Origin of the sequence: Salinicola corii (assembly GCF_008298015.1) — a bacterium.
Classification (GTDB): domain Bacteria; phylum Pseudomonadota; class Gammaproteobacteria; order Pseudomonadales; family Halomonadaceae; genus Salinicola; species Salinicola corii.
Map to the genome: position 1 here is coordinate 115343 of NZ_VTPX01000006.1, position 115343 is coordinate 230685.

General features: G+C 61.3%; 100 protein-coding genes and 4 tRNA genes (2 of these 104 running past the window's edge). 68 read left to right on the plus strand and 36 right to left on the minus strand.

Translation table 11 applies throughout. The annotated features are described in order from the left end of the window. Positions 1-687 carry the 3' portion of an HDOD domain-containing protein gene (locus F0A16_RS12120; RefSeq protein ID WP_149435663.1) on the plus strand. 147 nt of this gene lie to the left of the window's left edge, so only the last 687 of its 834 coding nucleotides appear in the window; its start codon lies off the left edge, out of view; its stop codon occupies positions 685-687. Positions 688-731: 44 nt separating this feature from the next. On the opposite strand, the gene F0A16_RS12125 is transcribed toward F0A16_RS12120, so the two are convergent. The 5 genes from F0A16_RS12125 to rutR form a co-directional block, all read right to left on the minus strand. Then, positions 732-1205: a GAF domain-containing protein gene (locus tag F0A16_RS12125; protein WP_149435664.1), complete on the minus strand. Its 474-nt coding sequence runs from the start codon at positions 1203-1205 to the stop codon at positions 732-734. A gap of 117 nt (positions 1206-1322) precedes the next feature. Then, the gene (locus F0A16_RS12130; protein ID WP_149435665.1) at positions 1323-2120 is read right to left on the minus strand and encodes a MetQ/NlpA family ABC transporter substrate-binding protein; all 798 of its coding nucleotides are present in this window, start codon (positions 2118-2120) and stop codon (positions 1323-1325) included. Between the two features lie 128 nt (positions 2121-2248). Beyond that, positions 2249-2902 (minus strand): methionine ABC transporter permease, encoded by a 654-nt coding sequence (locus tag F0A16_RS12135; protein WP_149435666.1) that lies wholly within the window; start codon positions 2900-2902, stop codon positions 2249-2251. Further along, the gene (locus tag F0A16_RS12140; protein WP_149435667.1) at positions 2883-3926 is read right to left on the minus strand and encodes a methionine ABC transporter ATP-binding protein; all 1044 of its coding nucleotides are present in this window, start codon (positions 3924-3926) and stop codon (positions 2883-2885) included. Before F0A16_RS12140 ends, F0A16_RS12135 begins: the two co-directional genes overlap by 20 nt. Before the next feature lie 166 nt (positions 3927-4092). Further along, the gene (rutR, locus tag F0A16_RS12145; RefSeq protein WP_149435668.1) at positions 4093-4752 is read right to left on the minus strand and encodes an HTH-type transcriptional regulator RutR; all 660 of its coding nucleotides are present in this window, start codon (positions 4750-4752) and stop codon (positions 4093-4095) included. A gap of 328 nt (positions 4753-5080) precedes the next feature. Between rutR and F0A16_RS12150 the strand changes: the two genes are divergently transcribed. The 11 genes from F0A16_RS12150 to F0A16_RS12200 all read left to right on the plus strand — a co-directional run bounded on the left by F0A16_RS12150 (position 5081) and on the right by F0A16_RS12200 (position 12383). Beyond that, the gene (locus F0A16_RS12150; protein WP_149435669.1) at positions 5081-5689 is read left to right on the plus strand and encodes a riboflavin synthase subunit alpha; all 609 of its coding nucleotides are present in this window, start codon (positions 5081-5083) and stop codon (positions 5687-5689) included. Between the two features lie 169 nt (positions 5690-5858). Then, positions 5859-6410 (plus strand): adenine phosphoribosyltransferase, encoded by a 552-nt coding sequence (locus F0A16_RS12155; protein WP_149435670.1) that lies wholly within the window; start codon positions 5859-5861, stop codon positions 6408-6410. Between the two features lie 74 nt (positions 6411-6484). Then, entirely contained in the window at positions 6485-6973 is a 489-nt protein-coding gene (gene gpt, locus F0A16_RS12160; RefSeq protein WP_149435671.1) for a xanthine phosphoribosyltransferase, read from the plus strand. 18 nt (positions 6974-6991) lie between these two features. Beyond that, positions 6992-7681: a uracil-DNA glycosylase gene (gene ung, locus F0A16_RS12165; RefSeq protein ID WP_149435672.1), complete on the plus strand. Its 690-nt coding sequence runs from the start codon at positions 6992-6994 to the stop codon at positions 7679-7681. 56 nt (positions 7682-7737) lie between these two features. Then, the gene (gene upp / locus F0A16_RS12170; RefSeq protein ID WP_149435673.1) at positions 7738-8367 is read left to right on the plus strand and encodes a uracil phosphoribosyltransferase; all 630 of its coding nucleotides are present in this window, start codon (positions 7738-7740) and stop codon (positions 8365-8367) included. After that, a complete protein-coding gene (gene mobA / locus F0A16_RS12175) occupies positions 8364-8984 on the plus strand; it encodes a molybdenum cofactor guanylyltransferase MobA (protein ID WP_239023808.1) in 621 nt (206 codons plus the stop codon). The genes upp and mobA overlap by 4 nt, the downstream gene beginning before the upstream one ends. Further along, the gene (gene mobB, locus F0A16_RS12180; protein ID WP_149435674.1) at positions 8977-9555 is read left to right on the plus strand and encodes a molybdopterin-guanine dinucleotide biosynthesis protein B; all 579 of its coding nucleotides are present in this window, start codon (positions 8977-8979) and stop codon (positions 9553-9555) included. The genes mobA and mobB overlap by 8 nt, the downstream gene beginning before the upstream one ends. Before the next feature lie 131 nt (positions 9556-9686). Next, positions 9687-10469: a cyclic pyranopterin monophosphate synthase MoaC gene (gene moaC, locus F0A16_RS12185; RefSeq protein ID WP_149435675.1), complete on the plus strand. Its 783-nt coding sequence runs from the start codon at positions 9687-9689 to the stop codon at positions 10467-10469. A 16-nt stretch (positions 10470-10485) separates the two neighbouring features. Further along, positions 10486-10947, plus strand: a complete 462-nt coding sequence (moaE, locus tag F0A16_RS12190; protein WP_149435676.1) for a molybdopterin synthase catalytic subunit MoaE — start codon at positions 10486-10488, stop codon at positions 10945-10947. Then, positions 10944-11933 (plus strand): GTP 3',8-cyclase MoaA, encoded by a 990-nt coding sequence (moaA, locus tag F0A16_RS12195; protein WP_149435677.1) that lies wholly within the window; start codon positions 10944-10946, stop codon positions 11931-11933. The genes moaE and moaA overlap by 4 nt, the downstream gene beginning before the upstream one ends. A gap of 159 nt (positions 11934-12092) precedes the next feature. Next, a complete protein-coding gene (locus tag F0A16_RS12200; protein WP_110599309.1) occupies positions 12093-12383 on the plus strand; it encodes an H-NS family histone-like protein in 291 nt (96 codons plus the stop codon). Positions 12384-12587: 204 nt separating this feature from the next. Here F0A16_RS12200 and F0A16_RS12205 read toward each other — a convergent pair whose 3' ends face one another. Next, positions 12588-14270 carry a ribonuclease J gene (locus tag F0A16_RS12205; RefSeq protein WP_239023809.1) on the minus strand — a complete coding sequence of 561 codons (1683 nt, stop codon included), beginning with the start codon at positions 14268-14270 and terminating at the stop codon, positions 12588-12590. 343 nt (positions 14271-14613) lie between these two features. On the opposite strand from F0A16_RS12205, the gene purU reads away from it, so the two are divergent. Next, positions 14614-15462, plus strand: a complete 849-nt coding sequence (gene purU, locus F0A16_RS12210; RefSeq protein ID WP_149435678.1) for a formyltetrahydrofolate deformylase — start codon at positions 14614-14616, stop codon at positions 15460-15462. 17 nt (positions 15463-15479) lie between these two features. Here purU and dinB read toward each other — a convergent pair whose 3' ends face one another. Together dinB and lexA are read right to left on the minus strand one after the other, a co-directional pair. Beyond that, positions 15480-16547 carry a DNA polymerase IV gene (dinB, locus tag F0A16_RS12215; RefSeq protein WP_149435679.1) on the minus strand — a complete coding sequence of 356 codons (1068 nt, stop codon included), beginning with the start codon at positions 16545-16547 and terminating at the stop codon, positions 15480-15482. 17 nt (positions 16548-16564) lie between these two features. Then, positions 16565-17212 carry a transcriptional repressor LexA gene (gene lexA, locus F0A16_RS12220; protein ID WP_149435680.1) on the minus strand — a complete coding sequence of 216 codons (648 nt, stop codon included), beginning with the start codon at positions 17210-17212 and terminating at the stop codon, positions 16565-16567. A 291-nt stretch (positions 17213-17503) separates the two neighbouring features. Here lexA and F0A16_RS12225 point away from each other — a divergent pair, with 291 nt between their 5' ends. From F0A16_RS12225 to F0A16_RS12235, 3 genes are all read left to right on the plus strand, one after another. Continuing rightward, positions 17504-18172 carry a TetR/AcrR family transcriptional regulator gene (locus F0A16_RS12225; RefSeq protein WP_149435681.1) on the plus strand — a complete coding sequence of 223 codons (669 nt, stop codon included), beginning with the start codon at positions 17504-17506 and terminating at the stop codon, positions 18170-18172. Positions 18173-18259: 87 nt separating this feature from the next. Next, entirely contained in the window at positions 18260-19276 is a 1017-nt protein-coding gene (gene nagZ / locus F0A16_RS12230; protein ID WP_149435682.1) for a beta-N-acetylhexosaminidase, read from the plus strand. Positions 19277-19354: 78 nt separating this feature from the next. After that, positions 19355-19927 carry a hypoxanthine-guanine phosphoribosyltransferase gene (locus F0A16_RS12235; protein ID WP_149435683.1) on the plus strand — a complete coding sequence of 191 codons (573 nt, stop codon included), beginning with the start codon at positions 19355-19357 and terminating at the stop codon, positions 19925-19927. 60 nt (positions 19928-19987) lie between these two features. On the opposite strand, the gene ppsR is transcribed toward F0A16_RS12235, so the two are convergent. Continuing rightward, on the minus strand, positions 19988-20821 hold the full coding sequence (ppsR, locus tag F0A16_RS12240; RefSeq protein ID WP_149435684.1) for a posphoenolpyruvate synthetase regulatory kinase/phosphorylase PpsR: 834 nt from the start codon (positions 20819-20821) through the stop codon (positions 19988-19990). A 226-nt stretch (positions 20822-21047) separates the two neighbouring features. Here ppsR and ppsA point away from each other — a divergent pair, with 226 nt between their 5' ends. Continuing rightward, positions 21048-23489: a phosphoenolpyruvate synthase gene (ppsA, locus tag F0A16_RS12245; protein ID WP_420853079.1), complete on the plus strand. Its 2442-nt coding sequence runs from the start codon at positions 21048-21050 to the stop codon at positions 23487-23489. Positions 23490-23595: 106 nt separating this feature from the next. On the opposite strand, the gene F0A16_RS12250 is transcribed toward ppsA, so the two are convergent. The 3 genes from F0A16_RS12250 to acnB all read right to left on the minus strand — a co-directional run bounded on the left by F0A16_RS12250 (position 23596) and on the right by acnB (position 29006). Further along, complete coding sequence (locus F0A16_RS12250; RefSeq protein WP_149435685.1) at positions 23596-25410, minus strand: glycerophosphodiester phosphodiesterase; 1815 nt, start codon at positions 25408-25410, stop codon at positions 23596-23598. 171 nt (positions 25411-25581) lie between these two features. Further along, a complete protein-coding gene (locus tag F0A16_RS12255; RefSeq protein WP_149435686.1) occupies positions 25582-26178 on the minus strand; it encodes an outer membrane beta-barrel protein in 597 nt (198 codons plus the stop codon). A 224-nt stretch (positions 26179-26402) separates the two neighbouring features. Further along, positions 26403-29006, minus strand: a complete 2604-nt coding sequence (gene acnB, locus F0A16_RS12260) for a bifunctional aconitate hydratase 2/2-methylisocitrate dehydratase (RefSeq protein WP_149435687.1) — start codon at positions 29004-29006, stop codon at positions 26403-26405. Positions 29007-29486: 480 nt separating this feature from the next. Between acnB and F0A16_RS12265 the strand changes: the two genes are divergently transcribed. Beyond that, a complete protein-coding gene (locus F0A16_RS12265; RefSeq protein WP_239023810.1) occupies positions 29487-30149 on the plus strand; it encodes a MiaE family protein in 663 nt (220 codons plus the stop codon). Positions 30150-30258: 109 nt separating this feature from the next. Further along, on the plus strand, positions 30259-34161 hold the full coding sequence (locus F0A16_RS12270) for an ATP-binding protein (protein WP_149435688.1): 3903 nt from the start codon (positions 30259-30261) through the stop codon (positions 34159-34161). A gap of 84 nt (positions 34162-34245) precedes the next feature. On the opposite strand, the gene F0A16_RS12275 is transcribed toward F0A16_RS12270, so the two are convergent. After that, positions 34246-34968 carry a UDP-2,3-diacylglucosamine diphosphatase gene (locus F0A16_RS12275; RefSeq protein ID WP_149435689.1) on the minus strand — a complete coding sequence of 241 codons (723 nt, stop codon included), beginning with the start codon at positions 34966-34968 and terminating at the stop codon, positions 34246-34248. 45 nt (positions 34969-35013) lie between these two features. Further along, positions 35014-35508: a peptidylprolyl isomerase gene (locus F0A16_RS12280; RefSeq protein ID WP_149435690.1), complete on the minus strand. Its 495-nt coding sequence runs from the start codon at positions 35506-35508 to the stop codon at positions 35014-35016. Positions 35509-35691: 183 nt separating this feature from the next. Between F0A16_RS12280 and F0A16_RS12285 the strand changes: the two genes are divergently transcribed. Both F0A16_RS12285 and cysS read left to right on the plus strand, forming a co-directional pair. Continuing rightward, a complete protein-coding gene (locus F0A16_RS12285; RefSeq protein WP_149435691.1) occupies positions 35692-37431 on the plus strand; it encodes a glutamine--tRNA ligase/YqeY domain fusion protein in 1740 nt (579 codons plus the stop codon). A 21-nt stretch (positions 37432-37452) separates the two neighbouring features. Continuing rightward, positions 37453-38844 (plus strand): cysteine--tRNA ligase, encoded by a 1392-nt coding sequence (cysS, locus tag F0A16_RS12290; RefSeq protein ID WP_187776002.1) that lies wholly within the window; start codon positions 37453-37455, stop codon positions 38842-38844. 70 nt (positions 38845-38914) lie between these two features. On the opposite strand, the gene mtnN is transcribed toward cysS, so the two are convergent. Both mtnN and folD read right to left on the minus strand, forming a co-directional pair. Beyond that, positions 38915-39619, minus strand: a complete 705-nt coding sequence (gene mtnN / locus F0A16_RS12295) for a 5'-methylthioadenosine/S-adenosylhomocysteine nucleosidase (RefSeq protein ID WP_149435693.1) — start codon at positions 39617-39619, stop codon at positions 38915-38917. A 37-nt stretch (positions 39620-39656) separates the two neighbouring features. Continuing rightward, the gene (gene folD, locus F0A16_RS12300; RefSeq protein WP_149435694.1) at positions 39657-40514 is read right to left on the minus strand and encodes a bifunctional methylenetetrahydrofolate dehydrogenase/methenyltetrahydrofolate cyclohydrolase FolD; all 858 of its coding nucleotides are present in this window, start codon (positions 40512-40514) and stop codon (positions 39657-39659) included. 244 nt (positions 40515-40758) lie between these two features. Between folD and F0A16_RS12305 the strand changes: the two genes are divergently transcribed. From F0A16_RS12305 to F0A16_RS12355, 11 genes are all read left to right on the plus strand, one after another. Further along, positions 40759-40835 (plus strand) — tRNA-Pro (locus tag F0A16_RS12305). A 47-nt stretch (positions 40836-40882) separates the two neighbouring features. Next, positions 40883-40959: transfer RNA gene (locus F0A16_RS12310), tRNA-Arg, on the plus strand. A 45-nt stretch (positions 40960-41004) separates the two neighbouring features. Further along, positions 41005-41079 (plus strand) — tRNA-His (locus F0A16_RS12315). 24 nt (positions 41080-41103) lie between these two features. After that, positions 41104-41178: transfer RNA gene (locus tag F0A16_RS12320), tRNA-His, on the plus strand. Positions 41179-41478: 300 nt separating this feature from the next. Beyond that, the gene (gene tig / locus F0A16_RS12325) at positions 41479-42834 is read left to right on the plus strand and encodes a trigger factor (protein WP_149435695.1); all 1356 of its coding nucleotides are present in this window, start codon (positions 41479-41481) and stop codon (positions 42832-42834) included. A gap of 85 nt (positions 42835-42919) precedes the next feature. Continuing rightward, entirely contained in the window at positions 42920-43540 is a 621-nt protein-coding gene (clpP, locus tag F0A16_RS12330; RefSeq protein ID WP_149435696.1) for an ATP-dependent Clp endopeptidase proteolytic subunit ClpP, read from the plus strand. Positions 43541-43603: 63 nt separating this feature from the next. Beyond that, positions 43604-44881 (plus strand): ATP-dependent Clp protease ATP-binding subunit ClpX, encoded by a 1278-nt coding sequence (gene clpX, locus F0A16_RS12335; protein ID WP_149435697.1) that lies wholly within the window; start codon positions 43604-43606, stop codon positions 44879-44881. 173 nt (positions 44882-45054) lie between these two features. Then, positions 45055-47457 (plus strand): endopeptidase La, encoded by a 2403-nt coding sequence (gene lon, locus F0A16_RS12340; RefSeq protein WP_149435698.1) that lies wholly within the window; start codon positions 45055-45057, stop codon positions 47455-47457. A gap of 176 nt (positions 47458-47633) precedes the next feature. Then, positions 47634-47906 (plus strand): nucleoid-associated protein HU-beta, encoded by a 273-nt coding sequence (hupB, locus tag F0A16_RS12345; protein ID WP_110599351.1) that lies wholly within the window; start codon positions 47634-47636, stop codon positions 47904-47906. Positions 47907-48144: 238 nt separating this feature from the next. Next, complete coding sequence (locus F0A16_RS12350; RefSeq protein WP_149435699.1) at positions 48145-49968, plus strand: SurA N-terminal domain-containing protein; 1824 nt, start codon at positions 48145-48147, stop codon at positions 49966-49968. A 96-nt stretch (positions 49969-50064) separates the two neighbouring features. Further along, positions 50065-51069: an NADP-dependent oxidoreductase gene (locus tag F0A16_RS12355; protein ID WP_149435700.1), complete on the plus strand. Its 1005-nt coding sequence runs from the start codon at positions 50065-50067 to the stop codon at positions 51067-51069. A 23-nt stretch (positions 51070-51092) separates the two neighbouring features. Here F0A16_RS12355 and F0A16_RS12360 read toward each other — a convergent pair whose 3' ends face one another. From F0A16_RS12360 to F0A16_RS12390, 7 genes are all read right to left on the minus strand, one after another. Then, a complete protein-coding gene (locus F0A16_RS12360; protein WP_149435701.1) occupies positions 51093-51344 on the minus strand; it encodes a YkgJ family cysteine cluster protein in 252 nt (83 codons plus the stop codon). Beyond that, complete coding sequence (locus F0A16_RS12365) at positions 51341-52195, minus strand: 6-carboxytetrahydropterin synthase (protein WP_149435702.1); 855 nt, start codon at positions 52193-52195, stop codon at positions 51341-51343. Before F0A16_RS12365 ends, F0A16_RS12360 begins: the two co-directional genes overlap by 4 nt. After that, positions 52195-52848 (minus strand): 7-carboxy-7-deazaguanine synthase, encoded by a 654-nt coding sequence (gene queE, locus F0A16_RS12370; RefSeq protein WP_149435703.1) that lies wholly within the window; start codon positions 52846-52848, stop codon positions 52195-52197. The genes F0A16_RS12365 and queE overlap by 1 nt, the downstream gene beginning before the upstream one ends. Before the next feature lie 143 nt (positions 52849-52991). After that, entirely contained in the window at positions 52992-53690 is a 699-nt protein-coding gene (gene queC, locus F0A16_RS12375) for a 7-cyano-7-deazaguanine synthase QueC (protein WP_149435704.1), read from the minus strand. A gap of 55 nt (positions 53691-53745) precedes the next feature. Beyond that, positions 53746-54801, minus strand: a complete 1056-nt coding sequence (locus F0A16_RS12380) for an asparaginase (RefSeq protein ID WP_149435705.1) — start codon at positions 54799-54801, stop codon at positions 53746-53748. A 6-nt stretch (positions 54802-54807) separates the two neighbouring features. Next, positions 54808-55431 (minus strand): CBS domain-containing protein, encoded by a 624-nt coding sequence (locus F0A16_RS12385; RefSeq protein ID WP_149435706.1) that lies wholly within the window; start codon positions 55429-55431, stop codon positions 54808-54810. Between the two features lie 77 nt (positions 55432-55508). Then, complete coding sequence (locus tag F0A16_RS12390; protein ID WP_149435707.1) at positions 55509-56009, minus strand: hypothetical protein; 501 nt, start codon at positions 56007-56009, stop codon at positions 55509-55511. Positions 56010-56238: 229 nt separating this feature from the next. Between F0A16_RS12390 and fliD the strand changes: the two genes are divergently transcribed. The 21 genes from fliD (at position 56239) to F0A16_RS12495 (ending at position 77694) form a co-directional block, all read left to right on the plus strand. After that, positions 56239-57573, plus strand: a complete 1335-nt coding sequence (fliD, locus tag F0A16_RS12395) for a flagellar filament capping protein FliD (RefSeq protein WP_149435708.1) — start codon at positions 56239-56241, stop codon at positions 57571-57573. Between the two features lie 15 nt (positions 57574-57588). Further along, the gene (gene fliS / locus F0A16_RS12400) at positions 57589-58002 is read left to right on the plus strand and encodes a flagellar export chaperone FliS (RefSeq protein ID WP_149435792.1); all 414 of its coding nucleotides are present in this window, start codon (positions 57589-57591) and stop codon (positions 58000-58002) included. 4 nt (positions 58003-58006) lie between these two features. Beyond that, positions 58007-58387 (plus strand): flagellar protein FliT, encoded by a 381-nt coding sequence (fliT, locus tag F0A16_RS12405; RefSeq protein WP_187775992.1) that lies wholly within the window; start codon positions 58007-58009, stop codon positions 58385-58387. A gap of 872 nt (positions 58388-59259) precedes the next feature. Further along, a complete protein-coding gene (locus tag F0A16_RS21740; RefSeq protein ID WP_187775993.1) occupies positions 59260-59574 on the plus strand; it encodes a flagellar hook-length control protein FliK in 315 nt (104 codons plus the stop codon). After that, positions 59571-59867, plus strand: a complete 297-nt coding sequence (locus F0A16_RS12415; RefSeq protein WP_149435711.1) for an EscU/YscU/HrcU family type III secretion system export apparatus switch protein — start codon at positions 59571-59573, stop codon at positions 59865-59867. The genes F0A16_RS21740 and F0A16_RS12415 overlap by 4 nt, the downstream gene beginning before the upstream one ends. Positions 59868-60187: 320 nt before the next feature. Continuing rightward, positions 60188-60520, plus strand: coding sequence for a flagellar transcriptional regulator FlhD (gene flhD, locus F0A16_RS12420; RefSeq protein ID WP_149435712.1), 333 nt, complete (start codon positions 60188-60190; stop codon positions 60518-60520). 3 nt (positions 60521-60523) lie between these two features. Beyond that, positions 60524-61114 carry a flagellar transcriptional regulator FlhC gene (gene flhC / locus F0A16_RS12425; RefSeq protein ID WP_149435713.1) on the plus strand — a complete coding sequence of 197 codons (591 nt, stop codon included), beginning with the start codon at positions 60524-60526 and terminating at the stop codon, positions 61112-61114. A 186-nt stretch (positions 61115-61300) separates the two neighbouring features. Continuing rightward, positions 61301-62188 carry a flagellar motor stator protein MotA gene (motA, locus tag F0A16_RS12430; RefSeq protein ID WP_149435714.1) on the plus strand — a complete coding sequence of 296 codons (888 nt, stop codon included), beginning with the start codon at positions 61301-61303 and terminating at the stop codon, positions 62186-62188. Continuing rightward, positions 62185-63108, plus strand: a complete 924-nt coding sequence (motB, locus tag F0A16_RS12435; protein ID WP_149435715.1) for a flagellar motor protein MotB — start codon at positions 62185-62187, stop codon at positions 63106-63108. The genes motA and motB overlap by 4 nt, the downstream gene beginning before the upstream one ends. A gap of 48 nt (positions 63109-63156) precedes the next feature. Further along, positions 63157-65250, plus strand: coding sequence for a chemotaxis protein CheA (gene cheA / locus F0A16_RS12440; protein WP_149435716.1), 2094 nt, complete (start codon positions 63157-63159; stop codon positions 65248-65250). After that, positions 65247-65747, plus strand: coding sequence for a chemotaxis protein CheW (locus F0A16_RS12445; RefSeq protein ID WP_149435717.1), 501 nt, complete (start codon positions 65247-65249; stop codon positions 65745-65747). Before cheA ends, F0A16_RS12445 begins: the two co-directional genes overlap by 4 nt. Before the next feature lie 241 nt (positions 65748-65988). After that, positions 65989-67599: a methyl-accepting chemotaxis protein gene (locus F0A16_RS12450; protein ID WP_187775994.1), complete on the plus strand. Its 1611-nt coding sequence runs from the start codon at positions 65989-65991 to the stop codon at positions 67597-67599. Positions 67600-67728: 129 nt separating this feature from the next. Then, complete coding sequence (locus F0A16_RS22125) at positions 67729-69900, plus strand: methyl-accepting chemotaxis protein (RefSeq protein ID WP_149435719.1); 2172 nt, start codon at positions 67729-67731, stop codon at positions 69898-69900. Between the two features lie 14 nt (positions 69901-69914). Continuing rightward, on the plus strand, positions 69915-70820 hold the full coding sequence (locus tag F0A16_RS12460) for a CheR family methyltransferase (RefSeq protein WP_149435720.1): 906 nt from the start codon (positions 69915-69917) through the stop codon (positions 70818-70820). A 2-nt stretch (positions 70821-70822) separates the two neighbouring features. After that, positions 70823-71887 (plus strand): protein-glutamate methylesterase/protein-glutamine glutaminase, encoded by a 1065-nt coding sequence (locus tag F0A16_RS12465; protein ID WP_149435721.1) that lies wholly within the window; start codon positions 70823-70825, stop codon positions 71885-71887. Positions 71888-71964: 77 nt separating this feature from the next. Then, positions 71965-72354, plus strand: coding sequence for a chemotaxis response regulator CheY (cheY, locus tag F0A16_RS12470; protein ID WP_110599394.1), 390 nt, complete (start codon positions 71965-71967; stop codon positions 72352-72354). Between the two features lie 19 nt (positions 72355-72373). Next, the gene (cheZ, locus tag F0A16_RS12475) at positions 72374-73042 is read left to right on the plus strand and encodes a protein phosphatase CheZ (RefSeq protein ID WP_149435722.1); all 669 of its coding nucleotides are present in this window, start codon (positions 72374-72376) and stop codon (positions 73040-73042) included. A 156-nt stretch (positions 73043-73198) separates the two neighbouring features. Then, positions 73199-74362: a flagellar biosynthesis protein FlhB gene (gene flhB / locus F0A16_RS12480; protein ID WP_149435723.1), complete on the plus strand. Its 1164-nt coding sequence runs from the start codon at positions 73199-73201 to the stop codon at positions 74360-74362. Continuing rightward, the gene (gene flhA / locus F0A16_RS12485) at positions 74359-76443 is read left to right on the plus strand and encodes a flagellar biosynthesis protein FlhA (RefSeq protein WP_149435724.1); all 2085 of its coding nucleotides are present in this window, start codon (positions 74359-74361) and stop codon (positions 76441-76443) included. The genes flhB and flhA overlap by 4 nt, the downstream gene beginning before the upstream one ends. A gap of 32 nt (positions 76444-76475) precedes the next feature. Further along, positions 76476-76865, plus strand: a complete 390-nt coding sequence (locus F0A16_RS12490) for a flagellar protein FlhE (RefSeq protein ID WP_187775995.1) — start codon at positions 76476-76478, stop codon at positions 76863-76865. 130 nt (positions 76866-76995) lie between these two features. Next, entirely contained in the window at positions 76996-77694 is a 699-nt protein-coding gene (locus tag F0A16_RS12495) for an RNA polymerase sigma factor FliA (protein WP_149435726.1), read from the plus strand. 122 nt (positions 77695-77816) lie between these two features. Here F0A16_RS12495 and F0A16_RS12500 read toward each other — a convergent pair whose 3' ends face one another. Genes F0A16_RS12500 through F0A16_RS12510 form a run of 3 tightly spaced genes read right to left on the minus strand, consistent with a single transcriptional unit; the run spans position 77817 to position 81452 of the window. Beyond that, a complete protein-coding gene (locus F0A16_RS12500) occupies positions 77817-78443 on the minus strand; it encodes a PqiC family protein (RefSeq protein ID WP_239023812.1) in 627 nt (208 codons plus the stop codon). Further along, entirely contained in the window at positions 78440-80092 is a 1653-nt protein-coding gene (gene pqiB, locus F0A16_RS12505; protein ID WP_149435728.1) for an intermembrane transport protein PqiB, read from the minus strand. Before pqiB ends, F0A16_RS12500 begins: the two co-directional genes overlap by 4 nt. Then, a complete protein-coding gene (locus tag F0A16_RS12510; RefSeq protein ID WP_149435729.1) occupies positions 80085-81452 on the minus strand; it encodes a paraquat-inducible protein A in 1368 nt (455 codons plus the stop codon). The genes pqiB and F0A16_RS12510 overlap by 8 nt, the downstream gene beginning before the upstream one ends. Positions 81453-81775: 323 nt before the next feature. Between F0A16_RS12510 and F0A16_RS12515 the strand changes: the two genes are divergently transcribed. Then, positions 81776-82744: a calcium/sodium antiporter gene (locus F0A16_RS12515; protein ID WP_223119787.1), complete on the plus strand. Its 969-nt coding sequence runs from the start codon at positions 81776-81778 to the stop codon at positions 82742-82744. Here the strand turns inward: F0A16_RS12515 and F0A16_RS12520 are convergent. From F0A16_RS12520 to F0A16_RS12535, 4 genes are all read right to left on the minus strand, one after another. Next, positions 82741-83682, minus strand: coding sequence for an ArsA family ATPase (locus F0A16_RS12520; RefSeq protein ID WP_187775996.1), 942 nt, complete (start codon positions 83680-83682; stop codon positions 82741-82743). The two genes, F0A16_RS12515 and F0A16_RS12520, sit on opposite strands and share 4 nt — an antisense overlap. 29 nt (positions 83683-83711) lie before the next feature. After that, positions 83712-84008, minus strand: a complete 297-nt coding sequence (locus F0A16_RS12525) for a cory-CC-star protein (protein WP_149435732.1) — start codon at positions 84006-84008, stop codon at positions 83712-83714. After that, positions 83995-85752: a carbon starvation CstA family protein gene (locus F0A16_RS12530; protein WP_149435733.1), complete on the minus strand. Its 1758-nt coding sequence runs from the start codon at positions 85750-85752 to the stop codon at positions 83995-83997. Before F0A16_RS12530 ends, F0A16_RS12525 begins: the two co-directional genes overlap by 14 nt. Positions 85753-85920: 168 nt before the next feature. Beyond that, positions 85921-87075, minus strand: a complete 1155-nt coding sequence (locus F0A16_RS12535; RefSeq protein ID WP_149435734.1) for a multidrug effflux MFS transporter — start codon at positions 87073-87075, stop codon at positions 85921-85923. Between the two features lie 574 nt (positions 87076-87649). Between F0A16_RS12535 and F0A16_RS12540 the strand changes: the two genes are divergently transcribed. The 6 genes from F0A16_RS12540 (at position 87650) to F0A16_RS12565 (ending at position 96099) form a co-directional block, all read left to right on the plus strand. After that, positions 87650-89062 carry a cytochrome ubiquinol oxidase subunit I gene (locus F0A16_RS12540; RefSeq protein ID WP_149435735.1) on the plus strand — a complete coding sequence of 471 codons (1413 nt, stop codon included), beginning with the start codon at positions 87650-87652 and terminating at the stop codon, positions 89060-89062. Positions 89063-89065: 3 nt separating this feature from the next. Then, on the plus strand, positions 89066-90067 hold the full coding sequence (cydB, locus tag F0A16_RS12545; RefSeq protein ID WP_149435736.1) for a cytochrome d ubiquinol oxidase subunit II: 1002 nt from the start codon (positions 89066-89068) through the stop codon (positions 90065-90067). 41 nt (positions 90068-90108) lie between these two features. Then, the gene (gene cydD / locus F0A16_RS12550; RefSeq protein WP_149435737.1) at positions 90109-91791 is read left to right on the plus strand and encodes a thiol reductant ABC exporter subunit CydD; all 1683 of its coding nucleotides are present in this window, start codon (positions 90109-90111) and stop codon (positions 91789-91791) included. After that, on the plus strand, positions 91788-93479 hold the full coding sequence (gene cydC, locus F0A16_RS12555; protein WP_149435738.1) for a thiol reductant ABC exporter subunit CydC: 1692 nt from the start codon (positions 91788-91790) through the stop codon (positions 93477-93479). Before cydD ends, cydC begins: the two co-directional genes overlap by 4 nt. A 104-nt stretch (positions 93480-93583) precedes the next feature. Continuing rightward, entirely contained in the window at positions 93584-94762 is a 1179-nt protein-coding gene (locus F0A16_RS12560) for an acyl-CoA dehydrogenase (protein ID WP_149435739.1), read from the plus strand. A gap of 5 nt (positions 94763-94767) precedes the next feature. Next, positions 94768-96099, plus strand: a complete 1332-nt coding sequence (locus tag F0A16_RS12565; RefSeq protein ID WP_149435740.1) for a CaiB/BaiF CoA transferase family protein — start codon at positions 94768-94770, stop codon at positions 96097-96099. A 22-nt stretch (positions 96100-96121) separates the two neighbouring features. Here the strand turns inward: F0A16_RS12565 and csiR are convergent, their stop codons facing one another. Next, on the minus strand, positions 96122-96844 hold the full coding sequence (gene csiR / locus F0A16_RS12570) for a DNA-binding transcriptional regulator CsiR (RefSeq protein WP_420853080.1): 723 nt from the start codon (positions 96842-96844) through the stop codon (positions 96122-96124). Positions 96845-97048: 204 nt separating this feature from the next. Here csiR and F0A16_RS12575 point away from each other — a divergent pair, with 204 nt between their 5' ends. Continuing rightward, a complete protein-coding gene (locus F0A16_RS12575; RefSeq protein ID WP_149435741.1) occupies positions 97049-98257 on the plus strand; it encodes an AGE family epimerase/isomerase in 1209 nt (402 codons plus the stop codon). Here the strand turns inward: F0A16_RS12575 and F0A16_RS12580 are convergent. From F0A16_RS12580 to F0A16_RS12590, 3 genes are all read right to left on the minus strand, one after another. After that, positions 98252-100117, minus strand: coding sequence for a SulP family inorganic anion transporter (locus F0A16_RS12580; protein WP_149435742.1), 1866 nt, complete (start codon positions 100115-100117; stop codon positions 98252-98254). The genes F0A16_RS12575 and F0A16_RS12580 overlap by 6 nt on opposite strands. A gap of 98 nt (positions 100118-100215) precedes the next feature. Next, the gene (locus tag F0A16_RS12585; protein ID WP_187775997.1) at positions 100216-100587 is read right to left on the minus strand and encodes a flagellar protein FlaG; all 372 of its coding nucleotides are present in this window, start codon (positions 100585-100587) and stop codon (positions 100216-100218) included. Between the two features lie 55 nt (positions 100588-100642). Continuing rightward, a complete protein-coding gene (locus F0A16_RS12590) occupies positions 100643-101236 on the minus strand; it encodes a bactofilin family protein (RefSeq protein ID WP_187775998.1) in 594 nt (197 codons plus the stop codon). Positions 101237-101470: 234 nt separating this feature from the next. Between F0A16_RS12590 and F0A16_RS12595 the strand changes: the two genes are divergently transcribed. After that, a complete protein-coding gene (locus F0A16_RS12595; RefSeq protein WP_187775999.1) occupies positions 101471-102037 on the plus strand; it encodes a bactofilin family protein in 567 nt (188 codons plus the stop codon). Positions 102038-102263: 226 nt separating this feature from the next. On the opposite strand, the gene F0A16_RS12600 is transcribed toward F0A16_RS12595, so the two are convergent. Next, a complete protein-coding gene (locus F0A16_RS12600) occupies positions 102264-106769 on the minus strand; it encodes an O-linked N-acetylglucosamine transferase family protein (protein ID WP_149435746.1) in 4506 nt (1501 codons plus the stop codon). A gap of 163 nt (positions 106770-106932) precedes the next feature. Next, positions 106933-107829 carry a flagellin N-terminal helical domain-containing protein gene (locus F0A16_RS12605; RefSeq protein ID WP_149435747.1) on the minus strand — a complete coding sequence of 299 codons (897 nt, stop codon included), beginning with the start codon at positions 107827-107829 and terminating at the stop codon, positions 106933-106935. Positions 107830-108570: 741 nt separating this feature from the next. Between F0A16_RS12605 and F0A16_RS12610 the strand changes: the two genes are divergently transcribed. The 6 genes from F0A16_RS12610 to F0A16_RS12635 all read left to right on the plus strand — a co-directional run. Next, positions 108571-108810 carry a hypothetical protein gene (locus F0A16_RS12610; protein WP_149435748.1) on the plus strand — a complete coding sequence of 80 codons (240 nt, stop codon included), beginning with the start codon at positions 108571-108573 and terminating at the stop codon, positions 108808-108810. Between the two features lie 148 nt (positions 108811-108958). After that, complete coding sequence (locus F0A16_RS12615; RefSeq protein WP_187776000.1) at positions 108959-110338, plus strand: O-antigen ligase family protein; 1380 nt, start codon at positions 108959-108961, stop codon at positions 110336-110338. 25 nt (positions 110339-110363) lie between these two features. Beyond that, positions 110364-111476 carry a glycosyltransferase gene (locus F0A16_RS12620; RefSeq protein ID WP_187776001.1) on the plus strand — a complete coding sequence of 371 codons (1113 nt, stop codon included), beginning with the start codon at positions 110364-110366 and terminating at the stop codon, positions 111474-111476. Positions 111477-111537: 61 nt separating this feature from the next. Further along, positions 111538-112704: a glycosyltransferase family 4 protein gene (locus F0A16_RS12625; protein WP_149435751.1), complete on the plus strand. Its 1167-nt coding sequence runs from the start codon at positions 111538-111540 to the stop codon at positions 112702-112704. 60 nt (positions 112705-112764) lie between these two features. After that, positions 112765-114249, plus strand: a complete 1485-nt coding sequence (murJ, locus tag F0A16_RS12630; protein WP_149435752.1) for a murein biosynthesis integral membrane protein MurJ — start codon at positions 112765-112767, stop codon at positions 114247-114249. Between the two features lie 6 nt (positions 114250-114255). Beyond that, positions 114256-115343, plus strand: partial view of a glycosyltransferase gene (locus tag F0A16_RS12635; protein WP_149435753.1) — the 5' portion only. Its footprint extends 103 nt past the window's final position; 1088 of the gene's 1191 nt are visible here — the first part of the coding sequence; the start codon lies at positions 114256-114258; its stop codon lies off the right edge, out of view.

Genomic DNA, 115343 nt, shown 5'->3' on the forward strand with positions numbered 1-115343 from the left:
AAGCTGCTTCGTTCGGCCAATTCCGTGCGATATGGCGTAGGGCGCAACGTGGCGACGATCGACGACGCCTTACTGCTGCTGGGATTCGATCGCGTACGCACGCTCGTCATCGCCTCGGGCATGGTCGGTATGCTCAAGGAGGTCCCAGGACTCGATCGCAAGGCGTTCTGGCGTGAGTCGTTCATGGTCGCCAATATCAGCCGCACGATAGTCCGTCACAGTCAGTTGGGCGATCTGGCACCGGAGACCGCGTTTACCTGCGGCATCCTGCATCACGTGGGGTCGGCGTTGATGCACATCGCCGATCCGGAAACCATGCGACGAATCGATGCGCTGGTGGCCCAAGGTGCCCCTCGCGCCGAGCTGGAAGCCAACCAGTTCGGCTATACGTTCAGCGAGGTGGGCGCGGAGCTGTGTCGGCGCTGGCGCTTCCCGGAGACCATCTGCAACGCGCTCACCTATCAGGACAAGCCGCTGGATGCCGTGCCGTTCTCGCCCTATGCCGCTGCCGTGCACCTGGCGATCGAGCTCTATCACAATATCGCCAGCGGGCGCCGGGAGGAGCACGCCCTGGGGGAGATGCCGCGGGAGGTTCGTCGGCCGCTGGCGCTGGATCTGCTGGCGCTCTACGAAGATATCCTGCAACTGGTGCGCTCGGACGACGAACTGGGTGTCTTTCTGGATTGAGACCGGGCTTCCGTGCCTCAATCGCGGGTATGGAGCGGCCGTCTTCAGGCGGGTGGCGTGCTCGCAATCAGGTCGCTGGCGTCGCTGAACACGCGACACAGGTGTTCGACACCGGCCTGGTCCGCGTGGCTGAAGCGTGCAGGCACCGGGCTGTCGATATCCAGCACCCCCCAGACCTCTTCACCCAGGAGAATCGGTACCACCAGTTCGGAGCGGGAGGCGGCATCGCAGGCGATATGGTCCGGAACGGCGTGGACATCGTCGACTCGCTGGGTCTGGCGCGAGCGTGCCGCGGCACCGCAGACGCCTTTCGAGAACGGGATCGGGTTGCAGGCGGGCAGGCCCTGGAAGGGGCCGAGAATCAGCGTCTCGGGCTGACGCTGGAGGTAGAAGCCGACCCAGTTCAGGTCGTCGAGGGCCTGCATCAGGAAGGCGCTGGTCTGGGCGGCGTTGGTCAGCCAGTCACGCGTGTCCAGCAGCGCTGTCAGTTGACGCTCGAGGAGATCGTAATCGGTCATCGTGGATGTCCTTCGTGGGGGAACGGTCAGGGGCGGCGCGGAAACGAAAACCAGCGCCGAGGCGCTGGCTTTCGTGCAGATGACTCGCGTCTCGTCATGTTCGTGACGATGGCGTGATCATTTCCAGCCGGGAACGGCGCCCCCCTGGAACAGCTCCTGGGCCTTGTCCGCGACCGCATCGGACTGGTAGGCCTTGACCAGTTCCTGAATCTCCTTGCGGTCCTGGTCGCCGCCCCGCACGACGATCAGATTGACGTAGGGGGAGTCCGGCCCTTCCTTGATCAGCGCGTCGTCCAGGGTCAAGCCGGCGGGCTGGGTGAAGGTGCTGTTGATGAAGGCCATGTCGACGTCCTGCAGCACGCGCGGCATCTGGGCGGCCTCGATCTCCTTGAACGAGTAGTCGTGCGGGTTCTCGGTGATGTCGATCGGTGTCGCTTCCAGATTCCCGGCATCGTCGAGCGTGATCAGCCCGTGCTTGTCGAGCAGAATCAGCGACCGCCCTTCGTTGGTCGGATCGTTGGGTACGGCGATCGTCGCGCCGTCCGGCAGCTCGTCGATGCTGTCGTACTTGGCGGAGTAGGCGCCGATCGGATAGACGAACGTCTTGCCGGCGATGGCGAAGTCATAGGCGCGGTCGTTGACCATGGACTGCATGTAGGGTTCGTGCTGATAGGCGTTGGCGTCCAGGCTGCCATCGGCGAGCGCGGCATTGGGCGTCACGTAGTCGGTGAACTCGACGATCTCGACATCGAGGTCGTACTTCTCCTTGGCGACCTGCTTGGCCACCTGCATCACATCGGTCTCGGGGCCGGCCATGGTACCGACCTTGATGGTGTCGGCGGCTTGCGCGGCGCTGGCGACCAGCCCAAGGCTTAGTGCGGCGGCGCTCAGCGTGCGTGTGAGTGAAATCGGCATTTGGCGACATTCTCCCTGATGATGAGACGTTCGGGCATGGATTCGATGCCCGGTGACCGCTGAAATATAACGGAATAACGGCGATCACGGTAATTCATTCTGGTTATGAGTCTAGTGAGGCTCGACGATCACTTGTGATCGCTTTTGCGCACCAGATAGTCCCCCAGACTCTGAAACAGCTGCACCATGACCACCAGCACCACCACGGTGATCAGCATCACGGTGGGGTTGAAGCGGTTGTAGCCGTAGCGGATGCCCAGGTCACCGAGCCCGCCGCCGCCCACGGCGCCGGCCATGGCGGAATAGCTGACCAGGGCGACGATGGTGATCGTCAGGCCGTTGATGATGCCGCCACGCGCCTCCGGCAGCAGCACCTTCATGATGATCTGCATCGGCGTCGCGCCCATCGATTGGGCGGCTTCGACCAGGCCGGGCGAGACCTCGTTGAGCGCGCCCTCGACCAGCCGGGCGACGAACGGGATGGCGGCGATGGTCAGCGGCACGGCGGCGGCGTTGGTACCGATGGAACTGCCGACGATCATGCGGGTGAAGGGAATGATCGCCACCAGCAGGATGATGAACGGTACCGAGCGGCCGACGTTGGTGACGACACCGAGCACTGTATTGACCACCGGCTGCGCCAGGATCTGGCGCGGCCGCGTCACGTAGAGCAGCACCCCGAGCGGGACGCCGGCCAGCGCCGACAGAATGCCGGCGACGGCAACCATGTAAAGTGTCTCCAGCGTGGACTGCCAGACGAGATCAATCAGTGCGCTGGACATGGCCCAGTACCTCCACATGCAGATCAAAGGATTCGAGTGTCGTCAGGGCTTCGCGGGTCTGCATGTCGCTGCCCATCAGCTCGGCGATCATCAGGCCCAGCGTACGCCCCTGAATGGATTCGACCTTGGCCTGCAGAATGCTGACGTCGATGCCGTGTTCCCGCGCCAGGCGCGAGATCAGCGGCGTGGCGACGCTGTCGCCCGAGAACGTCAGCCTCACCACCGGGTGGGTATCCGGTCCGGCTTCCGGCTCGAGACGCTCGATCAGGGCCTGAGGCGCCTCCAGCTTGAGGAAGTCGTTCAGGAACTCCCGTCCCAGTTGCGTGCCGGGCGCGGTGAAGAAGTCGCCCACGTCCGCGTCCTCGACCAGACGTCCATCGGAGATCAGCCCCACGCGATGGCAGATGGTCTTCACCACCTCCATCTCGTGGGTGATCAACAGGATGGTCAACCCCAACTGCCGGTTGATCTCCTGCAGCAGCGATAGGATCGATGCCGTCGTCTGCGGATCGAGCGCCGAGGTCGCTTCGTCGCACAGCAGCACCTTGGGCCGGCTGGCCAGGGCGCGGGCGATGGCCACGCGCTGTTTCTGGCCGCCCGAGAGTTGTGCCGGATACTGCTTCGTCTTGTCCGCCAGCCCCGTCATCTCCAGCAGCGGCAGCACGCGCTCGCGGATGGTCTGGCGCGACTGGCCCATCAGCTCCAGCGGCAGTGCCACATTGTCGTAGACGGTGCGGTTGGTGAGCAGATTGAAGTGTTGAAAAATCATGCCGCACTGATGCCGTGCCTGACGCAGGGCGGCGGCGTCCATGGCGGTGAGTTCCTGCCCGTCGATGACGACGCGGCCGGCGGTCGGCCGCTCGAGCAGGTTGACGCAGCGGATCAGCGTCGACTTGCCGGCGCCCGAGAGGCCGATGACGCCGTGAATCGTGCCCTTGGGTACCTGCAGGTCGATCTCTTTCAGCGCCTGCACGGCCCCGGGCCCGCTGCCGTAGGTTTTGGAAACGTTGTCCAGTGTGATCATTGGGCGTGTCGAAAGCGTCTGTCTGGGTGTCGGGAGGGAGCGGGGCGGTGTGGCGTGAAGTCAGCGCATCATCGGCGACGGCCCCGCGTCGATGAGCGCGATAGTATACGGATCTCGCGGAGTCCGGGCGACCGCTGCGGTGCGTTTGCGCCGGCCACGCCGCGAGTCAGGCGTCGCGGTTCGTCCGCGGTAGCAAACCGCCCAGCACGATGCGTTGAATATTGTCGACCGTGGCTTCGAAGAAATCGGGGTCGGCTAGCGTCCTGCCGGAAATCGCCTCGATCTGGACGGCGAAGTCGGCGTAGTGCTGGGTGGTTCCCCACAGCAGGTATATCAGGTGATGCGGATCGACCGGCAGCAGACTGCCGCTAGCGATCCAGCCCTCGATGACCTTCGATTTCTCCTCGACCAGCGCGCGCAAGTGGTTTCGCAGTTCTTCCTTCAGCAGTGGTGCACCCTGAATCATCTCCAGGCAGAAGAGGCGCGACGCCTGCACGTGATCCCTCGACAGCTCGACCTTGAAACGAATGTAGTGACCGATCGCGGCTTCCGGGGGCTGATCGGCGTCGATGGCGCGCATCGGCTCCAGCCAGGTCTCCAGGATCTGCTGAAGGACCGAAACGTAGAGCTTCTCCTTGGAGGGAAAGTAGTAGAGCAGGTTGGTCTTGGAGACCCCGGCCTGGTCGGCGATGGCGTCCAGGCTGGCGCCGCGCAGGCCGAACCGGGAAAACAGCGTCAGCGCGGCATCGCGAATACGTTGCTTGCGGGCTTCGCTGGCAGCGGCGCGGCCAGGGGAGGCGGCGGTGGCTGGCGTGATTGACGTCATGAGCCTCCTGGCTGGCGGGTATCTGAATGGCTTGACGGTTCTCCACCCCTGGCGTCGAACCACGGCCATGACAGGTCGATAACATTTGCTGGCACTTTACCACGTCGATTCCGGCCTGGCGCTATCGACCCCGACCGGCGGCCGGACAATCGTCGCCGCCGGAAGAAGACTGTCGCCGCCGGTCGAAGACGTGGGGACGAGATCCGGCAGGCGCGTTCCGCTGCGGCCGATTCATGCCCGGTGGGGCCGGCATGCTAGAATTCCCGATCTCTGCCGCCGAGGGCGTCTGCCTTCGTTGGCTCGTCATTCGTTCAGGCCAGGAGGGGGCATGTTTACCGGGATCGTGCAGGATGTGGGGACCGTGGTGGCCATCGAGGCGCGTGAGCAGTTGCACACGCATGTGGTATCGATGTCACCGGCGATGCGCGAGGGTCTGACGCTGGGCGCGTCGGTGTCACACAACGGTTGCTGTCTGACGGTGACGGCGATCGAGGGCGAGAACGTCAGTTTCGACCTGATGCGCGAGACGCTGCGCTTGACCAACCTGGGTGACCTCGTCGCCGGAGATCGGGTCAACCTCGAGCGCGCGGCGCGCTTCGGCGACGAGATCGGCGGCCATTCCATGTCCGGCCACGTTATGGCGATGGCCAGACTGGTGGAGATCGACGAGGCGCCGAACAATCGCCGACTGTGGTTCGAATTGTCGCCGGACCTGGCGCGATTCGTGTTCGACAAGGGGTACATCGGGATCGATGGCATCAGCCTGACCGTGGGCGCAGTAGAGCTGGAGCGCTTCTGCGTCAACTTGATCCCGGAGACGCTGGCGAGGACCACGATCGGAGAGCGCTCGCTGGGGGATCGGGTCAATGTCGAGATCGACCCCCAGACCCAGGCGATCGTCGAGACCGTGGAGCGGGTACTGGCCGGCCGCGCCTGAGCGGCCGGTTCAGCGCTGGCGGCACGCTCGAGCACCGACGACGCAGCTGTTCCCGAGCAGGTCGCACCGTGGCGCCGGCTTGGGTAACATGGACGCCTTTGCGCCAGGATTTATCGTTCCGCGATGGTCATCCCCGGGCGCGCCGTGTTCGGTCAATGGAGTTTCTTCGATGAGCAGCAGCATCTACGGCGACTATATCAAGTCGGTCATTCGCACCGTGCCCGACTGGCCCCAGCCCGGCGTCAATTTTCGCGACATCACGCCACTGCTCCAGAACAGCGCCGCCTTCCGCAAGCTGATCGACAGTTTCGTGCACCGCTACCAGGAGCTCGAGGTCGATGCCATCGCGGCGATCGATGCACGAGGATTCATTGTCGGCGCGCCGCTAGCCTATGAACTGGGCTGCAGCTTCGTGCCGGTGCGCAAGAAGGGCAAGCTGCCATTCCGCACCATCAGCGAAACCTACACCCTCGAGTACGGCGAATCGACGGTGGAGCTGCATGCCGATGCCTTTCGCGAGCAGGACCGGATCGTGCTGATCGACGACATCATCGCCACCGGCGGTACCATGCTGGCGGCCGCATCGCTGATTCAGCGCAGCGGCGGGCATGTCGTCGAGACCGCGACCATCCTCGACCTGCCGGAGCTGGGTGGCTCGACCAAGATTCGCGAAGCGGGCTACAGCGTCTTCGCAGTCTGCAGCTTCACCGAGGACGAATAGGCCTCTCGTCATCCAATGCGAGCCACGATGCCGTCATCCCTCGGTGGCGGCCCTACCCATTGCCTGGACCCGCCATGACCGCCAATCGCTACCAGCATCATTTCACCGTTTCCTGGGACCAGATCCATCGCGACGTCAGGGCGCTCTGCCATCGACTCGTCGAGCGCGATTTCGTGGGGATCGTCGCGATCACGCGCGGCGGTTTGATCCCGGCGGCGTTGATCGCCCGCGAACTCAACATCCGCCTGATCGATACCGTCTGCATCAAGAGCTACGACGAGCAGTCGCAGGGGAAGCTGGACGTGATGAAGGGCGTCGACCACGATGGCGACGGTTGGCTGCTGGTCGATGACCTGGTCGATACCGGCAAGACAGCCCGTGCCGTGCGCGACATGCTGCCTAAGTCCCATTTCGTCACTGTCTACGCCAAACCCGAAGGACGACCGCTGGTCGATCAGTATCTGACCGAGGTGGCACAGGATTGCTGGATCCAGTTCCCGTGGGACCTGGGGCATGCCTACGTCGAGCCGCTGGTCGATCAGGTTCGTCCACCCAAATCCTGACCGCTGCGGAGCGAATCCATGGCCCAGTCGCCCTTACCCGACAGCTGGAACGCCTATCTCGGCGATGAATTTCGTGCCCCCTACATGCAGGCGCTGCGTCAATTTCTCGCCCAGGAAAAGGCGGCCCACAAGGTCATCTATCCCCATTCGTCCCACTGGTTTCGCGCCTTCGAACTGACGCCGCTGGAGCGGGTCAAGGTGGTGATCCTGGGACAGGACCCCTACCACGGGCCCCACCAGGCTCATGGACTCTGTTTCTCGGTACGCCCCGGGGTGCCGACACCGCCATCGCTGCAGAACATCTACAAGGAGCTGGCCAGCGACGTCGGTACCGCTCCGGTCAATCACGGTTTTCTCGAAAGCTGGGCCCGGCAGGGTGTGATGCTGCTGAACAGCGTGTTGACCGTGGAGCAGGGCAATGCCGGTTCCCATCGCAATCGCGGCTGGGAGACTTTCACCGATCGCGCCATCCAGGTGATCAACGAGCATTGTGACGGTGTCGTCTTTCTGCTGTGGGGCAGTTACGCCCAGAAGAAGGCGAGTTTCGTCGATCGCGGCAAGCACCTGGTGCTGCACGCGCCGCACCCGTCGCCGCTGTCGGCGCATCGCGGCTTCTTCGGCACTCGCCACTTTTCCCAGGCCAACGGTTTTCTTCAGTCGCGGGGCCTGGAGCCGATCGACTGGCAATTGCCTGCCAGCGTCGCCTGACCCCTGGCAGGTCGCGTACAATATCGGTGTTTCCCATTTTGACGAAGGCGTCGATCATGAGTGTGCACCCCATCTCCCATCCCCTGGTCAAACACAAGCTAGGACTGATGCGTGCAGCGGACATCAGTACCAAGAGCTTTCGTGAACTGGCCTGCGAGGTGGCCAAGCTGCTGACCTACGAGGCGACAAAGAACCTGGAGATGGAGCCGGCGACGATCGAGGGCTGGAACGGCTCCCCGATCGAGGTCGAACAGATCAAGGGCAAGAAGGTCACCATCGTGCCGATTCTGCGCGCCGGCCTGGGGATGCTGGACGGTGTCACCGATCTGATCCCCAGCGCACGGATCAGTGTCGTGGGTCTCTACCGGAACGAGGAGACGCTGGAGCCGGTGCCCTATTTCGAGAAGTTCGTCAGTGCCCTGGACGAGCGCCTGGCGATCGTGATCGATCCCATGCTGGCCACGGGCGGATCGATGTTGGCGACGCTGGACATGCTCAGGGAGCGGGGCTGCCAGCAGATCAAGGTCATCGTGCTGGTGGCGGCGCCGGAGGGCATCGAGCGGGTCCAGAAGGCGTATCCTGATATCGAGATATACACCGCGTCTGTCGACCAACGGCTCGACGAGAATGGCTATATCGTGCCGGGGCTGGGCGACGCCGGCGACAAGATCTTCGGTACCCGGTGATCGAGCGAGCCGACGTCACGGGGGTGCTGCTGGCCGGTGGTCGAGGCCAGCGCATGGGCGGTGTCGACAAGGGATGGGTAGAGCTCGATGGCCTGCCGCTGGTCACACAGGTGCTGCAGCGTCTGTCACCGCAGGTCGATCGCGTCGTCATCAGCGCCAATCGTCATCTCGATCGCTATCGTCGGCTGGGTCACGCCGTCGTCACGGATTCGCTGCCCGACTATCCGGGGCCGCTGGCCGGTGCACTGGGCGCCCTGCAGGAAGTTTCCACGCCGTGGATACTGCTGACGCCGGTGGACATGCCCTGGCTCCCTGTCGATACCTTGAGCCGACTCTCGGGCGCGATCGGCGAGGCGGATATTGCGGTCGCCCACGATGGCAGGCGACTGCAGCCTCTGGTAGCGTTGATACGCAGCTCCCTGAGCGGGGATCTGGCGCAATGGCTGGCGGCGGGCGGCGGTCGGGTCGTCACTTGGTACGGTCGGCACCGCTGGATTCAGGTCGATTTCTCCGCCCAGGAGGTGCAGTTCGCCAACCTCAACACGCCACGCGAGGTCGAGCTGGCTGAACGCGTCGAGGCGGACTACGTCAGGTCGCCAGGAAGCCGCCATGAATGAAGCCGCCGACACGCTCGCCTGCGATGTTCCTCTGTTGGGAATTGCCGCCTGGAGCGGAACTGGAAAAACGACGCTGCTGGAGACCTTGTTGCCCCTGCTCCGAGCGCGGGGTTGGCCGACAGCCGTGATCAAGCACGCGCATCACGACTTCGATATCGATAAACCCGGCAAGGACAGTCATCGCCTGCGCGAGGCGGGAGCGACACCCATGGTGGTGGCCTCCGGCCGGCGTTTCGCGCTCATGATGGAAACGCCCGGGCAGCAGGAGCCGGACTTGCCTATGCTGGTGGCGCAGGTCGTTGGTTTGAAGCCGGCGTTGATCCTGGTCGAGGGATTCAAGACCTGGCCGATTCCGAAGCTGGAACTTTATCGCAGCGATTCCGACCAAGCATGGGCGGCTGAACAGGATCCCTGGGTGCAGGCCGTGGCCTACAAGCCAGTCGAGGTGCCCCCCGGAACGCTCGCCCGCCTGCCGGCGGGGCTCCCCCGTCTGAACCTGGACGATCCGGGGGAAATCCTGACCTGGGTTGTCGACTGGGCCGCTGCCTGGCAGCCCAGTCCGCAACGCTGAACGACCGGCGTCGTCATCGCCGGGATCGTTGCATCGCCGGTATCCGGTGGCGGATGCGCGGCGGGCACCGGCGCGACGATCAAGCTACACTTGATGTTTGATCCAATGATGGAAAACGAGGCGAGTTCAGCATGACTCTCACGCATCTCAATGCGCGTGGCGAAGCCCACATGGTCGATGTCGCCGACAAGCAGGAGACGCGGCGTGAAGCCCGGGCCCGTGGCTCGGTTCACATGCAGGCTTCGACGCTGGCGCTGCTGGCCGATGGCGATCTGCCCAAGGGCGACGTACTGGCCACGGCCAGGATCGCCGGCATTCAGGCGGCGAAGCGGACCCACGAATTGATTCCGCTTTGCCACGCATTGGCCCTGTCCAAAGTCAGCCTCGAGTTCACCCTGGACACTGCGGAAAACTGCGTTCACGTCGAGGCGTTCTGCCGTCTCAATGGTCGTACCGGGGTTGAGATGGAGGCATTGACGGCGGTTTCCGTGGCCTGCCTGACGCTCTACGACATGTGCAAGGCGGTCGACAGGGCCATGATCATCGACGGGGTTCGCCTCGAGCAGAAGAGCGGCGGCCGCTCGGGAGACTGGTCGCGGCAGGCCGCACTCGAGTCCCCGCCGGTATCTTACGGGGAGGATGGGGCAGCGTCGCCGACCAAGACGTTGAGAGTGCAGTTTCTGGCGGAGCTCAGAGAACGTTTCGAGACCGGAGAATACCATCTGGAGTGGGAGCGGCTCCCTTCGCCCGATATCGCAGGCGTCAAGTTGGCGCTGATCGAGCGGGACCCCAAGTTCAAGGCGCTCCTGAGCCAGCGCGTTCTTTGCGCTTGCAACGAAGCCATGAGCCAGGACGGAACCGCTATTTCTCCGGGAGACGAGATCGCTTTCTTCCCGCCGGTCACCGGGGGCTGAGCGCAGAGAGTCCGCCATGAAAATTGCGATTAGCGTACAGAAGGCGACCTTCGACACGGAAGCGGAGCAGCGTCGTTTGACTGCGGGGCGTCTCGATGTTGGCGCCGTCGTCAGTTTCACGGGCCGGGTAAGAGACGCCAACGAGAGACCCGGTGTCACGGCTCTGACACTGGAACACTTTCCCGGTATGACGGAAAAGTTGCTCCATGAAATCGCGCTGGAAGCTGGTGAACGTTGGACGCTGCAGGCTGTCACCATCATTCATCGCGTTGGACGTCTCGATCCCGGGGATGCCATCGTGCTGGTCATGACGGCTAGCGCGCATCGCCATGCCGCATTCGAAGCGTGTGATTTCATCATGGATTATCTGAAAACGCGGGCTCCTTTCTGGAAAAAAGAGCATACCGATAACGGCTCTTACTGGGTGTCCGAGCGGCGAAGCGATCTCGAGGCCGCGAATCGCTGGGAGCTTTCATGACCGATTTGATCGACAAGTTTTCACGTCACGTCCGTTATGTACGAATCTCGGTAACGGATCGGTGCGATTTTCGTTGTGTCTACTGCATGAGCGAAGAGATGACGTTCTTGCCACGAGACCAGGTCCTGTCGCTGGAGGAGCTCTATCAGGTAGCGCGCGCCTTTACCGAGCTCGGAGTGGAGAAGATCCGCTTGACGGGTGGCGAGCCGCTGGTGCGAAAAGGCATCGGCGACCTGGTAACCAATATCGGCAGCTTGCCGGGACTGAAGGACTTCGCCATGACGACCAATGGCGCCGGATTGCGTCGTCATGCCCAGGCCCTGTATGGCGGGGGGATGACTCGTCTCAATGTCAGTCTGGATTCCCTCGATACCGATCGGTTCAGGCGGTTGACGCGAACCGGGGATCTGGCACGGGTCATCGACGGGATTCACGCGGCCCAGGACGTTGGCTTCGAAAGAATCAAGCTCAATGCGGTCATACTTCGTGGCCGCAACGACGACGAAGTGCTCGATCTGGTGGAGTTCGCCCGCGATGAGAAGCTGGATATCAGCTTTATCGAGGAGATGCCGCTGGGCGACGTGTCTGATCACTCGCGGGGAGAAACCTTTTATTCGAGCGATGAGGTCCAGACACGAATCGAGTCTCGTTACCCCCTCATGCCGTCACCCGAGACGACCTTGGGTCCCTCGCGGTATTTCCGCATGCCCGATAGTGATTGTCGAGTCGGCTTCATCTCGCCCCATAGTCATAACTTCTGTAGTACCTGCAACCGGGTTCGTGTCACGGTCGAAGGCCGGCTGCTATTGTGTCTGGGAAACGAACATTCCGTGGACCTGCGCGAAACCCTGCGGCGCTATCCAGGTCAACTGCAGCCGCTCAAGGAGCAGATTATAGCGGCCATGGATTTGAAGCCGGAACGTCATCACTTTTCGACGGATGGCGATGTACAAGTCGTTCGCTTCATGAATATGACGGGCGGTTAAAACGCATTCTTGTCAAACCTCGAACCACTTGTGGGAGTAAAGGTACGCGAATTAAGCGTGCCTTTTTGATTTAATTTCTTGCCAAGAAGGGTGGTAAGAATATACTTTTATCAAAACAACCGGTGTAATGCCGTATTGGAATCCAGCAAGGAGAGGACGATGTCCACCGAGTCATTGGAACGCATCGCTCGCAATAAGAATGTGGCTCGCGCCGCCGCCCGCCAGTTGAGCATGGAACAACTGCACAAACTGTCGGAAGTCATTGGGGAAGTGATCGAGCAAAAGCAGCAGGAAGATCATGAGCGTCAGAAAGAGGAAGCCGACAAGCAGAAGAAGTTGGCCGAGATTCGAGAGGCGATGAACAACGCTGGATTGTCTATGGATGATTTGGTCGGCGAGCAGCCGCGCAAGCGTCGCGGCCGTCCGCCCAAGAATGCCAGCAAGAACTGAGGATATGCCACTGGCCCGGGGTGGCTTGATATAGATACATCCCCGAGCAGGTAATTCCCAGAAAAGCGCGTCTGCCGAGTGGCCGGATGCGCTTTTCTGGTTTCTGTCTCTGGCGACTGATGCTCATCGAAGAGAGTCGTGGTTCGGGGAGAACCCATCATGCCTGGTGTGGAGATGACGCTCTCCTCCCCGATGTCTTTTGCACTAGGGTGCCGTGCGTACTTCATATTCCGGCTGCGGATCGGCGGGCATCAGTTGCAGATGAATCTCCAGCGCTGTAGGCAGATGCTCGTGAAGCCACTCGCGTAGCGGGGCGAAGAGTTGCTGGCGGAGCTGGAGTAGCGTCTCCGCCGTAATGGCGTCTATCCGCTCGTCCAGCCAGTCGGCCAGTGCGTCTTCATCCAGTGGAAGTGATATCTCGCTGTCCCACAGCATCTGTCCGATGCGGGTCCACCCGGTCTCGGTTGGCAAGACATTCAACGTGATCGACAGCGACTTGTCGTGTCGGCGGGCCGACACTGGCTGTGAACGCTCTCCGGGTCGCATTCTGGAGGCGATGAACTGAGGTCTGAGATGGTGCGTGCTGCTGGGCGCCAGGGCCTCTGCATCCAGAGACAGCACGACGCCATTCTTGACCAGTTGGGGAACATGAATGCCCATGGTCGAGGCCAAGTCACGGTGCGCTTGCTGATGGGAAGCCTCTCCATGGACCGGTAACAGCATCTTCGGTCGTAACCAACGGTAGAGCTGGCGCAGCTCTTCGCGAGCCGGGTGCCCCGAAGCGTGAAGAGCGGGGTCGGTATGCTCGTCGTGTACATTGACACCAAGACGCTTGAAGCCAGCCTTGAGACGCGCGATGGGACGTTCGTTACCGGGGATGGCGCGAGCCGAGAAGATGACATCGTCGTCAGCCAGCAGGTCGAGAGCTGGGTGTCGTCCCTGAGACATGCGGGACAGTGCCGAGCGGGGTTCCCCTTGGCTTCCGGTAGCGATGATGAGGACCTCTTCGGCATAGAGATATCCCAGATCATGCGTCGGGACCCGCGGCGGAAAATCGTCGAGATAGCCCAGGTGGGTGGCGATCGACACCATGCGTTCCATCGAGCGCCCCAGCAGGGCCACGCGACGGTTGGTGCGTTCGGCGATCGCGCCCAGCGCCTTGATGCGAGCGATATTGCTGGCGAAACAACTGACGATGACGCGTCCCCGGCACCTACGAATGACCGACTCCAGGGCCTCGGCGGCTTCCGTCTCGCTTCGGGAATGTCCTTCCACGTCGGCATTGGTCGAGTCGGCCACGACGAGGTCCACCGGCGCCAGCGCCTGGAATTGGGCGGCAGAGAATGGCGCGCCGATGAGAGGGTGCTCATCCAGTTTCCAGTCGCCGGTATGCAGCACCTTGTAGCGCGGCGTGATGATGGAGAGGGCGCAACTTTCCGGTATCGAGTGAGTCACCGGCAGGAATGTCACCTCGAAAGGACCGGTGGTCACTCGGTTGCCGGGCTGAATGGTCTGCAGGGCGTCGACTCTCAGGCCCTGTTCGGCGAATTTGGCCCGCAACATCTCGATAGCCAGGGGCGTGGCGTAGACCGGGCAGTTCCAGCGAGGCCATATCCAGGCCAGGGCGCCGAGATGGTCCTCGTGGCCATGGGTGATGAAGACCGCGGAGGGGACCATTGCGTTTGCCGCCAAATGGTCGACATCGGGAATCTGGAGGGGCTGATCCGGCAGGTCCTGGCGAATCGTCATGCCGCAATCCACGGCGATCCAGTGGCCGTCATGGCCGTAGAGCGACAGATTCATGCCGATTTCACCGCATCCTCCCAATGGATGGAACAGCAGCGGGGGATAAGTACGAGGGCGGATCTGTGCGCGCGGACGGAACATCGGCATCCTTGTAGGAGGAAATCTCGTTCCACTATAAGTCATGCGTCTCGGCGCGCTCAAACGGGCTGCGACGCTGGCCGACGCTCGTGAGTGGGGTACAATGCGCCATCCATCGAGGCGCAGCGTCACTCGGCAGCCGGGTCTGGAGCTGTCGCCGACGAGCCCTTTCTTCCGGTCGCGGGGGCGCCATGACCGCAGGTCATCGATGTTCCGCTTTCGATGGCACGACGCCGAAGCGTCGGAGTTCGGTTCGGCAGCCGTGCCCAATGATCAGTTCGAGCGCTTTTTACATCCAGAGTTCTTTCATAAAGCGCTCCCGCGTTAACAGAGTGTCCTCATAGTTATGTCGCACAACTATCGTCTCATCGTTTCCTGCCCCGACCGCGTCGGTATCGTCTCGCGAGTGTCGAGCTTCATCGCCTCCCAGGAAGGTTCGATCATCGAGGCCAACCAGCATTCCGACCTGGCTACCGGGCGCTTTTTCATGCGCTACGACATTCGCGCCAATGCGTTGAGCGCCCACGACTTTCGCATCGCCTTCGCGCCCATCGCCGAGGAGTTCGAGATGAACTGGCGGCTCAGCGACTCCGACCGGCGCCAGCGGGTCGTGGTCATGGTCTCCAAGGAGTCGCACTGTCTGGTCGACCTGCTCTATCGCTGGTCGGCCGGGGAACTCGATTGCGACATTCCGTGCGTTATCTCCAACCATGACGACCTGCGTGCCATGGTGGCCTGGTACGGCATTCCGTTCCATCACGTTGCCGTGGAGCCCGACGACAAGGCGTCGGCCTTTGCCGAGGTCGAGCGTCTGATAACGGCGGCCGAAGCCGACAGCGTGGTATTGGCACGGTACATGCAGATTCTGCCGCCCGATCTCTGCCAGCGGTACGCAGGGCGGGTTATCAATATCCACCACAGCTTCCTGCCGTCGTTTGCCGGGGCCAAGCCTTACCACCAGGCGTTCGAGCGTGGCGTCAAGCTGATCGGCGCCACCTGCCACTACGTCACCGAAGAGCTCGACGCAGGGCCGATCATCGAGCAGGACATCCAGCGGGTCTCCCATTGTCATACGCCGCAGGATCTGGTGCGCCTGGGGCGCGACGTGGAAAAGGCCGTGCTCGCCCGCGGGTTGCGATGGCACCTGCAGGATCGTGTGCTCATTCACGGTAACAAGACCGTGGTGTTCTCGTGACTCTCGTCACTTGATGTTCAGGGCGACGCCGGTTCGCCATCGTCGAACAGGCCCAACTGGCGCTGCGCCTGTTCCGGCACCAGCCGTACGCCGACACCCAGGAGCCTGACGGGGCGTTCGCCTCGTCGCCATGCACTCTCCAGCAGCTCATGGAAGCGCACGTCGACGATGCCGCGGGCTCCCGTTTCCTGGGTCGTGCTGGAAAAGTCGTCGAAGCGGACCTTGACGAACTGCTTGGCGATGGCAGGATCGCCATGGCGGGCCATGCGCTCGTGCAGCTTCTCGATCAAAGGCTTCAATGCCGCGTGGCAATCACTCCGGTGGGGTAGGTCCCGGTCATAGGTTGTCTCGACGCTGACGGATTTGCGTTCACGCGAGACATTGACCGGACGTTCGTCGATGCCGTGAGCCAACTCGTGAAGACGGCGCCCGAACTTGCCGAAGTGATCCAGCAGCTTGTCCATCGGCTGGGCCCTTAGATCGGCGCAACTGGCGATTCCGAGCGTGTCGAGTTTGGTGGCGGTCGCCGGGCCGACGCCGTGTAGTTTCCTGACCGGCAGGTCGGTAATGAACGATTCCATCTCTGTCGGCGGGATCACGAACAGGCCGTCGGGCTTGTCCCAGTCGCTGGCGATCTTGGCGAGAAATTTGTTGGGTGCGACGCCGACCGAGATGACGATGCCCGTTCTCGCGAGGGCCTCCTCCTTGAGCCAGCGGGCCATCCAGGTGGCACTGCCCTGAAAGCGGGTGACTTCGGTCACGTCCAGGTAGGCTTCATCCAGTGAAAGCGGCTCGACCAGCGGCGTCAGTTCGTGAAAGATGGCCTGGATCTGCTGAGAGACGTCCCGGTATTTGTTGAAGTCGGGCGGTAGCAGCTTCAACTCGGGGCAGAGGCGCAGCGCGCGAGCCGTTGGCATGGCGGAATGGATGCCGAACTTCCGCGCCGGATAGTTACAGGTGGCGATGACCCCCCGTCGCTCGGCACTCCCGCCGATCGCCAGGGGCGTATGGGTCAACGAAGGGTCATCGCGCATCTCCACGGCGGCATAGAAGCAGTCGCAGTCGGCGTGCAGAATCTTGCGCATGGTGCCGGGGGAAAGCCTCAGTGGAGACCGGAGCCGTTGCCGCCACGAATGACGCCCACGCCGAGCCCCTCGATCTCCAGATGCTGATGCTTCAGATCGAGCACGATCGGCTCGAAATCCGCGTTTTCGGCGATCAGCGTGACGCGGCTGCCCTGGCGCTGGAAGCGCTTGACGGTGACATCGTCCTCCAGCCTCGCCACGACGATCTGACCGTTGCGTATCTCCTGGGTGCGATGAACGGCAAGCAGATCGCCGTCGAAGATCCCGGCGTCCTTCATCGACAACCCCCGCACGCGCAGCAGATAGTCGGCGCTGGGCGTGAAGTAATCGGCCGGCAGGGGGCAGTAACGGTCGATATGCTCGGTGGCCAGAATCGGGCTGCCCGCGGCGACGCTGCCGATGACTGGCAAGCCCTCGACATTGGCTTCACCGGATTCCGGTTCCTGGACGCCGGCTGGCAGACGAATACCGCGGGAGGTGCCGGGTATCATGCGGATGACGCCTTTCCGGTCCAGCGCGCGCAGGTGTTCTTCTGCGGCATTGGGGGAGCGGAATCCCAGTGCGCGGGCGATCTCGGCTCGTGTCGGCGGGTAGCCGAATTCACCCATCGTCTTGACGATGAAATCATAGACGTTCTGCTGTCGTGCGGTGAGCGGTCGCGCCATCGTTCTCTCCCGGGCCTTGAAGGTCATCAGGCGTTTGGGGCCTGCTTGGATAGTCAGGCGTTTATCCAGCTGATCATGGGTCGGATATCGTGGAGCCTGACCCGCAGCTAGGCGTGTTCATGCATACAGGCTGGAATTGTATCCAGTCGTTCGCGATGAGGGAAGTCTTTCGGGCCGTGAGTTGGCAACCCTGTGCTCCGGGTCCGACGAAATGCTCGATTGTGCGGCTCGTCCAGGAATGATTAGAATCATAATCGTTCTAAGTCGTTGTTCTCTGGCGCGAGGTATGACATGGCCCGACCTGACACCGTTACTCGTATTCTCGATACGGCGGAGGTCCTTTTTGCCGAAAAGGGGTTCGCTGAAACCTCGCTGCGCAATATCACGACTCGCGCCAAGGTCAATCTGGCGGCGGTGAATTATCATTTCGGCTCCAAGAAGGCCTTGATTCAGGCAGTATTCGCCCGCTATCTCGATCCGTTCGCGGAGCGGTTGAACCTGGCGCTCGATGGGCTGGAGGCACGCTATCGGGAAACGAGAGTACCGCTCGAGGTGCTGCTGGAGCAGCTTGCCACCAGCGTTCTGGAGGTACCTGCCGAGCGCAACAGCCTCAAGGTCTTCATGAAGCTACTGGGATTGGCCTACACGCAGGCCCAGGGGCATTTGCGGCGCTACATCCAGGAGCACTACGGAGACACGTTTCACCGCTTCGTCGTCTGCCTGCGTCTGGCGACGCCGGATCTGCCGGACGCCGAGCGATTCTGGCGACTGCATTTCATGCTGGGGACCGTGGTCTTCACCTTGTCCGGGCTGGATGCGCTGAGAGACATCGCCGACAGCGAGTACCAGGAACACATGTCGGTCAGAGAGTTGATCCGTCACCTCCGTCCGGTCGTGGTCGCAGGCATGCAGGCACCATTACCCGAGTCTCTGGAGAAGGTTGGCTCGGCTGTGGAGTGAGTCGATGACGCCTGGCATCGGTTAACCTCTGTCATGGCAACCCGCTGTCGTCTAGAATCGGGCGCTCAATGGTCTCAGGTGTTAGCTATGACTCAACCTCTCGGCCCGGTCATGCTGGATGTCGAAGGCACCCGGTTACGTGACGAGGAGCGCCAACTGATTTCGCGTGCGGAGGTCGGTGGCGTCCTGCTGTTTGCCAGGAACACGCCGGATGTCGCCACGACCCAGGCGTTGATCGGTCAGATTCGCGAGTGTCGCCCCGATATTCTGGTCGCGATCGACCAGGAAGGCGGTCGGGTGCAGCGATTGAAAGAGGGGGTGACGCCAATTCCCCCCATGGCGGTATTGGGGCGCCATTTCGCGGAGTCTCCCGAGGCGGCCTTGACGTTGACTCAGGATGCGGGCTGGCTGTTGGGCATGGAGATGGCGGCTTGTGGGTTCGATCTGAGCTTCGCGCCCGTGCTGGATCTTGACGACAGCCGGTCGCCCGCCATCGGTTCGCGAAGTTTCTCGCCGGATCCGGAGGTGACCACCGCGCTGGCCGGGGCGTTCATCGACGGGCTTCACGACGCGGGCATGGTGGCGGTCGGCAAGCACTTCCCCGGCCACGGCGGGGCACGGCAAGACTCCCATTTCGGAATTGCCGAGGATACACGCTCCTTGGCGGAGTTGCGCGAACACGACCTGGTGCCTTTCGCCAGGTTGGCCAGCAAGCTGGACGGCGTCATGCCGGCTCACGTCATCTATTCCGCGTTCGACGACCGACCTGCCGGTTTCTCTCCCAGCTGGCTCGGTATGCTGCGCGAAGAACTCGGCTTCAAAGGGGCCATCTTCTCGGATGATCTGACCATGGCGGCGGCGCATGCGGTCGGATCTCCCTGCGAGCGGGCCGAAGCCGCCTGGGGCGCTGGTTGCGATATGGCCGTCGTCTGCAATGCGCCCGAGGCGGCGCGCGAGATCGTCGCGGCCTGTGAAGGCCGCCAGGCCCCGCGCATCGCCAAGCTTCGTTATGCGCGCGCCCGTCCCACTCTGGCGTCACTCACCGCAATCTCCCGTTGGCGGCGCACGCACGTACGTCTCGAAGCGCTCAACGAGTCCGAATGACGGGCCGAGACGTGCTGTTTTCCTGCGGCGGCTTGTGGTGACCCAGGTCGTCGCTCTTTTCATGGTGAACCGTAAACGATGAATCAAACCCCTCCGATCGATGCCCTGAGCTCGATGCAGGAAGTGATGGACAATGCCGACTGCCTGATCGATCAGGCGCAGGTGGAGCAGGCTCTGGACCGCATGGCGGCCGATATCACGCGCGAGCTGGGCGATAAGCTGCCGGTCTTCTATTGCGTCATGAACGGCGGACTGATCACCACCGGGCATCTGCTGACACGGCTCGGCTTTCCTCTGGAAGTCGATTACTTGCACGCCACGCGCTATCGCGGTGGTATTCGCGGCGGTGAACTGTTCTGGCGGGTGTCGCCGGAAATTCCGATGGCCGGCCGCCATGTCGTGATCGTCGATGACATTCTCGACGAGGGCGCCACGCTGGCAGCCATTCTCGATTACTGTCGCCAGGCCGGGGCGGCAAGCATCTCGACGGCGGTACTGGTCGACAAGCGCCACGATCGCAAGTCCTCGCCTGGTCTCAAGGCCGACTACTGTGGCCTGGAGGTCGTCGATCGCTATGTATTCGGCTTCGGCATGGATTACAAGGGCTACTGGCGTAACGCACCAGGCATCTTCGCCCCGAAAGGGCTTTGACGCGAGGCTCGCGCCAGGCAGGCCGCCCCCGGTTGGCAGTGATAGTTTTCTTCGGCCCGCTCAACGCGGGCTGAATCGCCTCTGGAGTCCCGTCTCGTTCATCATGCGTGTCGATATCTCCTCGATCGAGAAGCGGGTGGTATCGATGTAGGGAATGTTGTGGCGCCGGTAGAGCGCCTCCGCCTGGCCGATCTCCTGCATGCACTGGTCCATCGAGCAGTAGCGACTGTCCGGCCGGCGCTCGGTGCGGATGGCCGACAGCCGGCGGGCATCGATGGTCAGGCCGAACAGCTTGTGCCGATGTTTGGCCAGCGATGGCGGCAGGTTGAGAATGCCGTTCTCGTCCAGGTCGTCCTCGGTCAGCGGGTAGTTGGCGGCACGGATGCCGAACTGCAGCGCGAGATACAGCGAGGTGGGCGTCTTGCCGCAGCGCGACACCCCGATCAGGATCACGTCCGCCTCCTGATACTGATGCGTTCGTGCGCCGTCGTCGTTGTCCAGGGCGAAATTGACCGCCTCGATACGGTGCATGTACACGTCGTCGCGGCCGATCGCATGGGTACGCCCGACGGTGTAGGTCGAGTGGGTCTCCAGCTCCTCTTCCAGCGGGGCGAGGAAGGTAGAGAAGATATCGACCTTGAAGGCCGATGCCTCGGCCACGATGCTCCGGATCGCCTGATCGACGATGGTGTCGATGACGATGGGGCGGATGCCGTCGCGCTCGGCGGTGGCCTCGATGATGCCCACCAGCGAACGGGCCTTGTCGAGCGTATCGATGTAAGGCTTGGTGACCTGGATGAAATCCGTATTCTCGAACTGTGAAAGCAGGCTGCGACCGAGGGTCTCCGCAGTGATGCCGGTGCCGTCGGAGATGAAGAAGGCGGTGCGGGGCATGGCGTTCATCCGTGGGTGTCGATCGTCCATTGTCAGCCGAAATCCGCGACCGGGGCAACTCGTCCCCGGTGGCGGCGCCGCACCGACTCGCGTGACTACAGGAATGCGCGAAAAGCGTGGATTCCTGTAGAAATACTCCAAACTCTACGCCCTTAAACTTCTGGCTAAGCCCAAAGTCGCCTGTTAGCTTCTGGCTCCATCGAGGCGCAGCGGAGCGCGCCGTTTCATGCGCCACGTTTCATCGGCAGTGGCCGGCCAGGACGATCAGGAGACGACTTTGGAACCCTTCATCATCACTTTCGAGCAACTGGGAATGTCCGACGTCGAGCGCGTCGGTGGCAAGAACGCCTCGCTGGGGGAGATGATCTCCAACCTGGCGGACGCCGGGGTCACCGTGCCGGGCGGTTTCGCCACCACGTCCCACGCCTATCGTGAGTTCCTGGCCCATGACGGCTTGAACGACCGCATCAACGCCGAACTCTCCAAACTGGACGTCGACGATACCGAGATGCTCGCCAAGGTGGGCGAGAGGATTCGCCAGTGGGTGATCGATACGCCCTTGCCCCCCGCATTCGAGGATGCGCTGGGTGACGCCTACGAGACGTTGCAGGCCCGCCATCCCAACCTCAAGGTGGCCGTGCGTTCATCGGCCACCGCCGAGGATCTGCCGGACGCCTCCTTCGCCGGCCAGCAGGAAACCTTTCTCAATATCGATGGTTTCGACAACGTCAAGCGTGCCGTCCATGAGGTTTTTGCGTCGCTGTTCAACGATCGCGCCATCTCCTATCGCGTTCATCGCGGTTACCCGCACGAGAACGTCGCGCTCTCCGCCGGCGTCCAGAAGATGGTGCGCTCCGAGACGGCGGCAGCCGGCGTGATGTTCACGCTGGACACCGAGTCCGGCTATCGCGATGCGGTGTTCGTCACCGGCGCCTGGGGCCTGGGCGAGACGGTGGTGCAGGGCGCGGTCAATCCCGACGAGTTCTATGTTCACAAGCCGACGCTGGCTGCCGGCAGACCGGCCGTGTTGCGACGCACGCTGGGCTCCAAGCGGATCAAGATGGTCTACACCGACGACGCGGCCGCCGGCCGCTCGGTCAAGACGGTCGATGTCGGCCATGCCGATCGCCAGCGCTTCTGTCTGAGCGACGACGATGTCATGGAGCTGGCACGCCAGGCGGTGACCATCGAGAAGCACTACGGCCGCCCGATGGACATCGAGTGGGCCCGCGACGGCGACGACGGCAAGCTCTATATCGTCCAGGCCCGGCCGGAGACGGTGGTGTCGAACCAGGAGGGCGGCACCCTGGAGCGGTTCACGCTCAAGAGCAAGAGCCGCGTGCTGGTCGACGGTCGTGCCATCGGCCAGCGGATCGGCCAGGGCAAGGTCAAGCTGGTGGCATCGCCGGAAGAGATGCACAAGGTACAGTCCGGCGACGTGCTGGTGACCGACATGACCGACCCCGACTGGGAGCCGATCATGAAGCGCGCGTCCGCCATCGTCACCAATCGCGGCGGACGTACCTGCCACGCGGCGATCATCGCCCGTGAACTGGGGATTCCCGCCGTGGTCGGCTGTGGCGATGCCACCGAGCTGCTCCAGGACGACGTCGAGGTGACGGTCTCCTGCGCCGAGGGCGACACCGGTCACGTCTATCAGGGCAAGCTGGAGTTCGATTGCCAGACCACCAGCGTCGACGCCATGCCGGAGATTCCGTTCAAGATCATGATGAACGTGGGCAATCCGGATCGCGCCTTCGCGTTTGCGGGGCTGCCCAACGACGGCATCGGGCTGGCGCGCCTGGAGTTCATCATCAACCGCATGATCGGGGTGCATCCGCGGGCGCTGATGGATTACGACAAGCTCTCCAGCGACCTGCAGCAGACCATCGATCTGCGCACCGCCGGCTATGACGATCCGGTCAGCTTCTACGTCGATCGCCTCGTCGAGGGCATCTCCACGCTGGCGGCGGCGTTCTATCCCAAACGGGTGATCGTGCGGCTGTCGGACTTCAAGTCCAACGAATACGAGAACCTGATCGGCGGCAAGCTCTACGAGCCGGGCGAAGAGAATCCGATGCTCGGCTTCCGCGGCGCCTCGCGCTACATCTCCGACGACTTCCGGGCCTGCTTCGAGCTGGAGTGCCGGGCGCTGAAGCGCGTCCGCGACGAGATGGGGCTGAACAACGTCGAGATCATGGTGCCGTTCGTGCGCACGCCCGCCGAGGGCAAGGCGGTGGTCGACCTGCTCGAGGCCAATGGACTCAAACGCGGCGCCTCTTCATCTTCCGAAGACCAGGGCCTCAAGGTGATCATGATGTGCGAGCTCCCCTCCAATGCGCTGCTGGCCGACGAGTTCCTGGAGTATTTCGATGGATTCTCCATCGGTTCCAACGACCTGACCCAGTTGACGCTGGGGCTGGATCGCGATTCCGCGATCATCGCGCATCTGTTCGACGAGCGGGACCCGGCGGTCAAGAAGCTGCTGTCGATGGCGATCCAGGCCTGCAAGGCTCAGGGCAAGTACGTGGGCATCTGCGGCCAGGGACCTTCCGACCATCCGGAACTGGCCAAGTGGCTGATGGAGCAGGGGATCGATTCGGTGTCGTTGAACCCGGACGCCGTGCTCGAGACCTGGTTCATGCTGGCGGGCGAAACGCTGGGCTGATCGTTGCGAGGCAGCCCTGGGGGCCGGCGCGATGTCATCGCGCCGGCCTTTTTGGTTTCGAGGTGGTGGCGAGACGTCGACAACCGCGCCTCCACCGCCGGGGCGGTCACGACCGCAGCCAGTTGCGCAGCTTCACCAGCAGCAGCTCGCCGTCGGACATTGCCCGTCGTTCCTGCAGGATCTCGGCGAGAGCATCGGGCCGATCGGTGATGATGTTGTCGACCCCCATGTCGAGATAACGCGACATGTCGCCGACCCCGTTGACGGTCCACACCGCCACCCCCCGGCCGGTATCGTGAATGGTCCTCAGCAGGCTCGGCGTAGCTTGGGTGTGGCGCAACCCAATGATGTCGGCGTCGGTGGTATTCAGCGCACCGGGCAGGACGAACTGCAGAAACAGGGTCGTCCGCAGGTCTTCGTCCAGTCTCTTGACCACCTCGATGACATCGGGTGACAGCGAGGCAATCACGGCGTGGTCCGTCATCTGGCTGGCTTTCAACTGGGCAATGACCTTTTGGGCCAGTTCCTCGGCGGTTCCCGGTGCCGGTTTGAGCTCGACGTAGAGCCCGATGCGATCTCGCGCGTTGTCCAGGATCTGCTGGAAGGTGGGAATGCGCTCGCCAACGAAGGCGTCGCCGAAGTAGGAGCCCACATCGACCTGCTCGATCTCGTTGAGCGTCATGTCGCTGATGTTACGGTCGACCCCGGTCAGTCGACTCAGATTGTTGTCGTGGGAGACGACGACCTGACCGTCGCCACTCAGCCGGACGTCCAGTTCCAGGTAGTCGGCGCCATCGGCGATGGCCTGGTTCATCGAGGCCATGGTGTTCTCGGGCGCCACCAGCGAGCTCCCGCGATGTGCGGTGATCGCGACGTGGTCGTTGATCTCGAACCCATGCAGTATCCAGCCCGCCTGGCCGAGCGCGAAGACCAGCAGCAGGATCTCCGCCCCCCAGGCAATGATGCCGGAGCGCTGCGGTGTCGCGGAGGGGCGAAACACCGGCGCCCGCCCGATGGCGCGGTGGTACAGCGTGATCACCAGCAGGCTGTTGGCGGCGATACCCAGGAAAGTGAGCGCGATCGTGGTGACGATATAGAGTGCCAGGTAGGCAAGCATCGCCGGGATCAGGACGCTGTTGCGCTCCGGCAGGTACCCGAGCAGCGTCCCGCCCAGCGTGTTGAAGGTCAGCGTGAAGACGACCGGGATGGCCGCCACCAGCAGCGCCATGCCGACGACGGCAAGGGCCATCCGCAGGCGGCGTCCCTGTGTCAGTTCGCGGCTGCGTCGCAATGCGGCAACCGGCTCGAGGCCGTCGAGCATCATCGCCGGCAGCGCCAGGAACCAGCGAAAGTAGAGTGCGGCGCTGAGCAGTACCAGAACCAGGGCGATCGGCGTGGCCACGGCGAGAAACTCCCATAGCGGGGGAGGCTTCAGGTGGATCAGGATGTAGGGCTCGATATCGCCGAGCATGGCGTCGTAGAGGTGGGCGAGACCGATGGCGAACGGGGCGGCCAGGAGAAGGTGGCTGCCGACCTGGAGCAGGGTGAGTGTCATCAAGGCCGGTAAACGGCGCAGCACGTGCCATAGCGACCCCATGGCCACCCGGTATCGGTTCCCGGCCTGGCTCGAGACGACGAGCATCATTCCCGCCTGTTGAAGGAAGATCACCAGGAAGCTGAGCCCGATCGCTACCAGCAGCCAGAGCAGCCCCCACAGCGAGAAGGCGACGTCCAGAATCTGTCCGTTGCTGAGTACGGGGCGTCCGATGCGGTGCAGCAGGCCGGCCAGCGTGTTGGCCGACAGTGGCACCCAGACGGCCGAGGCGAGCAATGTGAAGAACAGGTGGAAGGCGATCAGCGAGCGCAGGTGGGCGCGGATCTGCCGGGCGATGTCTTGAATCAATGAGCTGGGTGCTAGCATGGATTGGTCGGCGGTGTCCCTTCCCGGGCCAAGTGTGATCGGTGGCGAATGGGCGCGACAAGGCGCGCCATTCAGTGTTGTCGTCAAACGGTCATCTTTGCAAGTTCGTCTGATCCGGAACGGAAAAGGCCGCTCGAAGGCGGCCTGGACGCGGCATCGTCAAGCGCTGGTCTAGAACTGCCAGCCCACGGAGGCGGTGTAGGTGTCGACCTGAAAGTCGCTGTCGAAATCATAGCGTTCGTATTCGGTGCGCAGCAGCAGGTGCTGGTAGCGGAACTGGACGCCAGCGCCGTAGACCGGGTCGATCCCGTCGTTGTCGTCGAGGTCGTTGGACGCCGCGCCCAGGTTGCCCCTGGCATCCGTTTCCCAGCGCGCCATTCCCGCCTTGGCGAACAGCTCGAAACCGGCGCCGACCGGCAGTTTGCCGACCAGGCTCAAGCCGTAGGCCTTGCTCTTGAGGTCGACCACGTTGCCGCCGCGGATCAGGTTGGGCTTGCCCAGATCGGCGTAGAAGGCCTCGGTAGCGAAGTAGGGGTTGTATTCGTAGCCGACGAACGCCTTGTAGACACTGTCGTCGTCGTCGACGCGATAGTTGCTGCCATCGGCGCCGGCGAACTTGCCGATGTCGCTGTCGCTGCTCGCCACCTCGCCGTAGCCGCCGCCGATCCCGAGATAGAGCCCGTCGGCATTGGCGGCCTGGGCCGTCGGCGTCATCAACAGAAGCGGGGAAAGCGCCATCGGAATGGCGAACCAGGTAGTCTTCTTCATCGTGAATCTCCCTTGAATGAGTGCGGACAGGCGTCGTGTCCTTGGGTCCGTGCAGTATCGATTGAGCGTGGTTACGCTGATCCTGGACGCTGGCGAACAGCGTTTGATGAGTCGCCCAGACTTTATGATTAGCCCCTAATGAAGGCAAGACATAAAAAAACGCCCTGCGTTCGCAGGGCGTTTCGGTGACCTCTTCATGAAGCGCGAGCATCGGAAGAGACTTGTCAGGCTTCCTGGGCGACCGGGATGACCGTAGCGGCCGCCTTCTGGAAATCCTCTATCTCATGGAAGTTCATGTAGCGGTAGATCTCACCCGCCATGGCATTGAACTCACCCATGGTAGCCTTGTACTCCTCGACCGTTGGCAGGCGGCCCTCGACGGCCGCAATGGCCGCGAGCTCTGCCGATGCCAGGTAGACGTCGGCGCCGTCGCCCAGACGGTTGGGGAAGTTGCGTGTGGAGGTGGAAACCACGGTCGATTTCGGCGCCACACGTGCCTGGTTGCCCATGCACAGTGAACAGCCGGGCATCTCCATGCGAGCGCCAGCCTTGCCGTAAATGCCGTAATAGCCCTCCTCGGTCAGCTGATGTTGGTCCATCTTGGTCGGCGGTGCAAGCCACAGGCGCGTTTTCAGGCTTCCCGCCGGCTGTTTCTCGAGCAACTTGCCGGCGGCGCGGAAGTGGCCGATGTTGGTCATGCAGGAGCCGATGAAGACTTCATCGATCTTCTGGCCGGCGACGTCGGAGAGCAGGCGGGCATCGTCCGGGTCGTTGGGTGCGCAGAGCACTGGCTGGTCGATCTCGGCCAGGTCGATTTCGATTACCGCCGCATAGTCGGCGTCGGCGTCGGCGCGCATCAGGCTCGGGTCGTCCAGCCAGGCCTGCATGGCATCGATGCGTCGTTCCAGCGTGCGACGATCGCCATAGCCATTGCTGATCATCCACTTCAGCAGTGTCACGTTGGAGTTGAGGTACTCGCTGACGCGCTCTTCGCCCAGCGTGATGGTGCAGCCGGCTGCGCTACGCTCGGCGGAGGCGTCGGAGAGTTCGAACGCCTGCTCGGCGGTGAGATCCTCGAGGCCTTCGATCTCCAGGATGCGGCCGGAGAAGATGTTCTTCTTGCCGGACTTGGCGACCGTCAGGTGGCCCTGCTGAATCGCGTAGTAGGGGATCGCGTGGACCAGGTCGCGCAGGGTGATGCCGGGCTGGCGCTCGCCCTTGAAGCGCACCAGGACCGATTCCGGCATATCCAGCGGCATCACGCCGGTGGCGGCGGCGAAGGCGACCAGTCCGGAGCCCGCCGGGAACGAGATGCCCATCGGGAAGCGGGTGTGCGAGTCACCGCCGGTGCCGACGGTATCCGGCAGCAGCATGCGGTTGAGCCAGGAGTGGATGATGCCGTCGCCCGGACGCAGCGACACGCCGCCACGGTTCATGATGAAGTCGGGCAGGGTGTGATGGGTTTCGACATCGACCGGCTTGGGGTAGGCGGCGGTGTGGCAGAACGACTGCATCACCAGGTCGGCCTGGAAGCCGAGACACGCCAGGTCCTTGAGCTCGTCGCGAGTCATCGGGCCGGTGGTGTCCTGGGAGCCGACGGTGGTCATCTTCGGCTCGCAGTACATGCCCGGGCGAACGCCGTCCATGCCGCAGGCCTTGCCGACCATCTTCTGGGCCAGGGTGAAGCCGCGGCCGGTATCGACCGGCTGCTCCGGCCTGCGGAAGATATCCGAACCCGGCAGACCAAGCTCGTTGCGCGCCTTCTCGGTCAGACCGCGGCCGATGATCAGCGGGATACGGCCGCCGGCGCGGACTTCGTCGAGGATGACCTGGGTCTTGAGCGCGAAGGTGGAGACGACTTCATCGCTGTCGTGGCGGGTCACCTTGCCTTCGTACGGGTAGACATCGATGACGTCGCCCATCTCGAGCTTGTCGACATCCATCTCGATCGGCAGGGCGCCGGCGTCTTCCATGGTGTTGAAGAAGATGGGGGCGATCTTGCCGCCGAAACAGAAACCGCCGGCGCGCTTGTTGGGTACGTACGGAATGTCGTCGCCAAAGAACCACAGTACCGAGTTGGTCGCCGACTTGCGCGAGGAGCCGGTGCCCACCACGTCGCCGACGTAGGCGACCGGGAAGCCCTTGGCCTTGACCGCGTCGATCTGCGCCAGCGGGCCCTTGCTGCCCGGCACTTCCGGCTCGATGCCGTCGCGCGGGTTCTTGAGCATGGCGTTGGCGTGGAGCGGAATGTCGGGGCGCGACCAGGCGTCCGGCGCCGGCGACAGGTCATCGGTGTTGGTTTCGCCCGGCACCTTGAATACGGCGATGCTGATCTTCTCGGGCAGGGCCGGCTTGGCCAGGAACCATTCGGCACCGGCCCAGGATTCGAGCACGCTCTGGGCGGTGGCGTTGCCATTTTTCGCGCGTTGGGCCACGTCGTGAAAGGCATCGAACATCAGCAGGGTGTGCTTGAGCTGTTCGCCGGCCTCCTGGGCCAGCTCGGGGTCATCGAGCAGCTCGACCAGCGTGGCGATGTTGTAACCGCCCTGCATGGTGCCCAGCAGCTTCACCGCATGAATCTTGTCGATCAACGGCGAGCTGGCCTCGCCCTTGACCAGGGCGGTCAGGAAACCGGCCTTGACGTAGGCGGCCTCGTCGACGCCCGGGGGCACGCGGTCGGTGATCAGTTCGAGGAGAAACGCCTCTTCACCGGCCGGGGGCTGCTTCAGCAGCTCGACCAGTTGCGCGGCCATCTCGGCGTTCAACGGCTTCGGTGGCACGCCTTCCTGGGCGCGCTCCTCGACATGTTGGCGGTAAGCTTCAAGCACGGTGGAGACCCTCATCTAGAGTTGGAGCCCGCATGAGCGAGACGGACATAGGTGCCATGACGCGGCAGGCACGGAACCGCTCGTCGTTCGGCGACCCAGGATCGTCTGGCAGCCATTGGAATGGCTGGCACGAAATCGGCTGCGATGGGCGCTGCGAAGTCTACGTGAAACTGTCGACAATGTTAAGGAGCCCTCGATTCCGCGCCCTGGCGGCTCCGATCGGCTGTCAATGTCACCATGGTCATGGAGATGGCTATCGAAGTCTCGTCGGCCAGGCGCTACCATGAGTCCACGCGACGCCGAATCCACTCTGATTCAACGTACCAAGCGATGGAGACCGTTGAGTGGCTTGGGTCTGGCCTTGATGGCCGTGTCGACTGTCTCAGGGACGATCTTCACGGGATACGACACGCCCGGCTCTCATTCGGCGTCTTTCACCACCAACGTATTCGGCCATTGCCGAGCGCCCGAAGAACGTCAATGACTACTGAACGAATGACCGACGACATCGATGTCGACGCCGACCGCCTGCTGCCGGCCGAACTGCTCGAGTTTCTCCCCTGTGCCACGCCCCAGCGTTGGATCGAGGCCGCGCTGGAGAATCCGGCGCTATTGTTGATCGATCACGCGCAATGTGAAAAGAAGGCCGCTTCGACGGCGATGAGCCTGATGTTCCGCTATGTCGATCGCCCCGAGCTACTGACCAAGATGTCTCAGTTGGCTCGCGAGGAGCTGCTGCATTTCGAGCAGGTGGTGGGCTTGATGCAGGAGCGGGGCGTCGACTACTCCCACATCCAGGCGTCACGCTATGCGGAAGGGCTGCGGGAACACGTGGCGCGGGAAGAGCCGGATCGGTTGATCGATATTCTGATCGTGGGCGCGTTCATCGAGGCACGCTCCTGCGAGCGTTTCGCCCGGCTCATTCCTCATCTCGACGAGTCGCTTGCCAAGTTCTATCGCTCCCTCGTGCGTTCCGAAGGACGCCACTTCGAGGATTATCTCGGGCTCGCCGAACGCTATGGGGGCGAGGCCGCGGTGGTCGAACGCGTGGCGCGCTTTGCCACTCACGAGAGAGCCTTGATCGAAGGTGAAGACGCCATGTTCCGCTTTCACAGCGGCGTGCCGACAGCGATCTCGCCATGAATCGTCGCCGCCTCGCCGATCGTACCGGTCCAAGCCAGCCGGAAGGGCGTGGCAACGGGCTGCCGATGATCTCCGCGCGGCTGCCTCCTCTATCGGATAACGGAAAACGATGAATTCAGGTCGAGCTACAACAACAATCGCGCTCTTCGGACATTTCGGGTATCAGCAAGGCGACGACTCCCTGACGCACTTCAGCTACGACAAGGTGAAGGCGCTGCTGGTCTATCTCCTGATGCAGGATGCGCCGGCCAGTCGTGCCGCGCTGGCCGAGATGCTGTGGCCGGACCAGGGCGTCAAGTCGGGGCGCACGAACCTTCGCCACGCCCTTCACTGTCTCCGTCATAGCCTCGGCGATCTTGCCGAGGCGTCGTTGACCGTCACCCGTCAGACCATCTCCTTCGATTTGCCGCCCAATGTTCACTGGGATCTCCGCGAGGTGGATGGCTTGCTGCGCGAGCCTCCCTCCATCGATGTGCTCGACCGGCTGCTCGACTACTATCGCGGCGACCTGCTGGCCGAACTGCATCTTGGCCAGTGCGTCGCTTTCCAGCAGTGGCTGGTGCGCACCCGAGGCGAGTGGCGGCAGCGTTTGACCGAGTATGCGGAGCGGGTTCTGGAGGCGTCTTCGGCGCTGCCCGAGGCGCTGCTGCGAACCCTGATTCACCGCATCCCGGATTTTGGTCCTTTTCACGAGCGTCTGGTAAGGCAGCTCGCCGAGCACGGGCAATTCGCTGCCGCCCGGGAGCAGTTCAACGCCTTCCTACAGCATCTCGCGCTCTCCGGTCAGCAGCCGGAGCCGGGCTTTCTGCAATTGGCGAGATTCTGGTCGGAGGTACCGGAGCAGGGGCGTCCCCGGATCGATTGGTCCAACCCCGCCGGCGCCGACCCTTCCCCGGGACCGCAGGAGGCGCCGGGGTACTCGGCGGAGGACATCGACTACCGCCAGGTCACGGTCATGGCGATCGCGCTCCGACCGGCGGACGCCGGTAACGATCTCGGCCGGGCACTGGCTTGCCTAAAGGCTCAGGATCAACTGTTTCGATGGCTGGAGACCCAATGTCGTCATCTTGGCGGTTTCTGGCAGGCAGCAGTGGGAAGCGGCGTAGGGCTCGCCTGTTTCGGCACTCATGGTCCGACCCATCAACTGGCCGAATTGGTGGCGCTGTTCGAGCATTGTCGACAAGGACTGGCCCATGAGCTCGATAGCCTATGGCAGGGTGAAGAGGCGCCGCCGCGGTTCACGCTGACGGCCGGCCTGGATAGCGGCCGCGTGATCTGGCTTCCCGAGCGGCACTCGATCGATCCGTTCGGCGACGTGACTCAGGTGGCGCTGGCCATGATGGTGGCGGCCAAGAGCAGCGAGTTGGTCATCTCGCTCAACGCCAGTCAGCATCTGCCGCCGGCTTTCGATCTGCAATCTCGTCTGACACCGCGCCTGATCAGCAGCGATGGTCGCGTTCAGCGACGAGGCCTGGTGCTTGGCGTGGAGTCTTCCGGTCGAGAGACGCTGCTGCCCAGCCTGACCGGACGTGAGGCGGAACTGCGCCAGTTGCGCGATGCGCTGGCCCGGGTTTCCCTGGGGCTGCGGCAAAGTCTGTTGGTGTTGGGCGACACGGGGATTGGGAAGTCCGCCCTGATGATTCATTTTAGGGAGTATCTGCAGCACGAAGAGGCCGCGGTTTTCTGGCGTCCCACGACTCGGTTGTCGAGTCAGGCATCTTACGGTCTGATCCAGGCGCTGCTGGGGTGGTATCTGGAGGCGGAACCGAATGATGATGCGATCAGAGGGGTGATCGACCGAATCCCTGCATTGGAACGAGTCGGCATCGAGCGACGTCAGTTGTTGATCGATGTGCTCGGGCGGGCACCGCTGGCGAGGGAGGATGCCGACGAGGCGGTGGAGTTGGTCACTCAGCTTACCCAGGCGTTGATTCTCGAGACGACCCGTTCTCGCCGTCCACTGGTGATCATCGTCGATGATCTCCAGTGGATGGACGAACCTTCACTCAAAGTGCTCCAGAACCTGCAGGCCCGGCTGCCGATTCATACTGCCTTGTTACTGGTCGCCTCGCATCAGAACCGGGAGGTTCCCTCGGTCAGGTTGAACTGGGATCAGCAGGTGGTGCTAGGGCGCCTCGACGTGGAGCGGTCCGCGGACATGCTGGATTACCTGGCCCGCCGACATCGCCTCAAGCTGAACCCGCGGTTACGCGAACAATTGATCGAACGTTGCGAGGGAGTCCCGCTCTACCTGCAGGAGATCTGCCGCCGACTCGAGATCGACCGTCGCGAGGGCCGGCGTCTGGACGCCGACAGTCTGCCGAGCGGGTTGCTGGGATTGCTGGCCAGTCGCATCGACCAGTTGCAGGGGTATCGCCAGGTCGCGCACATGGCGGCCACGCTGGGGCGCCAGTTCGAGGCAGGCATGCTGCGAGCCGGTCTGGCGATCAGCGACGATGTCTTCAAGGTGGCGCTGGAGCAGATGCGACGGCTGGAGATCATCGAACCCTGCGACATGCCGCCCTATGACTTCCAGTTCAGCCATCCGTTGCTGCAGGAGGCGGCCTACCTTTCGTGCCCACAGGATGTTCGGATCTTGTTGCATCAGCAAGTCGTGGAACTGATCGAATCCAGCTATCCCGCCTGGATCAGCCGACATCCGGGAGATTTCGCCGAGCATCTGCGCCGAAGTGGCGATCCGGCTCGGGCCGCACGTTATTTCGAAATGGCGGCGAGGAGTGGCCTGAAGGTCAGCGCTAACCGTACGGCGTTGAAAATGGCGGAGTCCGGTCTCGCCTGCCTGAAGATGATATCCGGGGGTGGTGCCGAGCGTGAAATCAGTCTGCTGACGGTAAAGGGGCAAGCTTGCTACGCGCTGGAAGGGCATGGCTCACCCGCGGCGCAGGAGAGTTTTCTCCAGGCCCAGAGCCTGTGGCAGGGCTCGGTTCTGGACGACGATGAAGCTGACGATCAGGCATTTTTGGTGACGTGGGGGCTATGGGTCGGCGCAAGCCAGCGCCACGCCAATCGCGAGGCGGAGTCGTTGGCCCAGCAGCTGCGTGAACTGGCGCAGCGCATTGATGATCCGCGCTACCAACGCCTGGCACTCTACGCCCGCGCCCATGGAGAATATTGGAGTGGTCGAATCTCGCTTGCCTTTGAGCACCTCGACCAGATCGATCCATTGAGTTGGCCGATGGTTCTGGAGTGGTTGCCATACTCCGATCATCCGCAGGTGGCGGCGGCCTGCTATCAGAGTTGGACGCTTTGCCTGAGGGGCGACTATCGCCGCGCAGAGCAGCAAATGGAAGCGGCTATCCGGTTGGCGGAATCCGTTCGTCACCCGGGCTCTCTGGCCATGGCTCTGATATTCGCCGCTTCCCTCTACCGGCAGTTGGGACATATCCATCTGGCGACGGAGCGTGGCCGTCGCGCGCACGAGATGACGCGTACCGCGGATCTCCAGCGTTGGCACTGGGAGGCGGAGTGCGTGCTCGGCTGGAGTCAGTCGCTGGCAGGGGAGTCGCAGGGCCTACAGAGAATCGAGTCCAGCGTCGCCCGATTGAGCGAGTTGACGGGCAGAGAGCCTTGGCAGCGGCCTTTTCTGTGGTACGGCGATGCCTGTCTGGCGCTCAACGAGGTGGCGCGCGCCGTGGCCTATCTCGAGCCCTGTCTCGAGCATGCACGTACACGACGCTCCTTGATGATGCCGCAAATCGCGTTGCAGATGGCTCGAGCCAAGCATCGCATGGGTGACGACATGGAGAGCGTGGCGGCTCTTATCGAGGAGTCGAGAAGCTGGGCCATCGAATCCGGCAGCCCCCATATGGAATTGAAGAGTCTCGAGATGTGGCTCTCCCTGGTCGATGCCGGCGACCGGGACAAGCAGCGCGCACTGCGTTATCGGCTGGGGGAAGTGGCGCTGTCCGATGCGCCGGTTCTGACTCGCTGGCGAACGCTTCTGGACAATGTCAGCGCCTCGTCTCCCCGTTCGCCCGATTACCAGTTTTAGTTCCAGTACGAGGAGGCCGGTTGAGTGCCGTGAGGCATTTCCGGTAACTCGCCCGGCGAAACCGCGCGCCGGGCGCCGGTGCGATCAGATGGCGAACGACTCGAGTGTCAGGCCGTCGTCGTCCACCCTCAGCTGCCAGCCGGTGCCGGGACGCCAGTCGCCGATCACGTAGCGTTCGGCCGGCTCCCCGCTGACGCTCAGTTCGTGCACCGCCGGTCGATGCGTGTGACCGTGGATCATGACCCTCACGTCATGGGCCTGCATCGTCTCGATGACGGCCTCGGGCGTGACATCCATGATGTCCTCGGCCTTGTTGGTATTGGCTTCGCCGGACTGCTCCCGGAGTTTCCTGGCCAGTGCGATGCGTTCCTCCACCGGCATCGACAGGATCTGTGCCTGCCAGGCGGGGTCGCGAGCCTGGCGTCGAAATGCCATGTAGGCTTCGTCGCGAGTACACAGGCTGTCCCCGTGCATCAGCAGGACTCGCTGTCCGCCCAGTTCCGCCACCGTGGGATCGTCGAGCAGGGCGCAGCCGCTATCGGCGGCGAACGCTTCGCCGATCAGGAAGTCCCGATTGCCGTGCATGAACGCCAAACGGGTGCCGGCTTCGGCGCACGCCTTCAGCGCGGCAATGATCCGATGCTCGAACTCGCCCCGATAGTCGTCTCCAATCCAGGCTTCGAACAGGTCGCCCAGAATGGTCAGAGACGATGCCTCCCGGGCCGGCCCGTGCAGATAGTCGATGAAACCCTTGGCGATGTCCGGCTGGGAGGGGTGAAGGTGGAGATCGGCAATCAACAGTTGCATTCGAGAGGTCGTTCCTGTTGGTGGTCGGCCCGTGAGGGGCGGGGGTCAGTCCGTGACTTCGGCACGTTCGATGACGACGTCCTCGACGGGGACATCGCTGTGCATGCCGCGCCGTCCGGTGGCGACCTGGCGGATCTCATCGACCACCTCCATGCCGTCGACCACGCGACCGAATACGCAGTAGCCCCAGCCCTGCAGGCTCTTGTCGCGATGGTTGAGAAATTCGTTGTCGGAGACGTTGACGAAGAACTGGGCGCTGGCGGAATGGGGGTCCTGGGTACGCGCCATGGCCACGGTGCCTTTCTGGTTGGCCAGGCCATTGTCGGCTTCGTTCTCGATCGTGGCGCGCGTCGGCTTCTGCTCGAAGTCGGTGTCGAAGCCGCCGCCCTGAACCATGAAACCGTCGATCACGCGATGAAAGAGGGTCCCGTCGTAATGGCCATCGCGGGCGTACTGTTCGAAGTTGGCGGCGGTCTTGGGGGCTTTTTCGAAGTCGAGTTCGAGCGTGATGGTGCCGTGGTTGGTGTGCAAGACGATCATCGGAAATCCTGGACGATTCTGGCTGTCGGGAGACGGCAGGCGGCTTGGCGCCGGCCGCGGGCGTCGCGCTATAATAGCGGCTTTGAGCCGCCGGGAGAAACCGCCGTCCGCGCGTGTTAACCTGCTGTCATCAGGGCCGCACTGTCGGCCGATCATCCGAATTATAGAGGTTGCCTGCATTCCATGAGCGTCGAAAGCAACACGAGCGCCGAAAGTCCCAACGATCGTTCCGAAGACCAGCCCGGTGCCGAGACCCAGCACGGAGCCCCGAATTTCCTGCGCAACCAGATTCGTGACGAGATCGAATCGGGCCAGGCTACCACGATCGTGACCCGCTTTCCGCCGGAGCCGAACGGATTCCTGCATATCGGCCATGCCAAGTCGATCTGGGTCAACTTCGGCCTCGCGGAGCAGTTCGGTGGACGTTGCCATCTTCGCTTCGACGATACCAACCCGGCCAAGGAAGAGCAGGCATACATCGATGCGATCCAGGAAGACATTCGCTGGCTTGGTTACGAGTGGAGCGGTGCGGTGCGCTTCGCCTCCGACTATTTCGACCAGCTCTACGCCTGGGCCCAGCACCTGGTCCGTGAAGGCAAGGCATACGTCGACGATCTTTCGCCGGAGGAAATTCGCGAGTATCGGGGGACGCTGACCGAGCCGGGCCGTCCGAGCCCCTATCGTGAGCGCGGTGTCGAGGAAAACCTGGATCTGCTGGAGCGCATGCGGCTGGGAGAGTTCGAAGAGGGCAGCAAGGTGCTGCGGGCCAGGATCGACATGGCCGCGCCGAACATCAACCTGCGCGACCCGATCCTCTACCGCATTCGCCACGCCCATCATCATCAGACCGGCGATAAGTGGAAGATCTATCCCTCCTATGATTTCACCCACGGCCAGTCGGATGCCATCGAAGGCATCACCCATTCGCTGTGCACGCTAGAATTCGAGGATCACCGCCCGCTTTACGAGTGGTTCCTGGCACACCTGCCGGTGCCGGCCAAGCCGCGTCAGACCGAATTCGCGCGGATGAACGTCAACCACACGGTGACGTCCAAGCGCAAGCTCAAGCTGCTGGTCGACCGCAACGTGGTGGATGGCTGGGACGACCCGCGGATGCCGACGATCTCCGGGCTTCGCCGCCGCGGTTACACGCCGGCCTCGCTGCGCAAGTTCTGCGACATGACCGGTGTGAGCCGTGCCGCCAACGTGGTCGATATCGCGATGCTGCATTTCGCCATCCGCTCGGATCTCGAGGACAACGCGCCGCGGGCGATGTGCGTGCTCGATCCGCTCAAGGTGGTGCTGACCAATCTCCCCGCGGACCACGACGAGGTCTTCGAGGTCCCGGGACACCCGGCGCGCGAGGACATGGGCACTCGCCAACTTCCGCTGACCCGCGAGATCTGGATCGACCGTGAAGACTTCATGGAAGAGCCGCCGAAAAAGTTCTTCCGTCTCGCGCCCGGTAAGGAGGTTCGCCTGCGCAATGGTTACGTCATCCGCTGCGACGAGGTGGTCAAGGGTGACGATGGCGAGATCGCCGCGCTCCACTGCAGCATCGACTTCGACACCCTGGGCAAGAACCCCGAGGGGCGCAAGGTCAAGGGCGTCATCCACTGGGTCAGCGCCGAGCACGGCGTGCCGGTGGAGGTCAGGCTCTACGACAACCTGTTCCTGGAGGAAGCGCCGGATCGCGACAAGGATGCCGATTTCCTGGATCACCTCAACCCGGACTCGCTGGTCACTGTGCAGGGTATCGCCGAGCCCGCACTGGCGGATGTCGAACCGGAAGCGCGCTACCAGTTCGAGCGGGTTGGCTATTTCTGTGCCGATCGTCATGCGTGTCGCGACGGCAAGCTGGTATTCAATCGCACCGTGGGGCTCAAGGACAGCTGGGCCAAGATTCAGAAAAAGCAGGGCTAAGGGAACGAGAACATGAGCGCGCTGGAAATCTACAACACGCTGACGCGCCGCAAGGCGAAACTCGAACCCATCGAGCCTGGCAAGCTGCGGATGTACGTCTGCGGCATGACGGTCTACGACTACTGTCACCTGGGCCACGCCCGGGTCATGGTGGCGTTCGACGTGATCACGCGCTGGCTGCGCCAGGCCGGCCTGGACGTGACCTACGTTCGCAATATCACCGACATCGATGACAAGATCCTCAGGCGCGCGGAGGAGAACGGCGAGTCCATTTCGGCGCTGACCGAGCGCATGATCGTGGCCATGCACGAGGATGAGGCGCGACTCGGGGTCCTGCGGCCGGATGCGGAACCCCGTGCGACCGGTCACATCCCGGAGATCGTGGCGATGATCGAGCGCCTGATCAATGGGGGCTATGCCTACGCGGCAGATAACGGCGACGTCTACTATCGTGTTCGCCGCTTCTCCGGCTATGGCAAGCTCAACAACCGCAATCTCGATGACATGCGCGCGGGAGCCCGCGTCGACGTCGACGAGCACAAGGAGGATCCGCTCGATTTCGTGCTGTGGAAAGCGGCAAAGCCAGGCGAAGCCAACTGGTCCTCTCCCTGGGGCGAGGGGCGGCCAGGCTGGCATATCGAGTGCTCGGCGATGTCCACCTGCTGCCTGGGCGAGACCTTCGATATTCATGGCGGCGGCCCGGATCTTACCTTCCCGCACCACGAGAACGAGATCGCCCAGAGCGAGGCGGCGACCGGCAAGCCCTACGTCAACGTGTGGATGCACGCCGGCGCGGTTCGCGTCAACCAGGAGAAGATGTCCAAGTCGCTGGGCAATTTCTTCACGATTCGCGAAGTGCTGGAGGTTCACGACCCGGAAGTGGTGCGCTATCTGTTGGTGGCGAGTCACTATCGGAGCCCGATCAACTATGCGCCGGAGTCCCTGAGCGAGGCGCGCAAGTCACTCGAGCGTTTCTACCATGCACTCGACGGTGTCGAGCTGGTCCATGGCGACGTCGAGGGCATCTATGCCGAGCGTTTCTCGGCGGCGATGAGCGACGATTTCAATACGCCGGAAGCGTTGTCGGTGCTGTTCGACCTGGTGCGAGAGATCAATCGGCTACGAGTCACCGAGCCGACTCGCGCCGGTGCGCTCGGTCAGGAGCTCAGGCGACTAGCGGGTTTGCTGGGATTGCTCGAGCGTGAACCCGCCGAGTTCCTCAAGGCCGGCGCGACCGGTCTGCCACTGAGCGAGGCCGAGATCGAATCCCGAATCGAGGCGCGGGCGACCGCCAAGGGAAACCGGGACTTCGCCGAAGCCGACCGAATTCGTGACGAACTGGCTGCGCTGGGTGTCGTGTTGAAGGATTCTCGCGAGGGCACGCGCTGGAGTTTCGAAGCGCCGCCGGCTTGACCCGACGCTGTCCTGAAACGATGAACCCCGCCGACCGGCGGGGTTCGTCGTTATGGCGCGAAGCCCGGCATCAGGACCTTCCCAGGGAAGCGATGATCGCATCGACCATTTCGGCGGAGTGCGTCGCGGCTTGTTCCAGGAAGGTGTCGAACGAGAGGCTGGACTCCTTGCCAGCGATGTCCGATAGCGCTCGGATGACCACGAACGGGCAGTCGAACAGATGACACGTCTGGGCAATGGCGGCGGCTTCCATTTCCACGGCCAGCATTTGAGGGAAGTGCTCGCGTACGGCATCGACGCGTGCCGGGTCGGCCATGAAGCTGTCGCCGGTACAGATCAGCCCCTCGTGAACGCGCAGAGCACCGAGCGTCTCGATGCAGGCGCGGGCGGTCTCGATCAATGCCGGATCGGCGCCGAAACCGGCGGGCATGCCAGGGACCTGGCCCATTTCGTAGCCAAATGCCGTGACGTCGACGTCATGATGGCGAACCTCGCTGGAGATGACGACATCGCCCACCTCCATGTCCGCACCGAAGCCGCCCGCGGACCCCGTATTGATGACGGCGTCCGGGTGGTAGTGGGTCATCAGTTGGGTTGCGCCCACCGTGGCGTTGACCTTGCCGATCCCGGATTGAAGAAGCACGATTTGGAGCCCGTGGCGCTCGCCACAATGGAAGGTGCCGCCAGGGTGGTGTTCGATGCGGGCGTTGTCCAGGCGGGAAGCGAGCAGGGCGACTTCCTGTTCCATGGCGCCGATGATACCGAGAGTCTGCATGGGATGATCCATTGTTCTGATGGGAGCGGTCGATGATTCACCGCGCATCGTGGAGTTCGGCGGCCTGCAGGGTGTTCTGCAGCAGCGTGGCGACAGTCATTGGTCCGACCCCCCCCGGTACGGGCGTGATCCAGCTGGCGCGTTCGGCAGCGGTGTCGAAATCGACGTCTCCGATCAACGTGCCATCTTGCTGGCGATTGATGCCCACGTCGATGACGATAGCGCCCGGCTTGATCCAGTTGCCATCGATCAGGCCGGGCTTGCCGGTGGCAACCACCAGCAGGTCGGCTTGCCGGACCTTGTCCTCCAGCCCCTGGGTGAAGCGATGGCAGATCGTGGTGGTACAGCCGGCGAGCAGCAACTCCAGTGCCATCGGCCGGCCGACGATATTGGAGGCGCCGACGATGGTGGCGTCCAGCCCTCGCAGCGGGATCTGGTTCTGCTCCAGCAGCGTGATGATGCCCTTGGGCGTGCAGGGGCGCAGCAAGGGAAGTCGCTGTGCCAGGCGACCGAGGTTGTAAGGATGGAACCCGTCGACGTCCTTGTCCGGACGAATGCGCTCGAGCAGGGGATTGGCATCGAGATGGGGCGGCAATGGCAGTTGCAGCAGGACGCCATCGACCGCCGAGTCGGTGTTCAGGTGGTCGATCAGCGCTTCCAGATCCGCTTGGGTCGTGGTGGTCTCGAGCCGATGGCTGAAGGAGAGAATGCCGGCGTTCTCGCAGGCCCGGTGCTTGTGGCTGACGTAGACCTCCGACGCCGGGTCGTGACCGATCAGGATGACGGCCAGCCCCGGGCGGCGTAGCCCTCGTTGGGTACGATGTTCCACGTCGGCTTTTACCTGACTGCGAATTGCGCCGGCAATGGCTTTGCCATCGATCAACTGAGCGGTCATCGACTTTCCTTTCTGAGTCCTGAAGGCCGGCGGATCGCCGGAGGAGGTGGGCAATTTTCGCATGCCCAGCGATGCAGTCAACGCACGATGACGGGGAGGTGGGATTCGCGCTCGGTGGCGACTCTCTCGATGCTTTGCGAATCAGGCCTGAGTGCACGTAAAGGCTTGACCCCGCTGAAAGGATCCGTAGAATACGCAGCGCATCGAAGGGCTCGTAGAGTCATCGAGCACGAAAAACGCGGCACGGGGTATAGCGCAGTCTGGTAGCGCGCCTGCTTTGGGAGCAGGATGTCGGGGGTTCAAATCCCTCTACCCCGACCAAGCATGTCGCCGTTTCGTGTCGATGGAAATGCAGCCGGTATTGGAATGCGCCTATAGCTCAATCGGATAGAGCAACGGCCTTCTAAGCCGTAGGTTGCAGGTTCGAGTCCTGCTGGGCGCGCCACTCAACGCGGCGTGACGCGTTCCCGGTTGATGCAGAATCGGTATGGTGGGTGTAGCTCAGTGGTAGAGCCCCGGATTGTGGCTCCGGTGGTCGTGGGTTCGATCCCCATCATCCACCCCATTACCGATCAGGCTTTTAGAAATGGTGGGTGTAGCTCAGTGGTAGAGCCCCGGATTGTGGCTCCGGTGGTCGTGGGTTCGATCCCCATCATCCACCCCATTTCTTCCCTTCTTTAATCTGCCTCCTTGAATTGATGACTTTTCTCCCTCGGCTGTCGGATGTGGTATGCGGCCAGGCATCTTCGATCGGCGGATCGGATGCATAGGGAGCCCCTCCTAAAGTCGATTTTTGCCGCATCAGGCTTGTATTTTGCCTCGATTAGCACCATTTACCGCGCTAGTCCGCTTGCCAGTAGGCATGGGGGTTCTTAAAATCGCCCCCTTGCTTTGAAATGACAGTTTTGAAGTCACAGTCTTTGAGTTGCATTCACAGAACGCCCCCGTCGGTAGAGGATCATCTATGCAAGTTTCCGTTGAGACGACATCCCAGATCGAACGTCGCATCACTGTTCAGGTTCCCGCAGCCGAGGTCGATGAAGCCGTTGCGACTCGCCTGCAAGACACCGCCAAGCGCGTTCGTCTGAATGGCTTTCGTCAAGGGAAGATCCCGATGGCGGTCGTGCGCCAGCGTTACGGCAAAGATGTCCGCAATGAAGTTGTCAGTGAACTGATGCGTCAGCACTACGTGCGGGCGATCACCGAGCAGAGCCTGAATCCGGCCGGCTACCCCTCGATCGAGCCGAAAGTCGATCAGACGGGCAAGGATCTGGAGTTCGTCGCCACGCTCGAAGTCTACCCGGAAATCGAACTCAGCGGCATCGATGGCACTACCGTCGAGCGCCCGCAGGCGGAAATCACCGATGCCGACATCGATACGATGATCGAAACCTTGCGTGGGCAGCGCGCCGAGTTCCAGCCGGTCGAACGCGCAGCGGAAGAGGGAGACAAGGTCAAGATCGATTTCCAGGGCTTCCTCGGCGATGAGCCGTTCGAAGGGGGGGCTGCCGAAGGGCACGAGCTCGAACTGGGGTCCAACCGTTTCATCCCGGGCTTCGAAGAGCAACTGGTCGGCGCCAAGGCCGGCGACGAGAAGAGCATCAACGTGACTTTCCCGGATGATTACCAGGCCGAGCACCTGGCGGGACAGGAGGCGACCTTCAAGGTTGCGGTGCATGAGGTCTCCGCCAAGGCGCTGCCGGAAGTCGATGCCGACTTCATCAAGGAGTTCGGTGTGGAAGACGGTGATGCCGACAAGTTCCGTGCCGAGGTCAGGAACAATATGGAACGCGAAGTCCGGCAAGCGGCCCAGAACCGTGTCAAGCAGCAGGCTCTCGATGCGCTGCAGAAAGCCAACGACGTTACCGTTCCGCAGTCGCTGATCCAGCAGGAGACCGACGGACTCAAGCGTCAGGCGGCCCAGCAGTTCGGTCTCGGTGAGGACTTCGACGTCAGCCAGTTGCCGAATGAGCTGTTTGCCGATCAGGCTCGCACCCGTGTCAAGGTAGGGCTGTTGCTGGCGGAAGTCATCAAGCAGCATGAGCTCGATGCCAGTGATGACGAGATCCGTGCTCGTGCCGAGGAACTGGCCACTCAGTACCAGCAGCCGGAGCAGGTTGTCGATCAGTACATGCAGAATGACGAGCTCAAGGGGCAGATCAAGTCCGCTGTGCTGGAAGACAAGGCCGTTGACAAGCTTCTCGAGCAGGCCCAGGTTAACGATGTCAGCATGAGCTACGAGCAAGTGCTGCAGGCCGCTCAACAATCCGAGGAAGCGGCTGAAGAAGACGAAGCTGAGGAAAGCGATTCCAAAGCATGATGGGTGCTTGGTAAGCAAGACGACCCGGTTCAGGCCGGGTTGCTAGTCGATGGGCCTGACAATCACCAGATGTAAGGAAATCGCGATGCGTAACGAGTTCGACATCAGTAATGCCGGTGGCCTGGTCCCGATGGTAGTGGAGCAGAGCGCGCGCGGTGAGCGGTCGTACGATATCTACTCCCGTCTGCTCAAAGAGCGTGTCATCTTCTTGGTCGGCCCGGTCGAAGATTACATGGCCAACCTGGTCGTGGCGCAGCTGCTGTTCCTGGAATCCGAGAATCCGGACAAGGACATCCACCTTTATATCAACTCACCGGGTGGTTCGGTGACCGCTGGCATGTCCATCTACGACACCATGCAGTTCATCAAGCCCGATGTCTCCACGGTCTGTATTGGCCAGGCGGCCAGTATGGGGGCGTTGCTGCTCGCCGGCGGCGCGAAGGCCAAGCGCTTCTGCCTGCCGCATTCGCGGATGATGATTCATCAGCCGCTCGGAGGGTATCAGGGGCAGGCTGCGGATATCGAGATCCACACCCGCGAAATCCTGACCATTCGCCAGAAGCTGAACCGCATTTTGGCCGATCACACGGGGCAGGATATCGACAAAATTGCTCAGGACACCGATCGGGACAACTTCATGGATGGCGAACAGGCGGTTGAATATGGCCTGATCGATGCCATGCTGGATAAGCGTCCGGTATCCTGATAGCGTTTGAGTCAAGGTTTCACACGGCTGCGCAGCGCGCCGCCGTCCTGACGAGGTACACGAATGGCCGACGGTAAAGGCAAAGACGACAACGGCAAGCTGCTCTACTGCTCGTTCTGTGGCAAGAATCAGAACGAAGTTCGCAAGCTCATTGCCGGTCCGTCCGTCTATATCTGTGACGAGTGTGTCGATCTCTGTAACGACATCATTCGCGAGGAGGTTCTGGAAGCCGACGCCGAGGGCGATGAAGACCGTCTTCCCGTGCCTCGAGAGATCCGCGATACGCTCGACGACTACGTGATTGGCCAGGATCGCGCCAAGATGGTGCTATCCGTTGCGGTCTACAATCACTACAAGCGTCTGCGCGGTGGTGGCAAGAGCGACATCGAGCTAGGCAAGTCAAACATCTTGCTGATTGGCCCGACGGGTAGCGGTAAGACGCTACTGGCGGAGACTCTTGCACGCCTGCTCAACGTTCCGTTCACGATTGCAGATGCCACGACGCTCACGGAAGCGGGTTACGTGGGTGAAGATGTCGAAAACATCATTCAGAAGCTGCTGCAGAAATGTGATTACGATGTCGAGAAGGCCCAGCGCGGGATTGTCTACATCGACGAGATCGACAAGATCTCGCGCAAGTCGGACAATCCATCGATCACCCGAGACGTCTCGGGCGAGGGCGTCCAGCAGGCACTGCTCAAGCTGATCGAAGGTACGACGGCGTCCGTTCCGCCGCAGGGTGGTCGCAAGCATCCGCAGCAGGAATTCCTGCAGGTTGATACGGGCAACATACTGTTCATCGTTGGCGGTGCCTTTGCAGGACTGGATAAGGTGATCCGTGATCGTGCCGAGAAGGGTGGGATTGGTTTCAACGCATCCGTCAAGAGCAAAGAGAGCAACAAGGGCGTCGGCGATATTCTCGCGGGTGTCGAGCCCGAAGATCTCGTGAAATTTGGGCTGATTCCCGAATTCGTCGGGCGTTTGCCGGTGATTGCGACATTGACCGAGTTGAGCGAAGACGCTCTGGTTCAGATATTGACCGAACCCAAGAACTCGCTGGTCAAACAGTATGCACACCTGTTCGAGATGGAAGGTGTCGAACTGGATTTCCGTGAGGACGCTCTGCGTGCAGTGGCGCACAAAGCCATGGAACGGAAGACCGGTGCGCGTGGGCTACGTTCGATTCTGGAGTCGGTGTTACTGGAAACGATGTACGACGTGCCTTCGCTCGACGGCGTGACGAAGGTAGTGATCGACAGCTCCGTCATTGCTGGCGACAGTGAGCCGTTGTTGATCTACTCGAAGCAGGAAGAGAGCCGCGTCGCCAACAAGGACGGGTGATCGCCTCCGCACTGTTACTTGCCTAGATGAGGGGGCCTGATGGGCCCCTTCGCTTTTATGGATACCGTGCCGCGTTGGGCACTCTTGCATCTGAACGGTGGCGCCCCCACGTATCTCCCATATTGCCGCTCTGGTGGCTCACCCATCCGAAAGTTTGTCGAGGAAATGCTGTAATGGCGCAGAGCTCTGACCAGACACTCAAGCTTCCGCTCTTGCCGCTGCGTGACGTGGTGGTCTATCCGCAGATGGTCATCCCGTTGTTTGTGGGGCGCGAGAAGTCCATCCGCGCGCTGGAGGCGGCGATGGAGCACGACAAGCGCGTCCTGCTCGTCGCGCAGCGCGAGGCGGCCCATGATGATCCTGGGGTCGAGGATCTCTTCAGTATCGGCACGGTCGCCGACATCATGCAGTTGCTCAAATTGCCCGACGGCACCGTCAAGGTCCTCATAGAGGGTAGTTTTCGAGCGGACCTCCAGGAGGTCCTGGAGGACGAGGACGGCTTCATCAGCGCGCAGGCGGTTGCGCGCGATAGCGAGCCGCTGAGCGAACGCGAGCAGGAGTCCCTGGTTCGCGTCTTGCTCAATCAGTTCGAGCAGTACGTCAAGTTGTCCAAGAAAGTACCGGGCGAAGTCTTGTCTTCCTTGCAGGAGATAGAAGATCCCAGCCGGCTGGTCGATACCATTTGCGCGCATCTGTCATTGAAGATCGATGATAAGCAGGAACTGCTCGAGATGGATCGCGTGCGCGATCGGGTCGAGCACCTGATGGCGCTGATCGAGTCCGAGATCGATCTGCTGCAGGTCGAAAAGCGTATCCGCTCGCGGGTCAAGGACCAGATGGAGAAGTCTCAGCGCGAGTACTATCTCAACGAGCAGATGAAAGCCATCCAGAAAGAGATGGGCGAACTCGAAAACGTTCCCAACGAAGCGGAGAAGTACGAGCAGCGTATCCAGGACGCCGGCATGCCGCAGGAAGCCGTCGACAAGGCGACCCAGGAGCTCGGTAAGCTCAAGATGATGTCGCCGACCTCGGCGGAGGCGACCGTCGTGCGCTCCTATCTGGATTGGTTGTTGTCCGTGCCCTGGAAAAAACGCACTCGCGTGAAGCACGACCTGGCTCACGCCGTCAAGGTGCTGGACGAAGACCATCATGGGCTGGAAGAGGTCAAAGAGCGAATTCTGGAATATCTTGCCGTGCAAAAGCGGGTCAAGAAGCTCAAGGGCCCGGTGCTTTGTCTGGTCGGGCCGCCGGGTGTGGGCAAGACTTCACTGGGTCAATCCATCGCGCGTGCCACGAACCGCCGTTACGTTCGCTTGGCTCTCGGGGGGGTGCGCGATGAATCCGAAATTCGTGGACACCGACGGACCTACATCGGCTCGTTACCGGGCAAACTGATACAGCGCATGAGCAAGGCTGGCGTGCGAAATCCGCTGTTCCTGCTCGATGAGGTCGACAAGATCGGCATGGATCACCGCGGAGATCCCTCCTCGGCGCTACTCGAAGTCCTTGATCCTGAGCAGAATGACAAGTTCAGCGATCACTATCTCGAGCTCGATTACGACCTGTCGGACGTGATGTTCATCTGTACCGCCAATTCGATGAACATCCCCGGACCACTGCTCGACCGTATGGAAGTGATCCGATTGCCGGGTTACACCGAGGATGAAAAGCTCGCGATCGCCAAGCGTTACCTGGTTCCGAAGCAGCTCAAGGCCAATGGTCTCAAGGAGGAAGAGCTGACTTTCAGTGACGAATCCCTCCTCGAGTTGGTGCGCTACTACTCCCGCGAGGCAGGGGTGCGCGAACTCGAGCGTCAAATTGCCAAGGTCAGCCGTAAGGTGCTTCGCGAGCGCCTCGAGGCTGAAAAAGGCCAGGGGGCCCAGGCGGGATTGTCGCTATCGGCCGGCGATATCGAGCGTTACGCGGGCGTGCGTCGCTACAGCTACGGCCTGGCCGATCAGGAGCACCAGGTCGGCCGAGTCACCGGCTTGGCGTGGACCTCGGTCGGAGGCGAATTGTTGTACATCGAATCCGTCGTGACTCCGGGCAAAGGCCGCGTCAACAAGACCGGGTCGCTGGGTGATGTCATGAAGGAGTCGGTCAGCGCGGCGCATACCGTGGTCCGGGCCAGGACCCGTGAGTTCGGTATCGACCCGGAGCGATTCGAAAAAGAAGATCTCCATATCCACGTTCCTGAAGGTGCGACACCGAAGGATGGTCCCAGTGCCGGTATCGGCATGGTGACCGCCATGGTATCCGCCTACACTGGCCGTCCGGTGCGGTGCGATGTCGCCATGACGGGCGAGGTCAACCTGCGCGGCGAGGTCATGCCGATTGGTGGGTTGAAGGAGAAATTGCTGGCTGCCCGGCGCGGTGGTATAAAGATCGTACTCATACCGGAAGATAATCGTCGGGATCTGAAAGAGGTGCCGGAGAATATCAAGAATGCATTGGACATTCGTTCGGTAAAGTGGATTGATGACGTGTTGTCAACGGCGTTGACGAATCATGTCGACGGTGATGACAAACTTGCTGAAGATGTAACCTCTTCGCAAACCAATGTCAGCACACATTAATCTTGTAGTTGCGCAATTTTCGTGCGCCAAGCCTGATATGACGCGGTTTTCTGAGGATCTCGATTGACAGGGTAATCTAGGCATTGCTATAAAATGCCAACTTGTTGTGATCGTGACCGCGTCTCTGATTGCGCATCGATGTCCTGTTAATTTCGTATACAGTCAAGGGGTGAAGTGTGAATAAATCCGAGCTGATTGAAGCCATTGCTGCGTCTGCTGATATTCCCAAGGCGGCTGCTACTCGTGCACTCGACGCGATGATCGAGTCCGTATCAGACAGCCTGAAAAAGGGCGATTCCGTAGCATTGGTTGGGTTCGGGACTTTTGCGGTCAAGGAGCGTGCAGCGCGTACCGGCCGTAACCCGCAGACTGGCAAGCCGATCAACATCAGTGCTGCCAAGGTGCCGAGCTTCAAGGCCGGTAAGGCACTCAAAGACGCGGTGAACTGAGTTTCGCTCTGCCGCGGGCTGGTGTATTGCTAAATGCCGGAAAGCCACGGTAGTCCGGTCGATGAAAGCCCGTAACACATAAGCGCATCGCCTCAGCGGTGCGCTTTTTTTATTGCCCTGCTGCAACGAAAAGGCTGCTGCAGGTCCAGTGGCCAATGTTTCGTCCCCGGATGCGTCGTGGTGGCATGGCGGTGTACGATACGCGCGCAACTTTGGGTCAACGACATGCGAGGACAGCATGCTGCAACGAATTCGTGAGGGTTCTCAAGGGTGGGTGGCGAAAGTCATCGTGGGAGCCATCATCGTAACGTTCGCGCTATTCGGCGCGGAATCTCTGGTCAGTTACTTTTCTGCCGGCAGCAATGATGTGGCGACCGTCAATGGTGAGTCCATCAGTCGTCAGGCCGTCGAGACACAGGTTCAAAGAGGCATCAGGTCAGGCCAGGTTCCGCCCAGCCAGGAGCGGCAGTTCCGAGGGCAGGTACTCGATCAACTGATCCGCCAGCGCACACTGGATCAGTACGCCACCGAGGGTGGCCTGCACATTTCCGACGATCAGTTGGATCAGTTGATTGTCTCTCTGCCCGAATTCCAGGATCAGGATGGTCGTTTCTCCGACGAGCTATTCACTAACCGTCTGGCGCAGGCCGGCTATACGCCATCGTCTTTCCGTCGCGAGCTCCGCGCCGACACCCTTCGGCGTCAGGTCCAGCAAGGGCTAGCGGCGTCCACTTTCCTGCTGCCGACCGAGAAGGCGCGGTTGACTTCACTGCAGCAGCAGCAGAGAACGTTCCGCTACGCACAACTGACCGCCGCGGACCTGGGGCAGCCCGTTGCGCCCAGCGATGCCGATCTTCAGCAGTACTATGACCAGCACAAGGAAGATTATCGTCGTCCCGAGCAGGTCAAGGTCAGTTATATCGTCCTGAACCAGGAGGACGTGGCCAAGGACGTCGAGGTCAGCGACGATCAGCTGCGTCAGGCCTACGAGCAAGCGCGTGCCGATGCCCCGCGCGAGGTATCCCATATTCTGGTGACTTTCGGCGACGACCGGACCGAACAGCAGGCGAGAGAACGTCTGGCCGAGGTGCAGTCGAAGCTTTCACAGGGCGATGATTTCGCCGATCTCGCTCGTGAATATTCCGATGACTCCTCGTCAGCCAGCAAGGGTGGGGACCTCGGGGCGATTCAGAAAGGATTTTTTGGAGACAGTTTCGATGACGCCGCGTTCTCGTTGGACCCGGGTCAAGTGTCCCAAGTCGTCCAGACGCAGTATGGTCTCCATCTTATCAAGGTGACCGGGGTCGATATCCCGTCATTCGAGGATGATCGCGAAGCCCTTGCTCAACAGGTCAAGCTCGAACAGTCCCAGTCGCTTTTCAATGAGCGGGTGCAGAAGATGACCGATGATGTCTATCAGGCGGAAGATCTGTCCAGCGTCGCGGATGAGCTGGGGTTGAAGGTGCAGACCAGCGGCTGGTTCTCCCAGGATGATGGCGGCGAGGGCGTGCTCTCCAATCCTGATGTCGCCGCGGCGGCGTTCTCTCCGGATGTGCTCGAGGATGGTTACAACAGCGACGTGATCGAGACGGACGATCAGCAACGGGTCGCGCTGCGTGTCGTCGATCATCGCGAAGCGAACACGTTGCCGCTCGACGAAGTCCGAAGTCAGGTCGAAAGCGCGGTCAAGGCGGAGCAGACCCGGCAGCAGTTGCAGGAACTCGCGGCCGAGACCGTGGCTTCGCTGCGCAAGGGCCAGGCGGTAACGGATATCGACTGGAAACAGGCCGAGAATGCGACCCGGGAGGCTGACGGCGCGCCGGACGCCATCCTTCAGGAAGCGTTTCGTCTTCCCCATCCCCAGGATGGCAAGACGGTCTGGGGACATGCCGACAGCCAGAATGGCGTTGCCATCGTCGGCGTCGAATCGGTGCAGTCAGGCGATGCCGACTCGGATGATGCGGACTTCGCGACGCGGCTGGCGCAACGTCTACAGGCCCAGATCGTCATTCAGGGACTGACCCAGACGCTGCAGGACGAGGCGGAAATCGAACGTAACTGATCCCTTCGTGGGGCCAGGTTGCGACCTCGCTTGATCCTCGCTCAAACCCTCCTAGGCTGAACGGCATGCCAACCGTCAGTCGAGGAGGGTTTTTTCATGACTGATACTCGTTTCTTCGTACTCCGGGAATTTCCAAGTGGATTGCCGCCGTTGAATCTGTTCGTGCTCCGGGAGGCGACGCTACCGGATCTGGCTCTTAACGAGGTTCGAATCCGGAACCGCTGGCTGTCGGTCGATCCCTACATGCGGGGCCGCATGAGTGGCATCACGACCTATGTCGAGCCTTATGCGCTGGACAAGCCAATGTCCGGCGGTGCAGTGGGGGAAGTGATCGCTTCTCGCCATCCCCACTTTCAGCACGGCGACCGGGTCAGGCACATGGCGGGTTGGCGTGACGTCGCGCAGTTGCCCGGCGACGAGGTAGAGCCGTTGCCGCAGTTCGACGTTCCGGAGCAGGCCTATCTCGGCGTTCTGGGTATGCCGGGCATGACGGCATGGACAGGGCTCAATCTCGTCGCCGATTTGCAGCCTGGTCAGCGGGTACTCGTCAGCGCGGCTGCCGGTGCTGTCGGATCGCTGGCGGTACAACTGGCCAAGGCGGCGAATTGTCACGTCGTTGGCGTTGCCGGTAGCCAGGCCAAATGCGATTGGCTGGAATCGATGGGCGTCAAAGCGCTCAACTATCGAGGCAAGGATGTCGATGCGCTGACGCGATCGCTGCGGAAAGCCTCCCCGGATAGATATGACATCTACTATGAAAACGTCGGTGGCCCGTTGCTGGAGGCGGCGTTGTCCAATCTTCGCGATCACGCCCGGATCGCGATCTGCGGGATGATCGATCGCTACAACGATACAGGGCCCGCTGGCGGACCGGGCAATCTCAATCAGTTGTTGTTTCGCAAGGCACGCATGGAAGGGTTCATCGTTGCCGAGCACTGGGATCACTACCAGACGTTTCTGCAGCAGATCGCTCCAGATGTCGAACGCGAAGCCATCCACTATCGCGAAACCATCGTCGAGGGGCTGGAGCGGATGCCCGAGGCTTTTCTGAAGCTTTTCTCGGGAGATAACGAAGGCAAGATGCTGGTCCGGCTCCCTTGAATCCGGCAGCGACGGGACGCGATCTAGCGGGTGGCAAGCTCCCACTCGGTCAGGATGCGCAGCGCCTGCTCGCGGTTGTCGCTGCACAGCTCCCTGTCGTAGTCGAAGCGTCGGCACACGGCCGGGCGGCTCGAATCGCCGAATAACTGACACAGATTGTCTTCGTCGAGCTGTAGGCAGCGAACCCCGGCAGGCTTGCCCTCCGGCATGCCGGGGATGGGAGAGGTAATCGACGGCGCGATGCAGCACGCGCCGCAGCCGGCTCTGCAACTCATGCTGCCGTCGTCTTGCCGCGGCTCTCGGCTAGCGCGCCTTTATCGATTCCCTCGAACGCCTGGATCCGGATGTGGGCGCCGGTCGACGACGCAATCTGATGGGCGAGCCAAGCCGCGATATTTTCGACGGTAGTCGGCGCGGGCAGCGTATGGCAATGTTCTTTTGGCAGCTGCAACTGGAACTGTCCCTGCCCTGACCGGTAGCGGACTCGCATGACGTCATCGTTGCGGCGGGGGTCGACGATATCCGCATCGTCGACGAGATAGCCATTGTCCAAGCGCTGTGCCCAATGCAGCTCGAGCTCGGGGTCGCGCTGGCCATCGCGCCAAATGCGCAGATGCGAGCGATGGCCGTGTGCGATACGTTGGCAGTTCCCTTCATGGTGCTTGAGGCCATGGCTGTAACAATAGATTGCGCCATCTGCCAACTCTTCACGAAGTCGAATTCGGATCGCCTCGACGCGTGGCGGGGGCCTCTTGCTGAGTTCGTTGCTTAGATGTGCTCCCAGGCGCTCCGCGGTGACCTCTCCCCACGGGAATAGGGTAAAAGCTTGGCGGGGCGCCCGTAGTTCGAAGGGGAAGGGCAGTTCGGCGGCCATGTGCAGACCTTCGCTGCACTCCTCGATCTTGACGCCGGCGGCCTGGGTCGGCACAAGCAAGGTATGGTCCAGGCCCGCGTCGAGACGTGACTTGATCCAGGGCTTGACCTCGCCGAAGTCGAACAGCATGCCGTCTTCTCCCAGCTCGCCGTCGAGCTCCACGTCGACGTGCCAGCTGATGCCGCTCAGTCCACGCTGAGGTGACCAGATCGATGCATCGATATTGGTCAGGTTATTTACGAACAGGGTCATCAATCGATTCCTGCGATCTTGTGGGTCTGCAGCGAAAGTCGCCATTGCGGGTGGCGCAGGCAGTATCCGACGGTTGCCGCCATCGGATCGCCATCGCTGACGATGGCGCCCGGCGAAAGGTCCATGGGCTGCAGAAAGAAATGGGTGAAATCGAGCCCGGCGAAGTTCGCCGGATCCACACCCGCCTGAGGATAGACGAGCTTGAGCTCATTGCCTCGGGTCAGACGTAGCGTGGTGTCGCTTTTCGGGCTGACGCAGATCCAGTCGATCCCCTCGGGTGGCGAGAGCGTGCCATTGGTTTCGACGGCAACCTCGAAGCCACGCACGTGCATGGCATCGATCAGTGCCGCGTCCAGTTGCAACAACGGCTCTCCGCCGGTGAAAACCACGTAGCGCTCGGAGTTCGCCTCTTCAGGCGCTTGCCAGAGTGTCGCCAGGTGCCTAGCCAGGGTCTCGGCATCGGGGAACTGGCCGCCATTCTGGCCATCGGTACCGACGAAGTCGGTATCGCAGAACGTACACTGGCTTTTAGCGCGATCGCGCTCCCGGCCGGACCAGAGATTGCAGCCGGTGAAACGGCAGAAAACGCTGGCACGGCCGGCTTGGGCGCCTTCTCCCTGAAGGGTGTAGAAGGCTTCTTTGACGCTGTACATGCAAACTTCCGTGCTGGTTCCCTGCGGACTGGCCGTGGGGCCGGTCACGCCGGGGCTTGGCTGATCGGGACGTGTTTCGATGATAGATGGTGCTCAGGTTTTGTACGAAAATTGCCTGAGCTCGCCGACTTTTCGTACAAACCCTAGTGCCGGTCGGGCAGCGCGTAGGGAATCGGGTCCTCCATCCCGACGCGGGCGAAGGCATCGAGTCGCTCCCGGCAACTTCCGCATTCGCCACAGGCGGTCTCCCCGCCCAGGTAGCAGGTCCATGTCAGAGCATAATCGAGCCCCATCTCGATCCCGTCGCTGAGGATTTTTGCCTTGTCACTGTACAGATAGGGGGCTTCGATGCTGACCGCTTCGAAATTGGCAATGGCGGCGACGTCGTTCATGCGGTCGACGAAAGCCGGGCGACAGTCGGGGTAGAGCACGTGATCGCCACCATGCGCGCCATAGAAGCACACGGAGGCTTCGATGTTGACGGCATAACCGATCGCCAGCGACAGCAGGATCATGTTGCGGTTGGGCACCACGGTATCCGCCAGATTGTCCTCGGCATAGTCCGCCTTTGGCATGCTCCGGTCGCTGTCCGTCAGTGCCGAATTGCCGATCAACTGGTGAATGGCACGGATGTCGACGATCCGGTGAGAAACCCGCAGGTCCTCGCACACCCGGCGCGCGACATCGAGTTCACGGGCGTGGCGCTGACCGTAATGGAACGACAGTGCGTGGACCTCGTACCCTTCGCGGATAGCGCGGTGCAGGACGGTGTAGGAGTCCATCCCGCCGGAGTATATGACGACGGCCGGCTTGGATGGGGTGTGAGAAGTCGAGGGTGTCATGCTGTCAACCTGTGGCAAAGCAAACGGTCTGGGAGTGATTCGGTGCCATTCGCGACTATGTTGGGAAGGCGCCTCGTTCACCGACGAGAGGCGTCAGGAAGCGCTGCCTGAATTCGTCCGGTGACAGGTCCTGGGCCAGTAGATGCGCGAGTTTGCCGTGAGCGGCCTCTGGCGTCATGTCATCGCCGGACATGATGCCGATCTCCGTCAACGTCCGGCCCGTTGCGTAAGTGCCGGGATGTATTCCGCCGACCGGGCACTGGCTGATGGCGACCATCGTCTTTCCCGCTGCGCAGGCTCGAGCCAGAACGCCGAGCAGGGCGGCGTCTTCCGGAAGGTTGCCACTGCCCCAGCACTCGATGACAACGCCCCTGATCTGATCGTCGTCCAGCCACCGGGTCACGTCCTGGGCGCGGATGCCAGGCCAGAGGGGGAGGCGAATGACCTCGGGAAGTGGATGGGTGCCGAGCTCGAATCGCGGTGCTCCCTGACCTTGCCAGCAACGGCCTGGGTAGAGGATGGAAGCGTGATCCACCATCTCGCCAAGCAGGGGCCAGTTCGGCGTTTCGAAGCCCAGAGTGGACTCAGTGTACCATTTTCTTGCACGACACCCCCTCATCAGGCGACCACCAAAGCTGACACAGACTTCTCTCAAGCCGGTCTGCGTCGCGAATCGTAACGACGCCTCGAGATTGTCGAGCGCGTCGCTATCGGAGGCTCCCAAGGGTTTCTGTGCCCCCGTCACGATGACCGGCTTGGACAGGCCCTGGAGCTGGAACGCCAGACTGGAAGCGCACCAGGCCAGCGTGTCGGTTCCATGAAGCACCACGAATCCTGCGAACTCCCGATATTGCTCGGCGATCATGCGAGTCAGGGCCCGCCAGTCGGCGGGCGTGGCGCTGCTGGAGTCTATCGGGCGGGTCGTTTCCCACAGGACGTACCGCGGCAACTCCCGCTGCCGGTCGGGTGGCAATGTCGATAATGCTGTCGCCATGCGCGACTCGAAATCACCCGCAGCCACCAGGCCCCGATCACTTTCCCGCATGCCGATAGTCCCGCCGGTGTAGATGACAAGAACGGGGAGGGCGCCGTCGTATCTCGTAGAACTCATGGCCGGCTAGAGATCGTGGCCAAGGATGACGTGGCAGATCGACGAGAAGGTGCGCGCTTCCGGCGGATGGTTGAAGTCGACGCCCAACGCACGGCTGATGTTGGATGCCGAAATGATGCCGCGAATTCTCGAGGCGCCATTGCCATCCGGCTCCGTGATCAGCACGTGTTGATCGCCCGAGCTCTTCAGCGTCTCCACGAGGTCTCCCACGCTGGCATGAGAGATCCTGGCGTAGGAGAGTGAATGCAGTTCGCTGCGCGGTGTTTGGATCATCTCCACGGTCACTTCGTCCCGGCTGATCTGATGCTTTTGCATCGCCAGCGTGATACGGCGGCCGCCGATCAGCTCGCGGGCGTTGACCACGCCGGTGAAGTTGCCGCTGGCATTGACCAGCATCAGTAGCCGGATGCCGGCCTGCTTCATCGTTTCCAGCGCCTGGGCGATGGAACTTCCGGTTGGCAGGGTATAAGGATGACTGACGCTGAAATCGGTGACCAGCATGGTGGCGGAGCTTTCCAGTGTCACCGACTGTGTCCGGGGTGTCGGCTGGACGATACCGCTGACGCCATCCAGGTTTTCCAGCGGCAGTGCGGAAAAATGGATTCTTGAGGGATGAGGGGGGTTGGTCATCGGGAAGTCTCCCTAGTTCGATTGAGGCTCGTTGGTGATCAAGGTTCGGGGAGCAAGCGGGAATCCCGTCCTGGCCTTTACAGATACTGATGCAGGTCGCCGCGCACGCTATCCAGAAAAGTGATGAAGCGGGTATCCCGCTCATTGTCGTGACGATCGGTACGGCAACCCAGCGTCATGCTCTTTTGGACCAAGAGTTCGTCATAGATATCCAGCGTGATTTTGATCGGACTCTCCGCGGAGGGAGTGATCTCGCCCTCTTCCAGGGTAAAAGTCTCGAACAGCGTGGCCCGAATGCGGGTGGTTCCACCTTCCGCCAGCACCCGACGCACGAACAGCCATCCCTCGCAGGCCAGATTGTCGCCGTTATCGCGCCGTCGCTGGAACAGGGTGCGATAGCTGGCACCCTCCTTGGCGGCGCGATCCGCCATGCTGCGGTAGGCTTCGGTGACACGTGATGCCATCGCACCGGTTTCCGCGAGCTTGCGCAGGGCCGCCTGATGCTCCCGCCCCAGCTGTTCCTGGCGCTGAAAACGTTGCCACAGTCGATAATTGGCATGCAGGGAGGTTGCGTCCATGTCTTCTCCAGAGAGTGGCAAATTGTCGGTGGCCTATGATCGCCTATCCGGCGGTCGTCTGGCCACCCAAGGGTTCATCTTCCCGCTGGCGAGGAGAAAGAAGATCAGTCGACGCTAAAGTTCCCCTGCCGGCAGCCGATGAGACAATTGACGCATGAAAGTGCGCCTAATCGTCGTCTGCTGTCGTGATCGGCGTGATAGAAATAGCGCCAGGCATTAGAGAGGTAACATGGCTACCATATCTTCACTGGGGATCGGTTCCGGGCTCGACTTGAGCGGGTTGCTCGACGACCTGAAGGACGCGGAGAACGAGAAGCTCACGCCGATCGTCACCCAGCAGAAAAGCTACCAAACCAAACTGTCGGCTTTCGGAACCCTCGAGAGTTCGCTCACGGCGTTGCGCGAAGCCGTCGGCAAGTTGAGCGATCCGACCACCTTCACGGCGGTCACCAGTTCGATGACCGGCGATGGCGTGACCGCCAATATTACCGGCGATGCCGTCTCGGGTCGTTACCAGGTCAAGGTCTCGCAACTGGCGCAGGCCCAATCCCTGGCGTCGGGCGGCTTGAGCACCGACAAGACCGAAGCGCTGGGCAAGTCCGGTACGCTGGGGATCGGTGTCGGTGGGGAAGAGGCGGTGGATATCGCCATCGGCAGCGACGATTCGCTGGAAGACATCCGGGATGCGATCAACAAGGCGGATACCGGGGCGACGGCGTCGATCGTCTTCAACGGCTCCCAGTACCAGTTGACGCTCACGTCCGAAAAGACGGGGACCCAGTCTGCGATCCAGGTGACCGATGGCGACAATCTCTTCGGATTCAGCGAGACGGTTCCGGCGCAGGACGCGCAACTGGAAGTCAACGGCATCTCGATCACCAGCCAATCCAATACCGTCGAAGGGGCTCTCGAAGGTGTCACGTTCGAGCTGACATCGACCACGGAGAGCGCCCAGACGCTCAGCGTGTCCAAGGACACGGAGTCGATGACCAAGGCTGTCCAGGCCTTCGTCGACGCCTACAATAGCTTCCAGGGCACCGCCGACGCTCTCACCTCCTATGATTCGGAATCCGACACGGCCGGTGTGTTGCTTGGCAATTCGACCATGCGCGGCATCGAGTCCCGATTGCGTGGCGTTCTCAGCTACAACGGTGGTGGGGGCGAGTTCTCCATGCTGTCGGATCTCGGTATCGAGCGGCAGCTGGATGGCACGCTGAAAGTCGACGACGACAAGCTCGCCGATGCCATGTCGAACAACAGCGAGGCGGTCAGCCAGTTCTTCTCCGGTGTCGATGGCGAGGGCGGCCTTGGTGCCAGTATCGAAGACACCATGGGGACGATCCTGGATGACGATGGCCTGCTGAAGATCGCCACCGATGGGATCGATACCTCCCTCGAGCGCTTGAGCGACCGGTACACGCGGATGCAGGAGTCCATCGACGCCACGGTCGCTCGTTATCGAACCCAGTTCGCCAGCCTCGACTCGCTGGTGTCGCAGATGAATTCCACCAGCGATTACCTGACCCAGCAGTTCGATGCCCTGAACGCGCAGCTCAACCAGTAATAGGACACAACGATGATGAATTCCCGACAGGGTGCCGGCGCTTACGCCAGAGTCGGCGTCGAATCGGCGGTGATGTCCGCAGACCCCCATCAACTGATCGTCATGCTCTTCGACGGTGCGCAGGCAGCCATCGGTAGCGCTCGCCTGCACATGCAGGATGGCAACCGTTCGGCCAAGGGGCTGGCCATCTCCAAGGCGATCGATATCGTCAACAACGGTCTGGCGGCCGCCCTGGATCACGAGCGCGGGGGCGAAATCGCCGAAAACCTCACCCAGTTGTACGACTATGTCGCACGGCTGCTGGTGCAGGCCAACTTGCGTGACGATGTTAACCAACTGGACCTGGCGGCATCGCTGCTCGACAATATCGGCTCCGGTTGGCGCGAGCTTCGGCATTCGCCCGCCGCATCGTCCTTGGCAGGAGTGTGATCGGATGACGCCAGCCATGTCGGTCGTCGATCAGTATCGCCAGTTGCTCGAAACGTCCAACCGGATGCTCGCTCTGGCGCGGGAGCAGAACTGGGAGGCGCTGGTACAGTGTGAAGCCGGCTACCTGGTGTCGCTTGAGCGCCTGCGCGCTGCGGACAGTGAAGGGCCGTCGAGCGATGCGGAGCGCGAGGAGAAGCGGGCTTTGCTCGCGCGAATTCTGGAACAGGATGCCGAAACCCGGCGCGCCCTGGAAGCCAGGCGCGATGAGCTGAGCCATCTCATCGGGAGTTCCCGACGGCAGCAGGCTTTGGGTGAGGTCTATCAGGCTGGACGAGGCAGTATTGCATCTCGGCTGCGCTCGGTACCGCCAGACGAGCGGCCGTGAGCGGCATCACGCCGATACTCGACACCCTGCTGCATCAAGTTCTCGGCAGGCGGGTCGACACGCCGGTTATCAAGGACCAGCCCTCACCGGTCTCGGCTGCCGCTTCGGCCGATGCCATCCAGCCAGCGCGGAGCGACTCGAGGTTGCACCAGCAGGTAGGGGGTAGGGAGAACAACGTCGCGTCCCATGGCAGTTCCGTCGGAAGCTCTCCCGTCTCGCCCGCGGCGACTGGCAGAATCGATGCTTCGTCGACGCAACTGCATTTGAGTCATGCCGCGACCGAGATCGGGGATATTCTGGCGCGGTTTCCCTCGACCCAGACCCCCTCGATCAGACCGCCCCTCTCGCTACTGCTCCGGTCTGGAGATAGTCCGCATGCGTTGGCGGCCGCTCTCTCGCAGAGCGTCAGGGAGAGCGGCGTCTTCTATGAATCACATCTGCTGCGCTGGATGTCCGGCCAGTATCCTCGCGCTGCGCTGATGCGAGAGCCGCAGGCTTGGCTGAGCCTGACATTTCGTCCTGTTCTCACGGCGTCATCGTCCTCCATTCCGAGTTTCCACGGCTATAGCTTGGCTATTCATGGGCCGAGTCAGAGTGTCTCGTCCAGTATGTCGATGGCACCGAACTCCGGCGTCGCGGCATCTCCCGATGTGGCGGCCGGTCTGAGCACCAAGCGGCTTCCTGCTTCTACACATGAGGTGGCGAGGCCGGTGGGAAACCGGGCTGACGAGCCTGCTCCATCGTCGATGACCCGGGTCCATCAGTTATCTCAGGCGCCTTCTGACACGCTGCAATCGCTGGTTCGACAACAATTGGAGGTGATCGTGGCGCCCAACCTCCGTTGGGATGGGCAGCTCTGGCCGGGAGTCCCCATGACGATGCTCCTGAGCGAGATTTCAGGCAAAGACGCTCGCGACGATAGCCTCGAGAACTCGCGGAGCCGCCGGGAGCAGGGAGAAGGTAATGGCGATGCCAGCGACTGGCGTGCCGAAGTTCAGGTCCACTTACCCGCTCTGGGCGTCATCGATATCATTTTTCGCACGCGTCGCGATGCCGCTCTGCAAGTCGAGATCAAACCCGCCGAGGAGTCGGCTCGGGACTCCATCCAGGTCGGGCTCTCGTCATTTCGCGAGCGATTGTCGTCGCTGGGGATCGAGGTGAATTTGGCATTGGGAAGTAGAGCGTGAGCGATAACGAGGAGAGCGACGCCCGGCGCCGCGCGGTTGCCCTGGCGTATAGCGGCGAGCGTACTGACGCGCCCCGTGTCGTCGCCAAGGGGTACGGAAATCTCGCAGAGCGTGTTATCGAACTCGCCAATCAGGAGGGGATATTCGTGCATGACTCGCCGGAGCTAGTCGCACTGTTGATGCAGGTCGATCTGGATGCACGCATCCCGGAGTCCCTCTACCAGGTTATCGCGGAGTTGTTGGTGTGGATCGGACAGGTCGACCGTTCACTCGACACAGAGCTAGGAAGCTAACGTTTATTCCTTGTCATTTAATTCAACGATATGCCCCTTGGCTATTACATCGGACGCGCCCCAGCTAAATTTAGCTTCAGATCCATGGGGGCCCGGCCATCAGATATTGATAACTAGATCAATTGTTTGAAGCACCGGCTCGTTGCGTTTCGTATACGCAAGGTTACTTAACTATATGTTTAGTGACAAAACTTGCTTTTTTTCATCAAAAAGTCGCAAACTGGGTCCACCATGGAGAACTGAAGTAGGAACAGCAGCAGTAGGCAGTTGGAGCATCTGATCAACAGATGCCGATAAAACCATACGCAGGGAACCTAGCAATGCACTCTAATAGTCTTCTCGACGATATTCAGGATCTTAACCTCTCCTACCTCCTCTTGGTTCAGCGTCTGCTGAACGAAGACCGGGAGTCGGCGATGTTTCGGCTCGATCTCAATGCCGACCTGGCTGACACCATCGCGCGGTTGTCGATCAAGCAATTGACTCAGCTATCTCGCACCAATCAACTGCTTTGCAATTTGCGTTTCACCGATGCCGACAAGTTGAATCTGCTGATACATAACCCGAGGGCTCAGGGGCTCGAGCAGACCCATGCATCGCTGCTGATGGCCAGCGCGGGTCGCGCTCGGCCTTCTGTGCATCAGGGGAGTTGAGTCATGGCCGATAAAAGTCTCGTCGCGGAAATGCTTCAGGTGCAACTGGCGATCGAGCTGATCGAGCTGGGCGCACGTCTACAGGTGCTGGAAACGGAAACCGACCTGAGTCGTGGCCGGCTGATCAAGCTCTACAAGGAAGTCAAGGGAATGTCGCCGCCGAAAGGCATGCTGCCGTTCTCGGCCGACTGGTTCATCACCTGGCTTCCGAACATTCATTCCTCGCTTTTCTACAATATCTATCGTCGTCTCAATGATGAATTGGGATGCGGGCGGATGACCGCCTTCGTCAAGGCTTACCGTCTTTACTTGGAGCAAGTGGCCCTGGATAGGGTAGAAGCGACGCTGGGGCTGACTCGTGCGTGGACGCTGGTTCGCTTTTTCGAAAGCGATCTTCTGCAGCTTTCCCGGTGTAAGGGCTGCCAGGGCGATTTCGTGGCACATGCTCATAGCCCTGCACACGATTACGTCTGTGGTATCTGCCAGCCGCCGTCTCGCGCGGGGAAGACGCGCAAGGCCAAGCGGGTTGCCAAGCCGGTCGAGCGCACCTTCACCCCCGTCGAGATGCCTTTGGCGAAACGCCTGGCCGTCTAGCTGCAACATCTTTACAAAGCGGGCTTCATCGCCCGCTTTTTCATGCTTGCCGTAAAGTGACCGCGAGCCATTGGCTGTGCATTTTCGACGAATTACGCTTTTCTGATATTTCCACCCTCAAGCCCATCGGGTCTGCTGCCGATACAGTCATCAGGTTCGCCATGTACTGTATACGGGAGTATTTCCGTGCTGATCTTATTCGGCTACATCATCGTCTTGGGTAGCGTGTTCGGTGGCTACGTTGCGATCGGCGGCCACCTCGGCGCCCTCGTCCAGCCCGCCGAGTTCGTCATGATCATCGGGGCTGCACTCGGCGCCTTCGTGTGCGCCAACAACGGCAAGGCGATCAAGGCGACTCTGCGTTCGTTCTCGAAGCTCAAACGTACAAAACGCTATAACAAGATGATGTACATGGAGCTGATGGCGCTCCAGTACCGGCTTCTGACCAAGGCACGGCGGGATGGCATGCTGGCGATCGAGCGCGATATCGACTCGCCGCAGGATAGCGCCATCTTCGCGGATTACCCGAAAATCCTCTCGGATCCGATGATCATGGCGTTCCTGACCGATTACCTGCGTTTGATGGTGAGCGGGAACATGGATCCGTTCGAGATCGATGCGTTGATGGAGCACGAGATCGAGACGTTTCAGCACGAGGCGGAAATGCCGTCTCACTCGCTATCGGCCGTCGGAGATGGACTACCGGCTTTCGGGATCGTGGCTGCCGTCATGGGAGTCGTACATGCCCTGGGGTCGGCGGATCAGGGGGCCGGCGTCATGGGGCAGATGATTGCGCAGGCATTGGTCGGTACCTTTGCCGGGATCCTGCTGGCGTACGGCTTCGTAACGCCCGTGGCGCACCACATCAATCTTCAGGTCGGCGAGGCGACCAAGATGTTGCAGTGCATCCGCGTCACGCTGATGGCCAGTCTCAATGGCCTGGCACCGCAACTGGCCGTGGAGTTCGGTCGGAAGGCGCTGTTCACCGCGGTCAGACCTTCCTTCAGTGAGCTCGAGGAGCATGTTCGCTCCAGCGGCCAGACATTGCGCAGTACGGGGACGGATGGCTCATGAGGGGGAGTGGTGAACGACGCCCACTGATCATAAAGCGCAAGCGGGTACAGGCCGCGCCGCATCATGGAGGATCGTGGAAAATCGCCTATGCCGACTTCATGACGGCGCTGATGGCCCTGTTCCTGGTGTTGTGGATTCTGTCCACGGCCAGCCCGAGCCAGTTGGAACATATTGCCGAATACTTCCGCACGCCTCTCGCCGTGGCATTGACCGGTGGCGACAAGACCACGGCCAGTACCAGCGCCATCCCGGGTGGAGGTGACAACCCGACCAAGACTGACGGTGAAGAGCGTCGCGTGACCGTGCGTGAGCAGACGCGCTCGAGCGACGAGCAGCGTAATCTTCGCTATCTGCGCGATCGTCTCCAGAGCGTGATCCAGAATGATCCGCAACTCAAGGAGTTGCGGTCTCAATTGCGCATGGACTTCTCGCCAGAGGGATTGCGCGTCCAGATCGTGGATAGCGACAAACGGCCGATGTTCGAACTTGGCAGCGACCGGCTGGAGCCCTACATGCAGAAGATTCTGCGCCGAATCGCGCCAGTGCTCAACGAGATGCCCAACCCTATCAGCATCAGTGGTCACACCGACGATCTTCCTTACGCCGGGGGCGAAAAGGGGTACAGCAACTGGGAGCTGTCAGCCGATCGCGCCAACGCCTCCAGGAGGGAACTGATCGCGGCAGGTCTCTCTCCCGACAAGCTGCTGAGGGTCGCTGGTATGGGATCTCGCATTACGTTACCCAACACTCGTCCCAGCGACGACGTCAATCGCCGTATCAGCATAGTGGTACTGGACAATCGCGCGGCTCAGGCCATCGAACAGCAAGAGCGGGCGTCTTTTCCTGAGAAGATTCCCGCGCCAGTCGCCGGCGGTCGCGTCGAGGTGGGCGGGCAGAACGGGCAAGGTTCATCGACTTGATGCAGACGCGTTCACGCCCTTTTCGTAGGGCTTCTATGGCAGGTGCTCATGGACATTTCTGATTTTTACGACACGTTCTTTGAAGAAGCCGAAGAGCTGCTGGCGGATATGGAACGTCTGCTGCTGGATCTCGATGTCGACGATCCGGATGGCGAAGATCTCAACGCAATCTTTCGTGCCGCACACTCCATCAAAGGGGGGGCGGGTACCTTTGGCTTTACCGTCCTGCAGGAAACGACCCACCTGCTGGAGAACCTGCTGGACCATACCCGGCGTGGCGAACTCAAACTGCGGCGCGATATCGTCGACACGTTCCTGGAAACCAAAGATATGTTGCATGACCAACTGGACGCCTATCGCAATGGTGGTGAGCCCGATGCGGAGGCGTTCGAGCGCATCTCCCGCATGTTGCAGCAGATGGCGCTCGATGAGTTGGGGCAGGGCGAAGCGGTAAAGACGACGAAGCCGGATCCAGAACCGGCGCCGGATACCGGCGATTCGGGGCAGGCCGAGATCGATCACGATGACGTGGGGGTGGCCGCCGCACGGCGGTTGTCGATCACGTTGGCCAACGTCAGCGACAAGGATCGGGAGCTGCTGGTCGAGGAGCTTCAGCACTTCGGGACGATCAGCTCGCAGTCCGGTGATGTCGCCCGGTATCGGGTGCTGCTTGATAGCAACGAATCCCAGAACGATATCGAGGCCGTTCTCTGTTTCATCATCGAGCCGGAGCAGTTGTCGATCGAGGTGGAAGGCACGGGGGCGGTCGAAGACCTCGCGGCGCCTCCCGCGGCGACATCCGTGAGTGAAATGGCCTCCCCGGCGGCTCAAGCGTTCTCCGAGACGGATAAGGATGCACCGGGGGGCGCCGCGCCGCCGCGCGGACCCGGCAAGCCCAGCGGCAAAAGTGCCAAAGGCAGCGAGTCCAGCACCATTCGAGTGCCGGTCGACAAGGTGGATCAGATCATCAACCTGGTAGGCGAATTGATCATCACCCAGTCGATGCTGGAGCAGACGGCCAGCGATCTGGATATCGTGTCCCATGGACCGCTGGTCAACGGCATGAATCTCCTGCAGAGGAACGCGCGCGATCTGCAGGAATCGGTGATGTCGATTCGCATGATGCCCATGGATTACGTCTTCAGCCGTTTTCCCCGACTCGTGCGAGACCTCGCGGCCAAGCTGGGCAAGGATGTCGAACTGGTGACCGAGGGCAAGTCCACCGAACTCGACAAGAGCCTGATCGAACGCATCATCGACCCCTTGACCCACCTGGTGAGGAACAGTCTGGACCATGGCCTGGAGTCCCCGGACAAGCGCGAAGCGGCCGGCAAGTCACCGACCGGTCGCCTGACCCTGTCAGCCCAGCATCAGGGTGGCAACATCCTGATCGAGGTGATCGACGATGGCGCCGGGCTCAACCGTGAGAGGATTCTGGCCAAGGCGAGATCCAGCGGTCTCGCCGTTACCGATTCCATGAGCGACGACGATGTCTGGCAACTGATTTTTGCGCCGGGCTTCTCCACCGCCGAGCAGGTCAGCGACGTCTCGGGGCGGGGGGTCGGCATGGATGTCGTCAAACGCAATATCCAGGAGATGGGCGGGCACGTCGAGATCCTGAGCAAGCCCGGTCGGGGGACGACGACCCGGATCGTATTGCCGCTGACGCTCGCGATTCTGGACGGCATGTCCATTCGATGCGGCAACGAGACCTTTCTGTTGCCGTTGAACGCCGTGCTCGAATCTCTGCAGCCGCAAACCGATGACATCTATTCGATGGCGGGTGATGATCAACTGCTCAAGGTACGCGATGAGTACCTCCCAATCATCGCTCTACATCACGCGTTGGACGTGACTGGCGCCAAGACTGAATTGACCGCGGCCATTGCGGTCATCGTGCAGGGCGAGGGACGTCGCTATGCCCTGCTGGTGGACGACCTTGTCGGTCAGCAACAAGTCGTGGTCAAGAATCTCGAAACCAACTATCGCAAAGTGCCGGGCATCTCCGCCGCCACCATCCTCGGTGATGGCAGCGTGGCTCTGATTCTCGATATTGCCGATCTACATCGCCTCGACCGATGCAAATCGCAACAGCGTCACGAGGCGAAACATCAACACCTGCAAGAGGTATCGCTAGCATGAGTGCACAAGCGAACACGAACGCCCCCGCCAATGACGCGGCGAGCAGTGAATATCTGGTTTTCTCCCTGGGGGACGAAGAATACGCCGTCGATATCCTCAAAGTGCAGGAAATTCGCGGTTACGAAAACGTCACCCGGATCGCCAACGTGCCTGAGTTCATCAAGGGCGTTACCAATCTTCGCGGGGTCATCGTCCCGATCATCGATCTGAGGCTGAAGTTCCATCTCGACAAGATCGAGTACGGCGGACAGACGGTGGTGATCGTGGTCAACGTCGATGATCGCATCGTCGGTATCGTCGTCGACGGCGTCTCCGACGTGATGAGCCTGGCCCCGGACCAGATCAAGCCGGCGCCGGAGTTCGGTGTCACGCTCTCTTCGGATTATCTGAGCGGTATCGGCAGCCTCGAGGATCGGATGCTGGTACTGGTCGACATCGAGAAGCTGCTGACCCACGAGGAGATGCAGCTGGTGGAGCGGACGGCCGAAAGCGCCTGATCGTCAGGTACGGCAAGTCCCGGAAGACCGCAGCCTCGGCTGCGGTTTTTTGTTGTCGGAAGAAACCGGTCCAATTTCGAGACTTTGGTCTAATGCAGATAAAGGTGATCCAGTGGCAGGCCGATAAGAGAGCTGTCGCGCTTCGAAGGAGCGGTTTCGTGGGGAGCGAGCGTGGCGACCATCAAGCAACCTTTCGAGCAACCCGGGTAAAGATGTCATGCTGAATTTTCGTGAGTGGACGATGCGTCGCAAACTGTGGGCGACGCTGGGATTGATGTGGATCGGCCTGGTCATGGTGGCGGGATGGTCGCTTTACTCCATGCGGGAGAACCTGCTGGAACAGCGTATCCAGAGCCTGCAGTACTTCATCGGCAGCGCCAAGCAGCTGGTCGACAGCTACGTCAGCCAGGCGGAAAGCGGCGAGCTGAGCGAGGCGGACGCCAAGCAGCAGGCGCGTAACGCGCTCTCCCATCTCGGATTCGGTGCCGACGGCTACATATTCGTCTTCGATTCCAATCTCGAGATCGTCGAGCACCCGCGACGCGCGGTGGGTGACAGCATGCGGGACTACCAGGATCCCAACGGCGTCTATCTCTATCGTGAGATGCTCGCGGCCGCACAACAGCCGGATGGCGGCCTGGTGCCTTACGTCTCGCGTCGCAGCGATGGCGACGAGATGTACGACAAGCTCAGCTACGTGATGCGCGTACCGCAGTGGGACTGGCAGATCGCCACCGGGGTCTACGTCGACGACATCGATGCCACGCTGATCGATGGCGCCGCGGTCTACCTGGCGCTGATTGCAGCCATTGGCGGCTTGCTGTCGCTGATCGTGGCCTGGGTCATACGCAACGTGCTGGGGCGCCTGGGTGGAGATCCGGGACACGCGCGCAACAGCATCCAGAAAATCGCCGAGGGTGATTTCTCCCAGGCGCTGGTGCTCAAGGCCAGAGATACCGACAGCCTGCTTTTTGCGATAGAGAGCATGCGCCAGCGGTTGTCGAAGACCTTCTCCGACATCCGAGCCAGCGCCGAGTGGGTCAATGTCGGTGCCGGCCAGATCGCCGGTGGCAACCAGGATCTTGCCGTACGAACCGACCAGCAGTCCGCCGCCATTGTCGAGACAGCCTCCAGCATGGAGCAGTTGACCCAGACCGTTCGTCACAATGCGGACAACGCCGACACGGCCACCCGCGCCGCGACACAGACCCGGGAACGGGCCCAGCAGGGTGGCGAGATGATGTGCGACATCGAGACCACGATGTCGAAAATTCAGGAGGGTTCGCGGCAGATGGCGGAGATCGTCGACATGATCGATAACATCGCCTTCCAGACCAACATCCTCGCCTTGAACGCCTCCGTCGAGGCTGCGCGCGCCGGCTCTGCCGGACGAGGATTCGCCGTCGTCGCCGAGGAAGTCCGCAATCTGGCCAGCCGCAGCGCAGAGGCATCCAGAGAGATTCGGACACTGATCACCGGCTCGGGCGAGCAAGTCAATAGTGGCGCCACCCTGATCGAGCAGGCGGGCCGAGCCATGGAGGAGATCGTCTCTTCCGTGGCCAGCGTCAGTGGACTGATGGAAGAGATCGCCAACGCTTCCCGCGAACAGCGCAGCGGTATCGAACAGGTCAATCAGGCGATCACCGAACTCGATCAAGTCACCAGCCAGAACGCCGCCCTGGTGCAACAGACCGCCAATGCCTCCCAGTCGCTGGTGGGACAGGCTCGCAAGCTCGAATCGACGCTGGAGCATTATCGCGTCGCGCCAACCGATGCCGAAGATAATTCAGGATTGACGCAATGGCGGCTCAACGCCGAGCGGGAGCGCCATGACGTGGAGCAGCTCGCGTAAGCGGGTATTACTGCGGAAGGCTCAAGAGTGTGATCGATCGGCCGATAAGAATCCGCAACGATCACATTTGGTCTGCCTCATGCCCGCCGGCAGATTACGGATGGGCATAACAATACCAGGGATGCTGCGATGCGAAACAATCGACCTGTGACCGACCATGAATTCGTGGTGCGCGACTCGGATTACCTGATCTCGCGAACCGATCTGAAAGGCCGCATCACCTACGCCAATCCGGCTTTCGTTAAGGTCAGCGGCTTCAGTCGGGAAGAACTGATCGGCGCGCCCCATAACATCGTTCGTCATCCCGATATGCCTCCTGCGGCGTTCGCCGACCTGTGGAAGACCCTCGAGAGGGGCGAAAACTGGTCCGGAGTGATCAAGAACCGCCGCAAGGATGGATCCCATTACTGGGTTCAGTCCACGATCACGCCCATCATCGAGGACGGCAAGGTTGCCGGTTACACCTCCGTGCGAACCCGGGTTGCCGACAAGCCGCGTCAACTGGCGGAAAAGCACTACCCGCAGCTGCTGGCCGGGCGCAAGCGAGGCGTTAGGCTCGATCGTGGCGAACTGAAGCCGCGGGGATTCGTTCCCGCGCTTCGTCGGCTCAGCCTGGGCTCTCTGAAAGGGCGGCTGATCTCGATGATGGCGCTGGCCTTGGTCGTGCTGGTCGTCAGTGGTGGCGTATCGATCTACGCACTGCATGAAGACGGACAGCGTCTGCAACGACTGACCACCAATGGCCTCGAGGATCTGGCCCGGCTGCAGAAGATCGATCAGTTGATGTCGAAAGGCCGCGACCTCGTCTCCAAGCCGGTCAGTAATCCGATGGCGTCAGACCTGGCTCCGATCAACGAGCAAGTCGATGCCCTCATCGACGAATTGAACGCTACCTGGAGCGCCTTTTACCAGGGCCGGCCGGTCAATCAGACTGAAGCGGCGGAAGCCTTTGCCGCCGATCTCGAGAGTTATCGGGACGACGGGCTGAAGGGAGTCATGGAGGCGCTCAATAGTGGTGACTTCTACCAATCCTACGTGGCTTACAACGATGTGCTGCAGGCCAACAGCGACAAGATCAGTAGCGACCTCAACGTCCTGGTCGAGGCGAAGCGCCAGAGTGGCGCGGCCATGGCCGTCAGCGCCGCCGAATCCCAGCGCACCACAATGATCATCCTGCTCTCGCTGCTGGTGGCAGGGGCCATCCTGTTGCTTATCGTGGGCATGACGACGATTCGAGCGACGCTAAAGCCGGTTCGCGAAGCGCTGGATTTCGCACTGCAGATCGCCTCGGGCAATCTGGGCGCGACGCTGCGGCAACGCAGCCACGATGAAATCGGGCGTTTGATCGGCGCACTCAACAGCATGCGCCAGAGCCTGGGGACGATCGTCGGCGACGTCAATTCGAACGTCGCCGTGGTGGCGCCGGCGACTCGCGATATCGCCAGTGGCAACGAAGATCTCTCCTCGCGTACCGAGCAGCAGGCGGCGTCACTGGCGGAGACCGCTACCAGCATGGAACAGATGACGGCGACCGTGAAACAGAACGCCGACAATGCCCGCCAGGCCAACCAACTCGCCAATGGCGCGACCGATACCGTGCGGCGGAGCGGCCAGGTCATGGGTGAGGTCGTCGGAACCATGGGACGGATCACCGACAGCTCGCGCAAGGTTGCCGATATCGTTGGAGTGATCGACTCGATCGCCTTTCAGACCAACATTCTGGCGTTGAACGCTTCGGTCGAGGCGGCGAGAGCTGGTGAGCAGGGCAGAGGGTTTGCAGTCGTGGCCGGCGAAGTACGGAACCTGGCCAGCCGTAGTGCTGATGCCGCAAAAGAGATTCGGAACCTTATCGACAGCTCCACCCAGGAGGTGGGGCATGGCGCGGATCTGGTGCGTCAGGCCGAGGGATCTATCGACGAAGTCGTCAACGCCGTGACCCGTGTCAACGACATCATCAGCGAGATTTCCGCGGCTTCGGAGGAGCAGACCAGCGGCATCGAGCAGATCAGTCAGGCCGTCGCGCAGATGGACGAAGTGACCCAGCAGAACGCGGAGCGCGTGCAAACGACCGCATCCTCCGCTGCAGAGCTACGCGCGAGTGTCGAGCACCTCACTCACTCGATCGCGGTCTTTCGTCTGGCGGGCAGCGGCGAGGAACGTGTGACACCGTCCGGCAATCCCGAACCCGGTGAGCACCACGAGACACAGCAGTTGGCGAGGCCCACCGAGGTTACCGCCAGGCTACCGGCCGCCGGTCGCCGTATCGTGACGGATGACAATGAGGAGTGGGAGGCATTTTGAAAACCGAGTCGGTCATGTTCTCAGCCCCCGGTACTGGCGACAGTGGTGGTGACAGAGCCGTGCGTTTTACTCGGGATCTCGATTTTACTCTGCGTGATTTCGAGCGGGTTCGGGATCTGATCTACCGCCGTGCCGGCATCGTCATGGCCGACAACAAGCGTGAAATGGTCTACAGCCGGTTGGCAAAGCGTCTGCGGCTGCATGGCATGACCCGCTTCGGTGACTATCTCGACAGGCTCGAGGCCCGTTCGGATTCCGAGGAGTGGGAGGCTTTCACCAATGCCCTGACCACCAACCTGACCGCCTTTTTTCGGGAGGCACACCATTTTCCGGTACTGGCCGAAGAGGTGCGTCGTCGCGGCCCCGGTATCAAGATCTGGTGTGCCGGCGCGTCGACCGGAGAGGAACCCTACTCGCTGGCGATGACGGTAAAGGAGACGCTGGGCGCTGCCGCCGGCCAGGTAAAAATCCTGGCAACCGATATCGATACCGAAGCGTTGAACACGGCGCGGGCTGGAGTGTATCCGCTGGAAACGGTGGAAAAGCTCGGTGAGGCCCGCTGTCGTCAGTTTTTTCAACGCGGCAGTGGAGCCCGTGCCGGCAAGGCCAGGGCGCGCCCCGAGCTGGCGGCGATGATCGATTTCAGGCCGCTCAATCTGGTCACCGGTGCCTGGTCGAGCAGTGGGCCGTTCGACATCATCTTCTGCCGCAATGTCATGATCTATTTCGACAAGGAGACCCAGACCGAGATTCTGCGCCGCTTTGCAGGCCAGTTGAAGCCGGATGGACTGCTGTTTGCGGGGCATTCGGAGAATTTCTCCTTTCTGAGCCAAGCTTTCCGTTTGAGGGGGCAGACCGTCTACACGTTGGCATCGCCGTCACCGCGAGCAATGCCGGGGATGCCTCGCGCTAAGGAGTGACGGTGAAACCGATAATCAAGGTGCTATGCGTCGACGATTCGGCGCTCATACGGGATTTGATGACCAAGATCATCGATGACCAGCCTGACATGACCGTGGTTGCCACGGCGCCCGACCCGCTCGTGGCTCGCGATCTGATCAAGCAACACAATCCCGACGTTTTGACGCTGGACGTCGAGATGCCTCGTATGGACGGGTTGGACTTCCTCGAGCGACTGATGCGGCTGCGGCCGATGCCGGTACTCATGGTCTCCTCCCTGACGAAGCGCGGTTCCGAAATTACTCTCAAGGCGCTGGAGCTTGGGGCGGTCGATTTCGTTGCCAAGCCGGAAGTCGGCATCCGGGAGGGCATGCTGGAATACGCAGGGATGATCGCCGACAAGATCCGGGCGGCCGCGCAGGCCAGGCCCCGGCGCCAGGATCGTCCGGCCGGGTCCGGCACGCCACGTGAAGTGCTGAAGGCGCCGATGCTCTCGAGCGAGAAGATCATCATCATCGGGGCGTCGACCGGTGGAACCGAGGCGATTCGCCAGGTCATCGAGCCGTTGCCGGCCAATAGCCCGGCAGTGCTGATCACCCAACACATGCCGGGCGGTTTTACCCGCTCTTTCGCTGAGAGGCTTGATCGCCTCTGCCGTGTGACCGTCAAGGAAGCTGAAGCCGGGGAGCGGGTCCTGCCGGGACATGTCTACATCGCCCCGGGGGACTGGCACATGCGCCTGAGCCGTTCGGGAGCCAACTACGTGATCGCGCTCGACGACGGCCCTCCCGTCAACCGGCACCGCCCGTCGGTCGATGTGCTGTTCCAGTCCGCGGCCGACTGCGCCGGTCGGAACGCGCTGGGCGTCATTCTCACGGGGATGGGGCGCGACGGGGCGGCGGGCCTGTTGAAAATGCGCGAGGCCGGTGCTCACACGGTGGCGCAGGACGAGGCGAGCTGCGTGGTGTTCGGTATGCCCAAGGAGGCCATTGCGCTGGGTGGCGCGACCGAGATCATTGGGCTGCCGGACATCGCGGGGCACCTGGTCCAGCAGATGCATGCAGCGGGGCGCGCGCAGCGGGTTTGAGCGGCACTTATAAAGCGAATGGGTCTGCTGCCGATAAATCCCAGCAGGTTCGCCAAACGATTCGATGAGGACAGACGATGGCTGACAAGAACATGAGCATTCTGGTGGTGGACGATTTTCCGACCATGCGTCGGATCGTCCGCAGTCTGCTCAAGGAACTCGGGTTCGAGAACGTGGATGAGGCCGAGGATGGTCAGGAAGCGCTGACCAAGCTTCGGGCCGGTGGTTTCGAGTTCGTCGTTTCCGACTGGAACATGCCCAATCTCGACGGCCTGGAGATGCTAAAGGAGATTCGCCAGGACCCGAAGCTGTCGTCGTTGCCGGTGTTGATGGTGACGGCCGAGGCCAAGAAAGAGAACATCATCGCGGCTGCCCAGGCGGGCGCCAACGGTTATGTCGTGAAACCGTTCACTGCCGCGACACTCGAAGAAAAGCTCAATAAAATTTTCGAAAAGCTGGGCAAATAACGCCTCGGGAGGGGAGACCATGAGTAGTGCCAATCCTCAAACCAGAGTTGCCGAAAGCGTAGCACCCGATGACCTGATCCATCGAATTGGTCACCTGACCCGCATGTTGCGTGAAAACATGCGGGAGCTGGGCCTCGACAAGGAAGTGGAAAAAGCGGCCCAGGCCATTCCCGACGCCCGCGACCGGCTCAGCTATGTCGCTTCTATGACCGAGCAGGCCGCTGAGCGCGCACTCAATGCCATCGATCATGCACAGCCTCTACAGAACGCGCTGGAGAGCGAGGCGGTCGCCCTCGACAAGCGCTGGGATGCCTGGTTTGCCGAACCCAAGGCGCTGGACGAAGCCAAGGCACTGGTCAAGGACACGCGCTCTTATCTGCAGGCCGTGCCGAAGCAGACCAGTGCCACCAATGCGCAGTTACTCGAGATCATGATGGCGCAGGATTTCCAGGATCTCACCGGACAGGTCATCAAGAGAATGATGGAGGTGATCCACGAGATCGAACAGCAGTTGCTCCAGGTACTGATCGACAACGCGCCCGAGGGATCCGAACGCCGTGAGCAGGCTGCGATGTCAACGTCACAGCAAGGGTCTCTACTGAACGGGCCGCAGGTCAATCCTCAAGCCGTCGATGTGGTCAGCAGTCAGGACCAGGTGGATGACCTGCTGGATAGCCTCGGATTCTGACGTCGACGACGAGCGTTGCCAAGAGTTTCATCCTTCCAGAATATTCTCCCCCCGGAATAGCAGGGCGTTCGCCCTGCTATTTCGCCCTTTGAACTGACTTCTCTCCAAGCAGAATAGCGCCCATTCATTCATCCCCGACCCGGGCGGAGTGCGCGCTTGGCCGAACAGAACGACAGTGATCAGGAAAAGACGGAACCGGCGACTCCCAGGCGAATAGAGAAAGCGCGCGAGGAAGGGCAGGTGGCGCGCTCTCGAGAACTGGCGACGTTCCTGTTGCTGGCTTGCGGCGTGTTCGGGCTCTGGGTCATGGGCAGCAACCTCTATGACGAACTGGGCATCGTCATGGAGCAGGCCTTTCTTTTCGATCACGGGCTGGCGTTCGACACGGCCCGCATGCTGAGCCATGTCTGGTCGCTGGGCGAACATACTCTGATCGCTTTGCTGCCGCTTTTCCTGCTGTTCACGGTGGCCGCGATCCTGGGCCCGACGATGTTGGGCGGCTGGTTGCTGTCGGCGAAATCGCTCAAGCCCCAATTGAGCAAGCTGAACCCGCTCAAGGGCCTGAAGAGAATGTTCTCGACCCAGGCGCTGGCGGAACTGGCCAAGGCCATCGCCAAGTCGGCCCTGGTCGGTGGCGTTAGCATGGTCTATCTGTGGACGCAGCGCGATACGCTGCTCGGCCTCATGGAGATGCCGATTCAGCAGGCGTTGGCGACGGCCATGAGGATGGCGGCGGTGGGGTGCGCGCTCATCGTTACCTCTCTGTTGCTGGTCATTCTGATCGACGTTCCCTATCAGATATGGAGCCATAACAAGAAATTGCGGATGAGTCGCGAGGACATTCGACAGGAGCACAAGGAGACGGAGGGGGATCCGCACGTCAAGGGACGGATCCGCTCGCAGCAGCAGGCCATGGCGAGACGGCGGATGATGAGCAAGGTGCCGACGGCTGACGTGATCGTGACCAACCCGACCCATTACGCGGTCGCGCTGAGCTACCAGCAGGATGCGATGTCCGCTCCCGTCATCATCGCCAAGGGCGCCGATCAAGTGGCTGCCAGAATTCGGGAGCTCGGCGACGAAAACCGTGTGCCGAGACTGGAAGCCCCACCTCTGGCTCGCGCGCTTTATCATCACGTCGATCTCGACCAGGAAATCCCGGGCGATCTTTATACCGCGGTGGCCGAAGTCCTGGCTTGGGCATTTCGCCTCAAGCAGGTCGAAAGCGATGGCGGAGAGGTGCCAACGGTCCCCCGCGACTTACCCGTGCCTCCAGCGCTCGACGATGCGGCGCCGGATTCATTCAAGGAGAGTGAATGAACGCACTCAGCCAGTGGTTCGGTCAGCGCAAGTGGCCGGCGGAAACGCAGTACAGGGTGCTCGCGGGCCCCGTACTGATCATCATGATATTGAGCATGATGATCTTGCCATTGCCGCCATTCGCGCTCGATCTATTCTTCACGTTCAATATCGCGCTGTCGATCATGGTATTGCTGGTCAGCATGTTCACCGAGAAGCCGCTGGACTTCGCAGCTTTCCCGGCGGTGCTGCTGTTCTCGACACTGCTGCGGCTGTCTTTAAACGTGGCCTCGACTCGCGTGGTCCTGATGGAAGGGCACCAGGGCGGTGATGCCGCAGGCAAAGTGATCGAGGCCTTCGGCGAGTTTCTGATCGGGGGCAACTTTGCCGTCGGTCTGGTGGTGTTCCTGATTCTCGTCGTCATCAATTTCATGGTCATCACCAAGGGCGCCGGACGTATCGCCGAAGTCGGCGCGCGCTTCACACTGGATTCCATGCCAGGCAAGCAGATGGCGATCGATGCCGACCTCAACGCCGGCCTCATCGGTGAGGAAGACGCGCGCAAACGCCGCACCGAGATCAATCAGGAATCGGAGTTCTACGGTTCCATGGATGGCGCAAGCAAATTCGTCCGCGGCGATGCCATGGCCGGGCTGTTGATCATGGTCATCAACCTGATCGGCGGATTGATGATCGGCGTCGCGCAGCATGGCCTGCCTTTCGGCGAGGCGGTAAAGACTTACACCCTGCTGACGGTGGGCGACGGGCTAGTTGCCCAGATTCCGGCGCTGGTGATCTCGACCGCGGCGGGTGTCACGGTGTCGCGCGTCAACACCGACCAGGATGTCGGCCAGCAGCTGTTGAGCCAGCTGTTCAACAATCCGCGAGTGATGTTTTTGGCGGCGGGCGTCATGGGGCTGCTTGGCTTGATCCCGGGGATGCCTAACGTCGTGTTCCTGCTGTTTGCCGTCGTGTTGGCGTCCCTGGGATGGTGGACATGGCGGCGGGAGCAGGTCCAGGCGGTCCGTGCGGTGGAAGAGAGAGCGCCACCGGCGGTGCAGGAGACCCCCGAGGCGAGCTGGGACGACGTGCAACTGGTTGATATCCTGGGGCTGGAGGTGGGTCATCGCCTGATTCCGCTGGTGGACCAGCGCCAGAAAGGGGAGCTGCTGGGGCGAATCAAGAGCGTGCGCAAGAAATTCGCTCAGGACGTGGGGTTCCTGCCATCGGTGGTGCATATCCGCGACAACCTGGAGCTGAACCCCAATGCCTACGTGATCACCCTCAAGGGGGTGGAAGTTGGACGGGCGGAGGCGTTTCCTGGCAAGTGGCTGGCCATCGATCCCGGCCAGGTTTCCGGTGCCATCGAGGGCAGCCGTACCCAGGATCCGGCGTTCGGACTGACGGCCTACTGGATCGAGACGGCGCAGCGCGAACGAGCCCAGATCTATGGCTATACCGTCGCGGATGCCAGCACGGTGATCGCGACTCACCTCAATCATCTGTTGCACGAGAATGCCGGCGACATGCTGGGCCGGGCCGAGGTCCAGCAACTGCTCGACAAGGTCGCCGAACACCAGAAGTCGCTGGTGGAAGACGTGGTGCCCAAGCTGCTGCCGCTGACGTCGCTCCAGCGCATTCTACAGAATCTGCTGGCCGAGGATGTGCCGATTCGGGACATGCACACGATTCTCGACGTGCTGGCGGAATACGCCCCGCAGCAGTCGGATGCCAACGAACTGACCGCCCTGGTGCGCGTCGCGCTGGGGCGGGCGATCACGCAGCAGTGGTTCCCGGGACGCGAGTCGATGCATGTCATGAGTCTCGAGCCCAGGCTGGAACAGGTGCTCACCCAGGCGCTCAACAATGGTGGCGCTCTCGAGCCGGGGCTGGCCGATACCCTGATGCAGCAGACCGCCGCCGCGGTGGAGCGGCAGCAGAGCCGCGACGAACCGACCGTGCTGGTCGTGCAGCATGGATTGCGCGCTTTGCTGTCACGTTTCCTGCGCCGTCAGATCAAGTCACTGGTGGTTCTCTCGCAAGCGGAAATCCCGGATGACCGTAACCTGCGGGTCACCACGACCATTGGCGCACCGCCATGAGCCTACGGCGCTCGCTCCCATTATGGCGAGTCGTGCTAAGCACGATCGTCGCATGGCCGTTCGCGTTGGCCTGGGCGGCCCAGGGAACCTGGGTTACCCCGTTGCCGAGCCAGACCGTGGTGGCGTCGGAGCGTCCTCTCGTCGGCGTTGCGATCCAGCCTCCGCCATCCATCGCGGGGGCGGAGATCGTTCGCGTCCGCTGGACTTTTCGCACCGATGTGCCCGCGCCGACACTAAAGGCCTGGCTATGCCAGGATGAGTTCTGTCTGCCGCTAGCCCGGCCCCGAGGGGAGACGCTGCAATTTTCGGGACGATCGGCCGCCGGCCGGTTTCGGCTGCGCTTCCAATGGCCGGCGGCCGGCCATGACACCGACAGGGCGATGATCTCCGGCGGTCAACTGATCATCGACTATCGTCAGTAGTGTCGACAAACAACCGAAATAGCCCCCGGAAAACAGGCAGTTTGCCGTCTTGGTTCGTCGGGCGCGCGGCATAATGATGTGATTGGGTCATGCGTTCCGGTGACCGTGAGTTTTTGCACGAGGCCATTCGATGTATACCGCACAAGGCAAAATCGATCAGCACGCATTGATTGAGCAGTATTTGCCGATGGTGAGGCGCCACGCGCTCTCCCTTCAAGTGCGCCTGCCCGCCAGCGTGGAGCTCGATGACCTCATTCAGGCGGGGATGCTGGGCCTGCTGGACGCCATGGGCCGTTACGACGATTCTCATGGTGCCAGCTTTTCGACTTACGCCAATCAGCGAATCCGCGGCGCGATGATCGATGAACTGCGCAGTCGTGACTGGATGCCGCGGAGCGTGCGTCGTAGCGCCCGCGCCTTGGATCAGGCGGTGCGAAGACTGGAGCAGCAACTCGGGCGCGCCCCCGAGGAGCGCGAGATAGCCCGAGAAATGGGGGTATCCCGTGACGAGTACCATCAGCTACTGACGGACACCAACAACGGTTTTCTGCTGGCGTATGACGAGAGCGATAGCGAAAACGGCGTGACGGCGGTTTCCGAGGGGGGTCCACCATCGCCGCTCGAGGCGCTGCTCGACGCGGATAACCGAGCCAACGTGATGGCGGCGATCGAGGCACTGCCGGAGCGCGAGAAGCTGCTGCTGGGGCTCTATTACCAAGAGGAACTCAACCTGAAGGAGATCGGCGCCGTACTCGGCGTCAGCGAATCCCGGGTCTGTCAACTGCACAGCCAGGCGGTATCGCGTCTGAGAAGCCGGCTCAATCCCTGACCGAGAAGATGGCGTGTTCGTCCCCCCATGGTTCTGCGAGGCCTATCGGCCCGAGTATGGTCCTGGCGACTATACCGGGCCGTTGCCATTCATCGTCCAGGCTCTTCAATCGAGCTGACCCGCTAATCGACGGCTGGCGTCGGGATCGGTGCCGTGCGAAGCCCTGCGGCGACCTGCCTCGCGACATCCTTCCACGCCGCGCCCAGTGCACGCACCAGCGCCGGGTAGCCGTCGTCGTCCAAGGGGCGGGTCACCTCGAAATGTCGTTGCATCACCAGCCGGTTACCGTCATGGAGCTGCCACTCCCCGGAGGCCAGGGCGCGGCCGTCGTAGCGCCCCTGAAACTGGTCGACGCTTAGCGATAGCCGCTGCGCGCCAGCCCCTCCCTGAGCCGCGCTGACCACCGTCATGCCCGACAGCTCGGTGGACAGCGACTGGCGCAACTGGCGTGTCAGCTGGTGCCCCAGCTCCTCCGCCCACAGGTTTTGATTGGCGGCGTTGAGCTCGATATCGCTGGTCTGCATCACGATACCCTCCTGATCGAGATAACTGGCCACCTCGACCGGATTGACCGTCAGTTGCCGCGAAGAGACCGACACCGTCGATGACGGCGGACTCTCGACTTCCGGCAGGGTGAAGCGGTTGGCCGGGGGGGATTGCGCGGCGCAACCCGCCATCGTCGCGGTCGCGATCGTCAGCAGGGTCGTGGCGCCGAACTGGCGCCAGCGGAGCATGAATGAGGCCATCATTGGGGAGCCCTCGGCACGGGGTCGGTTTGGACTTCACGATCGAAGATCAGCGCATTGGGCTGCTCGCGAAGGGTCTTGGCGACCGGCTGCAGATCGCGCATCAGGATTTCCAGCTGCTTGAGTGTGTCATTGAGCTGGCGATATCCGGAAGAGCCGGAAGAGAAGCCGTTCAGCGTGTTCTGCAACTCCTGAAGCGTATCGTTGAGACTCCCCGGCAGCTGCTGCGTCGCCGGGTCGGAGACGATGGCGTTGACCGACTCGGCGATCTGGCGCACCTCTTCCAGGGTCTGCTGGGAGGTCTGCATCGTCTGGTCCAGGCTGTCGAGAATCGGCTCGACCTGCAGACCGTTGAGCTTGTCGAGCAGGTTCGAGATCTTCTGTTCGATCTGCGCGAATCCTCCCGAAACGGTCGGGAATACGGGCTTGCCGTCGAACGTCATCGATTTGTAGGGCTCGGCGTCCTGGCTGAAATTGAGATCGACGAACAGTGCGCCGGTCAGCAGGTTGCCAGCCTTGAGCGTTGCCCGCAGACCGTATTTCTTGAACATGGTCTCGAAACGTTCCCGCACTTCCTGATCGTCGATATCGTCGTTGACGTCTTCGTTGCTCTCCAGACGCTGAGGTTCGATACGAATCAGTACCGGTATCGCGAACTGGGTCAGAGTGTCGGGCTGCGGCGCGGTGAAGTGCCAGGGAACGCTGACGACCGTACCTACGCGAACGCCGCGATACTCCACCGGCGCCCCCCGGCTGAGTCCACGAACGGTATCGTCGACCAGCAGGGCGTACTCGATGTACTGGTCGTAGGTCCCCTCGCGCGCGCTCTCTTCGTTGTTGTAGAGGGTGTAGGTCGCGTCCTGCTTGGCGGCATTACCGCGGGCGACATCCTCGGGCACGCCGAAGGTCACGCCCCCGCTGATCAGTGTCTCGAAAGAGTCCAGGTTGACGTTGACCCCCTCTGAATCCAGTTGCACGTCGATGCCGGAAGAGCTCCAGAAACGCGTGGTATCGGTCACCAGGCTGTCGTAGGGAGCCTGTATGAAGATCCGGTGGCGCATCTCCCGTTTCTCGGGATCGAAATCGGTACTCTCCACGCGGCCGACGGTATAGCCCTGGTAAGTGACCGGGTCGCCGGCACTGAGCGAATTGCCTACCTGACTCACCAGATTGATCCTCAGTCCAGGGGCATCGGGCGGCGCGACAGGCGGCTGTTCGAGCACGTCGAAGCTGTCCTGGGGTTCATCGCTCTTGCCTGGCGCGAGCTGGATGTAGGCGCCGGAGAGCACGGTATTCAGACCGCTGATGCCTTCGCGCCCGATGCGGGGCTTGACCACCCAGAAGCGGGTCTCGGTATTGAGCATTCGCGCCGCGTCGTTGGACATGCGGGCCGTCACCACGGTGTGGGACAGATCGTCGGAGAGGCGTACCGCCTCGACGTGTCCGACCTCGACGTTGCGCGTCTTGATCAAGGTCTTGCCGGCCTCGATGCCCTCGGCGTTCTCCATGTTCAGCGTGATCAACGGGCCTCGGCTGGAAATGTTGTCCCACACCATCCAGGCGCCGATCAGCGCCGCCAGCAGGGGCACTATCCAGATCGGCGAGAGCCGCGATTGCGACACTCGTTTGGCGCGTTGCATCGAATCAGGCATCGTCGGCTTCCTTGACAGGCGAATAGGGAGATTGGCGTTTGAGCGCGGCCGGCATGTGGGGCTGCATGTTGCGCGCGTCCCAGATCAGGCGTGGGTCGAAGCTGATGGCCGCCAGCATGGTGATGATGACCACGGCGGAAAAGGCGAGCGCTGCCGGCCCCGGGGTGATCGACAGCAGCGACCCGGCATGGACCAACGACACCAGAATGGCGACCACGAACACGTCGATCATCGACCAGCGGCCGATCAGTTCGGTGATCCGGTAGAGCGTCTGGCGCTTGTGCTTGAACTCGGATTCACCGCTGCGCCGGACCGTGATGCAGAGCCAGGCGAGCGCGAACACCTTGCCGATCGGTACCACCACACTGGCGGTGAAGATGATCAGCGCGATGGGCCAGTCGCCATGGCCGAGAAAGATCATCACGCCGCCGATGATGGTCGAAGGGGTCTCGTTGCCCAGCGACGTCGTGGTCATGATCGGGTAGAGATTGGCGGGGATATAGCACAGCGTCGCCGCGATCAGCAGCGCCCAGGTCTTCTGCAGGCTGTGGGGGCTTCGGAAACGTAGCGGCTCGCCACAGCGCTGGCAGCGCCCGCGCCCAAAATGGCCGAGGCGATTGACCAGCCCGCAGGTCGGGCAGCCGGTGAGCTTCTGTTCCGCGGCCGGCTGGCCCGGCCGACACCCCTCGGGTGCCAGGGGCTCGCCCACCAGCGAGAACCACATCCAGTCCGTGTCGATGGAGCGTGTGGTCAGCAGCAGCAGCAGGGCATAGACGCAGAACGCCCAGAACGACAGGCCCAGGTCGACGGACGCCATGCCGGCGATCTTGATCAGGCTGACGAGCGCGCCGATCACGAAGACGTCCGCCATCATCCACGGCCCCAGGTGGGAAAGCGCGCGGGCGATACGGTAACTCCGTGGCAGCGGGCGCCGCTGCAGGAGGCCGAAATGCAGCCAGATGACCGCGAGCAGATAGACAGCGGGCAGCACCACGATGGTCAGCAATACCAGCACGCCGACGAAAGGCTCGTTGAATCTGACGAGGCTGGCCGAGGTGTCGGTGAGTTGAATGGCGTTGCTAACGCCGCGCGCTTCGAAACTGATGAACGGAAAATAGAGCGACGCCGCCAGCGCGATCAAAGCGCTGATGGCGAATGCCAGGCTGCGCTCGGCGGGGCGAAAGTGGCGGTGGCTGAGCGTATGGCCACAGCGTGGACAACTGGCTCGCTGACCCCCATGCAAGGGCGGTAGCGCGACCAGCAGATCGCATTCATGGCAGGCGCGAAGACGGCGACGCGTCCGTCGAGGCGTCAGAAAGGTCGCCTTGTCGATGCTGGTGTCATCCTTGCCTGATGCCAAAGCCGTACCCGATACGAAAACTGAGTGGAAGGAGCGTCACGCTGCGTAAAGAGAGCATGTTACTGGAATACATACGTCCATGCATGTTTGCCGAATGCCCATCGAAGACGGTGGCGTCGCCGATGAAAAGTCACGATAGTTCAGCCGCTTGGATACTATAGTAGGCTAAGGCCGCTTTGCCGAAGAACGCCGGTGGCCGACATGACCGGACGACACCTTTTTTGCGAGCCTTCGGGCGCCAACCATGTGCTCGTGCCGCTGTCCCGATACCTGCCGGACGGGACGTACTCGATGAACATATAAAGGGAGATCCTAACGTGTGGATGGCGCTAGCGGCCATTGTGGCCGGACTCGTGGTACTGGTCTGGAGTGCCGATCGGTTCGTGGATGGTGCGGCGGCGACGGCCCGTCACCTGGGGCTTCCGCCGCTACTGATCGGCATGGTGGTGATCGGTTTCGGCACTTCCGCGCCCGAGCTGATGGTCTCGGCGCTGGCGGCCGTTCAGGGTAATCCTGGCCTGGCATTGGGCAACGCCTACGGCTCGAACATCACCAATATCGCCTTGATCGTGGGACTGGTGGCGCTGATCAGCCCGTTGACGGTGCACTCCCAGGTGGTTCGACAGGAGTTGCCGGTTCTCGGCGGCGTGACGCTGATATCGCTGTGGTGTCTGCATGATGGCGTGATCTCGCGCTTCGATGCGGTGCTCCTGCTGGCGCTGCTCTTCGGCTTCCTGGGCTACAGCATCTGGCGTTCACGGCGCTCGGAGGGCGACGCGTTGCAGGCCGATGTCGAGGCGGACGCGGCAGGCGAGTCCATGTCGCTGAAAAGCGGCGTGGTCTGGACGCTGGTCGGCCTGTTGATGCTGATCGTCAGTTCGCGCTTTCTGGTATGGGGCGCGGTCACGATCGCCGAAGCGTTCGGGGTGAGCGATCTGGTCATCGGGCTGACGGTGGTCGCCATCGGCACTTCGCTGCCGGAGCTGGCTTCCTCCATCAGCGCGGTGCGCAAGAACGAGCACGACCTGGTGATCGGCAACGTGGTGGGCTCCAACCTGTTCAACACGCTGGCGGTGGTCGGCCTGGCTGGCATGATACATCCCATCGACGTCGATCCCGACGTACTGGTCCGGGATTGGCCGGTGATGGCGGCGTTGACGCTGGTACTGCTGGTGTTCGGCATCGGCATCAAGGGGCAGGGACGTATCAATCGCCTGGAGGGCGCCGTGCTGCTGGCCAGTTTCGTGGCCTACACCGCATGGCTGGTCTATAGCGTGATCGGCATGCGCTAGGCGTGGGCGTGCCAGGGGGCCAGCCCACTCAGCGCTGCCTGGAGAGGCGCCAGATCGTCACAGCAAGCCGGCGCGTGGGACTGGTGGTCGATGCGTATGCGCTCGCGGTCGGGGAAGGAGGCTTCGAGATGCTCGATCCAGGGGCGTTGCTCCTCCCGCCAGTTGGCGAGCCACTGGCTGTCGACCTCGGCGGGAAGGCACTTGTTGATCACCACGGCGCCGACGTACAGGCCGTGGCTCTCGAGCAGCTCGCGGGTGCGCGCGGTTTCCAGTGCCGGCAGACGTTCCGGGTTGGCGACCAGGATCACCGCCGAGTGCGCAGGGCAGGTCAGGTGCTCGCGGGCGGCGGCGAGACGGCCGCGGCGGCGCATCAGCGTCTCCTGGATGGGGTCGTCGACCACCTCGCCGTCGCCCAGCCACGCCTTGTAGTCGCTGCGCACCTTGCGGCGGCGTTGCATCAACCCCTCCACCCAGGCGCCCATGATCTCGGGTAGCGCCAACAGGCGAACCGTGTGCCCGCCTGGCGCGGTGTCGAAGATCAGCCGGTCGTACGCCTCGCCGGTATCCAGCAGCAGGCCGACCAGGGCATCGAACAGGGCGGCTTCCTCGGTGCCGGGCGCGTGCCGCGCCAGGTCGAGCTGGCGAAACACGGTCGCGCTGCGCTCGCCGCTGACCAGGGGGCGCAGCGTAGCCTTGACCTGTTCCAGGTAGCGCTGGGTTTCGTGGTCGGGATCGAGTTCGACGACGTCGAGGCCGGGCTGCATGCGCGTGGGCCTCGGGCCTGGCGAGCGTCCGAACAGGTCGGCCAGGTTGTGGGCCGGGTCGGTGGAGACCAGTAGGGTTCGCCAGCCGGCCGCCGCGCAGCTCAGCGCATAGGCGGTGGCGCAACTGGTCTTGCCGACGCCGCCCTTGCCGCCGAAGAAAAGGCTCTTGGCCATGAGTGGTTCCTCGTGGGACATGCGCCCGCCTAGCAGCAGCGGAAGCCCGCCAGGGGCGAACGCGGCATGCCCTGGCGAGTGTGCCACTCGTGGAAGCGGTCGAGCATGTGCGGGTAGAGCTCCAGGGTCATGTCGCTGACGGGATTGGGAATCCCCATCATGTCGCAGAAGCACAGCAGCATGAAGAGGTCCTCCTCGTCCTGCAGTTCCCGGGCGATTTCGCGCCGGTGAGGCAGACTCAGCACCGCGTCGTACCCCTGGATCGCGCGGTGTAACCGCGATCTCCACAGGGCAATCGCGGAACCCTCGTCGTTATTGCGATTCATCGGAACTCAACGATGGCTGCCGTGTGGCGGTGTCGCCGTGGCGGAAGCTGCGCGATGCCTCGAGCAGAATCCACAGCGTGAACACCATGATCAGGCCACCGAAGATGAACAGCAGCCAGTTGCGGTCGGCATCGCCGAAGCCGGACCAGCTAAAAATCACCTGTTGACCCATGGCCCACAGTGTCATGATCAGCAGGAACAGCATGGGCGCCAGTGTGAAGATCACCGGGCGGCCCTGCCGTTTGAGCCACACCGAGACCAGCATCAGCGTAATGCCCGCCAGCAACTGGTTGCTGGTGCCGAACAGCGGCCACAGCAGGTAGCCGCCGGAGCCGAAGCCGTTGGGACCTTCCGGCAGGATGACCAGCGCGGCGCTGGTGATGACGGCGATGCTGGTCGCGACATGCTTGCGGGCGATGACCGGCATGCCGTACTCATTACCCAGCTCGGCGATGATGTAACGCATCAGGCGCACGGCGGTATCCAAGGTGGTGGCGGCGAAGCTCACCACGATCACCGCGATCAGCGTCGACCCCACGTGTTCGGGAATGCCGAGATTGCCGGCGAGCTGTCCCGCGCCCCGCACGAATGAACCCAAGCCGTTGGAGCCGGCCGCGGAAAAGCTCGAGTAGGTGGCGGTGAAGTCGGCGCCGGAGGTGAATAGGGTGCCCACCGCGATGATCGCGATCATCGCCAGCATGCCTTCGCCCAGGGCACCGCCATAGCCGATGAAGCGCGCGTCGGTCTCCTTGTCGAGCTGCTTGGACGTAGTGCCTGAGGCGACCAGGCCATGGAAGCCGGAGATCGCCCCGCAGGCAATGGTGATGAACAGCAGCGGATACCAGCTGATTTCCGCTTCGCCATTGACGCTGGGCGCGGTCATTTCCGGTGCCCCGAAGAGTAGCCCCAGATACAGCAGCGCCAGGCCGACCACCAATTGATGCGAATTGATGTAATCGCGCGGTTGCAGCAGTTTCCAGACGGGAAGCGTCGAGGCGATGTAGACGTACACCATCAACACCACGATCCAGATCAGAAAGGCCATCGAGGTGCCATTGAAGCCGCCGACGACCGGCGCGTCGGGACCACCGAACCAGCTCACGAGGTCGAACTGCAGCAGGGGGACTTCGCTGGCCACCAGCACTGCGCCATACATCACCGCCAGCGCGATCACCGATGGCAGCAGCATCGAGCCGGAATGGCGATAGACGCGATAGCCGATCCACACGGCAAGCGGAATCTGGATGAAGACCGACAGCACACTAGCCGGAAAGGTGATGAACAGCTTGGCGATGACCCAGGCGAAGACCGCGTTGACCATCAACACCAGAATCAAGATGATGAACAGGAACAGCAGTTTGGCGCGCTGTCCGATGAGCCGGTTGGCCAGCGTACCGATCGAGTGGCCCTTGTGGCGGTTGGAAATCACCAGCGCGCCGAAATCATGCACCCCGGCGGCGAACACCGTACCCAGCACGACCCACAGGATGGCCGGCAACCAGCCCCAGTAGATCGCGATGGCCGGCCCCACGATGGGCGCTGCCCCCGCCACCGAGGTGAAGTGGTGGCCCCAGAGAATCCACTTGTTGGTGGGAACGTAGTCGACGCCGTCGCGATAGGCATGCGCCGGCGTTTGAAAATCGACTTCGAGTCGGTAGATGCGTTCGGCGATGAACTTCGAGTAGAAGCGATAGCCCATCACGAAACACACGGCACCGAACAGGGCGATCCAGATAGCGTTCATGGGGGTTCCTTGACGGTTCTGGTGGGCGCAGCGGACCACGCCCACCTGCGTTGTTGTGGTGTGTCTACACTACCGAAGACGGATGGCGCGCTCCGTTAGACGAACGCATCAGGCGCGCGAAGGGCATGGCAAGACTCGAGACGTCCCGCCGGCATAGTAGGCGGGCGTTCAACGATGGGGCTGGCTATCGAAGCGCAGAGCGACCCTCAACGCAAACTGTCCGATCACGGCGGCCGCGGCCAGTACCATAGCCGCACCCAGGGCCGGGTTGTCGCCCAGTCCGGCTAGCGCCGTGCAGAGCGCGCCGATGCCCATCTGGGCGAATCCGTAAAGACCGGCGGCGGAGCCGACGACCTTGGGATTGATGCTCACCGCCAGCGTCAACGCGGTCGGCCCGGTCATTCCCACGCCGAAGGTAAATAGCAGCACCGAGACTTCGAGGGTGACGACCGAAGCCCAGCCGGCCAGCACGATCACCAGCATCGATATTCCCCCGGTCAGGCTGAGCAGGCTCGCCGCCAGCATCAATCGAACCAGACCGATGCGGTGGATCGTTCGGTTGGTGATGAAGTTGCCCAGCGAGATGCTCAGAATCAGCAGCGACAGGTAGTACGCCACGTGGCTCGCTGGCTTGCCCAACTGTTCGACGAAGATGAACGGCGCCGAAGCGACGAAGGCGAACATCGCCGTGGTGACGCAGCCGCCGCCGATCGCGTAACCGATAAAGGCGGGAGAGCGGAGCAGGGTGCGATATTCGTGGGCTAGATTGGGCAGGTTGATGCGACCGGTGGCTTGCGCCGTTTCCGGCATCAGTCTCCAGACGAACAGCAGGTTGCCGACGCCCATCAGACAGAGTGCCAGCAGCACGGTTCGCCAACCCAGCGTCGACGTCAGCAGGCTGCCGATCAGTGGCGCCATGGCCGGGCCGATGGCCACCACCAGATTGAGCACCGCCAGCCGCTGCACGGCCCGGTCCGGGGCCGCGGTATCGCGAATCATGGCGCGGCCCAGGGCCAGTCCGGCACAACCGCCGAAGGCCTGGAAGAACCGCGCCCCGATCAGCATCTCGACGCTCTGCGCTCGCCAGGCAACGACACCTGCGATGCTGTAGATGGCCATGCCGAGCATCAACGCCGGTCTTCTTCCCAGCGCGTCGGAGAGCGGGCCATAGAAGAGCTGGCCGAGCGCCAGGCCCAGTATGTAGAGGCTGATGGTCAACTGCATCCGGGTGCTGTCGGCGTGCAGTGCTTCCCCGGCGATTGGTAGTGCCGGCACGAAGATATGCATGGCCAGCGTGCCGGCCAACGTAATCATGACCAGCATCCATAACGCCGGTACGGCACGCGCCGTTGTCGTTTCGATAGGAGACGTCGATCGGGTAGTCGAGGAAGTAGGGTCAGTCACGAAGCGCCTCGTGAACAGAAGAGTGGAATTCAGGTGCGATCCAATAGCGGGATAGCCATTAGCCTGTATGTCATTCGAACCTTACGCGATCTGACTTTGTATGACCATTTGACCAAGGCCTGCCGCCGTGTGCGGCGACGAAAGGCTGTCCACAACGCCGTAATCGCACATTGTCAGGTTGGCATATTGTCGCAGGCCGCCTTCGGGTGCGGCTCCGCAAGTCCGGACGACGAGACGGGGCGGATGCCCGGGAACCCAAGTGGTTGGCGACTTTCGGCAGGATTGCCTAGGTTGTCTAGAGCGTCGGATGGAAAAGCGCGACAGAGGGCTGCGACAACCGGACACGGCGGCCCACGCGAGCGCCGAGCCTATGATATGAAGCATCGAACGGCTGCAATGGTCGGGCGAAAGACAAACAGCAGACAGTCAGCTGAGACAGCTGCCGTCGGGGCATGAGGGGAACCGCTGCCCTGGCGCTTGCGAGGAGTCAGTCATGGCGTTAGATCCTATCCTGTTATCACGATTGCAGTTCGCTTTCGTGGTCTCTTTTCACGCGATATTCCCCGTCTTCACGATCGGACTCGCCTCCTACGTGGCGGTGTTGCAGGGCCTCTACGTCGCGACCGGCAACTCGGTGTGGGATCGTCTGGGGCTGTTCTGGACCAAGATCTTCGCCGTCGTCTTCGGCATGGGCGTGGTTTCCGGCATCGTCATGGCCTTCCAGTTCGGCACCAACTGGAGCAATTTCTCCCAGTTCGCTTCGAACTTCATCGGGCCGATGCTGAGTTACGAGGTGATCACCGCGTTCTTCCTCGAGGCGGGCTTCCTCGGCGTGCTGCTGTTCGGCCGCCACCGTGTCTCGCCGTCGGTACACTTCTTCGCCGCGCTGATGGTCGCCATCGGCACGTTCATATCGGCATTCTGGATCCTGGCTACCAACAGCTGGATGCAGACGCCTCAGGGGTACGAGATCCGTGAGGGTGTCCTGCATGTTACCTCCTGGATGGAGGCGATCTTCACGCCGTCCTTCCCGTATCGCTTCGCTCACATGGCGTTGGCGGCGTTCCTGACCGGCGGCTTCGTGGTGTGCGGGGTCAGCGCCTGGTTCCTGCTGCGGCGGCGCGATGTCGAAGCGCACAAGCGCGCGCTCTCCATGACCATGTGGCTGCTGTTGATTCTGGCGCCGCTACAGGCCTTCGTGGGTGACGAGCACGGCCTCAACACACTCGAGCATCAGCCGATGAAGATCGCGGCCATGGAAGGGAACTGGGAGACCCAGTCCAACGTACCGTTGCTGCTGTTCGCGCTGCCGGACCGCGAACTTCAGGCCAACCGCGTCGAGATCGGCATCCCCAACGGTGCCAGTCTGATCCTGCGTCACGATCCGGACGGTGTGGTGCCGGGGCTCAAGGAGATTCCCGTCGAGCAGCAGCAGCCGGTCTGGATCGTCTTCTACAGCTTCCGTGTCATGGTTGCCCTGGGCGTCCTGATGATCGCGTTTGCCATTGCCGGACTGGTGCTGCGTCGCGGTGGTCGCCTCTATACCACGCGCTGGTTCCTGCACGGCCTGCAGGGGATGAGCCTGGCACCGTTCGTCGCGGTGCTGGCGGGATGGTTCGTGACCGAGATCGGTCGCTCGCCGTGGCTGGTCTACGGCGTGCTCTCCTACGCCGACGCTGTGACGCCCTCGCTCTCCGGCGGAATGGTGTTAGCGACGCTGATCGGCTATGTCGCTGTCTACGCGGTGATCTTCTGGGCCGGTATCTACTACCTGCTCAAGGTCGTGCGCCAGGGGCTGGACGAACTCGGTGCGGACGAGGAAGTCCACGATGCCGATCGCCCCATGCGTCCCTTGTCCGCCACCCACGTGCCGTTCGATGGCACCACCGCGTCATCCAGGAGCTAAGCCATGGAAATGTACGATCTGTCGCTGATCTGGGCCGTTATCATCGCTTTCGGCGTGATCATGTACGTGCTGATGGACGGGTTCGATCTGGGCCTGGGGATTCTGTTTCCGTTCGCCCCCGACGAAGACGCTCGCGACGTGATGATGAACTCCGTCGCACCGGTGTGGGACGGCAACGAGACCTGGCTGGTGCTCGGTGGTGCAGGTCTCATCGCCGCCTTCCCGCTGGTCTACACCATCTTGCTACCGGCGCTCTATCTCGGTGTGTTCCTGATGTTGGCAGGATTGATCTTCCGCGGCGTGGCGTTCGAGTTTCGCTTCAAGTCCAAGCGCACGCGGGGCTGGTGGAACGCGGCCTTCGCCGGCGGTTCCTTTGTTGCGGCGTTCGCCCAGGGCTGTGTGGTGGGGGCCTATATCCAGGGCTTCGAAACCGCGGATCGCGTCTACACCGGCGGGGCGTTCGATTGGTTGACACCGTTTTCGGTGCTCACCGGTATCGGGCTGGTGGTCGGCTACACCCTGCTGGGCGCTACCTGGCTGGTGCTCAAGTCCGAGGGGCATGTCCGCGAGTGGGCGCGCGGCTTGATTCCCAAGCTGCTGATCGGCGTGCTGGCGGTATTCGTCATCGTCAGCCTGTGGACGCCCTGGATCGATCCGGGTGTGTTCGACCGTTGGTTCGACCACCTGCAGGTGATCTGGCTGCTGCCTTTCGCTGCCTTGCTCTGCGCGGCGGGAATCTACTTCGCCACGCGCCGTCGTCGTGAAGGGCTGGCGTTCCTGTTGACGCTGGGTCTGTTCATCTTCACCTACCTCGGACTGCTGGTCAGCCGTTGGCCCTACGTGATTCCGCCCGACTACACACTCTGGGACGCGGCATCTGCGCCGGAATCGCAGTTCTTCATCCTGATCGGCGTGCTGTTCGTGGTGCCGATCGTGCTGACCTACACTGCGTGGTCCTACTGGGTCTTCCGCGGCAAGGTTCGCGTCGGTGAGGGCTACCATTGAGCGCCGCCAGGCGATCCACGAATCCGTCACGAGAGTGGTTGATGCAGCAGGCGGTCGGTGTTCGACCCTGGTATCGAGGTGCCGTCTGCTGTGGCCTGTTGGTGGGGGTTGCCACGCTGATCCAGATGGGGGCGCTGGCCTGGGTTGTCGATCGGGTGATCTCGGATGGTGCCTCGCTAGAGGCGGTGTTCGGTGGTGTCGCCATGATCGTCGTCGCCATTGCCGCCCGGGCGCTGGCGCAGTGGGGGCAGGAAGTCTGCGGCCAGGCTTGCGGGCTGCGGGTGAAGCAGCAGGTGCGTGCCCGTCTGCTGGCGCGTCTGCAGCAACTGGGGCCGGTGCGGCTGGCGTCGCGGCATAGCGCCGGTCTCGCCAGCCAGCTGGTGGATCAGGTCGAGTCGCTGGAGGGCTACTACGCCCGGTTTTTGCCCCAGGTGGTGCTGGCGGCGCTGATCCCCATGATCTATCTCGCCGTGGTGTTCTGGCTCAACTGGCTGGCGGCGATCTGGCTGTTGATCGCGGCACCGCTGATCCCGCTGTTCATGGCGCTGATAGGGATGGGCGCCCAGCGGCTCAACGAGGCGCAGTTCCAGGCGGTCACCCGACTCTCGGGGCATTTTCTCGACCGGGTGCGAGGCATCGCCACGCTGCAATTGTTCGGACTGGCCGAGCGCAGCGTCGAGGAGGTGAGCGAGGTCGCCCACGATTATCGCCGACGCAGCCTCAAGACACTGAGGGTGGCGTTCCTGTCGTCGGCGGTGCTCGAATTCTTCGCGGCGGTTTCCGTCGCGGTGGTCGCGATCTACATCGGCTTCGGCCTGCTGGGCTACATCCAGTATGGGCCCGCCGATCGGCTCGACCTGTTTAGCGGGTTGTTCATCCTGCTGCTGGCACCGGAGTTCTTCCAGCCACTGCGCACGCTCTCCCAGCATTACCACGACAGGGCTTCCGCTCTGGGGGCCGCCGAGGGGCTGGTGGCGCTGCTGGAGCCGGAAGCCGGTGAAGAAGGCGCGCCGGGGCGTGCGTACGATGAAACCGAGCCGGACGAGGCCCAGCGGCAGCGTCCCGGCGCGGTCGCCCTCGACGATGTCGAGCTGCGTCATCGCGGGCGTGAGCGAATCCTTGGGCCGCTGTCGCTGAAGGTCGACCCCGGCGAGGTCGTGGCGTTGATCGGTCCTTCCGGCAGTGGCAAGTCGAGCCTGCTGCAACTGATCGCGGGCTTCATAGCGCCCAGTGCGGGAAGGGTTCGGGTCACGTCAACGCCGGCGATCGCCTGGCTGGACCAGCGACCGCTGATCGTTCAGGGGACGCTGGCCGAGAACCTGCGGCTGGTGGCGCCTGGCGCCAGCGACGAGGCGTTGCGCGACGCCCTGGGGCAGGCGGGGCTGCAGGCGTGGCTCGCCTCGTCCCCGGCGGGGCTCGATACGCCACTGGGCGAGCGCGGCGCCGGGCTCTCCGGCGGTGAGGGGCAGCGGCTGGCGCTGGCGAGAGTTTTCCTTTCCCCCGCGAAGCTTGTACTGCTGGATGAACCGACGGCAGCCCTCGATCCCGAAACCGAACGCGAGGTCATCGCCGGCCTGACCCGGCTGGCTGCCAGCGGTCGTACCCTGGTCGTCGCCACCCACCATCCCGCGATCATGGCCATGGCCGGTCGCGTCCTCGCCATCAAGGGAGGCCGGCTGTCGACGGTCGAGCGCCCGGATGCTTCACGGGAGGCGTACTCATGAAGGCACTGCTGTCACTGCGACCATGGCTTGGCGTCCTGGCCGAGCGTCGCGGCCGTCTCCTGGTCGGCGCGCTGCTGATGCTCGCCACGCTGCTCAGCGCACTCGGGCTACTGTCGTTGTCCGGCTGGTTCATCACCGCCACGGCGATCGCGGCGGTCGGCGCAAGCGGTTATCTGGACGTCTTCACCCCGGGCAGCGGTATCCGGTTCTTCGCCGTCTCGCGCACCGCCAGTCGCTATCTGGAACGGCTCTACAACCACGACACGATATTGAGATTGCTGGCGGATCTTCGCGGGCGTGTGTTCGCCGGCCTGGTCACGCTGGATGCGCGTACGCTGGCACGTGCCCGTGCTTCCCAGTGGCTCAATCGACTGACGGCGGATATCGACACCCTCGACAATCTCTATCTGCGCCTGCTGGCACCGCCGCTGGTGGCACTGGTCAGTGTCCTGGCATTCGCCGCTTTCGCCGGCGCCTTCCTGCCCGTGGCCGGGCTTGCGCTGCTGGCCATTCTGCTGCCGCTGGGCCTGATCGCCACCGCCGGCTGTGGCTGGTGGGGTTGGCGTGCCAGCCACCGCCGGGTCGATCGGCAGGAACGGCTGCGAACCCGGGCCATCGAGCAGGTCGAGGGACTGGCCGAATTGACCAGTTATCGGGCGCTGGAGACGCATCGCGCGCTCTGGCGCCGCGAGGAGCAGGCGCTGCTCGACGACCAGCGTCGGCTCGGCCGGCGTACGGCGACCGGCAATCTCGTCGTCACCGTCGGCGTCCAACTGGCGACGCTGGTGGTTCTGCTGCTGGGGCTAGAGGCCTTTCGCGATGGCCAGGTCAGCGGGCCGGTGATGGTGATGCTGGCGCTGGGCACGCTGGCGGTCAGCGAGGGGCTCGGGAACCTGCCGATGGCGTTCACCCAGCTGGGCGCCACGGTGCGGGCCGCCGAGCGGCTCAATGCCCAGGCCGAGCTGAAGACGCCGCTGACCGGGGACCGGCTCATGGCCGGAGGTGCGGCGCCGTCACTGGTCTACCGGGATGTCGAGGTCACGCACGGGGCGAGAACCGTCTTCAGCGGCCTGAACCTGGTCATCGAGCCCGGTCGGCGAGTCGGCATCGTCGGCCCCTCGGGGATCGGCAAGTCGACATTGGCGCAGTTGGCGGTACGGGCGTTCGATCCCCAGGCGGGGCGGGTCGAATTCGCGCAGCAAGATGTCTCCCGGGTTTCGCCCGACTCGTTGAGGGCGCGAATCGGTTATCTCACCCAGCGCAGCGAGCTGTTCCACGACACCCTGGCCGCCAACCTGCGCATGGGGGACCCGGACGCCAGCGACGCCGAATTGTGGGCCGTGCTGGAAAGCGTCGAACTCGAGCCCTGGGCGCGGTCGCTGCCGGACGGCCTGGAAACCTGGGTCGGCGAGCAGGGACGGCAGCTCTCCGGCGGGCAGGCGCGCCGGGTGGCATTGGCGCGGGTGATGCTGCGCAACTCGCCGCTGGTGATCCTGGATGAACCTCTGAGCGGACTGGATGCCGAGACGGCGGCCTCGATCAAGTCGGCACTGGATGCGTGGCTGGCGGGACGCTCTGCGCTGCTGCTGGGCCACGATCCCCAGGCGTTGCCAACCTGCGACGACTGCTGGCGGTTGATGCCGGCCGAGGCGGGAAGGGTCGGAGAGCGTGGGTTGTCAAAAATGTAGACATTTTGCCAATAGTGTCGACATTGGTGATGGCGTTACTCTCACTATCTGATCGTCCGCGCCGTCGAAGCCGGGCGATTCCATCGATACCAGGAGCGCCAGCCATGTCCGGTTTCCAGTGGGACGACCCTTTTCTGTTCGACCAGCAGCTCGGCGACGAGGAGCGCCAGATTCAGCAACTGGCACGCGACTACTGCCAGGAGCGCCTGCAGCCGCGCGTGCTGGAGGCCTTCGAACGCGACCATTTCGACCGCGAGATCCTGCGCGAGATGGGCGGGCTCGGACTGCTGGGAGCCACGGTGGCCGAAGCCTATGGCGGGGCGGGCGCCAACCACGTGGCCTACGGTCTGATCGCGCGGGAGGTCGAGCGGGTCGACTCCGGCTACCGCTCCGCCATGAGCGTGCAGTCGTCGCTGGTGATGCACCCGATCGAGGCCTATGGCACCGAGGCGCAGAAGCAGCGCTACCTGCCCGAACTGGCGAGCGGCGAGATGGTGGGCTGTTTCGGGCTGACCGAGCCCAACGCGGGTTCCGACCCCGGCGGCATGCAGACGCGGGCCAGGAAGGTCGATGGCGGTTATCGTCTCAGCGGCCAGAAGATGTGGATCACCAACAGTCCCATCGCCGATGTCGCCGTGGTGTGGGCGAAATCCGATGCCCATGAAGGCAAGATCAAGGGGTTTCTGGTCGACCGCGGCGCCGAGGGCTTCTCCACGCCCACCATCCAGGCCAAGGCCTCGCTGCGCGCCTCGGTCACCGGCGAGATCGTGCTGGACGACGTGTTCGTGTCGGAGGAGGCGCTGCTGCCTGGCGCCTCCGGCCTGGGCGGGCCGTTCGGATGTCTCAACAAGGCCCGCTACGGGATCGGCTGGGGCACCATGGGTGCAGCGGAGTTCTGCTGGCACGCCGCGCGCCAGTACACCCTGGATCGGGAGCAGTTCGGCCGGCCGCTCGCCGCCACCCAACTGGTTCAGGTCAAGCTGGCCGACATGCAGACGGAGATCGCGCTGGGCCTCCAGGCGTGTCTGCGCGTCGGGCGCCTGCTGGACGCGGGCCAGGCGACCCCGGAAATGATCTCGCTGATCAAGCGCAATCATTGCGGCAAGGCGCTCGATATTGCCCGTATGTCGCGAGACATGCACGGCGGCAACGGCATCTCATTGGAGTTCGGCGTGATCCGCCACATGATCAATCTGGAGACGGTCAACACCTACGAGGGGACCCACGACGTCCATGCCCTGATCCTGGGGCGTGCCCAGACCGGTATCCAGGCGTTCGGGTGACGGCGATGAGTGAGATCTCCCGGCCGCTGGCCGGCCTCAAGGTGCTGGACCTCTCGAGGGTCCTTGCCGGCCCCTGGTGTACTCAGCAACTGGCGGATCTCGGCGCAGAGGTGATCAAGGTCGAGAGGCCGGGGCGGGGCGACGATACCCGCGCCTGGGGCCCGCCTTGGCTCGACGGCGTCGGCACAGGGGCGGAAACACGAGACTCGACGGAGTCGGGTGCCGGCACGGGGCCGGGTGCCGAGACAGGAAACTCGACGGAGTCGGGTACCGGCACGGGTTCGGGTGCCGGGATGAAACAGTCCGCCTACTTCCTGAGCGCCAACCGCGGCAAGCGCTCGGTCGCCGTCGACCTGTCCACCGCGAAGGGGCAGGAGCTGGTTCGGCGCCTGGCAATGAAGGCCGATGTCGTGATCGAGAACTTCAAGGTCGGCGGGCTGGCTGCCTACGGGCTCGACTACGCCAGCCTCCAGCCACTCAAGCCGGACCTGATCTACTGTTCGATCACCGGGTTCGGCCAGGACGGGCCCTATGCCGGCCGCGCCGGCTACGACTTCCTGATCCAGGGCATGGGCGGGCTGATGAGCCTGACCGGAGCGCCCGACGCGCAAGGCGGCGAGCCGACGAAGGTAGGCGTCGCGATCACCGATATCTTCACCGGGCTCTACGCCGCCAACGCGATCCTGGCGGCGCTGCGTCGCCGGGATGCGACCGGCGAGGGCGGCTACATCGACATGGCGCTGCTGGATGTCCAGGTCGGCGTACTCGCCAATCAGGCACTCAACTACCTCACCAGCGGCCAGACGCCGCAGCGCATGGGCAATGCGCATCCCAACATCGTGCCGTATCAGGCGTTCGCCGCCGCCGATGGTCATTTCATCGTGACCGTGGGCAACGACAGCCAGTTTCGCCATCTGTGCGAGGCGCTGGGCGAACCGGCGTGGGCGTGGGACCCGCGTTTCGCCACCAATGCCCAGCGGGTCGCCCATCGCGAGGCGTTGGTCGCGCTGTTGGAGAAGCGGTTGATCGCCCGGCCCCGCGACGAGTGGCTGGCGCTGCTGGAGGCCCACGGCGTGCCCTGCGGGCCCATCAATACGCTCGATCAGGTCTTCGACGACCCCCAGGTGCGGCATCGCGGCATGTGCCAGGAGAGCGTCATGGGGGATGGGCGCCGTGCCAGGCTGGTGGGCAACCCGATCACGCTGGATGGCTGTCGGATGACATCGTGGCAGTCGCCGCCGCGGCTGGGCGAGCATACGGCATGCGTCCTGAGCGAGTGGTTGGCGCTGGATGCCGAGGCGCTGGCGGATCTGCGTCGCGCTGGGGCGATTGTCTGATCGATGCCCCGGTTGCCGCTCTCTAGGGCCTGTTCACACCATACGCCTCGAGCCGCTCGCGGATGATCGGCACCGGCGTCATCAGGTGTTCGCGCATCATGCGGCTGGCGGCCGTGGCATCACGTGACAGGATCGTGTTCACCAGGGCCTGATGCTCGCAATGCTTGTCGGCCAGAGCCTGCGCCGAGAAGACGGTCCGACGTAGCCATAGATGGCGATAGCGCTGCGCCTGATCGAACAAAGCCGCCCGCGACTGCAGCAGCGGCAGGCAGTCGCAGCCGGCGACCATGGCGTCGTGAAGCGCCTGGTGTCGCTTGTCCCAGCGTTCGAGCATCTCCTCGCCGTCGTTGACCCGGTCGACCTTGGCCAGGGTATGCGCCCGGGCCAGGATCGAGGCCTCCCAGTCATCGTCGCCGCGCTCGATGGCCAGGCGTATCAGCAGGCCCTCGAGTTCGGCGCGAGCGTCGTAGATCGCGGCCAGTTCGGCCATCGACATCGGCGCCACGCGATAGCCACGCTGGCTGATCCCGGTGACCAGGCGTTCGCCGATCAGCCGGGTCAAGGCCTCCCGCAAGGGGCCGACGCCGGTGGCGTAGCTAGCCTTCAGCCGGCTCATCAGCAGCTTTTCCTGTGGTGCATAGACGCCGCGGATGATATCCGCCTTCAGGCGTCGGTAGACGTCGAGCGCGGTGGGGGATCGTTCGGAAGTTGCGGTCATCGCCAGGCCCTGTCGGCGTCGATACATGTCGGTTTCCCAATTCTGTCGATGTCGAAGGAAAATATCGACACCTATCCCGAGCCGATCGACATCCGACGAGAGGCGCATTGTGACCGTTGGCCATGCCGACCAGAATGAGCGTGAAACCTTCGACGCTGCCGTGCGTTCTTCCGGTGTCGTCATGCACTGGGTCCTTCGTGCATCGGCATCCGTCATGAAGCGAGGTTCGCCATGCCGTTCACCACGCCGCACCAGATCGAGCAGCACATCGCCAGGACCATGGCGTTCTACCACCCGCGCTGCATCGATCCCCAGGCGGGTTTCTACCACTATCTCACCGACGACGGATATCTCTATAACCGCCACCATCGACATCTCGTCTCCAGCGCCGGCTACGTGATCATCTACGCCCGCTCCGCGATGCATACCGGCGCGCCCGAGGCCCTCAAATGGGCACGCCACGGGCTGAAGTTCATCGAGGATAGGCACTACCAGACCCTTACCCAGGGGTTCGCCTGGACGCTGGATCATGGGAAGGCGGAAGACACCAACCACCACTGCTACGGGTTGGCCTGGGTCATGCTGGCCTACGCGATGGCGCTGAAGGCCGGGGTTTCCGAGGCACGAACCGGGCTCGATCGGGTCCGTGCCTTGATGGATCGAAGGTTCTTCGAGTCTCACACGCAGCTCTACGCCGCTGAAGCGGACGCGAACTGGCACCTGACGGGCTACCGTGGCCAGAGCGTCAATCAGCGGAGCTGCGAAGCGCTGATCGCGGCGTTCGATGCCACCGGTGAGGCTGCCTTTCTCGACCGGGCGCTGGGTATCGCCCGGACGCTATGGCGCCGGCTCGCCCCCATGGGCGATGGCTGGCTATGGGAGAACTACGATCGCGACTGGCATATCGATTTTGACTATCGCCGCGACCGCCCCGACGATCTCTTCCGGCCCTGGGGGTTCCAGATCGGTCATCAGACCGGGTGGGTCAGGCTGCTGCTGCGACTCCATCACCATCGTCCGGATGAGGCCTGGCTGCTCCCGACGGCGCGCCGGCTGTTCACCGAGGCAGTGGAAAAGGGGTGGGACGACAAGTATGGCGGCTTGATCTGCGGGGCGGATTTCAACCGCCTGCCTCTCAATCGGGACAAGGTCTACTGGGTCCAGGCCGAGAGCCTGGCCGCCGCCGCGATGCTCGGCGATCTGACCGGGGAGGCGCGCTACTGGCGCTGGTACGACAAGATCGCCAACTACTGCTGGCAGCACATGATCGATCACGAGCACGGTGGCTGGTATCGCATTCTGACCCCGGACAACCGACGCTACTCGCGGGAGAAGAGCCCGGCGCCCAAGACCGACTGCCACAATCTTTGCGCCTGCTACGACATCCTGCCGATCATGCAGCGACAGCACGGCGAGCGCGAGGCGGTATCATCGCTATGACTTCCCGCCTGACGACGGGGGCCCCGGTTCGGACTCGTCGGCCGGGGGGTCGGTCGATGACTCCTTCGCTGCTAGCAACGCCGCACGCTCGTCGTCGAGGCGATGGCGGATGTCGGTCCAGGCCGCAAAAGTGCTGAGATAGGCCTCGCCGGTCAGATGATCGAGGAAATCGCTCTTGCCCAGCATGTCCATCACCGGTCCCTTTACCTCGGCCAGGTGCAGGGTGACCTGAGAGTCCTTCAGGCGGGCGTTGATCGCCTCCAGGCTCTCCAGTGCCGAGGCGTCGATCAGGTTGACCGCCGAACAGATCAGCACCAGGTGCCTCATGTTGTCGCGGTCGGCGAGTAGCCCGTAGACGGTATCCTCCAGATACCGCGCGTTGGCGAAGTAGAGGCTTTCATCCACACGTAGCAGGGCGATCTCGTCATCGACTTCCGCCTCGTGGCGCTGGATGTTGCGAAAGTGCTCGGTGCCCGGAAGGCGCCCGACTTCCGCGGTATGGGGCCGGCTGGTGCGGTAGAGATAGAGTGCCAGTGAGACGCCGACGCCGGCCATGACACCAGCTTCCACCCCCTCGCCGAACGTCAGCACAATGGTGATCAGCATCGCGGCGAAGTCGCTTCGGGAGTAGTGCCAGGTCCGCTTGAGGCCGGGCAGGTCGACCAGCGTCATCGCCGACACGATGATACTAGCGGCCAGGGTGGCGATCGGCAGGTAGGCGATCAGTGACGTCAGGAACAGGATCACCAGCCCGACGCCGAACGCGGCGAATGCTCCGGCCGCCGGCGTGCGGGCGCCGGCGTCGAAATTGATCACCGTGCGCGACAGGCTGCCGGTCACCGGCATGCCGGAAGTGAAGGCCGCCGCCAGATTGGCGGTACCAAGGCCGACCAACTCCTGATCCGGGGAGATGCGCTCGCGTCGTCGCGCGGCCAGCATCTGCGCCAGCGACACCGACTCGATGAACCCGACCACGCTGATCAGAAACGCCGGCAGCAGCAGATCGCGCAGCAGGCCCGGCTCGAACGACGGCAGGCTCAGTGGCGGCAGACGTGCGGGAATGTCGCCGACTACCTTCACGCCATCGGCAGGGAGGTCCAGCGACCAAGAGGTCAGCGTGGTGATGGCGACGGCCATGACCGGACCCAGCCGCACGATGAAGGTGGCCTTTCCGGCGCTCAGCCCCATCTTCTGCAGCACGGGGCCTGCTCGTCGCATCACCAGCAGAAACGCCAGCGCCGACGCTCCCAGCACCAGCGTGGGCCAGTGGAGGCTCCCGAGATGACTCAGCAGGTGAGCGATCTGATCGATCAGCGTGAATCCCGAGCCGCCGATACCGATCAGGCTGGAGAATTGACTGGCGGCAATCAGCACGCCGGAAGCGGTGAGCAGGCCAGAGACCACTGGATGGCTGAGGAAATTGGCGAAGAATCCCAGCCGTAACAGGCCCATGATGGCCAGAATCAGGCCCGAAAGCATGGCAAGCGTCGTCGCGGCCTGGCCGTAGGCCGGTGTGCCGCTGTCGAACAAGGGCGAGAGGGCGGCGGCGGTCATCAGCGAGACGATCGCCATCGGGCCGACCGCCAGCGTGCGGCTGGTGCCGAAGATCGAATAGAGAATCAGCGGCAGCATGCTGGCGTAGAGACCGGTGATTGCCGGCAGTCCGGCGAGAATGGCGTAAGCAAGGGCCTGAGGGATCACCATCAGAGTGACGATGATGGATGCGACCAGATCCTCGTTGAGGAGGTGGCGGTTGTAGTAGGGCGCCCAACTGATGATCGGGAAATAGCGTGCCAGATGGGCACGGACGTGGATCTGCTCTCGCGTATCGGTTCCCGTCAATCGGCGCCAAAGGCTCATCGTCTCGTCAGGCTCCCGGTAATAAGCTTATCGTTCAAGAGGATAATCAGGGCGGTAAATGGTGCGCGCACTCCGGATCGTGTGCAAGCCGAGATGAGTCAGACGGAAGCGTCGACCAGCCGCCCTTGGTTTTCAGCGAACGCCTCGGCGATTCGCACCATCTCCTCCGCCGGTATCTGGCGGATGATGTCTCCCGTGGCCCGATCGATGACCTGGGTAATGACTCGGCTATCGAATTCGCTCAATTCGAAATGCAGCCCGTATTGCGACATGACGCCGTTGAGCGAGTGAAGCTGATCGCTCAGATAGCCGATTCCCGGCGCCGATCCGTCGAGTGTGGACATGGAAGGCGCGATCGTGCTCGGCGGGGCCAGGCCCGCCTGGCTCATCAACGTTTCCAGTCTTTGACGGGGAGAGCCATCGGCACTCGGATTGAGAGAGAGCGAAGCCAGATCGATGGGGGTAGGCATGACCATCTTCCTCGAAGAGTCGACACGGAGAGTAGATGTCCAGGTTTCGTCATCGCTATCTGGACTCGGAGACAAGACATGGTGAGGCAAGGGAGGGAGGCACGGGACGAGAAGGGGCCGCCCGTCTGCCGCCGATATCGACAGTTCCCTGGAGCCATGCACCCTCGTGGCAGTGCAGGCGTGCCGTGGAAAGCTGACCTTCCTGACGGGCGCCCATTTCGATGACGACGCGATCCGATACTTCCATCTGGCCCGAACAGGTTCCCGCCAGATAGAGTTCGCGAGCCACGAGTCGCGGTGCCAATCGGGCGCCTGTGCCGACCACGACCCGTTGATCGTCGGCTGAGATGTTTCCCTCTACCTGACCTTCGATTCGAAGCGTCTCGCGCGTCTCGAGACGACCCTGCACGTTGACCGTTCGGCCGATCAGACTGCCGTCAATGGCACCGGATATCTCCTCAGGCGTCGCTTTGGTTGCGCGTGGGGCGGGAGCGGCATTCCCGAGTAACGGCTCGCTGCCCGGAGAAACGGTGTCAACCGGCGTCGCCGCGAGCGATCGTTGTCGCCTTGTCACCCGGCGATATCCATCCAGCAGCAGCAGGGCACAGCAGACGAGTCCGCCGAGCAGGAGCCATTCTGCCGAGTCCATAGATTTCATTCCCAAAGCGGTTCCAGCTCTCGTGTCGAACGGAGCGTTCGGCGATGATTGGGGCGGTATATGTCGATAGCTATCGGCGCTGAAAAGAAGAACTGAAGGCGCGAATGATCGGGGAGGTCCCGAAGCAAGGTAAAGATGCCTCGCCACGTGCCGATCTATCATCACATCGGTGGCCTTCTTTCAGACCCAGCTCGCCATCTCCCGACAGCGACAGAGACCTGCGACATGTTTCAGAAATCCAGCCAGAATCCTCGGCAGCCGGCAGCTTCGCCCCGCGGCGGCGACATTCCGGCGTCACCCGGCGGCAACCCCGTTCACACCCACGGCCTTTCTCGAATCGGGGGCAAGACGACCATCCAAGGCGATATCAGTGGTGAAGAGGACCTGCTCATCGAGGGGCGGATCCTGGGTGACGTCCTGTTTCGGAAGCATGGCGTCACCGTCGGCGCCGAGGGCGTCGTGGAAGGCCGGATGGTGGCCAGGGAGCTGACGGTGAGAGGTCGGGTGGATGGCACCCTGATCGCCGCCGAGAAGATCACCTTGAAAGCGGGGGCCGTCGTCAACGGCCAACTCCATTCTCCCGGCCTGGTACTGGAAGAGGGCGCGGCATTTCACGGCAACATCGACATGGAGCCGGAACAGAATGAGCTCAGGGACGCTTTCGATACCGGGGCGGCGCGCATCGACTCCACGGCTCCGGAGTCGGCTCGCCTCGGCGCGGAGCCGTCACTGGTCGCAGAGGCCGATATCTTCCCGGAGGACGACCGTAGCGCGCCCGTCCAGCGGAGTTGAGGCGAGAAATCAGAGGATACGTCGAATACGAGTGAGCGGAATGGCTCGTCAGTTCTTGATATTCGATTGAAACTGCAAATTATCATTTTGACGAAGAGTTCAACGGCTTACGGATGAGCGTGGATATTTTCGTCAACACGCAGACCCCCCGGCCGGCTTTACGGAGCCGGCCTTGGTTCGTCGGAATTCAATGCAGTTGGTCCCGCCAGAAATAATTTTATCGTTACTACGATGCCCCATATGCAACTTTGTTGTAATTATCCAGAATCCATGCCAAGTGTTTTCTTGGCAGCGAGTTAGGCTCGAGATCAAAGCGTGCCATCCTGCCCACGGTCTCGGTTGGCTCTGCCAATCTTTCGATCTCGTGGTAATAGTGCCGATCTGTATAGTCATCGAAAAGCACAATGGTTGGCTTCTCGATCATCAAGAAAGTCGTTATAAAGCACGCCCGCCGAAATCTGCCGTCGATCAGAACAACATCCGGGTGCACGAAGTCATCCTGATTCCATGCCTGAGTGGGATATCGATGGAAATTGCGCCATTTTGCATCATTTTTGGGTTTTGCCCAAAGACCAGTCTCGCCGACATCGATATGCATGATACTTGGACGCGACAAGAGATCGGCTGATTCGATATAGAGGTTCATGTTACGAGCCCAAGCGGCATCGTTCTCTACTGACGTGATGTGCTTGTTGGGCATTTTAGCAGCGATAATCGTGGAGCCGCCGCTTCCGTACTCAAGGATGACAGAGCTTTTCTGGTATATGTCGGTAATGTAGTTTTCTACTTCTGGAGGTAAGGTAACCTTGGGTTCAATCAGTTCCCTCCTGCTATCATTCTGTTGTTTTGAAATATCGCTATCAATTTTCGGAGAAGTATGAGCGTCCTCTCCGTGTGATTTGCGAGTAGCAGAGTCCCGATTGATGATTCCTTGGCTCTTGGCCTCCTGGAGAAGAGAAAAGTGTTTTGCGATCTGCGAGTGTAAAGAATTCAACAATATCCATGAGTCCGCCTGCTTGCGGAGCTTTTCTCTAGCATGGTCCTGACCACGAAGATATTCGTGAATCAACACCGGACCAGGATCATAAACCTGTTTGCGGGCAGGGTATCCTGCTTGAGTCAGTTTATATGAGATGTCCACGCCACCATGACCGAACAGTATATAGTCTCCCCATCCCCCCACTTCGAAGAATGCTTTTGCCAGGAATGAAGCATTACCTTCCAGCTCCGGGGGAGCCGGGTATGGCTTATCGGAAGGATAATAGTGACTGGGAGTGGTCGAGTCTGATCGCTGACGATAAACGCCTCGCAGTGAGACGATATCCCATTTTTCATGGGCTCTTATGTGGCTGCCAATGAAATCCGGTTCAGGAATACCATCATCATCGACAAAGAGAAGGATAGGTGCATCGCTGTACAGCGCGCCAATGTTGCGCGCTAGATAAGCACCTGCGTTTCCAGCTGTTTTTAGCCAAGTATCGACCCAAGGCTCTATTTCTCTGAATTCCTCGTCTGGGCAACCATTGTTGACAAAAATGATCTGAAGGCTGTTGCCTCCGTCCTCGCGAAGCTTTGAAATGTTTTGTACGATTTCCGGTTTGAACCGGTTCGCTATAACAATAGCTGCTATGTCGAATCGTTCTCGATGGCTTCGCACACTTTCCTGGGATAACCAATAATCATAGAGTGAACGCTTGTGCGTCCAATTTACTCTTGCAAGACGATTTTCTAGGGATGTTGCCCTTTCTCTGTCGCTGATACTGGTTTTTCTCTCCAGCAACGCATGGGTGAGAATAAAAAATGCAGCATTATTGCCTTTTTGCCACTCAAGCAGGCTTTTGCATTTTTCAATCAAATCATCGATAACGCTTGCGTCGAATCGATTTAGGTTGTTTGTCAAGTCGACTACGAAAGAGCCCTTTTGTTGATCCAGAGGGGCTTCTTCGCTTATTAACGAGAAAATATTGATGGGCGCGAGAGAAGCTCTTTTCTCGGTATCTGCCAACGCCCCACGATCATCGTCCTCGTTGCTGTTGTCATTGAATGACGACAACGAGGCCTTGAAATCTTCAATTCCATAAAAACGATAGGTAAGAAATGCCAGCTTCGTTTTTTGTGTCTCGGTTAAGGTGGATAGACGAGAGTCGCTTGGAATTAGTAGTGCATCAGCGCTGGTCAACTGGGACGCCCGAAAATCCGGGATCGATGATTTGTCCTGCTCACTGACAGCGTATGAAGCTGAATAAAAACGGTAGAATTGGAATCCGTTCGCGTTGGCCCATCGAGTCAGATCACCTAATTCTGTCTGCTTTTTATAAATTGGATTGAATCTTATCTGGACCTGTAGGACAAGAGCATCTGCTAGTGCCTGAGTGCCATGCTCAAGGATTTTTAGACTGTCATGTCGATCATCCAGCGCCAGCAAATCGATGCTTTCCAACCCTTCGATGCTGTCCAAGGAAACGCTGGCAATATCGAATGTCTCAAGACTGACGGTATCAGTGCTTTTCAAGGGCTCCAGGGTTGCAGGTTCTCCCCCCGCACCGTCGAGTATCACGGGGGTGGGGTGCCCATCGCCAAGGGTGGCCTGAGGCAAGTGCTGGAGTTCACCATACTGAGATAGCTCACTCGCATTGTCGAGTCCACAGGCGGGATCAAAGACCAGCAGTGCTACATGGCCAGTACCAAGTAATTCCTTGATGTCGCTGCGTTTTGCGATATTGCAGCCGTTATCCAAAATCGTGATCGCGCTATCCAGATCCCAATCGAACTCTTTGAGAAGCGATGCGGGCAGCCTCAAGGGCTCGGATTCATCTTCAAACCAGGCTTGGCCGCCTTTGTTGAAAGTCAGGGCTGCCGGTGCCTTGTCTTCACAGTAGCGTTGCCAGATGCCCCGCAAAGTTCTATGGAGGTGGCGACCAAATTTTGGTGCGTCGCAGATGGGCGACTGCTCGAGATAGGTGCGGAGCGCCGCTCGAATCACCGCCAGACTCGGCAGGTCCGAAGCGAGGTCGAGAACACGCTTGCGGTAGTCGTCCCAGTTGTCCGTCACCAATTCCGGCATGCCGGCGTTGCACAGATGGGTCGCGCTATGGCGGCCGGCGAAAGTGGGGCCGGTGTGGGTAACCACGGGAACGCCCATCAGCAGGGCTTCGCATGTGGTCAGGCCGCCGGAGTACGGCCAGGTGTCCAGCGCGATATCGACACGGTTGTAGCTCTCCAGTAGCTCCTTGTGTTGCGACGGGCCCTCCAGCAGGACTCTCGACCGCTCGACGCCGTGTTTTTCCAGCGTCGTGAGCACGCGCTCGCACACCTCGTCGCTGCTGTACTGACCACCTTTTAGGAATAGGCGGCTATCCGGCAGCTGTTGCAGGAGAGTTGCCCACTCGGCCAGCAGGGTGTCGTTGACCTTGGCGGGATTGTTGAAGCAGCCGAAGGTGATGTAGCCATTGCTGAGCGAGGGTAGTGCGGTAATGGCCGGCTTGTAGCTCGGTGGCTGATAACAGATATAGTCGTCCGGCAGGCGAATGAGCTTTTCGGTATAGAGGTGGTCGACGCCTGCCGGGGTTTCATGACTGTCACTCAGGAAGTAGTCGAACGCATCAATGCCCATGCTGCTGATCTGCATGCCGACCCATTTGACAATGATGGGGGCTGGCTTCGTGTCGACGGTCGGCAATCGGTTGAGACCGCCATGTCCGGCGAGCTCGATCAGAATGTCGATATCGTCTTCGAAGATTCTCTCGGCGAGTTGGCGATGATTCAAGTGATAGACGGGCTTCCACTCGCAGGCCTTCTTGATACGTTCGGCAATAGGATCATTGTCTCCGGCGTCTGTATCGGAATAGGCATGGAGTTCGATATCGTCCGGGAGCTGCTCGAGGGCGCTACTGATCATCCAGCCGACCGGATGGGCACGCAGGTTTCCGGACAGCAGGCCCACCCGTAATCGGCGATTGGGGGACGTATCCTTCTCACCGTGATCAAAAGTCTGGGGCGGCTTGAAACGCGTGCTCCACTTTTTCGACTTCTGAAGGATGCTCTCTGCCGAAGCTTCCGGATCATAGTGCTTGGTCAGGATCTCGTTGGAGTAGGCACCCGAATAGTCCGGTCTCAAGCGCAGGGCTTCTCGATAGTGCCACTCGGCCTTTCTGAAATCCGCCATATCCTTGTGGTAGTTACCGAGCGTGTTATGCACTGTAGGATCCTCAGGCCTCAATGCATAAAGACGATTCAGTGCCTCCAGCCCTTCCTTGAACTTGAAATGGAGCGAGAGGATCACACTGCGCATGGCCAGGACTTCTGCGGGAGAGTGGCCTAGCTCCTCGGCTTTCGACAGGGACTTTTCCGCCTCCGAATAGGATCCCATCTGGTAGAGCATATGACCCATGTTGAAATGGGCTTGGGCGTTGCCGGAATCGAGCTCGATACTGCGGGCTTGCAATGCCTGGGCCCGCTGCTTCTCTCCCGCCATGAAACAGGCTCGTGCCAGTGCCGTCAGCGTTAAAGGATCATCGGGATCGAGCGAATAAGCCCTCTCCAGTGTCTCTTTGGCCTCATCGGGGGCAATCTGCAACTGACAGTTGCCCAATGCTTTCCAGGCGAAAGCATCCTCGGGATAGTTCTGGACCAGTTTCTCGGCATCTGTCATGGCGAGTTTGTGCTTGCCCTGCCGATAGAGGTCCATGAACTGTTTCTGACGAGAGGCGGGGGCTTGAAGACTCTGGCTCATAAGAATCCGTATTCCGGTCTGGTGCTGACGAGGATTGGATCAGCTTCCCACACTCGGAGAGATTCGAAGCGACGAAGTGATGTCACTCCACGCCTTTTATCGTCGCGAACCGAAACGTAAAAAGGCCGGCATATTGCCGGCCTCGTTTACCGCCTGGGCGTGCTTACTGGAGCAGTGACAGAACGCTCTGCGGAGACTGGTTGGCCTGGGCCAGGACCGAGGTGCCGGCCTGCTGCAGGATGTTGGCGCGTGTCATGTTGGAGACTTCGACCGCATAGTCGGCGTCTTCGATGCGCGAACGTGCGGCAGACAGGTTGGTCGAGGTCGTGGTGATGTTGTCGATGGCGGTCTCGAAACGGTTCTGGACCGCACCGAGGTTGCTGCGCTCGTTGTCGACGTTGTTGAGCTTGTTGTCCAGAATGGACAGTGCACTGCTGGCGAGCACGTCGAAGCCGTTGGTGCTGACCGCGCGAGCCTCGCCGTTGACAGATGCTGCGGCTGCAGTAGCGGTGCTCGTGTACATGTTCCAGCCGCTGTTGCCGGTGCTGGAGGTGCCGGAAGCGCTTGCGCCGCCGATGGTGATGTTGATGGTCTCGCCGTCTTTGGCACCGACCTGGATGCTGAAGGAAGAGTCGCTGGCGCTGGTCTTGAACACGTTGGTCCCGTTGAAGGACGTCTGGGTCGTAACGCGGTTGATCTCCTCCAGGCGCTGGTTGACTTCCTTCTGGATGGAGTCGATGTCCTGGGCGCTGTTAGTACCGTTCTGAGCCTTTACGGTCAGTTCACGGATGCGCTGCAGGTTGTCGTTGATCTGATCCAGTGAGCCTTCGGCAGTCTGGGCCAGAGAGATGCCGTCGTTGGTGTTACGGCTGGCCTGGGTCAGGCCGGTGACGGTGGAGGTCATGCGGTTGGCGATGGCCTGGCCGGCAGCATCGTCCTTGGCGCTGTTGATGCGCAGGCCGGAGGAAAGACGCTCCATCGCGGTCTGAAGCTGGCCCTGAGACTTGTTCAGGTTGTTCTGACCGATCAGGGAAGTGATGTTGGTATTGATAACTGCCATGGTCGTATTCCTTTCTCGCTTTAGAGGGCAATTTGGGCCTGATCCGCTGCGCGATGGCAGATGGTGCCGGATCCTGCTGCAACGGCCCCGTGGCCGTTGACCCAGTTATCGGCGCTACCCGATGTCGCTTTAGCCCTGTTTGAGAAATTTTTGATGCACGTCATTCGGCGTCTGGTCGAAACGTCACCATGCAGAGCCGTGTGGTTGCGGGGAATGGGTGAATATGGGGAATCTGATGGCAAAAGCTAGAGAAACAAAATACTTCTTTATGTTACTTATGGTTGCCTAAGTGGCTGCGTAGGTCGTACTAGTAGAGCAAGCGGGTGGGCTGTGGGCGTGGCGGCCAGATCATTGGCTAGATGCCGATCCAGTGCGACCACGTGATATTTCCCCAACGCTTTTTGGTCGGCGATAGAGAGGCGGACACGTCCGCGGGGCTGCCATGGACGTTCCGGTGTTACGGTAAGAGCTATCCGTGACGACGCTAAACTGGATCATCACAGGGGACTATCGTCCACCAATGTCGGTTTGGTTGTGCCTTCGCTCGCGGACTTTTCGCGGGCCTTGGCCGCACCACATGCGGACATGGTGATTTCTCGAGCATCTTTCGATAGACTGGGTCCGTCCGTGTCAATGGCAAAACGCTGAATTTCCTGTCGGCAAATAGATACTTTTTTACGCTGACCAGAAGGCGGCGTTGCCTATGATATGTTTATTTATAGGATTTTTTGATAATTAACTATGTCGCGTACGATGAATGAACGTGAGAAACTTCGTAAGTTTCGTGAACTCGATGATGCTTTTGCCCAAGCACTTCGTGAATTGGATGGTGGCTCCCGACGCTCCGAACAGGCCTCCGAGGATCATAAACGTTCGGATTTCGAAGATCGCTTGCAAGGATTGATGAGAGAGTATGCGCTAAGTCAACGCTGTGTACATGAAATGTTGAGCACGCTGGTGGAGTATAAGAAAATATCGTGAAGCCTAATGTTTGGAATACAATGGTTTGAATCGGTTATTTCTTTGACATGAGTTTGCTTGTCTCTGCATGGTGCGAGCGGCGGCTGTCAAAAGTTTGGTGGAACGCTTTTACCATCAATTCAATTTCGCAGTGGAAAGGATTCCGCTCATGATATCCTTGATTAGCCTCGAGAGCCGGCTGGGGCTGGTGTTACTGTTATCATTGCCCCAGGTTTTCATCATTGAGGCCATGGGGATGTGGCTTCCTTTGGCTCTGGTCTCGGTGGCGCTGTTATTCCCCGAGTTAATACTCCATATGAAGGCCCTGGCCAAAGATAGAGCGGTTTTACTGCTAGTAGGGCTGGTAATGACGCAGTGCCTTTCTCTTGTCTGGTCGGTCGATAGAGCATTAGGGATAAAGGTCATTATCTATGAGGCTGTCTTCATCGTCGTTTTTTCAGCGACAAAGCTTTGCGACTGGAGAAAGCTCAAGAAGCAGCCGACTATGTGGGCTTTTATTTTCGGAAGCTTTCTTTTGGCGACCTTTGTTATCATTTGTAGAGCTTTTCCGGAATTAGAGAACGCGTTTTTGATATCCGAGTGGAGTGGGATTTTTATCAATCCCAACGTCCAGCATGGGTTGGCCGATGGCAGTATCCGGAACAATGCTCTCGATCCAGTAAAAGCCGGTGGGATATTTGTCAACGCTAACGTGGCCAGTTGCTACCTGGGTATGCTCTCCCTCTGTGCGTTGGCTTGTATCAGGCGTCCTCGGCTGGCTTGGGGCATCAGCCTTGTATTGCTTGTTGCCGTTTTTTCGACGGGATCGAAAACGGCGACGGTTATCTTGATCGGCCTGACCATCGTCTATCTGGTAGTCGCTTTCGTCCTAAAAAACATTTTGGCCGCCAGAATGGCTCTGGTGCTGGGAGTGATGGTGGCTTCGATGATGATGTTGTTCTACAGCCCGATTCCACAACAGTTCGTCGACAAGATTACGAGTCAGGAGACGGGCCAAGCTCCTACGTTACCCTCCGCGTCTCCGCCGCCTCCGGATGAACCGAGCCCGCGCGAGACATTGGATAATGCCGAGGATTCGATGAACAGCCGACTGCTGATATGGCAATACGGCTTGGAGGCGTTCGAAGAAAAACCTCTCATGGGTCAAGGGTACGGGGGGTGGCAGCAGGGGTTTTCCGGTTACGTCAAAAGACTGCGCGAGGAGGGGATCGAGTTGCGCGATGGCTTTCCTCCGCATAATACCTTTATCTATCTCTGGAGCCAAAGCGGGGCGCTGTCGGTTGTTTTTGCGGTTCTGTTGTTATGGCATTGGAGCGGGATCTCGCTTTCAGCGATCGGCAAAAATCGTGAAAGAGAACATGGCCTCAGGATGGCGCTGGCGTTGACGGGAGCATGGGTCTGGTTGACCGCGCATGGCATGGGGGATAACACCGGGCTCCTGGGCGATGCTCATCAGGTGACGCTACTGGCTTTCATCATTGCCGGGATCGACAATCTATCAGAAAGGAAGCGCGCTAGTGCAGCTTAAGCGAGTGGGTATATTTCGGAATCAATTGTTTAAATTTTCCGAACCTTTCATAACTCAGCAGGCACAGGCGTTAACTCATTTCGAACCGGTTTATATCGGCAGGAAGCTGTTGGGTAGAGCGCCGGAGGGTGCAAGGTATCTATCACTGGATCGCTCGCAGGGAACCGTCGCGCGGGGGCATCAAACGGTCAATGCACTGACTCGCTATCCGGGGGAATACGTTCGGCTGCTGAGGGATGGTCCGGTCGACATCATTCATGCCCACTTCGGCGTGGATGCCGTCTACGCGCTACCATTGGCTAGAAGGCTTGGCGTGCCGCTGGTCACCACGTTTCATGGGTTTGATGCCACGACCAACCGGAAAGGGCTCCTGACGTCGGGTTCTCCCGCGTGGTATCACTATCTGCTGTTTCGAAAGCAGCTGGCTCGGGGTGGCGACGTCTTTCTCTGCGTTTCGTCCTACATCCGAGAGCGTGTGCTGGCGCTGGGCTTTCCCGAGGAGAGGACGTTCGTCCACTACACGGGGATTGACTCGGCCCTGATACCTCCCAGGTTGCCCGTCGGCGGGACCAAAAAGATAGTTCATGTCGCAAGACTGGTGGAGAAGAAGGGCACGCGTTACCTCATTCTGGCATTCAAGGAGCTGCTTCGGGAAATGCCGGATTGCGAACTGGAAATCATCGGAGAGGGTCCTTTGGAGAAGGAGCTCAAGGATCTCGTCGACTCCTTGACGTTGAACGGGAAGGTCAATTTCCTGGGTTCGCTTCCACACGAGACCGTTCTCACGAGATTGACCGGTGCCTCGGTCCTTGCCTTGCCCAGTGTCCAGGCGGCAACCGGAGACATGGAAGGTCTCGGAATGGTGCTGCTCGAGGCGGCAGCAATGGGAATCCCCCTGGTCGGCACCCATCATGGTGGTATACCGGAAGTGATCGTTCACGGGGAGACGGGGTTTCTCGTTGAAGAAAAATCCGTTACGAATCTCAAGAAATACCTTCTAGAGCTAGTCGCGGACGATGACACCAATGTCCGCATGGGGCTGAATGCGAAGGTCATGATACAGAACAGGTTTGAAATGAATTGTCAGTCTAAAACTCTTGAAAGAATTTATGAATCAGTTCTAAAAGACGCGAGTTAAGACTGTGTTGGTTTTGGGTGCATCTTCTGGAGTGGGACCGCTGCCTTTTTACTGGTGATTTATGAGTTTTTCTAAGCTGCCGTTGTCGATCGTTCAAATTGTCAGGGATATAGGGCCTAGTGGAGGAATAAATGGTGTTGCCTACAATCTTGATATCCAGTTCAAGAGAAAAGGGGTGGAGGCTCAGGCGTTTACGCTCGGCAAAGTAAAAAAAGAGTCAATGGCTAAGTCGGTTTTTTTTAGTAAGATAAAATTGATGAAGGAGGTTGTTCAATTTACGGTTTTTGGTACGTTTCGGGCAAGAAAGCAGTTTTTGAAATCAAATGATCAATCTGTTGTTTTGTGCCATGCCGATGTTCTTTATGGTGACGTCTACGTAAACCATGGTCTCCACTTGGCCATGTTGAGGCGCTCAAAGAATAGGTTTAGGATTATTGTCAGAAATCCTTTTCATTTGTTTTTGCTGTTGAGGGAGTGGCTTCGTTTTTATTTTAATATCCATTCTGTCATTGTGTGCTTCAGCGATCGTGAAAAGCTTGAACTTCTTGAGGTTTATCCAAAAATAAAAAGTGAAGTGGCGGTTATACCCAACGGTATCGACTTGGATATTTATCGGCCTGGCCCGCCCCAGGATAATTGCAACCTGAGACTGAGTTTTGGACTGGGCTTGGAAGACCTTTGTCTGGTTTTTGTTGGACACGAGTTTGATAGGAAAGGGTTGAAATTTGTTATCGAAGCTTTGGCACTGTTGCCGAATCACGTCAAGCTTGTTGTGGTGGGAGGCGGGTCGCAGTCTAAAATAGAGCAATACAAAAAAATTGCGGAAAAGCTGGCTGTCGAGAATCGAGTCAAGTTTTTAGGGCAGAGATCGGATGTCGCTTCTTTGCTGAATATGTGTGACCTCTTTGTTCTGCCGTCTTTCTATGAGACTTGGGCGTTGGTTGGAGTTGAATCTATGGCTTGTGGCCTGCCGGTTTTGATGTGCCCTGTTGGGGGGATAACTGAATATTTGCACGATGGTCATAATGGATTTGAAATAACTCGAGATTCAAAAGACATAGCTGAAAAAGTAAAGCACTTTATCAACAATCCCTCTGCTATGAATAGCATGGGGGAAAAGGCAATATCGACGGCGAAAAAATACGCTTGGTCGAGCGTGGCTGATTCCTATATTGCTCTCTTTCGCAAGATTGGTTGCGACAAACGCAACAGAGCGAACCGAGAGTAAGATGAAATTTCCGTCGACCTATAACATGTCGGTTCGCGCTTGGTGGAAGGGGTACTGGGCATGATGAGAGCCATTGTTCAAGTCTTCAGCGGCAACCTTCTTTCAAAACTGTTGGGCGCGGTTCGTGAAGTCCTGACGGCAGCCTGTTTCGGAACCGGCGCGACGGCCGGTGCTTACCGGGTTGCTCAGACCGGAACGCTGGTCCCTGTCAACTTCTTCACCAGTGACAGCCTGAATGCCGCGTTCATCCCGCTCTACAAGCGTTATCTTGTCGAGTCCCCCGACAAGGCGATCGTCCTGCTCTGGGAAATTCTCGGGTTGTTCACGCTGTTGTCCGTCGCCATCGGCTACGGGTTGGCGGTACTGGCCCCCCTGTGGGTGGAGACGCTGGCGCCGGGGCTCGGTTCCGTCGCCATGACCACTGCCGTCGAGTTGCTGCGTGTCATGGCGTTGGGCGTGCCTTTCTATCTCTGGAGCATGATCTTCATCTTCCAGGCGATGGCCCATGACGACTTCGTGCCCATGGCGCTGCGGCCCTCCGTCCAGAACCTGGGCATGATCGCGGGGGTGCTGCTGGCCTATTTCACCGGTCACGTCAGCTGGTTGGCCTGGGGGTTCACCGCGAGTTACATGGGGCTCTTCGGCTGGAGCCTGTATCGGGCGGTCGTGACCCGCAGTCTTCGGTGGCCGGAGGCGTGGCAGCGGGGAGAGTTGCGCGAGGTCGCGCGGGCGTTCTGGCTCACTCTAAGGCCGCTCTTGCTGCTGCCCGTCATGCTTCAGGGCAATATCGTGACGGAGCGGGCCGTGGCGTCGATGATCAGCCTGACCGCCGTGGCGGCGATCGACTATTCGCGCTTCGTCACCGAGACGATCATCCTGCTCCTCGCCATGCCGATCGCCTACGTTGGCCTGTCGAGCTGGAGCGTGCTGGGGCGAGAGGCACTGGATCGACAACTCCGGCGAGTCACGATGCTGCTGTTGCTGGTCGCGGTGCCCGGCAGCCTGTTCCTTTACGACAATGCGGTTTCGATCGTGGATGTCGTCTACGCCCGGGGAGCGTTCGATGCGGTCTCGTCCACGACCACGGCGGCCATTCTGCAAGGCGCCGCGATCGGGCTTTGGGCCCAGGTGGTTGGCTACGTGCTGATCAAGGCGCTCAACGCCAAAATGCGCAATCGCCAGGTCCTGTGGATCATGGCGGCTGCGCTTTTCGGCAACGTGATGACCAATCTGCTGCTCTACCGATGGCTGGGCGCCTGGACCCTGGGGTTGGGAAACGCCGTGTACGGCCTGCTGCTGTTCCTCGGTACGGTCTGGGCCTGTGGTCTCGCGAAATCGATCCTGCGTTATTTGCCGATCCTGGCCGTCGCCTGTTGCGGATATCTCCTGTGCGGCCAGTGGATTCCGGCCCCCGACCATGAATTGTCGCGCCTTTTTTGCAACGCGCTGTTCGCTGCCATCTACTGGTCGATCATCGTCTTAGTGATACCTGCCTTCCGTCAGTGCATCGTCGATCTGATCAGGCAACGTCAAGTCAGGAGTTGAGTGGTCATGGAGAAGTTCGACATTGTGATGTTGTCGACAGCAGACTGGGACAATCCGTTCTGGACCAACAAGCAGCATGTCGCTCGAGAACTGGCCAGGCGTGGGCATCGGGTGTTCTACATCAATTCGCTGGGATTGCGCCAACCCAGTTTCAATCGCTCCGACATGAAGCGTATCGCCGCCAGGTTGAAGTCTTTCTTCTCACGGCCCAGGCAGGTCGAGGAGAACGTGATCGTCTGGTCGCCGATCGTCATACCGTTGCAGAGATTTTCTCTCGTGCGCCGCATCAACCGGCTGTCTCTGGGACTGATGATTCGTCTCCTGACGCGATGCCATGGATTTCGGAGCCCCGTGCTCTGGACATACAATCCGCTGACGCTGCGTCTGCTCGATGTTTCCCGATACCGATTTCTCATCTATCACTGTGTCGACGAGATCAAGGCGCAGCCGGATATGCCGGTCCTCATTCTCGAAGAGTCCGAGAAGAGACTGGTGGAGGCATCCGACGTGGTGTTCGTCACGGCGCCCAAGCTCTTCGAGACCCGGCAGCGGTGGAACGACAAGACGTGGTTCTTCCCCAACGTGGCCGACTATCGTCACTTCTCCCGGGCTAACGAGCCCTCGACGCCCGTTTCTCCCGTCGTGGCGCGCCTCGGCAGCCCGGTGATAGGTTTCGTCGGGGCGATCAGTGGTTACAAGGTGGATTTCCCGTTGCTCGAACATCTGGCGCTCTCCCGCCCGGACTACCAGATCGTCCTGGTGGGCAAGATCGGGGAGGGCGATCCCTATACGGACATCCGCCGCCTCGAAGCGCTTCCCAACGTTCACTTTCCGGGGCCGGCGGCCTATGCCGACCTGCCGGGCATACTCAAGGGATTCGATGTGGCGATCCTGCCCAGCCTGTTGAACGAATACACTGCCAATATGTTCCCGATGAAGTTCTTCGAGTACCTGGCTGCAGGAAAGCCGGTCGTCGCGACGAGGCTGGAAGCGCTGTCCGAGTTCCAGGAAATGGTCTTCATGGCTGGAGAGGAGGAAGATTTCGTACATCAGGTCGACCGCGCCCTCGAGGGAAACAGCGACGAGCGTATCGC

Coding starts and splice junctions, on each gene's coding strand:
- F0A16_RS12125 (WP_149435664.1), bottom strand. CDS start 1,205: ATGACCGATTACGATCTCCTCGAGCGTCAACTGACAGCGCTGCTGGAC.
- F0A16_RS12130 (WP_149435665.1), bottom strand. CDS start 2,120: ATGCCGATTTCACTCACACGCACGCTGAGCGCCGCCGCACTAAGCCTT.
- F0A16_RS12135 (WP_149435666.1), bottom strand. CDS start 2,902: ATGTCCAGCGCACTGATTGATCTCGTCTGGCAGTCCACGCTGGAGACA.
- F0A16_RS12140 (WP_149435667.1), bottom strand. CDS start 3,926: ATGATCACACTGGACAACGTTTCCAAAACCTACGGCAGCGGGCCCGGG.
- rutR (WP_149435668.1), bottom strand. CDS start 4,752: ATGACGTCAATCACGCCAGCCACCGCCGCCTCCCCTGGCCGCGCCGCT.
- F0A16_RS12150 (WP_149435669.1), top strand. CDS start 5,081: ATGTTTACCGGGATCGTGCAGGATGTGGGGACCGTGGTGGCCATCGAG.
- F0A16_RS12155 (WP_149435670.1), top strand. CDS start 5,859: ATGAGCAGCAGCATCTACGGCGACTATATCAAGTCGGTCATTCGCACC.
- gpt (WP_149435671.1), top strand. CDS start 6,485: ATGACCGCCAATCGCTACCAGCATCATTTCACCGTTTCCTGGGACCAG.
- ung (WP_149435672.1), top strand. CDS start 6,992: ATGGCCCAGTCGCCCTTACCCGACAGCTGGAACGCCTATCTCGGCGAT.
- upp (WP_149435673.1), top strand. CDS start 7,738: ATGAGTGTGCACCCCATCTCCCATCCCCTGGTCAAACACAAGCTAGGA.
- mobB (WP_149435674.1), top strand. CDS start 8,977: ATGAATGAAGCCGCCGACACGCTCGCCTGCGATGTTCCTCTGTTGGGA.
- moaC (WP_149435675.1), top strand. CDS start 9,687: ATGACTCTCACGCATCTCAATGCGCGTGGCGAAGCCCACATGGTCGAT.
- moaE (WP_149435676.1), top strand. CDS start 10,486: ATGAAAATTGCGATTAGCGTACAGAAGGCGACCTTCGACACGGAAGCG.
- moaA (WP_149435677.1), top strand. CDS start 10,944: ATGACCGATTTGATCGACAAGTTTTCACGTCACGTCCGTTATGTACGA.
- F0A16_RS12200 (WP_110599309.1), top strand. CDS start 12,093: ATGTCCACCGAGTCATTGGAACGCATCGCTCGCAATAAGAATGTGGCT.
- F0A16_RS12205 (WP_239023809.1), bottom strand. CDS start 14,270: ATGTTCCGTCCGCGCGCACAGATCCGCCCTCGTACTTATCCCCCGCTG.
- purU (WP_149435678.1), top strand. CDS start 14,614: ATGTCGCACAACTATCGTCTCATCGTTTCCTGCCCCGACCGCGTCGGT.
- dinB (WP_149435679.1), bottom strand. CDS start 16,547: ATGCGCAAGATTCTGCACGCCGACTGCGACTGCTTCTATGCCGCCGTG.
- lexA (WP_149435680.1), bottom strand. CDS start 17,212: ATGGCGCGACCGCTCACCGCACGACAGCAGAACGTCTATGATTTCATC.
- F0A16_RS12225 (WP_149435681.1), top strand. CDS start 17,504: ATGGCCCGACCTGACACCGTTACTCGTATTCTCGATACGGCGGAGGTC.
- nagZ (WP_149435682.1), top strand. CDS start 18,260: ATGACTCAACCTCTCGGCCCGGTCATGCTGGATGTCGAAGGCACCCGG.
- F0A16_RS12235 (WP_149435683.1), top strand. CDS start 19,355: ATGAATCAAACCCCTCCGATCGATGCCCTGAGCTCGATGCAGGAAGTG.
- ppsR (WP_149435684.1), bottom strand. CDS start 20,821: ATGCCCCGCACCGCCTTCTTCATCTCCGACGGCACCGGCATCACTGCG.
- ppsA (WP_420853079.1), top strand. CDS start 21,048: ATGCGCCACGTTTCATCGGCAGTGGCCGGCCAGGACGATCAGGAGACG.
- F0A16_RS12250 (WP_149435685.1), bottom strand. CDS start 25,410: ATGCTAGCACCCAGCTCATTGATTCAAGACATCGCCCGGCAGATCCGC.
- F0A16_RS12255 (WP_149435686.1), bottom strand. CDS start 26,178: ATGAAGAAGACTACCTGGTTCGCCATTCCGATGGCGCTTTCCCCGCTT.
- F0A16_RS12265 (WP_239023810.1), top strand. CDS start 29,487: ATGACTACTGAACGAATGACCGACGACATCGATGTCGACGCCGACCGC.
- F0A16_RS12270 (WP_149435688.1), top strand. CDS start 30,259: ATGAATTCAGGTCGAGCTACAACAACAATCGCGCTCTTCGGACATTTC.
- F0A16_RS12275 (WP_149435689.1), bottom strand. CDS start 34,968: ATGCAACTGTTGATTGCCGATCTCCACCTTCACCCCTCCCAGCCGGAC.
- F0A16_RS12280 (WP_149435690.1), bottom strand. CDS start 35,508: ATGATCGTCTTGCACACCAACCACGGCACCATCACGCTCGAACTCGAC.
- F0A16_RS12285 (WP_149435691.1), top strand. CDS start 35,692: ATGAGCGTCGAAAGCAACACGAGCGCCGAAAGTCCCAACGATCGTTCC.
- mtnN (WP_149435693.1), bottom strand. CDS start 39,619: ATGCAGACTCTCGGTATCATCGGCGCCATGGAACAGGAAGTCGCCCTG.
- folD (WP_149435694.1), bottom strand. CDS start 40,514: ATGACCGCTCAGTTGATCGATGGCAAAGCCATTGCCGGCGCAATTCGC.
- tig (WP_149435695.1), top strand. CDS start 41,479: ATGCAAGTTTCCGTTGAGACGACATCCCAGATCGAACGTCGCATCACT.
- clpP (WP_149435696.1), top strand. CDS start 42,920: ATGCGTAACGAGTTCGACATCAGTAATGCCGGTGGCCTGGTCCCGATG.
- clpX (WP_149435697.1), top strand. CDS start 43,604: ATGGCCGACGGTAAAGGCAAAGACGACAACGGCAAGCTGCTCTACTGC.
- lon (WP_149435698.1), top strand. CDS start 45,055: ATGGCGCAGAGCTCTGACCAGACACTCAAGCTTCCGCTCTTGCCGCTG.
- F0A16_RS12350 (WP_149435699.1), top strand. CDS start 48,145: ATGCTGCAACGAATTCGTGAGGGTTCTCAAGGGTGGGTGGCGAAAGTC.
- F0A16_RS12355 (WP_149435700.1), top strand. CDS start 50,065: ATGACTGATACTCGTTTCTTCGTACTCCGGGAATTTCCAAGTGGATTG.
- F0A16_RS12360 (WP_149435701.1), bottom strand. CDS start 51,344: ATGAGTTGCAGAGCCGGCTGCGGCGCGTGCTGCATCGCGCCGTCGATT.
- F0A16_RS12365 (WP_149435702.1), bottom strand. CDS start 52,195: ATGACCCTGTTCGTAAATAACCTGACCAATATCGATGCATCGATCTGG.
- queE (WP_149435703.1), bottom strand. CDS start 52,848: ATGTACAGCGTCAAAGAAGCCTTCTACACCCTTCAGGGAGAAGGCGCC.
- queC (WP_149435704.1), bottom strand. CDS start 53,690: ATGACACCCTCGACTTCTCACACCCCATCCAAGCCGGCCGTCGTCATA.
- F0A16_RS12380 (WP_149435705.1), bottom strand. CDS start 54,801: ATGAGTTCTACGAGATACGACGGCGCCCTCCCCGTTCTTGTCATCTAC.
- F0A16_RS12385 (WP_149435706.1), bottom strand. CDS start 55,431: ATGACCAACCCCCCTCATCCCTCAAGAATCCATTTTTCCGCACTGCCG.
- F0A16_RS12390 (WP_149435707.1), bottom strand. CDS start 56,009: ATGGACGCAACCTCCCTGCATGCCAATTATCGACTGTGGCAACGTTTT.
- fliD (WP_149435708.1), top strand. CDS start 56,239: ATGGCTACCATATCTTCACTGGGGATCGGTTCCGGGCTCGACTTGAGC.
- fliS (WP_149435792.1), top strand. CDS start 57,589: ATGAATTCCCGACAGGGTGCCGGCGCTTACGCCAGAGTCGGCGTCGAA.
- fliT (WP_187775992.1), top strand. CDS start 58,007: ATGACGCCAGCCATGTCGGTCGTCGATCAGTATCGCCAGTTGCTCGAA.
- F0A16_RS21740 (WP_187775993.1), top strand. CDS start 59,260: ATGACGATGCTCCTGAGCGAGATTTCAGGCAAAGACGCTCGCGACGAT.
- flhD (WP_149435712.1), top strand. CDS start 60,188: ATGCACTCTAATAGTCTTCTCGACGATATTCAGGATCTTAACCTCTCC.
- flhC (WP_149435713.1), top strand. CDS start 60,524: ATGGCCGATAAAAGTCTCGTCGCGGAAATGCTTCAGGTGCAACTGGCG.
- motB (WP_149435715.1), top strand. CDS start 62,185: ATGAGGGGGAGTGGTGAACGACGCCCACTGATCATAAAGCGCAAGCGG.
- cheA (WP_149435716.1), top strand. CDS start 63,157: ATGGACATTTCTGATTTTTACGACACGTTCTTTGAAGAAGCCGAAGAG.
- F0A16_RS12445 (WP_149435717.1), top strand. CDS start 65,247: ATGAGTGCACAAGCGAACACGAACGCCCCCGCCAATGACGCGGCGAGC.
- F0A16_RS12450 (WP_187775994.1), top strand. CDS start 65,989: ATGCGTCGCAAACTGTGGGCGACGCTGGGATTGATGTGGATCGGCCTG.
- F0A16_RS22125 (WP_149435719.1), top strand. CDS start 67,729: ATGCGAAACAATCGACCTGTGACCGACCATGAATTCGTGGTGCGCGAC.
- F0A16_RS12460 (WP_149435720.1), top strand. CDS start 69,915: ATGTTCTCAGCCCCCGGTACTGGCGACAGTGGTGGTGACAGAGCCGTG.
- cheY (WP_110599394.1), top strand. CDS start 71,965: ATGGCTGACAAGAACATGAGCATTCTGGTGGTGGACGATTTTCCGACC.
- cheZ (WP_149435722.1), top strand. CDS start 72,374: ATGAGTAGTGCCAATCCTCAAACCAGAGTTGCCGAAAGCGTAGCACCC.
- flhA (WP_149435724.1), top strand. CDS start 74,359: ATGAACGCACTCAGCCAGTGGTTCGGTCAGCGCAAGTGGCCGGCGGAA.
- F0A16_RS12495 (WP_149435726.1), top strand. CDS start 76,996: ATGTATACCGCACAAGGCAAAATCGATCAGCACGCATTGATTGAGCAG.
- F0A16_RS12500 (WP_239023812.1), bottom strand. CDS start 78,443: ATGATGGCCTCATTCATGCTCCGCTGGCGCCAGTTCGGCGCCACGACC.
- pqiB (WP_149435728.1), bottom strand. CDS start 80,092: ATGCCTGATTCGATGCAACGCGCCAAACGAGTGTCGCAATCGCGGCTC.
- F0A16_RS12515 (WP_223119787.1), top strand. CDS start 81,776: ATGGCGCTAGCGGCCATTGTGGCCGGACTCGTGGTACTGGTCTGGAGT.
- F0A16_RS12520 (WP_187775996.1), bottom strand. CDS start 83,682: ATGGCCAAGAGCCTTTTCTTCGGCGGCAAGGGCGGCGTCGGCAAGACC.
- F0A16_RS12525 (WP_149435732.1), bottom strand. CDS start 84,008: ATGAATCGCAATAACGACGAGGGTTCCGCGATTGCCCTGTGGAGATCG.
- F0A16_RS12530 (WP_149435733.1), bottom strand. CDS start 85,752: ATGAACGCTATCTGGATCGCCCTGTTCGGTGCCGTGTGTTTCGTGATG.
- F0A16_RS12535 (WP_149435734.1), bottom strand. CDS start 87,075: ATGCTGGTCATGATTACGTTGGCCGGCACGCTGGCCATGCATATCTTC.
- F0A16_RS12540 (WP_149435735.1), top strand. CDS start 87,650: ATGGCGTTAGATCCTATCCTGTTATCACGATTGCAGTTCGCTTTCGTG.
- cydB (WP_149435736.1), top strand. CDS start 89,066: ATGGAAATGTACGATCTGTCGCTGATCTGGGCCGTTATCATCGCTTTC.
- cydD (WP_149435737.1), top strand. CDS start 90,109: ATGCAGCAGGCGGTCGGTGTTCGACCCTGGTATCGAGGTGCCGTCTGC.
- cydC (WP_149435738.1), top strand. CDS start 91,788: ATGAAGGCACTGCTGTCACTGCGACCATGGCTTGGCGTCCTGGCCGAG.
- F0A16_RS12560 (WP_149435739.1), top strand. CDS start 93,584: ATGTCCGGTTTCCAGTGGGACGACCCTTTTCTGTTCGACCAGCAGCTC.
- F0A16_RS12565 (WP_149435740.1), top strand. CDS start 94,768: ATGAGTGAGATCTCCCGGCCGCTGGCCGGCCTCAAGGTGCTGGACCTC.
- csiR (WP_420853080.1), bottom strand. CDS start 96,844: ATGTATCGACGCCGACAGGGCCTGGCGATGACCGCAACTTCCGAACGA.
- F0A16_RS12575 (WP_149435741.1), top strand. CDS start 97,049: ATGCCGTTCACCACGCCGCACCAGATCGAGCAGCACATCGCCAGGACC.
- F0A16_RS12580 (WP_149435742.1), bottom strand. CDS start 100,117: ATGAGCCTTTGGCGCCGATTGACGGGAACCGATACGCGAGAGCAGATC.
- F0A16_RS12585 (WP_187775997.1), bottom strand. CDS start 100,587: ATGCCTACCCCCATCGATCTGGCTTCGCTCTCTCTCAATCCGAGTGCC.
- F0A16_RS12590 (WP_187775998.1), bottom strand. CDS start 101,236: ATGGACTCGGCAGAATGGCTCCTGCTCGGCGGACTCGTCTGCTGTGCC.
- F0A16_RS12595 (WP_187775999.1), top strand. CDS start 101,471: ATGTTTCAGAAATCCAGCCAGAATCCTCGGCAGCCGGCAGCTTCGCCC.
- F0A16_RS12600 (WP_149435746.1), bottom strand. CDS start 106,769: ATGAGCCAGAGTCTTCAAGCCCCCGCCTCTCGTCAGAAACAGTTCATG.
- F0A16_RS12605 (WP_149435747.1), bottom strand. CDS start 107,829: ATGGCAGTTATCAATACCAACATCACTTCCCTGATCGGTCAGAACAAC.
- F0A16_RS12610 (WP_149435748.1), top strand. CDS start 108,571: ATGTCGCGTACGATGAATGAACGTGAGAAACTTCGTAAGTTTCGTGAA.
- F0A16_RS12615 (WP_187776000.1), top strand. CDS start 108,959: ATGATATCCTTGATTAGCCTCGAGAGCCGGCTGGGGCTGGTGTTACTG.
- F0A16_RS12625 (WP_149435751.1), top strand. CDS start 111,538: ATGAGTTTTTCTAAGCTGCCGTTGTCGATCGTTCAAATTGTCAGGGAT.
- murJ (WP_149435752.1), top strand. CDS start 112,765: ATGATGAGAGCCATTGTTCAAGTCTTCAGCGGCAACCTTCTTTCAAAA.